General features: G+C 65.3%; 136 protein-coding genes, 2 tRNA genes and 2 pseudogenes (1 of these 140 running past the window's edge). 68 read left to right on the forward strand and 72 right to left on the reverse strand.

The genetic code is table 11. The annotated features are described in order from the left end of the window. Nucleotides 1–186: 186 nt before the first annotated feature. The 5 genes from J0I99_RS00380 to J0I99_RS00400 form a co-directional block, all read right to left on the reverse strand. Entirely contained in the window at nt 187–1,443 is a 1,257-nt protein-coding gene (locus J0I99_RS00380; RefSeq protein ID WP_291395107.1) for a L,D-transpeptidase family protein, read from the reverse strand. Nucleotides 1,444–1,660: 217 nt separating this feature from the next. Further along, nucleotides 1,661–3,268 (reverse strand): L,D-transpeptidase family protein, encoded by a 1,608-nt coding sequence (locus J0I99_RS00385; protein ID WP_291395109.1) that lies wholly within the window; start codon nt 3,266–3,268, stop codon nt 1,661–1,663. After that, complete coding sequence (locus tag J0I99_RS00390) at nt 3,268–5,223, reverse strand: peptidoglycan DD-metalloendopeptidase family protein (protein WP_291395111.1); 1,956 nt, start codon at nt 5,221–5,223, stop codon at nt 3,268–3,270. Before J0I99_RS00390 ends, J0I99_RS00385 begins: the two co-directional genes overlap by 1 nt. Nucleotides 5,224–5,341: 118 nt before the next feature. Beyond that, nucleotides 5,342–5,665 (reverse strand): hypothetical protein, encoded by a 324-nt coding sequence (locus tag J0I99_RS00395; protein ID WP_291395113.1) that lies wholly within the window; start codon nt 5,663–5,665, stop codon nt 5,342–5,344. 74 nt (nt 5,666–5,739) lie between these two features. Beyond that, nucleotides 5,740–6,507, reverse strand: a complete 768-nt coding sequence (locus tag J0I99_RS00400) for a murein L,D-transpeptidase family protein (protein WP_291395115.1) — start codon at nt 6,505–6,507, stop codon at nt 5,740–5,742. A gap of 173 nt (nt 6,508–6,680) precedes the next feature. Here J0I99_RS00400 and J0I99_RS00405 point away from each other — a divergent pair, with 173 nt between their 5' ends. The 5 genes from J0I99_RS00405 (at nt 6,681) to J0I99_RS00425 (ending at nt 10,930) form a co-directional block, all read left to right on the forward strand. Continuing rightward, on the forward strand, nt 6,681–6,986 hold the full coding sequence (locus tag J0I99_RS00405) for a hypothetical protein (protein WP_291395117.1): 306 nt from the start codon (nt 6,681–6,683) through the stop codon (nt 6,984–6,986). A gap of 122 nt (nt 6,987–7,108) precedes the next feature. Next, the gene (gene motA, locus J0I99_RS00410) at nt 7,109–7,966 is read left to right on the forward strand and encodes a flagellar motor stator protein MotA (RefSeq protein ID WP_291395119.1); all 858 of its coding nucleotides are present in this window, start codon (nt 7,109–7,111) and stop codon (nt 7,964–7,966) included. A gap of 111 nt (nt 7,967–8,077) precedes the next feature. Beyond that, the gene (locus J0I99_RS00415; protein ID WP_291395121.1) at nt 8,078–9,139 is read left to right on the forward strand and encodes a DMT family transporter; all 1,062 of its coding nucleotides are present in this window, start codon (nt 8,078–8,080) and stop codon (nt 9,137–9,139) included. Nucleotides 9,140–9,190: 51 nt separating this feature from the next. Continuing rightward, the gene (gene merA / locus J0I99_RS00420; protein ID WP_291395124.1) at nt 9,191–10,645 is read left to right on the forward strand and encodes a mercury(II) reductase; all 1,455 of its coding nucleotides are present in this window, start codon (nt 9,191–9,193) and stop codon (nt 10,643–10,645) included. Between the two features lie 129 nt (nt 10,646–10,774). Beyond that, complete coding sequence (locus J0I99_RS00425; protein WP_291395126.1) at nt 10,775–10,930, forward strand: MucR family transcriptional regulator; 156 nt, start codon at nt 10,775–10,777, stop codon at nt 10,928–10,930. Between the two features lie 155 nt (nt 10,931–11,085). Here J0I99_RS00425 and J0I99_RS00430 read toward each other — a convergent pair whose 3' ends face one another. The 43 genes from J0I99_RS00430 to J0I99_RS00640 all read right to left on the reverse strand — a co-directional run bounded on the left by J0I99_RS00430 (nt 11,086) and on the right by J0I99_RS00640 (nt 31,230). Continuing rightward, nucleotides 11,086–11,337 (reverse strand): hypothetical protein, encoded by a 252-nt coding sequence (locus J0I99_RS00430; protein ID WP_291393602.1) that lies wholly within the window; start codon nt 11,335–11,337, stop codon nt 11,086–11,088. Then, the gene (locus J0I99_RS00435; RefSeq protein WP_291393603.1) at nt 11,334–11,813 is read right to left on the reverse strand and encodes a hypothetical protein; all 480 of its coding nucleotides are present in this window, start codon (nt 11,811–11,813) and stop codon (nt 11,334–11,336) included. The genes J0I99_RS00430 and J0I99_RS00435 overlap by 4 nt, the downstream gene beginning before the upstream one ends. A gap of 9 nt (nt 11,814–11,822) precedes the next feature. After that, complete coding sequence (locus tag J0I99_RS00440) at nt 11,823–12,359, reverse strand: hypothetical protein (protein WP_291393604.1); 537 nt, start codon at nt 12,357–12,359, stop codon at nt 11,823–11,825. Nucleotides 12,360–12,500: 141 nt separating this feature from the next. Beyond that, a complete protein-coding gene (locus tag J0I99_RS00445) occupies nt 12,501–12,710 on the reverse strand; it encodes a hypothetical protein (RefSeq protein WP_291393606.1) in 210 nt (69 codons plus the stop codon). After that, a complete protein-coding gene (locus tag J0I99_RS00450; RefSeq protein ID WP_291393608.1) occupies nt 12,710–13,144 on the reverse strand; it encodes a hypothetical protein in 435 nt (144 codons plus the stop codon). The genes J0I99_RS00445 and J0I99_RS00450 overlap by 1 nt, the downstream gene beginning before the upstream one ends. Beyond that, nucleotides 13,141–13,356 carry a hypothetical protein gene (locus J0I99_RS00455; protein ID WP_291393610.1) on the reverse strand — a complete coding sequence of 72 codons (216 nt, stop codon included), beginning with the start codon at nt 13,354–13,356 and terminating at the stop codon, nt 13,141–13,143. The genes J0I99_RS00450 and J0I99_RS00455 overlap by 4 nt, the downstream gene beginning before the upstream one ends. 6 nt (nt 13,357–13,362) lie before the next feature. Beyond that, complete coding sequence (locus tag J0I99_RS00460; protein WP_291393611.1) at nt 13,363–14,115, reverse strand: hypothetical protein; 753 nt, start codon at nt 14,113–14,115, stop codon at nt 13,363–13,365. A 28-nt stretch (nt 14,116–14,143) separates the two neighbouring features. Beyond that, nucleotides 14,144–14,404, reverse strand: coding sequence for a hypothetical protein (locus J0I99_RS00465; protein ID WP_291393612.1), 261 nt, complete (start codon nt 14,402–14,404; stop codon nt 14,144–14,146). Continuing rightward, on the reverse strand, nt 14,404–14,940 hold the full coding sequence (locus tag J0I99_RS00470; protein ID WP_291393614.1) for a hypothetical protein: 537 nt from the start codon (nt 14,938–14,940) through the stop codon (nt 14,404–14,406). Before J0I99_RS00470 ends, J0I99_RS00465 begins: the two co-directional genes overlap by 1 nt. Then, complete coding sequence (locus tag J0I99_RS00475; RefSeq protein ID WP_291393615.1) at nt 14,930–15,325, reverse strand: hypothetical protein; 396 nt, start codon at nt 15,323–15,325, stop codon at nt 14,930–14,932. Before J0I99_RS00475 ends, J0I99_RS00470 begins: the two co-directional genes overlap by 11 nt. 3 nt (nt 15,326–15,328) lie before the next feature. Next, nucleotides 15,329–15,748, reverse strand: coding sequence for a hypothetical protein (locus J0I99_RS00480; RefSeq protein WP_291393616.1), 420 nt, complete (start codon nt 15,746–15,748; stop codon nt 15,329–15,331). 34 nt (nt 15,749–15,782) lie between these two features. Next, nucleotides 15,783–16,055 (reverse strand): hypothetical protein, encoded by a 273-nt coding sequence (locus J0I99_RS00485; RefSeq protein ID WP_291393618.1) that lies wholly within the window; start codon nt 16,053–16,055, stop codon nt 15,783–15,785. Further along, on the reverse strand, nt 16,055–16,327 hold the full coding sequence (locus J0I99_RS00490; RefSeq protein WP_291393619.1) for a hypothetical protein: 273 nt from the start codon (nt 16,325–16,327) through the stop codon (nt 16,055–16,057). Before J0I99_RS00490 ends, J0I99_RS00485 begins: the two co-directional genes overlap by 1 nt. Continuing rightward, nucleotides 16,324–16,605 carry a hypothetical protein gene (locus J0I99_RS00495; protein ID WP_291393620.1) on the reverse strand — a complete coding sequence of 94 codons (282 nt, stop codon included), beginning with the start codon at nt 16,603–16,605 and terminating at the stop codon, nt 16,324–16,326. The genes J0I99_RS00490 and J0I99_RS00495 overlap by 4 nt, the downstream gene beginning before the upstream one ends. After that, on the reverse strand, nt 16,605–16,835 hold the full coding sequence (locus J0I99_RS00500) for a hypothetical protein (protein ID WP_291393623.1): 231 nt from the start codon (nt 16,833–16,835) through the stop codon (nt 16,605–16,607). Before J0I99_RS00500 ends, J0I99_RS00495 begins: the two co-directional genes overlap by 1 nt. After that, nucleotides 16,832–18,367, reverse strand: coding sequence for a DUF4942 domain-containing protein (locus tag J0I99_RS00505; protein WP_291395128.1), 1,536 nt, complete (start codon nt 18,365–18,367; stop codon nt 16,832–16,834). Before J0I99_RS00505 ends, J0I99_RS00500 begins: the two co-directional genes overlap by 4 nt. 288 nt (nt 18,368–18,655) lie before the next feature. Continuing rightward, a complete protein-coding gene (locus J0I99_RS00510) occupies nt 18,656–19,033 on the reverse strand; it encodes a hypothetical protein (RefSeq protein ID WP_291393627.1) in 378 nt (125 codons plus the stop codon). After that, on the reverse strand, nt 19,030–19,458 hold the full coding sequence (locus J0I99_RS00515) for a hypothetical protein (protein WP_291393628.1): 429 nt from the start codon (nt 19,456–19,458) through the stop codon (nt 19,030–19,032). Before J0I99_RS00515 ends, J0I99_RS00510 begins: the two co-directional genes overlap by 4 nt. Further along, entirely contained in the window at nt 19,455–19,979 is a 525-nt protein-coding gene (locus tag J0I99_RS00520; RefSeq protein WP_291393630.1) for a hypothetical protein, read from the reverse strand. Before J0I99_RS00520 ends, J0I99_RS00515 begins: the two co-directional genes overlap by 4 nt. Before the next feature lie 42 nt (nt 19,980–20,021). Beyond that, the gene (locus J0I99_RS00525; RefSeq protein WP_291395130.1) at nt 20,022–20,609 is read right to left on the reverse strand and encodes a hypothetical protein; all 588 of its coding nucleotides are present in this window, start codon (nt 20,607–20,609) and stop codon (nt 20,022–20,024) included. Next, nucleotides 20,602–20,910: a hypothetical protein gene (locus tag J0I99_RS00530; RefSeq protein WP_291395132.1), complete on the reverse strand. Its 309-nt coding sequence runs from the start codon at nt 20,908–20,910 to the stop codon at nt 20,602–20,604. The genes J0I99_RS00525 and J0I99_RS00530 overlap by 8 nt, the downstream gene beginning before the upstream one ends. A 24-nt stretch (nt 20,911–20,934) precedes the next feature. Then, nucleotides 20,935–21,570, reverse strand: a complete 636-nt coding sequence (locus J0I99_RS00535; RefSeq protein ID WP_291395134.1) for a hypothetical protein — start codon at nt 21,568–21,570, stop codon at nt 20,935–20,937. Beyond that, nucleotides 21,567–21,779: a hypothetical protein gene (locus J0I99_RS00540; RefSeq protein ID WP_291395136.1), complete on the reverse strand. Its 213-nt coding sequence runs from the start codon at nt 21,777–21,779 to the stop codon at nt 21,567–21,569. Before J0I99_RS00540 ends, J0I99_RS00535 begins: the two co-directional genes overlap by 4 nt. Next, nucleotides 21,779–21,961: a hypothetical protein gene (locus J0I99_RS00545; protein ID WP_291395138.1), complete on the reverse strand. Its 183-nt coding sequence runs from the start codon at nt 21,959–21,961 to the stop codon at nt 21,779–21,781. The genes J0I99_RS00540 and J0I99_RS00545 overlap by 1 nt, the downstream gene beginning before the upstream one ends. Further along, nucleotides 21,961–22,353, reverse strand: coding sequence for a hypothetical protein (locus tag J0I99_RS00550; RefSeq protein WP_291395140.1), 393 nt, complete (start codon nt 22,351–22,353; stop codon nt 21,961–21,963). Before J0I99_RS00550 ends, J0I99_RS00545 begins: the two co-directional genes overlap by 1 nt. Nucleotides 22,354–22,370: 17 nt before the next feature. Continuing rightward, complete coding sequence (locus J0I99_RS00555) at nt 22,371–22,904, reverse strand: hypothetical protein (protein WP_291395142.1); 534 nt, start codon at nt 22,902–22,904, stop codon at nt 22,371–22,373. Continuing rightward, complete coding sequence (locus J0I99_RS00560; RefSeq protein ID WP_291395144.1) at nt 22,901–24,070, reverse strand: VWA-like domain-containing protein; 1,170 nt, start codon at nt 24,068–24,070, stop codon at nt 22,901–22,903. Before J0I99_RS00560 ends, J0I99_RS00555 begins: the two co-directional genes overlap by 4 nt. After that, nucleotides 24,070–25,062, reverse strand: coding sequence for a hypothetical protein (locus J0I99_RS00565; RefSeq protein ID WP_291395145.1), 993 nt, complete (start codon nt 25,060–25,062; stop codon nt 24,070–24,072). Before J0I99_RS00565 ends, J0I99_RS00560 begins: the two co-directional genes overlap by 1 nt. 18 nt (nt 25,063–25,080) lie before the next feature. Next, nucleotides 25,081–25,359 carry a hypothetical protein gene (locus J0I99_RS00570; protein ID WP_291395147.1) on the reverse strand — a complete coding sequence of 93 codons (279 nt, stop codon included), beginning with the start codon at nt 25,357–25,359 and terminating at the stop codon, nt 25,081–25,083. Then, nucleotides 25,359–25,580: a hypothetical protein gene (locus J0I99_RS00575; RefSeq protein WP_291395148.1), complete on the reverse strand. Its 222-nt coding sequence runs from the start codon at nt 25,578–25,580 to the stop codon at nt 25,359–25,361. The genes J0I99_RS00570 and J0I99_RS00575 overlap by 1 nt, the downstream gene beginning before the upstream one ends. Further along, nucleotides 25,577–26,482 (reverse strand): hypothetical protein, encoded by a 906-nt coding sequence (locus J0I99_RS00580; RefSeq protein WP_291395149.1) that lies wholly within the window; start codon nt 26,480–26,482, stop codon nt 25,577–25,579. The genes J0I99_RS00575 and J0I99_RS00580 overlap by 4 nt, the downstream gene beginning before the upstream one ends. Nucleotides 26,483–26,519: 37 nt before the next feature. Next, nucleotides 26,520–26,792, reverse strand: a complete 273-nt coding sequence (locus tag J0I99_RS00585) for a hypothetical protein (protein ID WP_291395150.1) — start codon at nt 26,790–26,792, stop codon at nt 26,520–26,522. 2 nt (nt 26,793–26,794) lie between these two features. Then, nucleotides 26,795–27,523 (reverse strand): hypothetical protein, encoded by a 729-nt coding sequence (locus J0I99_RS00590; protein WP_291395152.1) that lies wholly within the window; start codon nt 27,521–27,523, stop codon nt 26,795–26,797. 15 nt (nt 27,524–27,538) lie between these two features. Then, complete coding sequence (locus tag J0I99_RS00595) at nt 27,539–28,321, reverse strand: hypothetical protein (protein ID WP_291395154.1); 783 nt, start codon at nt 28,319–28,321, stop codon at nt 27,539–27,541. Further along, the gene (locus tag J0I99_RS00600; RefSeq protein ID WP_291395156.1) at nt 28,314–28,562 is read right to left on the reverse strand and encodes a hypothetical protein; all 249 of its coding nucleotides are present in this window, start codon (nt 28,560–28,562) and stop codon (nt 28,314–28,316) included. Before J0I99_RS00600 ends, J0I99_RS00595 begins: the two co-directional genes overlap by 8 nt. Nucleotides 28,563–28,647: 85 nt before the next feature. Then, the gene (locus J0I99_RS00605; protein WP_291395158.1) at nt 28,648–29,091 is read right to left on the reverse strand and encodes a hypothetical protein; all 444 of its coding nucleotides are present in this window, start codon (nt 29,089–29,091) and stop codon (nt 28,648–28,650) included. 1 nt (nt 29,092) lies between these two features. After that, complete coding sequence (locus J0I99_RS00610; RefSeq protein WP_291395160.1) at nt 29,093–29,326, reverse strand: hypothetical protein; 234 nt, start codon at nt 29,324–29,326, stop codon at nt 29,093–29,095. Beyond that, complete coding sequence (locus tag J0I99_RS00615) at nt 29,319–29,621, reverse strand: hypothetical protein (RefSeq protein WP_291395162.1); 303 nt, start codon at nt 29,619–29,621, stop codon at nt 29,319–29,321. The genes J0I99_RS00610 and J0I99_RS00615 overlap by 8 nt, the downstream gene beginning before the upstream one ends. Beyond that, a complete protein-coding gene (locus tag J0I99_RS00620) occupies nt 29,621–29,908 on the reverse strand; it encodes a hypothetical protein (protein WP_291395164.1) in 288 nt (95 codons plus the stop codon). The genes J0I99_RS00615 and J0I99_RS00620 overlap by 1 nt, the downstream gene beginning before the upstream one ends. Nucleotides 29,909–29,911: 3 nt before the next feature. After that, on the reverse strand, nt 29,912–30,079 hold the full coding sequence (locus J0I99_RS00625; protein WP_291395166.1) for a hypothetical protein: 168 nt from the start codon (nt 30,077–30,079) through the stop codon (nt 29,912–29,914). 89 nt (nt 30,080–30,168) lie between these two features. Continuing rightward, on the reverse strand, nt 30,169–30,399 hold the full coding sequence (locus J0I99_RS00630) for a hypothetical protein (protein WP_291395168.1): 231 nt from the start codon (nt 30,397–30,399) through the stop codon (nt 30,169–30,171). Next, nucleotides 30,399–30,548 carry a hypothetical protein gene (locus tag J0I99_RS00635; RefSeq protein ID WP_291395170.1) on the reverse strand — a complete coding sequence of 50 codons (150 nt, stop codon included), beginning with the start codon at nt 30,546–30,548 and terminating at the stop codon, nt 30,399–30,401. Before J0I99_RS00635 ends, J0I99_RS00630 begins: the two co-directional genes overlap by 1 nt. 130 nt (nt 30,549–30,678) lie before the next feature. Beyond that, a complete protein-coding gene (locus J0I99_RS00640) occupies nt 30,679–31,230 on the reverse strand; it encodes a hypothetical protein (protein WP_291395172.1) in 552 nt (183 codons plus the stop codon). A 1,297-nt stretch (nt 31,231–32,527) separates the two neighbouring features. Here J0I99_RS00640 and J0I99_RS00645 point away from each other — a divergent pair. The 31 genes and pseudogenes from J0I99_RS00645 to J0I99_RS00790 all read left to right on the forward strand — a co-directional run bounded on the left by J0I99_RS00645 (nt 32,528) and on the right by J0I99_RS00790 (nt 58,985). Beyond that, nucleotides 32,528–33,220, forward strand: coding sequence for a hypothetical protein (locus J0I99_RS00645; RefSeq protein WP_291395174.1), 693 nt, complete (start codon nt 32,528–32,530; stop codon nt 33,218–33,220). 75 nt (nt 33,221–33,295) lie between these two features. Further along, entirely contained in the window at nt 33,296–33,532 is a 237-nt protein-coding gene (locus tag J0I99_RS00650; protein WP_291395176.1) for a hypothetical protein, read from the forward strand. A gap of 67 nt (nt 33,533–33,599) precedes the next feature. After that, nucleotides 33,600–33,785, forward strand: coding sequence for a hypothetical protein (locus J0I99_RS00655; protein WP_291395178.1), 186 nt, complete (start codon nt 33,600–33,602; stop codon nt 33,783–33,785). Further along, nucleotides 33,767–33,922: a hypothetical protein gene (locus J0I99_RS00660; protein ID WP_291395180.1), complete on the forward strand. Its 156-nt coding sequence runs from the start codon at nt 33,767–33,769 to the stop codon at nt 33,920–33,922. Before J0I99_RS00655 ends, J0I99_RS00660 begins: the two co-directional genes overlap by 19 nt. Continuing rightward, on the forward strand, nt 33,919–34,131 hold the full coding sequence (locus J0I99_RS00665; protein ID WP_291395182.1) for a hypothetical protein: 213 nt from the start codon (nt 33,919–33,921) through the stop codon (nt 34,129–34,131). The genes J0I99_RS00660 and J0I99_RS00665 overlap by 4 nt, the downstream gene beginning before the upstream one ends. 5 nt (nt 34,132–34,136) lie before the next feature. Further along, complete coding sequence (locus J0I99_RS00670) at nt 34,137–34,682, forward strand: hypothetical protein (protein ID WP_291395184.1); 546 nt, start codon at nt 34,137–34,139, stop codon at nt 34,680–34,682. After that, a complete protein-coding gene (locus J0I99_RS00675; RefSeq protein ID WP_291395186.1) occupies nt 34,672–36,618 on the forward strand; it encodes a terminase gpA endonuclease subunit in 1,947 nt (648 codons plus the stop codon). Before J0I99_RS00670 ends, J0I99_RS00675 begins: the two co-directional genes overlap by 11 nt. After that, nucleotides 36,618–36,830, forward strand: a complete 213-nt coding sequence (locus tag J0I99_RS00680; RefSeq protein WP_291390724.1) for a hypothetical protein — start codon at nt 36,618–36,620, stop codon at nt 36,828–36,830. The genes J0I99_RS00675 and J0I99_RS00680 overlap by 1 nt, the downstream gene beginning before the upstream one ends. Next, complete coding sequence (locus J0I99_RS00685; protein WP_291390723.1) at nt 36,827–38,440, forward strand: phage portal protein; 1,614 nt, start codon at nt 36,827–36,829, stop codon at nt 38,438–38,440. The genes J0I99_RS00680 and J0I99_RS00685 overlap by 4 nt, the downstream gene beginning before the upstream one ends. Further along, nucleotides 38,437–40,488 (forward strand): prohead protease/major capsid protein fusion protein, encoded by a 2,052-nt coding sequence (locus J0I99_RS00690; protein WP_291390722.1) that lies wholly within the window; start codon nt 38,437–38,439, stop codon nt 40,486–40,488. Before J0I99_RS00685 ends, J0I99_RS00690 begins: the two co-directional genes overlap by 4 nt. 84 nt (nt 40,489–40,572) lie before the next feature. Then, the gene (locus tag J0I99_RS00695; RefSeq protein ID WP_291395188.1) at nt 40,573–40,917 is read left to right on the forward strand and encodes a DUF2190 family protein; all 345 of its coding nucleotides are present in this window, start codon (nt 40,573–40,575) and stop codon (nt 40,915–40,917) included. A gap of 57 nt (nt 40,918–40,974) precedes the next feature. Continuing rightward, nucleotides 40,975–41,421, forward strand: coding sequence for a hypothetical protein (locus J0I99_RS00700; protein WP_291390720.1), 447 nt, complete (start codon nt 40,975–40,977; stop codon nt 41,419–41,421). After that, nucleotides 41,418–42,176 (forward strand): hypothetical protein, encoded by a 759-nt coding sequence (locus tag J0I99_RS00705; protein ID WP_291390719.1) that lies wholly within the window; start codon nt 41,418–41,420, stop codon nt 42,174–42,176. The genes J0I99_RS00700 and J0I99_RS00705 overlap by 4 nt, the downstream gene beginning before the upstream one ends. 96 nt (nt 42,177–42,272) lie before the next feature. Next, nucleotides 42,273–42,806, forward strand: coding sequence for a phage baseplate assembly protein V (locus J0I99_RS00710; protein ID WP_291390718.1), 534 nt, complete (start codon nt 42,273–42,275; stop codon nt 42,804–42,806). Nucleotide 42,807: 1 nt separating this feature from the next. Continuing rightward, nucleotides 42,808–43,038 (forward strand): hypothetical protein, encoded by a 231-nt coding sequence (locus J0I99_RS00715; RefSeq protein ID WP_291390717.1) that lies wholly within the window; start codon nt 42,808–42,810, stop codon nt 43,036–43,038. Continuing rightward, nucleotides 43,035–43,439, forward strand: a complete 405-nt coding sequence (locus J0I99_RS00720; RefSeq protein WP_291390716.1) for a baseplate assembly protein W — start codon at nt 43,035–43,037, stop codon at nt 43,437–43,439. The genes J0I99_RS00715 and J0I99_RS00720 overlap by 4 nt, the downstream gene beginning before the upstream one ends. A 10-nt stretch (nt 43,440–43,449) precedes the next feature. Next, a complete protein-coding gene (locus tag J0I99_RS00725) occupies nt 43,450–44,313 on the forward strand; it encodes a baseplate J/gp47 family protein (RefSeq protein WP_291390715.1) in 864 nt (287 codons plus the stop codon). Beyond that, on the forward strand, nt 44,313–45,425 hold the full coding sequence (locus tag J0I99_RS00730; protein ID WP_291395190.1) for a phage tail protein: 1,113 nt from the start codon (nt 44,313–44,315) through the stop codon (nt 45,423–45,425). The genes J0I99_RS00725 and J0I99_RS00730 overlap by 1 nt, the downstream gene beginning before the upstream one ends. Next, nucleotides 45,425–48,613 (forward strand): DUF4815 domain-containing protein, encoded by a 3,189-nt coding sequence (locus tag J0I99_RS00735; protein WP_291390824.1) that lies wholly within the window; start codon nt 45,425–45,427, stop codon nt 48,611–48,613. The genes J0I99_RS00730 and J0I99_RS00735 overlap by 1 nt, the downstream gene beginning before the upstream one ends. Before the next feature lie 12 nt (nt 48,614–48,625). Further along, a complete protein-coding gene (locus tag J0I99_RS00740) occupies nt 48,626–49,921 on the forward strand; it encodes a hypothetical protein (RefSeq protein WP_291390822.1) in 1,296 nt (431 codons plus the stop codon). Beyond that, on the forward strand, nt 49,918–50,643 hold the full coding sequence (locus J0I99_RS00745; protein ID WP_291390820.1) for a hypothetical protein: 726 nt from the start codon (nt 49,918–49,920) through the stop codon (nt 50,641–50,643). Before J0I99_RS00740 ends, J0I99_RS00745 begins: the two co-directional genes overlap by 4 nt. After that, nucleotides 50,640–51,131 carry a hypothetical protein gene (locus J0I99_RS00750; RefSeq protein ID WP_291390819.1) on the forward strand — a complete coding sequence of 164 codons (492 nt, stop codon included), beginning with the start codon at nt 50,640–50,642 and terminating at the stop codon, nt 51,129–51,131. The genes J0I99_RS00745 and J0I99_RS00750 overlap by 4 nt, the downstream gene beginning before the upstream one ends. Beyond that, on the forward strand, nt 51,106–51,921 hold the full coding sequence (locus J0I99_RS00755; protein WP_291390818.1) for a hypothetical protein: 816 nt from the start codon (nt 51,106–51,108) through the stop codon (nt 51,919–51,921). Before J0I99_RS00750 ends, J0I99_RS00755 begins: the two co-directional genes overlap by 26 nt. An 11-nt stretch (nt 51,922–51,932) precedes the next feature. Beyond that, the gene (locus J0I99_RS00760; RefSeq protein WP_291390817.1) at nt 51,933–52,349 is read left to right on the forward strand and encodes a DUF1353 domain-containing protein; all 417 of its coding nucleotides are present in this window, start codon (nt 51,933–51,935) and stop codon (nt 52,347–52,349) included. Nucleotides 52,350–52,377: 28 nt separating this feature from the next. Continuing rightward, on the forward strand, nt 52,378–53,835 hold the full coding sequence (locus J0I99_RS00765; protein ID WP_291390816.1) for a phage tail sheath subtilisin-like domain-containing protein: 1,458 nt from the start codon (nt 52,378–52,380) through the stop codon (nt 53,833–53,835). A 24-nt stretch (nt 53,836–53,859) separates the two neighbouring features. Then, nucleotides 53,860–54,378 (forward strand): phage major tail tube protein, encoded by a 519-nt coding sequence (locus tag J0I99_RS00770; protein WP_291395192.1) that lies wholly within the window; start codon nt 53,860–53,862, stop codon nt 54,376–54,378. Continuing rightward, complete coding sequence (locus tag J0I99_RS00775) at nt 54,371–54,772, forward strand: phage tail assembly protein (protein WP_291395194.1); 402 nt, start codon at nt 54,371–54,373, stop codon at nt 54,770–54,772. The genes J0I99_RS00770 and J0I99_RS00775 overlap by 8 nt, the downstream gene beginning before the upstream one ends. Nucleotides 54,773–54,804: 32 nt before the next feature. After that, a pseudogene (locus tag J0I99_RS20270) lies at nt 54,805–54,891 on the forward strand (hypothetical protein); the annotation flags it as partial. Beyond that, nucleotides 54,872–57,559: a phage tail tape measure protein gene (locus J0I99_RS00780; protein ID WP_291390230.1), complete on the forward strand. Its 2,688-nt coding sequence runs from the start codon at nt 54,872–54,874 to the stop codon at nt 57,557–57,559. The pseudogene J0I99_RS20270 and the gene J0I99_RS00780, both read left to right, overlap by 20 nt. 11 nt (nt 57,560–57,570) lie before the next feature. Beyond that, nucleotides 57,571–57,990, forward strand: coding sequence for a phage tail protein (locus tag J0I99_RS00785; protein WP_291390231.1), 420 nt, complete (start codon nt 57,571–57,573; stop codon nt 57,988–57,990). Beyond that, complete coding sequence (locus J0I99_RS00790) at nt 57,990–58,985, forward strand: phage late control D family protein (protein WP_291390233.1); 996 nt, start codon at nt 57,990–57,992, stop codon at nt 58,983–58,985. Before J0I99_RS00785 ends, J0I99_RS00790 begins: the two co-directional genes overlap by 1 nt. On the opposite strand, the gene J0I99_RS00795 is transcribed toward J0I99_RS00790, so the two are convergent. Next, complete coding sequence (locus J0I99_RS00795; protein WP_291390234.1) at nt 58,982–59,161, reverse strand: hypothetical protein; 180 nt, start codon at nt 59,159–59,161, stop codon at nt 58,982–58,984. The genes J0I99_RS00790 and J0I99_RS00795 overlap by 4 nt on opposite strands. 46 nt (nt 59,162–59,207) lie before the next feature. Between J0I99_RS00795 and J0I99_RS00800 the strand changes: the two genes are divergently transcribed. The 11 genes and pseudogenes from J0I99_RS00800 to J0I99_RS00845 all read left to right on the forward strand — a co-directional run bounded on the left by J0I99_RS00800 (nt 59,208) and on the right by J0I99_RS00845 (nt 63,319). Then, complete coding sequence (locus J0I99_RS00800; protein ID WP_291390236.1) at nt 59,208–59,441, forward strand: tail protein X; 234 nt, start codon at nt 59,208–59,210, stop codon at nt 59,439–59,441. A gap of 18 nt (nt 59,442–59,459) precedes the next feature. After that, nucleotides 59,460–59,567, forward strand: a pseudogene (locus tag J0I99_RS20275) (MW1434 family type I TA system toxin); the annotation flags it as partial. Between the two features lie 127 nt (nt 59,568–59,694). After that, the gene (locus J0I99_RS20280; RefSeq protein ID WP_363278150.1) at nt 59,695–59,751 is read left to right on the forward strand and encodes an MW1434 family type I TA system toxin; all 57 of its coding nucleotides are present in this window, start codon (nt 59,695–59,697) and stop codon (nt 59,749–59,751) included. A gap of 68 nt (nt 59,752–59,819) precedes the next feature. After that, nucleotides 59,820–60,359 (forward strand): TIGR02594 family protein, encoded by a 540-nt coding sequence (locus J0I99_RS00810; protein ID WP_291395196.1) that lies wholly within the window; start codon nt 59,820–59,822, stop codon nt 60,357–60,359. A 1-nt stretch (nt 60,360) separates the two neighbouring features. Beyond that, nucleotides 60,361–60,882 (forward strand): hypothetical protein, encoded by a 522-nt coding sequence (locus J0I99_RS00815; RefSeq protein WP_291391081.1) that lies wholly within the window; start codon nt 60,361–60,363, stop codon nt 60,880–60,882. Beyond that, entirely contained in the window at nt 60,879–61,238 is a 360-nt protein-coding gene (locus J0I99_RS00820; RefSeq protein WP_291391080.1) for a hypothetical protein, read from the forward strand. The genes J0I99_RS00815 and J0I99_RS00820 overlap by 4 nt, the downstream gene beginning before the upstream one ends. After that, the gene (locus J0I99_RS00825) at nt 61,219–61,491 is read left to right on the forward strand and encodes a hypothetical protein (RefSeq protein WP_291391079.1); all 273 of its coding nucleotides are present in this window, start codon (nt 61,219–61,221) and stop codon (nt 61,489–61,491) included. The genes J0I99_RS00820 and J0I99_RS00825 overlap by 20 nt, the downstream gene beginning before the upstream one ends. A 43-nt stretch (nt 61,492–61,534) precedes the next feature. Continuing rightward, nucleotides 61,535–61,924: a hypothetical protein gene (locus tag J0I99_RS00830; RefSeq protein WP_291395198.1), complete on the forward strand. Its 390-nt coding sequence runs from the start codon at nt 61,535–61,537 to the stop codon at nt 61,922–61,924. Further along, nucleotides 61,902–62,333, forward strand: coding sequence for a septal ring lytic transglycosylase RlpA family protein (locus J0I99_RS00835; RefSeq protein ID WP_363278105.1), 432 nt, complete (start codon nt 61,902–61,904; stop codon nt 62,331–62,333). The genes J0I99_RS00830 and J0I99_RS00835 overlap by 23 nt, the downstream gene beginning before the upstream one ends. Nucleotides 62,334–62,547: 214 nt before the next feature. Further along, on the forward strand, nt 62,548–62,799 hold the full coding sequence (locus J0I99_RS00840; RefSeq protein WP_291389876.1) for a hypothetical protein: 252 nt from the start codon (nt 62,548–62,550) through the stop codon (nt 62,797–62,799). A 16-nt stretch (nt 62,800–62,815) separates the two neighbouring features. Then, a complete protein-coding gene (locus J0I99_RS00845; protein WP_291389875.1) occupies nt 62,816–63,319 on the forward strand; it encodes a hypothetical protein in 504 nt (167 codons plus the stop codon). Nucleotides 63,320–63,813: 494 nt separating this feature from the next. On the opposite strand, the gene J0I99_RS00850 is transcribed toward J0I99_RS00845, so the two are convergent. The 3 genes from J0I99_RS00850 to J0I99_RS00860 form a co-directional block, all read right to left on the reverse strand. After that, a complete protein-coding gene (locus tag J0I99_RS00850) occupies nt 63,814–65,139 on the reverse strand; it encodes a DUF6538 domain-containing protein (RefSeq protein WP_291395200.1) in 1,326 nt (441 codons plus the stop codon). 194 nt (nt 65,140–65,333) lie between these two features. Beyond that, nucleotides 65,334–65,408, reverse strand: a tRNA-Lys gene (locus tag J0I99_RS00855). A gap of 78 nt (nt 65,409–65,486) precedes the next feature. Then, entirely contained in the window at nt 65,487–66,281 is a 795-nt protein-coding gene (locus tag J0I99_RS00860) for a hypothetical protein (RefSeq protein ID WP_291395202.1), read from the reverse strand. A gap of 135 nt (nt 66,282–66,416) precedes the next feature. Here J0I99_RS00860 and glmU point away from each other — a divergent pair, with 135 nt between their 5' ends. From glmU to J0I99_RS00875, 3 genes are read left to right on the forward strand one after another with little or no spacing between them, the layout of a single operon-like run. Continuing rightward, nucleotides 66,417–67,772 carry a bifunctional UDP-N-acetylglucosamine diphosphorylase/glucosamine-1-phosphate N-acetyltransferase GlmU gene (glmU, locus tag J0I99_RS00865; RefSeq protein ID WP_291393563.1) on the forward strand — a complete coding sequence of 452 codons (1,356 nt, stop codon included), beginning with the start codon at nt 66,417–66,419 and terminating at the stop codon, nt 67,770–67,772. Between the two features lie 15 nt (nt 67,773–67,787). Beyond that, entirely contained in the window at nt 67,788–69,614 is a 1,827-nt protein-coding gene (glmS, locus tag J0I99_RS00870; RefSeq protein ID WP_291395204.1) for a glutamine--fructose-6-phosphate transaminase (isomerizing), read from the forward strand. Next, entirely contained in the window at nt 69,607–69,993 is a 387-nt protein-coding gene (locus J0I99_RS00875; RefSeq protein WP_291395206.1) for a DUF2237 domain-containing protein, read from the forward strand. The genes glmS and J0I99_RS00875 overlap by 8 nt, the downstream gene beginning before the upstream one ends. Here the strand turns inward: J0I99_RS00875 and J0I99_RS00880 are convergent, their stop codons facing one another. Next, nucleotides 69,994–70,410: a GNAT family acetyltransferase gene (locus tag J0I99_RS00880; RefSeq protein ID WP_291395208.1), complete on the reverse strand. Its 417-nt coding sequence runs from the start codon at nt 70,408–70,410 to the stop codon at nt 69,994–69,996. Nucleotides 70,411–70,416: 6 nt separating this feature from the next. Next, nucleotides 70,417–72,525: an ATP-dependent DNA helicase RecG gene (gene recG, locus J0I99_RS00885; RefSeq protein WP_291395210.1), complete on the reverse strand. Its 2,109-nt coding sequence runs from the start codon at nt 72,523–72,525 to the stop codon at nt 70,417–70,419. Between the two features lie 152 nt (nt 72,526–72,677). On the opposite strand from recG, the gene J0I99_RS00890 reads away from it, so the two are divergent. From J0I99_RS00890 to J0I99_RS00900, 3 genes are all read left to right on the forward strand, one after another. Then, complete coding sequence (locus tag J0I99_RS00890) at nt 72,678–72,923, forward strand: succinate dehydrogenase assembly factor 2 (protein WP_291395212.1); 246 nt, start codon at nt 72,678–72,680, stop codon at nt 72,921–72,923. Beyond that, the gene (mfd, locus tag J0I99_RS00895; RefSeq protein WP_291395214.1) at nt 72,920–76,420 is read left to right on the forward strand and encodes a transcription-repair coupling factor; all 3,501 of its coding nucleotides are present in this window, start codon (nt 72,920–72,922) and stop codon (nt 76,418–76,420) included. Before J0I99_RS00890 ends, mfd begins: the two co-directional genes overlap by 4 nt. Nucleotides 76,421–76,533: 113 nt before the next feature. Beyond that, nucleotides 76,534–77,235 (forward strand): invasion associated locus B family protein, encoded by a 702-nt coding sequence (locus J0I99_RS00900; protein WP_291395215.1) that lies wholly within the window; start codon nt 76,534–76,536, stop codon nt 77,233–77,235. Nucleotides 77,236–77,288: 53 nt separating this feature from the next. Here J0I99_RS00900 and J0I99_RS00905 read toward each other — a convergent pair whose 3' ends face one another. Genes J0I99_RS00905 through J0I99_RS00915 form a run of 3 tightly spaced genes read right to left on the reverse strand, consistent with a single transcriptional unit; the run spans nt 77,289 to nt 79,379 of the window. Continuing rightward, nucleotides 77,289–78,449 (reverse strand): FAD-dependent monooxygenase, encoded by a 1,161-nt coding sequence (locus J0I99_RS00905; RefSeq protein WP_291395216.1) that lies wholly within the window; start codon nt 78,447–78,449, stop codon nt 77,289–77,291. Continuing rightward, nucleotides 78,446–78,919 carry a DUF6691 family protein gene (locus tag J0I99_RS00910; RefSeq protein ID WP_291395217.1) on the reverse strand — a complete coding sequence of 158 codons (474 nt, stop codon included), beginning with the start codon at nt 78,917–78,919 and terminating at the stop codon, nt 78,446–78,448. The genes J0I99_RS00905 and J0I99_RS00910 overlap by 4 nt, the downstream gene beginning before the upstream one ends. A 1-nt stretch (nt 78,920) precedes the next feature. After that, nucleotides 78,921–79,379, reverse strand: a complete 459-nt coding sequence (locus tag J0I99_RS00915) for a YeeE/YedE family protein (protein ID WP_291395218.1) — start codon at nt 79,377–79,379, stop codon at nt 78,921–78,923. 192 nt (nt 79,380–79,571) lie between these two features. Between J0I99_RS00915 and J0I99_RS00920 the strand changes: the two genes are divergently transcribed. Both J0I99_RS00920 and J0I99_RS00925 read left to right on the forward strand, forming a co-directional pair. Further along, nucleotides 79,572–80,543 carry a quinone oxidoreductase gene (locus J0I99_RS00920; protein ID WP_291395220.1) on the forward strand — a complete coding sequence of 324 codons (972 nt, stop codon included), beginning with the start codon at nt 79,572–79,574 and terminating at the stop codon, nt 80,541–80,543. Nucleotides 80,544–80,572: 29 nt separating this feature from the next. Continuing rightward, nucleotides 80,573–80,662: transfer RNA gene (locus J0I99_RS00925), tRNA-Ser, on the forward strand. Nucleotides 80,663–80,915: 253 nt separating this feature from the next. On the opposite strand, the gene J0I99_RS00930 is transcribed toward J0I99_RS00925, so the two are convergent. Together J0I99_RS00930 and J0I99_RS00935 are read right to left on the reverse strand one after the other, a co-directional pair. Next, nucleotides 80,916–81,467, reverse strand: a complete 552-nt coding sequence (locus J0I99_RS00930; RefSeq protein WP_291395222.1) for a class I SAM-dependent methyltransferase — start codon at nt 81,465–81,467, stop codon at nt 80,916–80,918. Between the two features lie 150 nt (nt 81,468–81,617). After that, nucleotides 81,618–82,166 (reverse strand): dihydrofolate reductase, encoded by a 549-nt coding sequence (locus J0I99_RS00935; protein WP_291395224.1) that lies wholly within the window; start codon nt 82,164–82,166, stop codon nt 81,618–81,620. A gap of 61 nt (nt 82,167–82,227) precedes the next feature. On the opposite strand from J0I99_RS00935, the gene J0I99_RS00940 reads away from it, so the two are divergent. From J0I99_RS00940 to J0I99_RS00955, 4 genes are read left to right on the forward strand one after another with little or no spacing between them, the layout of a single operon-like run. Beyond that, nucleotides 82,228–82,881 (forward strand): carboxyltransferase domain-containing protein, encoded by a 654-nt coding sequence (locus J0I99_RS00940; RefSeq protein ID WP_291395226.1) that lies wholly within the window; start codon nt 82,228–82,230, stop codon nt 82,879–82,881. Next, nucleotides 82,881–83,774: a biotin-dependent carboxyltransferase family protein gene (locus tag J0I99_RS00945; RefSeq protein WP_291395228.1), complete on the forward strand. Its 894-nt coding sequence runs from the start codon at nt 82,881–82,883 to the stop codon at nt 83,772–83,774. The genes J0I99_RS00940 and J0I99_RS00945 overlap by 1 nt, the downstream gene beginning before the upstream one ends. Then, a complete protein-coding gene (locus J0I99_RS00950) occupies nt 83,771–84,514 on the forward strand; it encodes a LamB/YcsF family protein (protein WP_291395786.1) in 744 nt (247 codons plus the stop codon). The genes J0I99_RS00945 and J0I99_RS00950 overlap by 4 nt, the downstream gene beginning before the upstream one ends. 55 nt (nt 84,515–84,569) lie before the next feature. Then, nucleotides 84,570–85,472 (forward strand): bifunctional methylenetetrahydrofolate dehydrogenase/methenyltetrahydrofolate cyclohydrolase, encoded by a 903-nt coding sequence (locus J0I99_RS00955; protein ID WP_291395230.1) that lies wholly within the window; start codon nt 84,570–84,572, stop codon nt 85,470–85,472. On the opposite strand, the gene J0I99_RS00960 is transcribed toward J0I99_RS00955, so the two are convergent. After that, nucleotides 85,462–85,833: an MmcQ/YjbR family DNA-binding protein gene (locus tag J0I99_RS00960; RefSeq protein WP_291391105.1), complete on the reverse strand. Its 372-nt coding sequence runs from the start codon at nt 85,831–85,833 to the stop codon at nt 85,462–85,464. The genes J0I99_RS00955 and J0I99_RS00960 overlap by 11 nt on opposite strands. 120 nt (nt 85,834–85,953) lie before the next feature. Between J0I99_RS00960 and mgtE the strand changes: the two genes are divergently transcribed. The 5 genes from mgtE (at nt 85,954) to J0I99_RS00985 (ending at nt 90,227) form a co-directional block, all read left to right on the forward strand. Beyond that, nucleotides 85,954–87,369, forward strand: a complete 1,416-nt coding sequence (mgtE, locus tag J0I99_RS00965) for a magnesium transporter (RefSeq protein ID WP_291395232.1) — start codon at nt 85,954–85,956, stop codon at nt 87,367–87,369. Between the two features lie 357 nt (nt 87,370–87,726). Beyond that, the gene (locus tag J0I99_RS00970; RefSeq protein ID WP_291395234.1) at nt 87,727–88,404 is read left to right on the forward strand and encodes a glutathione S-transferase family protein; all 678 of its coding nucleotides are present in this window, start codon (nt 87,727–87,729) and stop codon (nt 88,402–88,404) included. Then, nucleotides 88,401–88,832, forward strand: coding sequence for a DUF1489 domain-containing protein (locus J0I99_RS00975; RefSeq protein ID WP_291395236.1), 432 nt, complete (start codon nt 88,401–88,403; stop codon nt 88,830–88,832). The genes J0I99_RS00970 and J0I99_RS00975 overlap by 4 nt, the downstream gene beginning before the upstream one ends. After that, nucleotides 88,832–89,179 (forward strand): DUF4180 domain-containing protein, encoded by a 348-nt coding sequence (locus J0I99_RS00980; RefSeq protein WP_291390622.1) that lies wholly within the window; start codon nt 88,832–88,834, stop codon nt 89,177–89,179. The genes J0I99_RS00975 and J0I99_RS00980 overlap by 1 nt, the downstream gene beginning before the upstream one ends. Nucleotides 89,180–89,324: 145 nt before the next feature. After that, complete coding sequence (locus J0I99_RS00985; protein WP_291390621.1) at nt 89,325–90,227, forward strand: division plane positioning ATPase MipZ; 903 nt, start codon at nt 89,325–89,327, stop codon at nt 90,225–90,227. 3 nt (nt 90,228–90,230) lie between these two features. Here the strand turns inward: J0I99_RS00985 and J0I99_RS00990 are convergent, their stop codons facing one another. Together J0I99_RS00990 and J0I99_RS00995 are read right to left on the reverse strand one after the other, a co-directional pair. Then, nucleotides 90,231–90,509 (reverse strand): hypothetical protein, encoded by a 279-nt coding sequence (locus J0I99_RS00990; RefSeq protein ID WP_291390619.1) that lies wholly within the window; start codon nt 90,507–90,509, stop codon nt 90,231–90,233. 59 nt (nt 90,510–90,568) lie between these two features. Continuing rightward, nucleotides 90,569–92,197, reverse strand: coding sequence for a serine hydrolase (locus tag J0I99_RS00995; protein WP_291395238.1), 1,629 nt, complete (start codon nt 92,195–92,197; stop codon nt 90,569–90,571). Nucleotides 92,198–92,560: 363 nt separating this feature from the next. Here J0I99_RS00995 and clpS point away from each other — a divergent pair, with 363 nt between their 5' ends. Together clpS and clpA are read left to right on the forward strand one after the other, a co-directional pair. Beyond that, a complete protein-coding gene (clpS, locus tag J0I99_RS01000) occupies nt 92,561–92,914 on the forward strand; it encodes an ATP-dependent Clp protease adapter ClpS (RefSeq protein WP_291390628.1) in 354 nt (117 codons plus the stop codon). Nucleotides 92,915–92,924: 10 nt separating this feature from the next. Then, complete coding sequence (gene clpA, locus J0I99_RS01005) at nt 92,925–95,303, forward strand: ATP-dependent Clp protease ATP-binding subunit ClpA (RefSeq protein ID WP_291390615.1); 2,379 nt, start codon at nt 92,925–92,927, stop codon at nt 95,301–95,303. Between the two features lie 60 nt (nt 95,304–95,363). Here the strand turns inward: clpA and J0I99_RS01010 are convergent, their stop codons facing one another. The 10 genes from J0I99_RS01010 to J0I99_RS01055 all read right to left on the reverse strand — a co-directional run bounded on the left by J0I99_RS01010 (nt 95,364) and on the right by J0I99_RS01055 (nt 104,119). Then, nucleotides 95,364–97,100 (reverse strand): SulP family inorganic anion transporter, encoded by a 1,737-nt coding sequence (locus J0I99_RS01010; RefSeq protein ID WP_291395240.1) that lies wholly within the window; start codon nt 97,098–97,100, stop codon nt 95,364–95,366. Between the two features lie 76 nt (nt 97,101–97,176). Then, on the reverse strand, nt 97,177–97,437 hold the full coding sequence (locus tag J0I99_RS01015; RefSeq protein ID WP_291395241.1) for a helix-turn-helix domain-containing protein: 261 nt from the start codon (nt 97,435–97,437) through the stop codon (nt 97,177–97,179). A 112-nt stretch (nt 97,438–97,549) separates the two neighbouring features. Continuing rightward, a complete protein-coding gene (locus J0I99_RS01020; RefSeq protein WP_291395242.1) occupies nt 97,550–98,185 on the reverse strand; it encodes a DUF1275 family protein in 636 nt (211 codons plus the stop codon). Further along, nucleotides 98,182–98,607, reverse strand: a complete 426-nt coding sequence (locus tag J0I99_RS01025) for an HIT family protein (RefSeq protein ID WP_291395244.1) — start codon at nt 98,605–98,607, stop codon at nt 98,182–98,184. Before J0I99_RS01025 ends, J0I99_RS01020 begins: the two co-directional genes overlap by 4 nt. Beyond that, complete coding sequence (locus J0I99_RS01030; RefSeq protein ID WP_291395246.1) at nt 98,604–99,932, reverse strand: glycosyltransferase; 1,329 nt, start codon at nt 99,930–99,932, stop codon at nt 98,604–98,606. Before J0I99_RS01030 ends, J0I99_RS01025 begins: the two co-directional genes overlap by 4 nt. A 136-nt stretch (nt 99,933–100,068) precedes the next feature. Further along, nucleotides 100,069–101,187: a GNAT family N-acetyltransferase gene (locus tag J0I99_RS01035; protein WP_291395788.1), complete on the reverse strand. Its 1,119-nt coding sequence runs from the start codon at nt 101,185–101,187 to the stop codon at nt 100,069–100,071. 40 nt (nt 101,188–101,227) lie between these two features. After that, the gene (locus J0I99_RS01040; protein WP_291395248.1) at nt 101,228–101,989 is read right to left on the reverse strand and encodes a glycerophosphodiester phosphodiesterase family protein; all 762 of its coding nucleotides are present in this window, start codon (nt 101,987–101,989) and stop codon (nt 101,228–101,230) included. Nucleotides 101,990–102,066: 77 nt separating this feature from the next. After that, nucleotides 102,067–102,531, reverse strand: coding sequence for a RidA family protein (locus tag J0I99_RS01045; protein ID WP_291395250.1), 465 nt, complete (start codon nt 102,529–102,531; stop codon nt 102,067–102,069). Further along, entirely contained in the window at nt 102,512–103,843 is a 1,332-nt protein-coding gene (locus tag J0I99_RS01050; protein ID WP_291395252.1) for a DNA polymerase IV, read from the reverse strand. Before J0I99_RS01050 ends, J0I99_RS01045 begins: the two co-directional genes overlap by 20 nt. Before the next feature lie 3 nt (nt 103,844–103,846). Then, complete coding sequence (locus J0I99_RS01055) at nt 103,847–104,119, reverse strand: DUF3572 family protein (protein WP_291394338.1); 273 nt, start codon at nt 104,117–104,119, stop codon at nt 103,847–103,849. Between the two features lie 104 nt (nt 104,120–104,223). On the opposite strand from J0I99_RS01055, the gene J0I99_RS01060 reads away from it, so the two are divergent. Continuing rightward, complete coding sequence (locus J0I99_RS01060) at nt 104,224–104,598, forward strand: response regulator (RefSeq protein WP_291395253.1); 375 nt, start codon at nt 104,224–104,226, stop codon at nt 104,596–104,598. A gap of 56 nt (nt 104,599–104,654) precedes the next feature. After that, nucleotides 104,655–105,959 carry the 5' portion of a PleD family two-component system response regulator gene (locus J0I99_RS01065; protein WP_291395255.1) on the forward strand. Its footprint extends 66 nt past the window's final position, so only the first 1,305 of its 1,371 coding nucleotides appear in the window; its start codon is at nt 104,655–104,657; its stop codon lies off the right edge, out of view.

Raw genomic sequence — 105,959 nt, forward strand, 5'->3', positions numbered from 1 at the left:
CCGCTTCAAGAACAGCTCCGCTCACGATCCCAAAACCACGAAGGAGAAAGCCAGAACCTTGACCATCAAACCCGACCCGAAACATACCTAGAGGCGGGTCACTTCTCGGTGGAAATCCCGGGTCAGTTCTCGGCGGAAATCAACACTCAGGTAGCCAACTTGCCCCGAGGCATGCCGCTGCCGAGCCTAGGCGAAGCTTACCAGCCCCTGCGCATCAAACCCGTAGACGTCGTCGCGGAAGCTGACGGTGCCCTGCCGGTTGGCCCAGGCTGTGATGTAGGTGGTATGAATGGGCACCTGCACCTTCAGAGCGATGTTGTCCTGGGTCCCGCTGGCGAATGCCGACTGAACCGCATTGAGGTCCCAGCCGCCATTGTCGCGAAGGAGCCAGCTGATGAGCGTCTCGACCTGTTCGACGCGAACACAACCTGAGGAATAGAACCGGGCGTTTTCGCTGAACAGCGACTGTTGCGGGGTATCGTGCAGGTAGACGTCGTACTTGTTGTAGAAGTCGATCTTGCAGCGGCCGAGCGAGTTTTCGGGGCCTGGGTCCTGGCGGAAGGTATATTGCACTGCCTCATCGGTGGACCAGTTGATATCGGCGGGCGCTCGTTCGTTACCTTTGCCGTCGAAAATGCGGATGCGGAACTTGGTGAGGTACTCCGGATCCTCGTTCATGTACCGGATCAGGTCCTTCTGGATGATGCTCTTGGGCACTGTCCAGTAGGGGTTGAACTTCACCTGATGGATTTTGGAGTTGAGGATAGGCGTGGCACGATCGACCTTTCCCACGACCGCTGTGTGGCGCTGCACCACCTGCGCACCTTCGACCGCCTCAATATTCGCCGCGGGTATGTTGACGGCGACGTAGCGGTCGGTGAGGGCCGAGGCCCAGTAGTCGACGCGCTGAGCATTCAGGCGAAGTTGACTGAGCCGATAATCGGCCGGGACGGAGAGTGCATAGAACGTCGCTTCGTCGACCTGGCCGTTGATGACCAGTCCGTGGCGCGCCTGGAACAAGCGCACAGCGGCATCGAGCTTCTCGTCAAACTCGTCGTCGACACGCTTCTCCAGCGGCATGTCGCCGTTGATCATCAGGCGGCGCTTCAGCAGCGCGGCAGCGCGGCGGGATTGACCGAGCTTCAGCCCGAAGGTTTCGCGCGTCGGCGCTTCCCAGCTGCCGTTGGCGGCGATGAACGCCTCGTAGTTCTGGATGGCGAGCTGCAGGTTGTACGAGGTGTCGTAGCTCAGGATCGGCTCGATCGTATCTACCAGGCTCTTTGCTGTCGCTGTGTTGCCGTCGGTGTCAACGCCCTTGGCACTGTCGTCACGCTTGAACAACTGGGCCTGCGCGGGAAATGGCAGGCAAAGCGATAGGGCGGTGGCACCACCGAGGAAGCGCCTGCGTGAGACCGCATGGGGGCGACTAGACTTCTGAACCATTCTGGATCGATCCTTTCGTGGCTGCTCAAACCTATTTGATTGGCCTCACGGGTTATGCCGCGACACCATCCACCTAGCAGTGAGGTGGCACGGTGTCGTTTAGAAGTATGAGCTTGGCGGGCTTGGGCACGGCTGCTGCTATGGCCGGTCTTTATGGCGTGGTCGTGCTGCTCCTCGCCAACCACATATGCTGATCGCAGCCGATCAAGGACGCACCTCATAGGCCACCTCCGTCTTTCAGTGCCGCTGCAATTCGGCTGTCGTGTCCATAGACGTCGGCGAAGGAGCGAAGACTGCCGTCTTCGTCAGCTCGCACCGTGAAATAGGTGAGGTATACCGGCACCTTCACCTCCATGTTGAACCACCGCTCACGGGAGCCAAACGACTCAACCAAGTCATCTCGCCCAAAACTTGGCTCGTTGGCGAGCAAGGCGTCGGCGAACTCGAACGGGTTCTCTACCCGCACACAGCCGTGACTGTAGGCCCGCACATCTCGTCCGAAGAGCGACTTCTCGGGCGTATCGTGCAGATAGACGTCGTGCTTGTTGGGAAAGAGAAATTTCACCTGTCCCAGCGCGTTCAGCGAGCCCGGTTTCTGGCGGACGCTGAAGGGAAAGGTGCCTGGCGCCACGCTCGACCAGTCAACCGACCATGGATCGATGACGCTGCCGGCGTTGAGCAACTCGAACTCGCGACGCGCCAGATAGCCTGGATGGCGTCGGACCTGCGGCCCAATCTCATTTCGGGCAATGGACACCGGTACATTCCAGTAAGGGTTCACCACCACATGGCGAATCTGGTCATAAAAAATCGGCGTTTGGTTGGCCGGTGTACCGATAACGACCCGGGTCTCGTGAACGATCTCGCCTTCGCGACGTATCCATAGGCGAAACTCCGGAATGTTCACTTCGACGCGGTAGTCGCCTCGTTGGCGTGGTAGCCAGCGCCACTTCTCGATATTGACCAGCAATTGCTCTCGCGTGATCTGCCCGCTTCGATTCAGCGCCTCCCGCGTGACCTCGCCGACGACGCCGTCGGCCACCAAACCCATGCGCGACTGGAATGCCTCGACCGCGCTTACGAGAGCATCATCGTAGATCGCGCCATCGGCTGCCCCAACCTCAGAGACGCCGAGGCGCTGGCGGATATGAGGCACCCGATCGTCGTTCGCGCCCGGCTTGATGCTGGGGCCGTCCTCTATTTCTGGGAACGCGTCGGTCTCGTCAAAATCGCGGAGAGCCAATAGCAACGCGCGAAACTCCGGATCGTCAGGCGCGAGGCCTGCAAGGAGCTTTGCCGGCTCATCGCTGGTAGCCAGTTGGTCCAGCAGTGCCGGAATGTCCGGTTTCAATCGAGCCATATCTAGGTTTGGCGAGATACTCCGCGGCTCTACACGCCCCCCATAATTCTCCATTCCAAACTGTAACGCGGCAGCTGTGGTGGCCAGCTCAGCCTTCGCGGCGTCCGCCAAGGTCGTCGGCGCTAGCGGCGTGAACGTGTAGGCACCGGCATCAAGACCCCAGTCGCCAGCATCACGGAACAGAGCGAACAATTCGCTGGTCCGGTCAACAAAGTTCCAACCGTCCCCTGCGGCGGACAGCCAAACTGGCTCAAATCCTCGGGCACCATAGAAATAGTAGAGGTCGAGTGCATTGACCGAACCTGCGTCGCGAGCGCTGCGGAGCTGGGCCTTCAACTCTCTGGCGATCTCGGTTTTTGCCGGCGCAATCACGATGCGTGGAGCAGCAGACGGTGCGTCCGCACTCTGGCCAAATGCGATGCCATTAAACAGAACAAGTAGGGAGAGCGTCAGGAGCAAACGCATCAGCTGTCGTCCCCCGGTGCGCGGTCCATCAGTGATCGAACCTGATCGGTCGCCTGCAGGAAAGGCTCCTGGTACTGCGCTGAAAGCTCCTTGTCGCGGGGCAGCTTAACGCTGAGCGGGTCGACCGTGCGGCCATTGATCCTGATCTCATAGTGAAGATGATTGCCCGTCGAGTTGCCGGTTGAGCCGACGTAGCCAATCAACTGTCCCTGCTTAACGCGCATACCGGGCTTCAAGCCCTCGGCGATGCGGCTCATGTGGGCGTAGCCAGTCTGATAGCCGTTTACGTGGTCCAACTCGACGTAGCGCCCGTAGCCAGAAACCCATTGCGCACGTCGCACGGTGCCGTCGCCGCTCGCATACACAGGGGTGCCTAGAGGCGCAGCCAGGTCCACCCCGCTGTGAAGTCGCCGGCTCTTGAAGATCGGATGGATGCGGTAGCCATAACGGCTCGCCAGACGACCGCCACCCTGCAGCGGGCGACGTGTGAGGAACCGCTTCCCAGTTTCGCCATCGGGACTATAGAAGTCGACCGTCCCATCAGGAGTGCGGAACCTGAAAAGCTCCCGCGTCGTCCCACCTGTCGTAAGCGCCGCGAACAGCAATTCGGCTTGTCCGGTTGGCGGCTTGGTGGTGAGAAGCTTGAGGCCATCGCCCGGCCGAACCTTCTGAGTCAGATCCAGCTCGTAGGCGAACATTGCCACGATCTGTGAGGTTGTCTGATCGTCGATGTCGTACTTGCGCGCTGTTTCCCAGATCGAGCGATAGAGGCTCGGGAGTGCGTTGACATCCACCGCTTCGATGTCTTCGTCGGGAAACTCAATGGCCCCAGGCTCAAGTCCGATGACGTAGCCGCCGCGATCTGTCATCGCGGCGGTCGCCGCGTGCTTGATTTCCTGGGTCTTGGGGTCGTGGACGTAGATGCTGAGGCGGTAGGGAATAGGTACCGCCGAGGTTCGTGACGGACCCATCAGAATACGAAGCTTGGCGCCGGCAGGAAGCGACAGCGACGGCAGGACGTTACGGAGGGTGGTCGCTACCGACTGGTAAGACTGCTCCGTAAACCCATTCTTGAGCAGGAGAGCCTGCAGCGCACCCTCCTGCGGGAGCGTGACAATTCGCTCGCTCCGACCGCCTCGCTCCCCTTCCGGCAGGGTCTTGCTCACTACCGTGACATTCTCGGCGATACCGAGGGTGCCCGCGGTCGTGGGCGCGTAAGCTAGCGCTACCTCCGGTGTAGTCGAAGCGGGGCTGCTAGCCGGCCCCTCTACAAACGAGTCCTGTAAAGCCAACTTGGCAAACTCTCCCGCCTGCCTGTCCGAGATGACAGCAACCGGCGCAGCGACCGGCAGCGGGCTTATTGCGATAACAACCTCGCCATCAACGTTGGCTGCATAAATTTCCGGCGTGGGCGCCTCCCCATCCTGCGGTGCGGCACTTGTCGCAATTGCCGATGGATCAAAGGCTGGAACGTCTGCGGTGAGCGGCGTTTCCGCAGTCGCCAGTGTGACATCTGCACGGGTGAATGCCTGGCTTCGTATCACCGTCCGGCCATCGACCATGGTCCGAATGGAGGCTTGCACGACCTCAAGGTCGGATCGCGTCTCGGTCCGAGGACGGATCCGATCGGTCTTGCCTGCATCGGCGAGCGCCGTGACGGACTCGGCGCGGCCAAAAGACAGCGCCTGCGATGCGGTGGAGAAGCTCTCCTTGCCGTCGAAGGCAACGTAGAGGGCAGCCCCCATCAGCATCACCGATGTTATGCCGGTCATGACGGTACCGGCGAGCCAGGCGATGCTTAGCTCGCGACCGCGCGGATGCTCTCCGTCCAAAGTTTGGAGCGAGAGTGGCGGCGCGTCCTCGTAGCCAACCTCATCGAGTCGTCGATGCCTGTTGGTGTGTAGACGGATCGAGCCGTGCCGCTGCCGGTCAGGCGACGTATCCCAATGTTTCATGCCTCATAGTCCGCTAGACGCCCGGATAGGGCGACAGGTCACCAGCCAACACGGGTGTGCGAAGCAAGCTCCACCACCGGTACGGCGCGGCGGAGCGATTCGCATCGCTCCCCGCGGACTAGCCGATCGGAGGCGTGAGAAGCGGCTTTGGGCGCGTTCCGGTGTGCAGAGTCGGACGGAACGGGCGGAGAAAAGCGGATGTTTCCTGCTGCTCGCCTGTTGCAGCAATCGTCAGGTGGTCAGACGATGCGTTGCAAGCCTGGCCACAAAGCCTGACCCGGTGCGAGCCGCAGTCCGAGCAGGGCAGTTCAGTTATCACATTGGCCGCGTGCACCGAGCCTTCGTCGACCACGACGACAGAATGCCCGGCGACGGCATAGCTGACCGAGGCCATGCACAGGGCCATCAGCAAACATGCAACAACGCGGAGCAGATGAGTCATCCGTCGAAAGTCTGCCAAGGCCGTACAAACCGCAAGCGCGGCACATCGTCTCTGGCTCAAAAGTTCGTCATAAATCAGGCCTGATCACCGCCCGGCGGGCATGCCGCAAGAGGGTCGTCTGGCACCCGCGACGGGTCAACGTTGAACGCGTACTTGCCGCCGCACACTTCGACATCCGGAGGCCGTCTTGTGCGAGCCAGCACGTCATAACCTTCTTTCAGGTTGCGCCAGAACTCTATGTTGGGGTCGTTCGCGAAGCGGGCAATGTTCTCGTCCGTCATACGGAACGGATATAGCTCGAGCTTGAAGTTAGGGTTCCCGCCCGCAAAACTTTCGCGCGCCAGGGCGTAAATCTCCTTCATCTGCTCATCGGTCATGGCATAGCAACCCACCGATTTGCAGGCGCCGTGGACCATCAGGTTCGTCCCTGTGCGGCCGTAGGCTCGATCGTACTTGTTGGGAAAGCCCGTGTTGAACGACAGGTAGTAGCCCGACTGGGGGTTCATCATCCCTGGCGTTACGTTGTAGAAGCCCTCAGGCGACTGGTAGTCGCCTTCCTTGATCTTCGGTCCAAGCGCTCCAGACCACTTGCAGATCGAGTAGGTCTTAAACAGGCGGTACTCGCCCGCCGTGTTCGGCTTCCAGACCTCCAGCTCAGAGCTTTCCTTGAAGATCCTGACCAGCATGGGTGAGGCAGCCGTAGCCCCGAGCGAGGCGAGCGCCTGCGTGGTCCGCGCCGACAATGGCTGTTTGTCCTTGGGAATTCCCAGCGAGGAACATCCCTGAAGGAGGAGTGCGGCGACAAGGAAGCAAACGAAGTGCAGGCGAAGGCTGAGTAACATCTGAGGTACACCATCCAAACCGCCAGGGTAGTCAGTGTCTGTTAACGACGTATTGGCGGTTCGCGCGCTGGTCGCGTTGGGTCGAGTTCGCCGCCGCCCTCGATCAAAACGCCTTGTTAACGCGAACTCACTATCTGTTAAGCATGTCGCCCCTCACCCGATATGTTGGTCAGATGCTGTTCGCGGTGCTCGCCGCGATCGGATTGCTGATGGGCAGCGCGGCGGCCGCTGCCCACGCGTCCGCTCCCGCCGAGGTCATGATCGTCGCTGATCTTCCTGCGCTCGACACACAGCAGGATCTCGGACCTGCTGCAGTTCATCATGCGCTCGATCACGCGCAAGCGGTGGGCTCATTCCCTGGCGCCATGCGACAGCTGCCGATCGCAATCGCGGCAACCTGGGAACGGCCCGAGACCGCTGCAACGGTCCCGAGCGCCGGCGGAAGGCAGGAACGCCCCCCGATGGCGGAGCGCGGCTGACGCTCGCATTTGCCCTCCGCAGGGCGATGTTCTCGACCTTCCTGACCTAGCCGGGTTTTCCACCTCTTCTCTAAGCGAGTTCCATTCGCTCGGTCGCTGTCGCAGCGACAGAAAGGCTCTACATGCGCCTCGTTCTTGGCGTCCTGATCATCCTCGCCTGTGTTTTCGGCGGCTATGTTGCAATGGGTGGCAAGCTGGACGTTCTCTTCCAACCCTTTGAAGCGGTCATTATCCTGGGCGCGGCAGCCGGCGCCTTTGTAATCGGAAACACCGGGCCGGTGCTGAAACGCGCGCTAACGGTCTTCGGCACCCTGTTCAAGGGACCGCGCTACAACAAGGCGGCCTATCTCGACCTGCTCGGTCTTCAGTACACGCTCTTTCGCCTGGTGCAGTCGAAGGGCGTTCTGGCTCTGGAAGAGCACGTTGAGAATCCGACGGCCTCGCCGATCTTCCAGGCCTTCCCCACATTCGCGAAGAACCATCACGCCGTCGAGTTCATGTGCGACTACCTCCGCATGATCACGCTCGGTACGCGCGTTCCTCATGAAATGGAGGCGCTGATGGATGAGGAGCTCGAAACTCATCACCAGGAGAACGAACGGCTTGTCAGCGCCATCCAATCGCTGGCCGACGGGACTCCGGCTCTCGGGATCGTGGCCGCCGTCCTCGGTGTGATCAAGACCATGGGATCAATCAGCGAGCCGCCAGAGGTGCTCGGCCATATGATCGGCGGCGCTCTGGTTGGCACGTTTCTCGGCGTATTTGTCGCATATGGCTTCTTCGGCCCAATGGCGCAGTCTCTTCGCAACATCTTCGAGGCGGAATCGAAGTACTTCCTGTCGATGAAGGTGGGGCTGCTCGCGCATATCTCAGGCTACGCCCCTCCTATCGCCATCGAGTTTGCCCGCAAGGCGCTCATGTCGGAGGTGCGGCCGAGCTTTGCTGAAGTGGACGCCGCGACAGCCAACTTAGCTGCCTAGATCGCAGCGCTTGCCCTGGGTTGATCGCATTTTACTTGCAGCAACCTTGCTTGAACGAAACCGACCAGCTCCGGCGCCACAGAGCAACGAGAACCGTGGTAGGCTCACCGAATGTCTCACCATCGCGCCCATCTGTGGCCAGGCGTCCCGCTGGCCCTCGGCTCCGCCGTACTGTTCGGTACCTCCGCACCGCTGACTAAGTGGCTGGTCGACTCCGTCGATCCGTGGCTCCTGGCAGGGTTGCTCTACCTGGGTGCAGGGGTTGGCCTCGCGTTCGTACACGCTGGGCGACGGTTGATCGGGCTCTCTGACTCGGAAGCGCCTTTGCGGGGTTCCGACTTACCGTGGCTCGCAGCGGTTGTCGTGTTGGGCGGGATGCTCGGGCCGCTTCTCCTGGTCCTGGGACTTTCCCAAACAACGGCGTCTTCGGGGTCGCTGCTGCTGAACCTCGAAGGTTTCGCAACGATGGCGATCGCATGGATCGTGTTTCGCGAGAACGTCGATCGTCGTCTGCTTGCCGGGGCTGGCGCTATCCTGGCTGGAGCTCTGGTGCTGTCGTGGTCGGGAGAGGGCGTACGGCTTGACTTTGGAAGCGTACTGATCGCGGCGGCCTGTCTCAGTTGGGGTATCGATAACAATCTTACGCGCAAGCTTGCTTCGGTCGATCCGGTGCAGATCGCAACGATCAAGGGCCTCGTTGCCGGCTCGACCAATCTGGTGTTGGCGTTGGCACTTGGTGCTGCCCCGCCCACACTTGGCCTTATTGCCGCCGGTGGGGTTGTTGGGTTCCTTGGCATCGGCGTCAGTCTGGTCATGTTCGTGCTCAGTCTGAGGCACTTGGGGGCCGCGCGCACCGGTGCGTACTTCTCGCTGGCACCGTTCATCGGCGCGGCGCTTGGGTTGCTCCTTTTTGGAGAACCGATGACCCCGCAGCTAATCGCTGCTGGGCTGTTGATGGCAATCGGGGTCTGGCTTCATCTCGCGGAACGTCATGAGCATCAGCACATCCACCAAGCGCTGGAACACGAGCACGCCCACGTTCACGATGAACATCACCAACACACTCACGGCGGCGATGTGACAGAACCGCATTCGCACTGGCACGCGCATGAGCCAATGCGGCACACCCACTCGCATTATCCCGACCTGCACCATCGGCATGGACACAGCTAATGGAGGGGAAGCGGGGCAGGGTAGGGTGACCGAGATCACAGGAGTCTTATGATGATCGACCCCTCCAGCGGACGCGATCACGCCGACCTGGTCATTCTAGGCTCAGGGTCCACTGCATTCGCTGCTGCACTGGCGGCACAGGAGCTGGGCAAGACCGCTTTGATGATCGAACAGCGAACGGTCGGAGGCACTTGCGTCAATCGCGGCTGCCTGCCGTCCAAGAACCTGATCGAAGCGGCAAAGCTGGTTTTCGACGCTCGCCACCCCCGCTACCAAGGCCTTTATCCGGAAGGCGCAGGCTTGAAGGTGAATTTCCGCGAGCTGATGGCCCAAAAGGACGAGCTCGTCCTCGACTACCGGGAGAAGAAATATGACAGCCTGCTTGGCGGGCAGTTTGCCGTTCGAGAGGGGAACGCGCGTTTCATTGACCCCAAGACAGTCGAGATCGACGGACAACCAGTAAGGGGCGAGAGGTTCCTCGTGGCGACGGGATCGCGACCGCATATTCCCGACATTGATGGGCTAGAGACGGTTCCCTACCTCACAAGCGATTTGTTGGCTCGGGATGAGGGCCAGGAACTCACCGACCTGCCTGCTTCGCTCCTCATTGTGGGCGGCGGTTACATCGCTCTCGAGCTCGGCCAGATGTTTGCCCGCTTCGGTACCGAGGTGACGCTCGTCGAGCGCAGCCGGCAGCTTCTCGCGCATGGTTACGAGCCTGAGCTCGGCCGCACCATGGGTCAGATCTTTGCTGAGGAGGGTATCGTCGTTCTCCCCAACGCAGCCGTCCAAAGGGTTCGAGCCGATGCCCAGGGCATCGCCGCCGAGGTCACGATCGGTAGTGGACGGCGCACACTCCACGCGGAACGCATCCTCGTGGCGACGGGCCGGCGCCCGAATACCGACGGGATCGGGCTGGAGGCAGCCGGGGTCGCCGTCAATGCCCGCAACGAGATCGCAGTCGACGCCGAACTGAGAACAAAGGTGCCGCACATCTTTGCGGCCGGCGACGTCATCGGCGGCGAGCAAAGCAGTCAGATGGCGACCCCGGTGGGTGCGCGGCAAGGTGGCATCGCCGCCCACAACGCACTCGCGGGCGGCCATCCGAGGTCCTTTGACGGACGGGTCATCCCGCGCGTGATCTTTACCGACCCGCCCGTGGCCGTCGTCGGCATGACCGAGACAGAAGCCGTTGCGGCAGGGCATCACTGCTGGTGCCGGCCGCTGCCCATGTCCGTGGTGCCGCGTGCCAACGCTATCCGCGATACACGTGGCATCATCAAGATGGTCGCCGATGCCGATACGAGCGAGGTGCTGGGCGTGGCAATGATTGGCGCCAACGCCTCCGAGGTCATCCATGAGGCGGCCATGGCCATGCGCTTCCGGGCTAAGCTTGCCGACTTTGTCGACCTGCTGCACGTCTATCCGACCATGGCGGAGGTTTTGAAGATCGCCGCCATCTCGCGGACCAAGGACCCCGCCAAACTCTCATGCTGCGCGGAGTAGGGGCCACGCAAACGCAAGACGTGGCGCTGGAATTGTACCAGGGCGTGCTTCCCCGACTGGTCAGGCGCCCGAAGTCCGGCGGCGCAACGTGCGCTCTCCGGTCGAGCAGTCGCGCGGGACCGAACGAAGTTGGGCTTACCGGCGGACTTTCCGATGGTGGCGCTGAACTATTCAAGGGCGCGATCCGAGCTTGCCAAGCAGACTGGCTGGGTCGGAAGCGTAGCCAAGCCACGCCGAAGAAGCGTCGCTGAGCGGGGCGCGCCGTTGAGGCGGTTGGAAGGCTGACTCGCTGGAGCGCTAACCAGATAAGATGGTCGATCAACTACGGCCGCATCAGATGCCGACCATATCTATGTAAGCCTGCATAAGTCGTCCTATGACAGGAAGGAGCACCGCTGTGTTGCATGGGGCCCGGACTCCCTACGGTTGGAGCCCGGAAATCAGGCTGCTTGTTTTGCGATCTCGATGATCCGCCTGGTCTTCACCAATTCAGCGTCCGTGTCTTCGGACCATGGCTGCAGGCCCGCCCGGAGCGCAGCCATAGCCAACAGTTCCGTCTTCGATAGGTCGTCCTTATCGATCATCCGGACCTTCACGGTGTTGTAGGACTTCACGCCGATGGCTTCGCCGGCAGCGGTGACCTGTTTGCCGTTGAAGCCCATGCGATCCATCCAGGCTTTGAACCTGCTCACTGGCGTGTCCTTTCGATAACAGAAGCGCCGGTGATGCTCTCGGCGCGGTCAACGTTCTCGGGCTCCTTGCAGAGCCCGACGATTACTCGGACCATGTGCGGGATGTCATAGGTGCCATCCAGCCAGGCCATGACGCGGTCGGTCTGGCAGATCCATCCTAGCTCGGTGGGAGTGAGGTCCGCTTCGTCGAGGGCGGCCGAGAGCTCGACCGCCGACATCTTCTGGACCTTCTCGAACCGCATCCGCAGCTGCAGCCGAGCATTCAGCACGGCTTCCTGGGCCTGGTACGCCGCAAGCAGGGCGGCGTCCTCAGTGGGGAAGACCTGGGGCCGGTTGTCGCCGCCCACCAGCTCAGGCACCAGGCCGGGCGCCGAGAACTGGGCGTGGAACCCGCGGCCGCTCTCGAGGGGCTTGGCTCTGACAAAGAACTTGCTGGACGGTTTCAATTTCTGCGGCTTTTTGAAGTGGAGGTTCACCTCATACACCTATTCTTGCGAGATTTCGATAGAGCCACGGTCGGCGAACCGGACCAGGGCGGGAAGCAGACGGCGGACCATGTCCTGGTTCAGGTGCGCTCTCTCCTCACCGGCGCCGATCCAGACCGCCGCATCGGTGGCGAGCGAGCTGTCCTGCAGGGATGCGGGCTTGTTATAGAGGTCGGGGAACTCGATGATCGCGAAGCCCCGCGAGGTGTGCATCACAGGGTACTCGAACGCGGCGCGCACCGCGGCTGTCTGCACCTCGGTGGGGACGCTGAGCTTGTTCGCGAGGTCGCGGCACTCGTCCACGGAGAGCATGCCGCGCTTGCCCTCGACGATCTTCCGCAGCACGCCCTCGACGGTGGTGCGACGGTTGAGGAACTCGCCCACCCAGGGGTGGGGGTCGGGCAGATCGAGTTCGTGCTCGTCCAGGTGGTAGCTGTCCATATAGCCCACCTCGTCGCTCAAGCAGCTCATTGCCTCCGTCCAGTCTTGGGGGAAGGACGCCTCGCCCTTCCACTGCTGCCAGTCGAGCTCGAGCATCGCGGTGATGGCGTCCTCCGCGTCTTTGGCGGTGGTGTAGGCGGTGGTGATGATGCCGTTGTCCGAGTTCTCGGTGACGGTTCAGACGGTGATCTTCATTGGGGTATCTCCAAGGTTCATAATTGAGGGGTAGGGGGTTGGTCAGTTCAGGCTCGCGAGGGCCTTGAGCATCCCTCGAGCAAACTTCCGGATCTCCTCCGGGTCGGCGAAGATGGTTGTTCCGCCGGTTGGGCCGGCCGTGGTGATGAAGAAGGTGCCATCCTCCTTGGCGCGGCACAGGGCCAGGTGGGTGTCATTGGTCCGCAGCGAGGTCATCACCTCGATCTCGACCTTGCTCTCGGTGTCGGCCATCACGCGCCCTCCACCGTGGCAACCAGGTTGGAAATCCACCGAAGGTCGCCGACCGTGAGCAGCAGGGGTGACGTGAGGTCGCCGGACGTGAGCACCACGGCCGCATCCTCGCGGCTGATGCGGGCCAACTCGACGTCGCCGTACTTGGCTGCCGCTTCCGCCTGCGTCTCGCGCAGGTACGCCACGGCCGAGCTGTCCATCCGGCGGATGATCTCGACGAGCGGGCGCGCCGCCTCGAGGAGTTCGGGTGCCGCGGCAATCAGAAGCGCGTTTGCCTTGGCTTGCTCGGCTGTGTCGCCGAAGACATGGGCTACGATCCGGCCGTCGTCGGAGCCAACGATCATGGCCTTCTGCCCATGAACGGGATGCGGGGTGACGATGACCGTTGAGGTGTTGAGCATGGCCGGTTTCCACGGCCGGGTAGTCGTCTTCATCGCTTGTTCTCCTCGTAATAGGTTTCGAGGGCCTGGCGGCCCTCGTCGGTGATTTGCAGGTGGGGTTGGGCGAGGTGGCCGCCCTCGAGCCAGCGGGCATAGCCCTTGGCGACGAGGGACTGAGCCGGGCGGTACTTCTTGCCACCCGGCTCCGGTCCCTTCTCCAGGACGACCAGGATCATGCGCTCGGCATCGGTGAGTTTGACCGCCATGCGGGCCTACTCCTGTCGCGCCGCCGCCGCGATGCGCGCCGCATGGGGTTCAGCGCTTTCGACATCGTCGCCGTAGATGCTGGTGAGGACATCCATCGCGGTACTCATCACCGCGCCGCTCCTGCGGATCAGCCCGTCGATGTCGGGGGGCGACCATCCGTCGGGCTTCAAGATCTTGCCGTCCTCGCGGCGGCGCACCTTGCCCGTTGTCGGGTCGACCTTTGCCATGTTGCTGCGCTGGATTAGGCGCCACGCTTGCGCCAGGGGCAGGCCGTAGACGATGGCGGCCTGCACTGCGACGTAGACCAGGTCGCCCAATCCATCGGTCGTCTCCACCGGGTCGCCGGCGTCGATCGCGTCAATCGTCTCCTGGTGCTCCTCGTTGATCAGCTTCTTGCGGAGGTCGGATGCCCCAGGGTCGATCAGGGGGATGCGCGAGTAGGGGGTGTCGGTCGCCTCGGTGAAGGCGAGCACGTCCTTAACCAGCAGCGCCATGCCGTTCGGGCCCTCGACGATGGCCTCGGCGTCATCTGCGATCGACATGTTCGCGCTCTCGGGGAACAGGCCGAACCCGTTCGGGCCATAGTCGAGCAGGATGGCGGTCCCGACCGAGGGCCGGGGTGTGCCGTTGAAGGCGACCATGTAGACATCGTCGTAGCGGCTGTCCGAGCTTCGCTTGGCGGTCCAGAGGGTGCGGTAGCTGGTGCCGCGGTCTTCGAGTTGGCGCAGCAGTTCTTGAATGCGGGGATTAGCCTGCATCGGTAGTCTCCAGATTATGTTGGGGTTTTCAGTTCGAGGGTTGGGCTGGTTCGATCCAGCTGCCCGCCCAGGTCGGGTCATTCTCGGGACGGTAGTCGTAGAGCTGAACCTGGTTGTCCCATTCATCCAGGTTCGGATTGTAGCGGCTGAGTTGGACCCAGACGCCGTCTCTGTCCCAGCCGGCTATGCGGCCGATGGCGCCCTTCGGGATCAGCCCGATCATCTGGTAGTTGATGTCGAAGTCCCGGAAGAAGCGCACCCACATGCCGATGGCAAAGGGGCGGGCCATCAGGAGAACAGGTCCCGTTGGTGGACCCACGGCGTGGCCTTGCCGATGGCGAGGGCTTCGCCGGCGATCAGCGCCTTGGCGGCCTCATAGTGCCGATCAGGGCACCATCTCCGGAACAAGATCTTGCTGTCCGACCACATGGTGAACAGGTGGAGCGGTTCCCACAGGGTGCCGTGCCTGCCCACCATGACCAGCCAGGCGATACCGTCGCCCTCCAGCATCAGGGCCGGCGCATTGCACCAGATCTTCCCCTTAACGGGCCAGAGCGGCGGGCGCTCGGCGATGGGCGTGATGCCGAAGAAGGCCTTGAAGGTTGACCAGGTCTTCTCGAGCGATGTGTTGCGCATCGTCGAGAACTCGTACTGGTATGTGCCGAGGCCCAGCAAGTTGAAGCCTAGGCCACCGGAGGTGGCGAGGCGGCCGAAGTCTCCGGCGGACGCCTCCTTGAACTGCTTTCCGGGGCCGGGGCCCCAGCGGCTGGCGAAGTTGACGCCTCCGGCCTTGGCCTGCTCGTAAGGGTAGAGGTCAGGCGGCATCCTTCTCCGCCCTCAGCTGCAGCAGCGCCTTTGCGAGGATGTCGATCGCTGCCGCGATCGGCACGGCGAGGCGGTCGCCGCGATCGCCGACGACAGCCCACGCGGCGTCGTCGAAGTGTCGCTGGACAATCTCGCGGATGCCATCATAGCTGGGCTTGAGGGGCTCGAGAGGGGTCGGGACGACCTCGCCCCTGTAGGCCGCGTCCTCGCCGATCCAGATGCCGGTGATCCGGGTGGGGCCGGAGCTCTCGACGTCCTCCTTCTGCTTGCTCCAGTCGTCGTCCGCCAGCGCCAGCTCGCAGGCAGCGGCCGCCGTGGCGGCCTCGTAGGTGACCTGCTTGTAGACGGGGAGGTCATAGGTGGTTTCAATCGTGAACTTCGGCATCGGTCAGGCGCCTTCCTCTTCAGCTGCGTTCATGGTGACGGCGATGCCCAAGAGGTCGTTGATTGCCTCGGGGGAGTTGCCGATGGACCGGGCGATGACGGTGCCCTTCCGGAGGGTGTCGATCACGACGTAGGTGTCGCCCTGGTCCCGCTGGTAGGGCACGACGGCGTAGCGCGGCTCCGGTTCCGGTTCGGGCAGGTTGGCGAGCGCGTCGTTCGGGTCGGTCGCGAAGAGCTCCTCCTGCACCTCGCAGGCGAACTCCCACGCTTTGTGACTGCGCGGGTCTTCCGAGTCGTAGAACTTGTGGTCGTCCGGCACCTCATAGCCGGTGCCGATGTAGCGGAGCGCAATGCGCGCCAGGTCATTGGTCTGCCCGACGATCTCTTCGTCGGATCGAGGGTGAGCGAGGGCAAGCGGCATCATGGCCGTGATCTCCAAGGTTGCAGAGTTGCAGGGGTTACTTGGCCGACGCCACGAGGCGGCGGTGGCGCTCCAGTGCCGCCATCATGGCGTGCAGGAGCTTCGTGGGCAGGATGACGCGCTTGCTGAAGGCGCCGGCAGGCGTTCGCCGGCGGTCAAATTTCACTGCCTGGTAGAGGAGTGTGCCGTGCCAGTGCAGCAGCTCCCATTGTCGGTCGAGGCTGTGCTGGTCCACGAAGATGTAGTGGGTGCAGCCCGTGTCCTCGTCGCGCCGGCTGTACCGGAAGGTCCGAGCCGAGACGGTGACCATCAGATTTCCAGTTGCCGGCTGGGCAGCGCGTGGAGCTTGATGGCGAGGTGGGCATTGCCGACCGCCTCGTTGTCACCGAACGCGTCGGTGAACAACCGGCGGGCCTCCTCGGGGCTGGAGAAGTAGCCGTACCACTCCTCGCGCGCCTCCCCGCCGACATCGACGTCGTAGATCACGACGTAGGTGGGGCGAAGGACATAGCGAAGGCGGAGATAGAGGATGTTGAGGCGGCGAGCGGCCGCCACGCGCAGCCGCGCGGCCAGGGTCTTCATGTCGGTGTCCTTGTGATCGTGATGGCGCCGTCGCGGATCGCGGCGGCTATGAGTGCGTCGGTGAGTTTCCGTGGCAGCCTGCCGCTGTAGTGCGACATGCCGGCCGGGACCTGTTCCCACCAATGGGTCCCCGTCCAAAGACCATCCCCCTTGCGGAGGGACAGGATCCAAGTGCGGGTGATCGCATTGGGCGATCGGTCTGTGAGGTGGATGCGGAGGAAGCCGATCTCGTCGGCCGTCCCGCAGGTGCGGAAGTGCCGGGCGGAGATGGTGACCATCACCCCGCCCGGATCACAGGGATGGCGCCGTCGCGCACGGCGGCGGCAATGGCGGCGAAAGTCTTGGGCCAAGCGCAGGGCTTCAACCCGAGCACCTTCACCAGCCGGTAGCCGTCGGGCGTGAAGTCGAGGTCGAAGCTCTCGGGCGGCGAGACTGCAAACCGTCGGAAGGTGAGGCGGATGCTGGGGGACATGTGACCGCCAACAACCTTGAAGTACGAGGCCTTCATGCCTTGGTCCGGAACGTCACGTAGAGGGTGTTGACGTTCGTTCCGACCTCGGAGAACGAGCCGGCCGGAAGGTCGACGAACTCGCCGCCGTGCGAGGCCACGAACTCACGGAAGGCGGTGGCCTTGCGCGTCTCGCGGAACTCGGTGCCGGCCGACATGATGGCGGTGAGGCGGCCGCCCGGCTTCAGGAATTTGACGGCGTGCATGACGTGGTCGATGTCGCGCTCGCGGTCGAAGGGCGGGTTCATCACGACCAGGTCGTAGGGACTGGTGCTTTCCGGGTTCAGCTGCAGGAAGTCCATGCAGAGCACACGGTTGTAGTGGCCCTCGGCCTCGAGCTCGGCGGCCAAGTGCGGCTGGATTTCCACACAGTCGACGAGGTTGTCGTACCGGTACTCACTGGCATAGCGCCCGGCCCTGGCGGGGACGGTGACGCACCGGCGGGCCAGGTTGCCGGTGCCGGCGCTGGGTTCGAGGATGCGCAGTCGGGGCTTGTCCTTCGGCTGGAACACGATGATGCCGTTGTTGAAGCTCCTCGAGCCCCGCCCGTCGAAGACGCGGTCGGCAGCATCGTCCGGGGTGGGGAAGAACCCGAAGTAGCGGGCCGGCAGATGCTTCACCTCGGCGAAGGGGTCGGCCTCGGTGGTGTTTCCGTCCCCGATCACCTCGCCATAGTAGTCGGCCAGGATCTTGTTGACCTTCTCGACCAGCTCCTTGTTGGTGAACCAGAGGTGGGCGTTGCCATTCTTGAAGATGCGGATCTTCATGAAGCGGCTCTCGATCTCGCTCTGCATCGGGCTCCAGTTCTTCGAGCGGTCGAGTTCGATGAGGTTCACGATCGTGCCGGTGGAGGGCAGGGGCTCGCCCTCCAGGACGTAGAAGACGCGCTCCACGTCGAGCAGCTCGTCGCGCTTCGATCCCCAGCTGAACCGCCCGTTGTCGGCATCGCACACCCGGTTGACGATCATGCGCGAGCCGACCTTGAAGCCGTCGTGAGAGCGGAAGCGGCGGTCGAGGTGGGAGAAGACGTTCGCCAGCCCGCGCCGGAAGATCATGTCGGCGTCGAGCATGAACTGCTGGATAGTGGCCTGTACGTTCTCGACGGTGATCTCGGGCAGGCCCTTTGCCGCTTCCTCATCGGTGATCAGCTGGCCGCGGCGATCGACGCGGTCGGGGACGTAGGCCATCTGGCTGCGGAGGGTCTTCTTGGCCTCAGCATCCATCAGGCGCTCGAGGTCGGTGCGCTCGATGATGTAGGCCCAGACGTTGATGTCCATCAGCTTGCGGGCGGTGCGCAGATACTCGTCGCGGTTGGGAAGCTTAATGGCTTCGTCGAAGCGCTTGATCTCCCCCTCGTGGCCGTAGTTGAAGCCGTTGATGCCAGGGGAAGCATTACCGGCCATCACCTTTGCGGCGGCGACGGCCTCCTCAGCGTCGAGGAGCCGGTCGTAGGCGATGGAGTAGAGGTCGAGGGCAGCATTACGGAAGCCGACGATCTGCTCGATCGTGGCGCGGGGCATAATCGCGTTCATGGGGTCTCTCTAGGTGTCAGAGGTGACGGGGAGGGCGCCGTCGCGGATGGCCGCGGCGACGAGGGCGAGGGCTACTTTGGTGGGTAGCTTGACCCTCCGGCCCCACATCCCCCGGCGTCGTCTCTGGACGAGGCCGATCAGGGGGCTGTGGGGGGGTGGGAGGGTGGAGGTAGTAGACGCGGCAGGTGATGGGCCACCACGACAGACGCCTCCGCAAGCGGATGACGTCCTGCAGCCAGCCCATCTCGCTGCCCACCACGCGGTAGTGGCGGGCGCTGATGGTTGCCATCAGGTGCCGGTGACTTTGCGGTATGCTGGCATTGCCAGGTCCGCGTACTTCTCGGTCCTCAGCACGGCGTAGGCGAACCGCTGGGCATGGTCGCCGGTGCAGAAGAACTGGCTTTCGTAGCTCTCGCCGTCCCAGGTGGTGACGCGGTCGATGCGGTCACCATCGATGATGGTGCCCCGTTTGCGGTGGGACACGATCCTTTCGTTGCCGACGAGCAGCTGGGCCTCCGCCCGGGTCATCGGCGCCCCGACGACATGCTTGGAGTAGGAGGAGACGCGGTCCTGCCGCTCCTTTTCCTCCTGCGTGTTCACGAAGTAGACCGTGGTCGTCCGCTTTCGGATCGCCTTCCCGCAGTAGCGGCAGTAGGGCTGCTTCATTTCACACCCCTCAGCACTGCCTCGCGGCCACGCCGGACGATGGCTTCGTCGGCCAGTCGCTCTTTGAGGTTGGAGGGCAGGAGGTATACGGCCGAGCTGTGAGGGTGCCATTGCACCTGGTTGACGAACCAGGGAACGAAGCTCCAGTCGTAGGGGACGAAGAGCTCGCGGTCCTCCTCGGGGATGTTGTCCCAGGCGGCGCAGGCGTGAGGGCCGAGGTCGATCGCAGCGTGCCGCATCTCGACCGTTCCGCGGTTCTCCCAGCAGTCCGCAAGCTCGGCGTGCTGCTCGTCCGTCATCGCAACGGAGAAGTCGGACCGGCCGTGATTGGTGTAGGCGGCGAGCATGTCCTCCCAGATGCAGAGGGAGGCCTCGACATGCAGGCGGAAGTAATCGGCGTCGTCGCGGGGCTTGTTGGGCGTCATGCTGCGACCCTCGCGCGTCCGATTTCGACGGCGAGGTGATCGCGGAGCTCGTCGCTAATGGACAGGGTCGGGAGGTCTTTGCCGGACGCTCGCTTCAGCTGCGCGACCTTGGCCTTGACGGCGACCTCAAGATCAGGCTCGTCGAGGAGCTTCTCGAGCTGCCACCCATCGACTGCGGCGTCCTCCTTGCCGAACTCGTCCTTGTCGCCCGGATACCAGCAGGCCTCCTCGGCATCCGAGTCGCCGGCGGCATCCGAGGTCCGTTCATAGGCGATGCCGTACTCCTGGCAGACGTCGGTCACCTCGGACAGGTTGCCGTAGTTGACTTGGTCGCACTCGAAGTAGGCCGACTCGCCCTTGACCAGGGAAGAGACGAACTCATGGCGCAGCGAGTCACGGCTCTCGCCGCCGCTGGCAGGTCGCAGGTACTTGTTCTCGAGGGCGTTGAGTAGATCATCGAACGCCTCGATCGCGGCGATGTGGCCGCAGATGGTGATGCTGGCGTGAACATAGTCACCCATTGGGGTGGTCTCCTTCTGTGCAAAATCGCGGGGTTGGCGGTCTCAGGGGTCGAGCAGGTTCAGCTCGTGGATGGCGATCGCCTTGATCGCCATCGGGTTGCCGCTGGTGGCGAGCTTTCGGACGTGGTCGACAGCGTCCTCGTCCGAGGTGAAGAGAGGTTCTCCATCACCATCGGGGTCGACGTCCGACATGTCGTCTACTCGGTTGATGACGAAGCCGCGGCCGGTATCGAAGAGGTCCCAACCGGCCTTGAGGGCGGCGTCGGACAGCTCGTAGGTCCAGTCGCCGAGGACGGCGGCCGTGCCCCGGACGATGGCGAGGCGCTGCCGTCGCAGGTACGTCCACGCGTCGAACGAGGTCTTGTGCAGTTGCGAAAGATCGGCATGGGCCTCGGGGAAGACCGACTGCCAGCAGCCCGGCTCGACCGACTCGACGTAGTAGCCGGCAGCGGCATACTCCTCCCGCATTTCGGTGAGGTCGAAGCGGTGCTTCTCGCCGTCCGCGTCGGTGACGTCGAACACATCGGCGGTCGTCCCCGGCTTGATCTGGTAGTAGCGGGCCTTGTGGGCGGCTTCCTCGAGGCTGTCGGCCTCGACGTCGATCTCCCAGGTGACGCGGTACTCAGTCATCCTCGCCCTCCTCGTCCTCCTCGATGCCGGCGTCGGCATCGGACACGTAAACCCAGGCCAGAACCCATGCGCCGCCGCTTGCGCTGACCGTCACCGGTGCATCCTCGTCGACATTCACCTCACCAAACGGGTCGTCGGCGGCATCGCGGTAGGCCTGCGCGTCCTCGGTTTCAGGTTTTGCGTCCGAGGTGAGTCGGTCGGCGAGGGTAATCGCCTTGGGGTCGGGGCCCTGGTCGGCGATGGCCGAGCGCAGGTGGTGCTGCACGAGCGACTGCTCGGCGTCAGAGAGTTTGAACCACATGGGGTAACCTCCTTTGGGGTGGCTTCAGGTCAGGCGCCCCCAGTGCTGGACCATTGCGCGGGCCAGCCCTGGGCGGGTGAGTGATCGGCGCGCTCCTCGTGAGGGGCTGCGCTGTTCGTTGTGCTGGCCGCTCTCCGTCTGGTTGGCGTAGCGGTCCTTGATGAGCGGGGCGGTGGGCGTGAGCTCGGGCAGGTTGTCGAGCCAGAGGCAGGTGTCCTTGCTGGCGTCGTCGCCGAACCAGTGCGGACTGACTTTCTGCGTCCACGGCCGGATGCGTGACCCGATCGCGCCGGGCGGGTTCTCGACGCAGCGCCGGCGGACAGGGAAGGCGAAGAGCTGGCGCACGAACTCGAGCGCCCGCTCGGTTTCCTCGGCGCGGCCGGGGATGGTCTTGTTCCAGTGGAGCCCGGCACGGGAGAGGAAGGTGCAGGGCGGGAAGGCGATGAGCATGTCCCAGGGCAGGTTGTGCCCGGGGACGCCTCGGGCCAGGACGTCGAGGACGTCGCCGACCAGGTGGAACTCCGGGTGCCGCTGCGCGGGGTAGATCCACCACTCTTGGCTGTCTGGCCCGAGGATGTCGCACGACCAGGCGTTGTGCCCGGCATCCCGGAAAGCATCCCTCACGCGGCCGCTGAGTTCGCAGCCGACGAGGATGTTCACCGGGCTTTCTCGGCCTCGGCTAGAGCGTCTTGCAGTTCGACCGTTGCGTCGTCATGCCAGTGCGGCGGCAGAGAGTGGGACATCTGACCAGCTGCCCGCACCACCTCGGCAAGGGCGTCGGCGAGGTCGGTCGTGATCTCGATGCGGTCACGTCCGCTGGCTCGCGCCTTGCCGGCCCAGGTGGATAGATCGTTGTGAAGGCTGCTCATTAGGTCTCCTGTGTGCCAGTGGTGGCGGGGTTGGTGCGCCGGCGCTCGCGGACGGCGTCGGCAGCGGCGAACACGGCGGGGCGGGGGTTGTAGCCCTTGCGGATGGCGGTCGCGACGTCGGCCACGAACTGCTCGGCCTCGAGCACGGCCTGCTCGATCTTGGCGATATACTCGGGGTCCATCAGCCATGCCCCTTGGTTACAGCGAAGGCGGAGCGAGAGCCGACGAAGCCGTCGACCGTCGCCTCCTTCTGGGGGCTGGCGTGGATGCGGAACCGCCGCATCTCGCCATCCTCGCCAGCCTTGCCGGTGACCTTGAGCGTCACGTTGGCGTAGCCGTCGGCGGCGACGTCGTCGTGAGCGCCGTATTCGACGGCGAACGCGCCGATGCCGTCCTGCAGGGCTCGGACGGTCCCCTCGATGCCGACCTCCTGCGAGAGCCAGTGCAGCATGTTGCAGAGCATGTCGCTGAAGCCGGTTTCCGGGCCGTCGGCCTCCGGGTGGAGGTCGAGGCCCTGCTCGTCGGCAAACCGGCGAACGAGATCGTCCACGGTCTGCCCGCGGTCGTAATTCATGGCGATGTCCTTGTGGGTTAGAGGAAGCGGCCGCCGTGCCAGTTCCCCACCATCCACGGGAGCTCTGGCACCTCGAGGAGGTGGAGCGGGATGATGCGGCGGAAGCTGTTCAGCGCAGAGAACCGCGAGCCCGGGAAAACCTGGCTGCGAAGCTGGAAGGAGAAGCGGACTTCGTCGAGCCCGCTCACGTTGAGCGCGTGGGTGTGGGGGACGAGGATGACGTCGCCCGAGAGTTCGGCGTTGCCGTTCCGATGTCGCCGTTGGAACAACGCCGTGGCCTTCCAGGACGCCTGCCCCTTGCCAACGGTCTCCTGAAAGACCTCGGTGATGGCGGGCTTCCAGCGATCGAAGCGGCCGGGCAGGTAGACCTTTCCGGAAGAGACCGTCGCGAGGTCGTAGATGGGCTGGCTGCTGATCTTCGAGGCCAGCACCGTCGTGCCCGGGAGTGAGCCGGACTGGAGGTCACGCGCCTGGCTCTTGAACCCATAGCCGATGCCGCCGAAGAACCGGTTGATCAGTTCCTCGGCGGCCAGTTTGGTGGGGTTGCTCATTCCGGGCTGATGTGGATCGGGTCGCCGAAGGGCACCTTCTCCGCCCAGTGCTCGAACTGCTGCTTGGTGCCCCACGTCGCCCAGATCACCGGGCAGTCGGGCTGCTCGCCATAATCTGCGACGACGAGGTCGGTGAGGTAGATCACGGCAGCGGCCTCGGGGTGCTTCTCCTTCACCCACTTGAAGGTGTCGGAGAAGGCGGTGCCGCCACCGCCCTGGGCGTGCATCTCGAACATGTCGCCGCGCTCGAACTCGTCGGCGTTGTGGACACAGGCGTCGGCGTAGACGACGACGAGCTTGTCGATGTGCCCCTCGTCGAGGATGCCGCCGACCTCGGCCGCGAAGGCTTCGAGGATCGATCCGCTGATCGAGCCCGACGTGTCGACTGCGACGACCACCGAGTCGACGGCGTCGGGGATCGAGCCCGGCAGGTAGAACCCGGCGTGCAGGTAGCGCCGGTTCGGCCGCGCCCACGTCTGCTCGGTGATCGACAGCGAACGGGAGACCAGCCGCCGGAGCTCATCGGCCCAGTTGACTTTGGGCTCCAAGATCTTGTCGACCAGTCGCTGCAGGTACTCGGGCAGCTTGCCGGCGCCGACGGCCTTGGCGTAGCTCATGGCCTGCCGGACCAGCACCTGCTGCTCGGCCCGCATCTCATTGATCGCGGCCTGGTCGTACTGCGGAGCGCCGTCGAGGACGCCACCGCATCCGCCCGGGTCCTTGCCGTTGCCCTTCCGGCCCTTGCCGCCGTCGTCTTCAGGCAGCTGGGCGTAGATCTCCTCCTCCGTCATCCCGTCGTAAGCCGGGTCGTAGAGCACCCACTCGGGGAGCTTCAGCCCGGCGGCGAAGACGTTGGCGTTGATCACGTAGTCGGCTGCGCGGTTCCACTTCTTCGGGTCGCGGTCGCGGCGGCGGAGGTGGTGCTCGAGGGCGTTGTGCAGCACCTCATGGACGAGGACGCCGGCGAGCTGCTCGTCGGGGAGCTCCTCGACGAAGGGCGGGTGGTAGTAGAGGTGGCGGCCGTCGGTCGCCATCGTGTCGACCAGGTTGGGGTCGTTGACCTCGACCAGCTTGAGGCGGCCGAGCAGCACGCCGAAGAACGGCTGCTCCCGAAGGATCAGCCGAAGCTTGGCGCGCTCGATCTTGGAGGCGATTGCGTCGTTCATCAGAGGGTCACGTCCTGGTTGTCACGGGCCCACTGCATGAAGGCCTGGGTGTGGGTGAGGCCAGCGTCGCGACGGCAGGCGTCGACGACCAGCATGGTGGCGAACGTGCGCGGCATCCGGTTGATGTAGCGCATGATGTTGCCGAAGTTGGTCATCTCGGCCCGGCGGGCGAGCGCCGAGGTGATGGCGTAGCGGGCGGCGATGTCGTCCTCGTTCGGCACCTTGGCCCCCTCCGGGTCCATGATGCAGTGGTCGATCGAGGGCAGGCTCTGGTAGGTCCGGATGAACCCCTCGAACTCACCGCCGGCGGCCTCGCCGACGATGCCCGACACGGCGTCGAGGCGGATGGTCCGCTCGGCGTTCACGTACTTGGCGGCCTGCTCCCAGGAACGGGGCGAGGGGAAGGCGCGCTGGTCGACCAGGTCCATGACGTGGATCAGGTTCGGGCGGAACCGGACGAAGGCGATCAGGATGGGGTCGATGTCGTTCTTGTTCGCCCACTTGGTGAAGGCCTCGACGTCGGCCTCAACGTCGATGTGGGCGAAGCGGTTGGCGAGGGCCGACGGCATCTTCTGCGCGGCGGCACGGTCGCTCTGACGGTTGCCGGCCGCCACGATGCGCCACTTCGGGGGCAGCGTGTAATTGCCCACCTTGCGGTCAAGGACGAGGCCGAAGCATGCCGCCTGCATCTGCGGCGGGGCGGCGTTGAGCTCGTCCATGAAGAAGATGCCTTCCTCGCCGTCGCGGTCCGCCTGCGGCAGGTCGTCGGGCGAGAGCCACTTGGCGGTATCGCCGCCCTGGATGGTGGGCAGGCCGCGAAGGTCGACGGGGTCACGCAAGACGGCGCGGAAGTCGACCAGGCCCCAGCCGCGGCTCTTGGCGATCTGCTTCACCACGGAGGATTTGCCGATGCCCGGCGCGCTCCACAGGAAGGCGGGGGTGTCGCCGTCGATATAGGTCTCGGCGAGCTGGGTGGCGCGTTCGATGTTCATGCTTGATCTCTTTCGGTGTCATGATTGACGGTGTGGAGTGATGAGGCCGTCGCGGATCGCGGCGGCCATGAGCGCGTTGGTGATGCCCCTCGGGGCGAGCACGTCTTTGGCAAAGGCGTCGGACGGGCTTCGTCGGACTAGTCGGGCCCATATCCTGCCGTCCTGACGGGTCAGGACCCAGAGGCGGTCGCCGCCTCGGCGAGCCGTGTCGTCGAGGCGCAGCGTCCAGAAGCGGCCGTCGAAGGACACCTCGAAGGTGCTCTCCGGTCGGAAGGTCCGGGCACTGATCGTGACCATCACTTGCCGGTGTTGTTGGCGAAGGACTTCACGATGACCTCGGTCTTCACCTCGAGGACGTAAGCAGTCTTCACGCTGAGGACGCGGCAGATGCCCATAAACTCAACCGCGGCGTCCTCGCGGGTGGTTGCCAGCAAGTCGCGCTCTTCGATCTTGCCGTCGGGCTGGCCCGTATACATGCGGTAGGCGGGCTCGGTGGTGGGCTGGGCCGTCTGGCTCATGCGATGAAGGCTCCGATCTGGTCGAGGATGTCCTGCGCCTGCTTCTTGGTCTCGTCACGGGCGCGGTCGCTGAAGCGCAGGGTGTCAGCGTCGAAGCGTCCGAGCTTCTCGAGCTCGCCGGCGAGGCGGTCGAGCTCCGGGTTGCCGGTGATGTTGAGCGCCGGCATGATGGCGCAGAGGTCGCGGACGTTCAGCACCAGCGAGTCGCGGAAGGTGCCTTCTGCCCGGTCGCCCTTGCCGGTTGAGGGTTTGTAGGCGGTGAGCCGCTCGACCATGCGGGAGGCCACTTCGTGGATGCGCTCGTAGATGTTGCGCACCGCGTTGTTCGCGGCCGTGGTGATGCTCGTCTCGATCTCGCTGCGGATGGCAGCGGCCTGGTGCTCGCTCATCTGCACGCGGAAGTCGTCGGCCGAGGGCGCCGGCATGATGGTCATCTTCATGTCGAAGCGCTGGCGGATTTCCATCGCGAGGGGGAAGTCGCCCTGGTCGAACATGTCGCCCATGCGACGCTGCGCGTCCGCCTTGTAGGCGGGGTACTTGGCGATGAACTCGTCGACGGCCTCGAAGAACTTCGCCTTCTGCTTCTGGAACCAGGCCGAGTGCGCCATGAAGGCGTCGGCCTTCATGATGCGGCTGCCGTCGTTGAGCCAGGGCAGGGTGCGCTCGAGGAACTCCCCACGGGTGGCGCTGACCACCTTGTTGATGCCCTCGAGGGCTTCCTTGGGCAGCAGGTGCTTGTTGAAGTTGCCGGCATCCTTGGCGGCGTTCTTCTGGGCGGTGACCTCCTCTGTCACGCGGCGGTCGAGGCGCTGAGCCGACCACTGCGAGATGGTGAGCGACACCACCATCGCGCGGCTGGATAGCGCGTTGGAGACGGACAGGTTCGGGGAAAGCGCGTTCATGCGTAGGATCTCCTTGGTTGCATGATTGCAGGGGTAGTCAGCGGTTCACGAGGCGAGCGGCCTGGAAGATGACGTCGACGTCTTCTTCCCGGTAATCCTCGATCGCGGCGTGAGGGGGCGTCAGCTCCACTGGATAGGTGAAACCGTTGTTCGTGGAGGACTTGCCGAGGGGGTCTGTGGTGTGGACCCAGTCGACGATCGCGTGGGCGTACATCAAGTTCTCGGTGAGGCAGGCCGACATGGTGTCCGCCGCGTCATCGGGGTTCTCGGCATCGACGATGACGTAGATGCGGGAGATGTAACGGGGCATCGTCACACCTCCCAGAAGCGGGCGACAGCCCAGGCGGCGATCATCTCCTGCAGCGCGGCATCTACGGCCGAGGGTAGGGCGGCCAGGCGGGCGATGGTCTCTTCGTCCCGGAGCTCGCTTGCCCGGAAAGTTGCGGCGATCTCGATCACCGGCTCGTCGAACCGGCTGGCCCGGTCGGTCGTCCGGAGGTAGCTGATCTCGAGGCCATAGAAATAGCTGCCGCGTAACCACTCCGTTTCGGTTTCGTGGAAGTCCTGCTTGAGCTCGTCGGGGAGGTTGAGCAGCCAATTCCAAGCGTCGGCCTCTATGTCGAGGTCGACCTGGTGCTTGTCCTTGCCGAGCTTGTCGGCGGCGTACTCGTAGAGCGACCGCAGGTTCGGCGGGTTCCTGATTGCCTCATAGTCCTCGGCCATGCCGGGGGGGAGCTCGGCGTTCTCCACCCAGTAGCCAAGGGCGCTCATCTGCTGCTCTTCGGCGTAGTCTCGGAAGCGTGTGGGCAGGTAGCCCATCGAGAACGAGTTCCAGATGTCGCACTCGAAGTCGACCTGCCAGCCGCCGGACGTGTCGCTGTAGAGGTGGGTCTCGATGCGCTCGGGCGTGTGGCAGGTGACGACCTCGTCGCAGTTGCTGAGCTCATCGTGTAGGCGGCTGACCAGCCGCCAGCAGGCGTCATCGATCTCCCGGAATGGCTCCGGGATCTCCACATCGTGGTGGGGCGCGCGCTCTTCCATTGGTCTCTCCAGATGTCATGCTTGACGGGGGATGGTGAGGGACAGCTCACGAGGCAGCGGGATGGTGGGCTTGTCCTTGAGCCATGCGTTGATCTGCCACCGGGCCGCGTGCTTGGCCTCGGGCAGGCAGTGGTCGTCGTAGTCGCCGACGAAGCCCCAGCAGGCGTCCAGCTCCTCGCCCTCCTCGATCTCGTCGCCCTCGTCGTCGAGGGTCGGCGGACCAAAGAGGCGGTAGCCGTAGACGTTGCCGGTAGCCCAGTCGGAGTATTCCTTGACCTCGCCCTGCAGGAGCTTGCGGGCGCGCTCGATGGTCTCGGGGGTGACCTTGCCGTACTCTTTGGCGATGTCGGCGTAGGTGGCATAGACGAAGCCGGTCTCGCTGCAGGTCGCGGCGTAGCTGGCGGCGCAGATGCTGAGGTCGCCGTTGTAGCCAAGGTTCAGGCCGAGGATCAGGCAGCGCTCTTCGATATTGGCGAGCAATCTACCGGGGGCATCTTCGATGCGGCCCTCGAGCTCCCAGTCGGAGAGGTTGGCAAGGTCGTCGGTGGTCTCGTGCGGCTCGCGGTAGAGCCACGCGATTGCCCATTCGGCGATGTCTAGTTCAGTGGCGAGCCCGTACAGCCAGAGCGCGGGACTGCGGCCGGGCTGCTCATCGCCCATCGTGCGGCTGGGAGACCAACCGACCATCGTGCCGAGGTTGTCCCACTCGCGCGGGTTGTTGCCCGAGTCGTCGTCGTGGACGATCTCGAGGCGGAACCCGTGGCCGAGCTCCTCTTCATGCGGGATGTAGTCAGCCATTGGAAGCACCCTCCGCCCGGGTGCTAATTCGTGGCGGGTCGACGTCATCCATGTCGTCGAGGACGATGATGCAGGCGACCGCGTCGTGGGTGCGGTTGCAGCGGTCCTCTATGGTGAGGCCGGCCTCGATGCGCTGCACACTCGCGCCGGCAGCGAATGAGGTGGCGATGACGACGGCAGCCGATGCGACGAGGGCAGCGCGACGGCGCACCAGCTGCCGCTGGGTTGGGTAATAGGTCATGCGGTCTCCTGAGTGCCATGATTGGCGGGGGTAGGACGTGAGCGTCCTGTGCGACGCGCCACAGCGGGCGCGTCAGGCGGGGTGCTCACATGGAGTAGATGCGGCCGTCGTCGCCGACGTAGAGGCTCACCTCGCCGAAGCCTTTGGCGATCTTAGTCAACATGTCGCCGAGGGGGCCGGCCCAGTCGCCATCCCAGAAGCCGGCGCCGTGCCCGTTCCGGGTGAGCCAGAAGTCGTGACCGGCCACCTCTTCCGGGCCGCTGCCGCTGCTGGGTTTGCGGACCAGCACGCCGTCGCAGAGGGCGGTGCCGCACTTGGCGAGGAAGGCTTGGCAGTCTGCGATGGCCTCCGCGATTACGTCGGGGTGGAGGTCGTCGAGCTCGTAGTTGTCGTCGAGCGGCACGCCGCCGCTCTCGTCCGACTCGTCGTTGGAGGACCAGAGGGCGGTCACGAGGTAGGACCGGGTGAAGTCGTCGAGCGAGGCGACCAGTTCGATGCTGCGGGGGTCAGGTTCGGGCTTGTCGACCATGTCAGTCGGCCTTGCAAACGAGGCCGTCGGACATGGCGCCGGCGACGAAGTCGTCGAGGTAGCGCGGCTCGATGCAGAGGCTGCCACCGTACCACATGCTCTCTTCGCTGACGTGATCGTCAATCCAGGTGCGCGCCACATCGGTGACGGGGGTGCAGAGGACGATGGAGCCCATGAAGGCAAAGTCGAGGTCGCGTGGTGGCGGGGCGATGTCGAGGTCGAGAGGGTTAGCCATGAACGGTCTCCGGGGTGCCATGAGTGGCGGGGGTGAGAAGGGCGCGCTGCTCGCAGGCGTAGGCCAGAGCGGCGCGCAGGATGTCGGCCTTGATGCGGCCGCTGGTCATCGGTCGGTTACCGGTCCGGCCGAACAGGTGCCATTTGCGGGTGCTGGGTTGGCGCTCCACGATGCAGAGGCAAACGCGGCGCTGGGAGCTCTCGTAGTAGGCGATCTCGACGAGGCCGGACTTGTAGCGCTCCTCGATAATGTGGACGCCGCGCTCGACGCGGCGCTCGCTGAAGGCAACTGGCATTAGTCCTCTCCGTAGGCGGACGGGATGGGCGCCTGGGTGTGGGCGCAGGTGAGGGAGGTGTCCTCCCAGTTGATCTCGAGCGCGACGGGGAGCCACGACTGGTCGGGGTGGTTGCCGTCGCGCTCGTCGCGCAGGGCCTCGAGGATGAGGCGGCGCTCATCCTTCGCGGCCTCGAAGCTGAGGGCCTCGCCATCAGCCATGACGAAGTAGCAGGGATACCCGCCGGGCCAGGCGAAAGGGCCGTGGTGGGCCGCGCGGCGGAAATCTCCGATAGAGGCGATCTTCATGGGTCACCCGCGGCGCAAGGTCAGGACGCGGTCGCCGCAGGCGAAGGTGACCACGCCCCCGGGTGGAAGGGCGCGGACTTCGCGCAGCCTCTCTGCGGCCAGGTCGCAGGCGGTGGCGAAGCTGTAGCCAGCGCCGCGCATGATCGCGACGAGGCGGTCGGTGATAGTCATGGATGGTCTCCGATGGGCCATAATTGGCGGGGTGGGCGGAAGCGCCCAGTGCAGCGCGCGGGTTCCAGGCGCGCGCTAGGCTGGGGGTTTCAGCGGGGATATTGGGCGTCGACCTCGCAGTCATCGTAGGTCGCGCCGTAGGGGAAGATGGCGAGGCAGAGGTCGCCGTTGGGCAGGCGCACCCACATGAAGGGGGAGCGCCCGTCCCTGACGTCGTCGGGGTCGGCCAGCAACAGGACGCGATCGACCGACTTCTGACTGGCGGGGTGGATGTAGACCGCGCGCTCGTCGTCCTCGAGCTCGGTGATGTGGGGTTGCATCAGGCAGCTAGAAGCCGGCGGTCCTTGAGCTTTGCTGCATCGGCAGCCTTGCGGGCGAGGAAGTCGCGGGCTTCGCGCGCCAACTTCGCGTAGGCAGCCTCGTGCTGCTCGTCCTTGCGGGTGCGGAAGTATGGGTGGCGTGGGATCATCTCAGGTCTCCGTTGGGTGCCATAATTGGCGGGGTTCGGCCGTGCAGCCGTCGAGGCGGACGCCTAGCGTCCGTCCGGATGGGTGCAGGAAGTTGCACCCCCTCGCGGGGAGGGGGTGCCTGGGGCGGGATTAGGCGGCGGCCTTCTCGGCGGCGGCCTTGGCCTTGTTCTTCGCGCGGCCTTCCTTGGAGGTGTTGACCTCGACCACGTTCTTGCCAGTCAGGACGCCTTCGGCCTCGACCAGCAACTGGTAGGCCTTGACGTGCTGGGTGTGCGCGCCGGCCTTCTCGGCGGCCTTGAGAAGGGCGGCCAGCTTCGCCGCGAGGTCGAACTCGTTCTTCGAGCCGGTCGCGTCCGGCTTGTAGTCGAGGACGGGGCAGGCCGCCGCGCTTTCGAGGTCGCCCTTGGCGGCCTTGTTGAAGGCAAAGGTCACCTTGCCGGTTTCTTCGTCGGTGTTGACCTTGACCTTGCCGAAGGCCTTCGCCCATGCGGCGATCGCGGCCTTCGTCACCTTGCCGCCGATAGCGTCATAGAGGCGCTGGAGGGGGCGGACGTCGCCGCTGGTTTCGACCAGCGCGAGGCAGGAATAGGCGACCGTGTGGAGCTGGCCGCCGAACTTGGCGCCTGCCTTCACAACCGAGTTGATCGCGACATTGAGCTTGTTGGAAGCGATAACCTGCATTTCGTATCTCCGAAGTTGCCATAATTGGCGGGGGTTCCGGGCACTTGCCCGGCGAAGCGCGCGGGGTGCGCGCTTGGCGGGGCAGTGTCAGAACCGCCGGGGATTGAACCCCCCGGCGGTCGGTTTCTCTTAGGTGCCATGTTTGGCGGGATTTCAAATTCACACTCTTGCGCAAGCCCGCGGCCTACCACCGCGTTCGGATTTTTGCGTTCAGCCGTTGTGCTGCTACCCGTCACCCCCTCTCACGGGGTGGCGGGTTCCAGTGCCAGAACCTGACCAGCCTAATCGGCAAAGGTCAGTTGCGCTTTTCCCATCGGCTTTGCCGCCTCAACTTGCCCGGTTTGCGTTGTCAGCGCTTGCCGTTCTAGTCCGCCTGTTAAGGTCTAGTGCCGCGTAACCCCCTCGGGTCTCCCCCTAGCCGTTCGGACTAGGACGCTTGCACTATTGAGCCTAGCCGTTCGGGCCGCCCAAGGTGCCGGATTGTGTAATCAGCGTTCCGTCTACGCCGCTTCCCTAAAGGTCGCCCTATTCACGATGTATAAAACACTCCCCTTTCGGCGAGTAGGCGGGGGTTAATCACTGGGTGGCGGCGTCTCCGTTTGCGTTTCGATGGGAGGGTTATAACCCGCAACTTTTGCGCGATGCAACCCCCTAAATCGCAGATTTTGCGTTTTGTGGTTCGGCCATATGGAAAGCGCTGCAAATCCAATGGCTTATGCATGGCGCATAAAATGCTTTGCAGGGGTTTACACGCACCGAATAGGCGAGTCACACAAGCGGCGAAGCGTGAAAAGCGAATCGCAAAACCAGCGATTCGCACCCCCGCAACCCCCTTCCGATCAATCCCCCGCCCGTTGGGGTGCGTTACCAGGTAAATACCCCCGGCGGGGTGCGCACCCTATCGCACCCTTGCCAGCGCACCCCCGCAACGCGCCCCGCGCCTATGGTGACGGGTTGCCAGTGTCTCGCCTGATGCATCGCCTAGCAGGGGGAAGGCAGGGGAAGGGGAAGGGAAGGCAGGGGGAGGGGGTGCCACCCCCGCAACGCGGGGGGAGGGTGCCACCCCGCGACCCTAAGCGGAAACCGCGCGCCTTGCGCCTTGCGCGCCTATAGCAAGCGCCATGCCAGTTAACATGTAACGCGACCGCCACCCCCGCGCGACCACCCCCGGCCTTGGGTCCTTCCTAGGGGGTGGGGCACCGCGGGCTGGGCGCAGCGCATTGAATGAGAGGTTTTCGACCTCAAAAATTGACGGTTCGCGTTCGTTTTTGGCGAGAAACACGCAAAGGAGCTCGAGATGCAGGTCGTTGTGACCAAAAAGCTCACGAACTTCGTGCGTTTCCAGGACATTCCGAGGCTCATTTCCCGCCCAAACTTCCGTTTGGAGCTGCATCGAGGGGTCATCGACGCGGGCCGGAAAACACGAACTCAGGTCCAGCGGGCCGTCGCCCAGCAGATGGCGGTCACCGCCGGCGGCTACCGGGGTTACGTGGTGCCCAATATGAGGGGCATCTCGAAGCCCTCGGACCTCAGTTTCACCATCCGCGGCACCGGTAAGGGCTCGCCGATCGAGACCTACAAGGGGCTCCGGGCTCTCTCCCCGAGGGGGAAGGTAGCCGCAGCCATGAACAAGGGCCGCTCCGGCGTCGACAAGGGCTTCGTCCGGTCGGGCGTCTGGAACAGCCCGCGCACCTTCAAGCGCTCCTTCGCCCAAGGCGGTGGGTTCTTCGCCCTCGTCCCCGCGAAGGGCGCGTCGGGGCGCCTGCCCAAGGCGTTCTGGACCTACGGCCACAAGCCGACCCAGCCGCGTGACGCTCAAGGCCGGTTCGGCGCCAGCGGGCACGCCGGGTTCAAGATCCGCAAGCTCTACGGTCCGGCGCTGGGCAAGGAACTCGACAAGGATCAGTCGCTCCAGACCTTCCTGACGTTCGGCCCGGCCGAGCTCGAGGTGCAGGTGACCAAGCGCATCGCGAAACTGATCCGTTACTGATCCCTGGCCGGTGAGCCGTCCAGGCGATGGCGGGCGCGCACCTCGCGCTCGTCGCCTCCAACCAAGGAACGTCCAATGAAGAAGCTGTTTGCCGCCCTCGTGGCGGTGGCGGCGCTGGCAGTCACGACCTTCGTGACCGGGCTGGTGACCGCCGAGGTCGCCGTCGCCGCTCCCCTCGTGTCCTGCTCGACCGCCCACCCCGTGAAGTGGGACCGCCCCGGCGGCTACTGCGAGCAAGTGCGCGATCTGAAGTCGATGGCGAGCCAGGTCGACAAACACAAGCACGATCCCAAGCCCGCGCTGCAAACCTAGCGACCGATCAGCAGCACCCCGGCAGGTCCGGGGTGTCACTGATCGGTTACGCGAGGAAGGAAACGCCATGCGCCCCGAACTGAACGACCCGCCGCCCTCGTGGCAGCAGCTGGTCATCACGATCGCGGTGGTCGTCGGCATCCTCGCCGGCGTCGCTGCGATCATCTCCAGCGTCGTGCTGTTGCAGCGCACATGCGCGGTCTACGACCTGACCGGCGAGGAGGCCCGATGCAAATGGAGCGGTCGCCTCTGAGCTTCGTGATCCGCTGGGGCGCCTGGCTCAGTGAGCCGCGCAACCTGCAGACGTACCTGATGCGGACGAGGGATCGCTACCCGAGCCTCCGGCCTGATGTCGGCGTCAGCCACCGCGGCAGGATGACCTTCCGATGATCTTCGGCCGCACCAGCGCAGAGCTGAAGGAATGGCGCCGGCGCTTCGCGCTGCTGCCGATCCTGTTGAACGACGGGCGCGTGCTGTGGCTCCAGCACTACCACGAGCGCTGGCGGCGGAACGCTGCCGGCTTCTCCTGGCTCGAGCAGAGTGTCGAGCCATATTCCGACCCCCCGGCGCCGACCACCCCGCCGCCGCTGATTAGGTAGACCGCATGGCAGCAGCACCAAAGACCACCAAGCCCCGGCCGCGCGAAACCAAGCAGGCGGAGCGGCTCTCGGAGTTCGTCAACCAGAAGGACTTAGCGAAGGCGCTCAGCCTCTCCGACCGCCGGGTGCAGATCCTGCTGAAGGAGGGCGTGCTCGTCGCCAGGAGCCGGTCAAGCTACCCGCTCGTGGAGAACTACGCCCGATATGTGGCCTTCAAGGAGAAGGCGGCGGCCGAGAAGGCAGCGCCGGCGGCGGCGGATGGGCTCCGCACCAAGCGCGAGGAGCAACTCGCGATCCGAATTGGCCGTGAAGACCGGCAGCTCATCACCCTCACCGAGGCGATGGAGTTCGTCGACAACATCTGCGGCCGCTTCCTGCAAACCATCTCCGGCCTGCCGGCGCGGCATACCCGCGACCTGGCCGAGCGGAAGCGTCTCGAGGCTACCTGCGACGATGTCCGACAAGAACTTTCCGATGATTTCGGCAAAGAGCAGCGAGCTCTCCGCACGGGTGTGCCGGTTGCTGAAGCCGCCGACGAGGATGACGCCTGACGAGTGGGGCGCCAAAAACCGCGTCTACCCGCCGACGTCCGGCATGCCCGGGCCGCGTAACCCGAAAGTTACGCCATACATCCTCGCTTTCGAGCGCGCCGTCGACGCCCGCACGCACAAGCGCGTGGTGCTGGTGATCTCGGCGCAGTCGGGGAAGTCGGAGGCGCTGCTCGACATCATCGGCCAGCGCATGGATACCTCGCCGATCCCGATGCTCTACCTCGGGCCGACGAAGCAGTTCATCACCGAGCAGTGGGAGCCCCGCATCATGGAGCTCCTCGACGGCGCCAAGGTGCTGTCGCGCAAGGTTACGCGCGGCCGCACGATGAAGAAGACGCTCAAGAAGATCGGCGGCGTGCCGCTGCGTCTCGCCCACGGCGGTTCGTCCTCTGCCCTGAAGTCCGACCCCTTCGGCCTCGCCCTCACGGACGAGGCGGACGAGCTCATGAGCAACGTCAAGGGCGCCGGTAACCCGATCGATCTCGTGGACATTCGCGGCGACACCTACGCCGACTTCGTCCACGCCATCGTGTCGACCCCAAGTGAGGGCCCGAACGAAGTGGAGCGTGACCCCGAGAGTGGCCTGGAGTTCTGGCAGAACGACCTGGCCGAGGACGTCAAGTCCACCATCTGGAAGCTCTGGCTGTCCGGCACCCAGTACCACTGGGCGTGGCCGTGCCCGCATTGCGAGGACTACTTCATCCCGCGCTTCAAGGATCTCCGCTGGAAGAAGCCGAAGAGCGACACGGGCAAGGAGATGGCCTCCGACCCGGTGATGGCGAAGCGAACAGCTCACCTGTCGTGCCCGTGCTGCGGCACGGACATCTACCAGGACGAGCTGATCGGCAACCAGAACACCAAGGAGTGGATGAACGAGCGCGGCGTCTTTGTCGCGCCGGGGCAGCACATCCTCCCTGACGGGACGGTGGTGGGCGACCCGCCCGAGCGGGAGACGATCTCGTTCTGGGTGTCTGGCCTGGCCTCGCCCTTCAAGTCGTGGGGCGATCGTGCCGAGCGGTACGTCACCGCCGTGTTGTCGAAAGACCCTGCCGCAATCCAGGCGGTGGTGAACGGCGGTTTCGGGGAGCTCTACAGCCCGACCGGCGGCGTGGTGCCTGACTGGTCCGAGGTCGCGAAGCTGCGCTCCAAGGAGTACGTCTCCGGCCAGGTGCCCGGGTCCGCCCGCATCCTGACCATGACGGTCGACGTGCAGAAAAACGGCATGTTCTACACCGTCCGAGGATGGGGCTCCCGCGGGCGCTCCTGGCTCGTGGAGGCGGGCTTCCTTCAGGGCGAGACGGCCGACGAGGCTGTCTGGGAGACGCTCGAGGGGATGATCTACGATACCTACGACGGTATCCCCCTGCGGCTCTGCCTCATCGACGCCGGCTTCCGCCCCGGCAAGAAGGACGAGGTTCCTCTGAACCGCGTCTACGAGTTCGCCCGCAAGCACAAGCGCATCGTCCGAGCGACGAAGGGCTCCTCGACCGCGATGGTTCGACCGATCGTCAGCTCGGCGATCGACGTGAACAAGAACGGCGAGGTCATCCCGAACGCCCTTGAGCTGTTCCGCCTCGACACCGACTACTTCAAGCGGTGGGTGCAGGAGCGGTTGCGCTGGGATCCCGAACAGCCCGGTGGATGGGCGCTGCCCGGCGACGTTAGCGATGACTACTGCCGGCAGATGGTCTCGGAAGCGAGGGTAAAGAACGCCTCGGGCAAGGCCGTCTGGATCCAGAAGTCGAAGGACAACCACTACTTCGACTGCGAGGCGATGCAGGCCGCCGCCGGCACCATGCTCAACGTCATCAAGCTCCGCGACGACGCTCCGCTCCCCGAACGAGGGGGCGCCGAGAAGCCGCGGCGCAACCCCGAAACCCAGCAGACCTCGACCGGCCGCTCCAGCGGTTGGCTCGACGGCGGGAGCATCTGGTAATGGACCTTGCAGAGATGCAGGAGATGCTGGCCGAGCTCCAAAGGGCTCGTTTCAGCGGCGCTCGGCGCGTCAAGTTCCGGGAACGGGACGTCGAATACAAGTCCGACGCCGAGATGGCGAAGGCGATCAGTGCCCTCAAGGCTGAGATCAACAAGCTCTCGCCGCCCCCCAGCTCCTCGCTGGCTGAGTTCGATGGAGGTTTCAACTCGTGAACTTCCTCGAAACTGCCATCTCGGCGGTGGCGCCCGGCTGGGCGCTCCGCCGCGAGGTGTCGCGTCAGCGCATGGAGATCCTGCAAGGTCTCCGCGCTTACGACGGTGCCGCGCAGGGCCGTCGCCTCAAGAACTGGAACGCCAGTGGCACCGACGGCGATGCGGAAATCTCGGCCAACGCCGACCGCCTCCGCAACCGTGCCCGCGACCTAGTCCGCAACAACCCGCACGCCGCCAAGGCGGTGACGATCCTGGCCGACAACCTGGTTGGCGAGGGCATCATCCCCCGCGCCAACACGGGCGACCCGGAGAAAGACAAGGAGATCAACGCCCTCTTCGACAACTGGTCGAAGAAGTGCGACCTGGCCGGCATGGCGACCTTCTACACGAAGCAGTACCAAGCTGTTCGCGGGATGGTCGAGGGCGGCGAGATGCTCGCCCGCAAGCAGGTCTACCGGCCGAAGATCGTCGACCCGGATAACCCGCTCGTCGGCCTGCAAATCCAGCTCCTCGAGCCGGACTTCCTCGACACGACGAAGACGTCGGCGAAGGGCAAGCAGAGCGTCGTCTCGGGCATCGTCTTCGATCAGAAGGGCGCTCGCCTGGGCTACTGGCTGCGCTCGAAGCACCCGGGATCGTCCAACACCCAGGGCGGTTCCACCGAGAGCACCCTGGTTAAGGCCGACGAGATCGCGCACCTCTACGAGGCGCAGCGTCCCACCATTCGCGGCGTCACCTGGCTGGCGCCGGGCATCGTCACGATGCGTGACGCCGACGAGTACGACCAGGCGGAGCTTGTCCGAAAGAAGATCGAGGCCTGCGTGGTCGCGATCGTCACCCCCGGCGAGGACGATCCCAACGACACCGGCATCACCTCGAAGGTGACCGATGCCAACGGCAACGTCCTCGAGCGCTTCGAGCCGGGCGTCATCGCCTACTCTCGTGGCGGCAAGCAGATCAACTTCAACAACCCTTCGGTGTCGGCCGGCTACGAGCCGTTCACCCGGACGATGTTGCGGAAGATCGCCGCCGCCCTGCGCATCCCCTACGAGTTCCTGACGGGCGACCTCTCGACGGTCAACTTCTCGTCGGCGCGCGTGGGGATCATCGAGTTCCGCCGCTTCGTGCGGGCCATCCAGCAGCACTTCATCATCCCGATGTTCTGTCAGCCCATTTGGGACTGGTTCATCGAGACGGCGCAGCTGCAGGGCCTGATCGAGGACGGCGTGACCATCCCCGTGAAGTGGGTGCCGCCGAAGTTCGAGTTCATCAACCCGATCGACGACGTCAAGGCCGACATCCTCGCCATCCGCGCAGGCCTGAAGTCGTGGCGGGACGTGGTCTCCTCGTATGGGTACGACCCCGACGAGGTGGCCTCGGAGATCCAAGCGATCAACCTGCTCCTCGACGAGTACGGCATCATCCTCGACAGCGACCCCCGCTACACCACGCAGCAGGGGCTCATGCAGCAGTTCGAGAAAGAACTCGACCAGGAGGGCGATGTCGTCGCTCCCGCGGACGAGGGAGCGGCCAAGAAGCCGGCCGCCAAGTCCTCCACCAAAGCTCCGGCTGCGAAGCCGGCAGCAAAGAAGAAGGCAACCGCAAAATGACTAAGCCGAAGAAGAGCACGCGCGTCGAGAACGGACGCCTTGCTCTCGAGGTCCGGTCCGACAGCGTCAACGTTGATGCCCGCACGGTGGAAGTGATCTTCGCCGCCGGCGCGGCCGTCAAGCGCTGGAGCTGGGACGAGGGCTTCTTCATGGAGGAGCTCTCGATGGACCGCGCCGCTGTCCGTCTCGAGCGCCTCAACGCCGGCGCAGCGTTCCTCGATACCCACGACAGCTGGTCGATGGGCTCCCGCCTCGGGGCGGTGGTGCCCGGCTCGGCCCGCATCGAGGGCGGCAAGGGCTACGCGACGGTGAAGTTCTCCCGCAGCGACGAAGCCGAACGGATCCTCCAGGACACCCGCGACGGCATCCCGCTGCTCATCAGCGTTGGCTACAAAACCCACCGCTACGAGAAGATCGAGGGCGACGGCGAGAAGCTGCCGATCCTCCGCGCGACGGACTGGGAACCCATGGAGCTCTCCGCGGTCCCCATCCCGGCCGATCCTGGCGCGCACGCTCGCTCCGAGCCCAAGGATGACGTCTACGACGTCGAAGTCGTCACCAGGGACGACACCACCGAGACCGCGGCTGCGGTCGAACCCAAGGAAGAGACTATGACCCCTGAAGAGATCGCGGCCGCCGAAGCGGCTCGCGTCGCCGCCGCTGCTGCCGCTGCCCCGGCGCCCGTCGTCGAGACCCGCGCTGCCCCCGTGGTTGTGCCGGCCCCGGTCGCGGCCCCGGCTCCGGTCGCGGCTCCCGCTGTCGATGTCGACGCCATCCGTGCTGCCGAGACCGCCCGCGTCTCGACCATCATGCAGCTGTCCGCCCGTCACGGTCTGACCGACGCCGTTCGCGACGCCGCCATCAACGGCAACACCGACGTGCAGTCGTTCCGCAATGCCATCCTCGACGGCATTGAGGCCCGCCAGTCCCGCCAGCCGACCGCTCCGATGGTTGACGCCACCGTGCGCGACTCGCAGCAGGACGAGGTCACCACCCGCCGCGATGCGATGACCAACGCGCTGCTGAACCGCTCGGCTCCGGGCCGCCACAAGCTGTCCGACGCCGGTCGCCAGTACCGCGGCCTGTCCCTGATCGAGATGGCCCGCGAGGCTCTCCGCGAGCAGGGCGAAAACACAAAAGGCATGACCTACGACGAGATCGCTCGTCGTTCCTTCATGTCGACCTCTGATTTCCCCATCATCCTTGAGAACGTCACCAATCGAACCCTCCTTACGGCCTATGAGACGTTCCCTCAGACTTTCAAACCGTTTTGCCGGCAGGGGAGCGCGCGCGATTTTAAGGAGATGAGCCGCGTTCGCCTGGGCGGGGCCGGGGAACTCCTCAAGGTCAACGAAAGTGGTGAGTTCAAGCGCACGAGCCTCAAGGAAGGTAAGGAAAAATATGCGATCGCCACCTATGGGCGCATAGTTTCCATCACCCGACAGGTTCTGATCAACGACGATCTTGGCGCCCTTACCGATCTGCCTAGCCAGTTCGGTCAGGCAGTATCAAATCTCGAGTCCGACACCGTTTGGGGTCTTATTGTCGGGAACGCTAAACTGTCTGACGGCAAGGGTGTGTTCCACGCAGATCACGGAAATTTGGCGGCAGGCGGCAATCCCTTCGGAGTTGACGGCATCGCTGCCACCCGCTTGCTGATGACCAAGCAGGTGGACATTGACGGAAAGACGCAGCTGAACTTGAGGCCCAGTTTCCTGCTGGCCCCGTCTGACCTTGAGCTGAAGGTTGAGCAGCTGTTGGGGTCCTTCCAACCTAACCAGCCGGGAAATGTCACCCCAGAGTCGATGCGCAAGCTCACTCCCATCATCGAGGGAAGGCTGTCCACCGCGAGCCCCAGTGCCTACTACCTCGTTGCTGACCCAGCACAAGTGCCCACCATTGAATACGCTTATCTGGAAGGCAACGAGGGGCCCTATACGGAAAGCCGCCTCGGCTTTGACGTGGACGGTCTTGAGGTAAAAGTCCGGCTCGATTTCGGTGCCGCGCCGCTGGACTTCCGCGGCTTCGTCAAGAACCCGGGCGCGTAAGGGTCTCTCCGGCCACCCACTGACAACAAAATGGGGCTCCTTCGGGAGCCCTTTCGTTTTCCAGCAACCTCACGAGAGGACAACATGAAAAACTTCATTCAGCCGGGGAACGTGCTCACCGTTACCGCCCCGGCAGGCGGGGTCGAGAGCGGCGCCGGCCTCCTGGTTGGCTCGCTCTTCGGAATTGCCAACGGCAACGCCGCCGAGGGCGAGGATGTCGAACTGTCGCTCACCGGCATCTACGAGCTCCCGAAGGTCTCGGCCCAGGCCTGGACCCAGGGCGCCAAGCTCTACTGGGACAACGCCACCAAGCTGGTGACCACCGCGGCCGCCGCTGGCGCCAATGCTCTGATCGGCGTCGCTGCCAAGGCAGCTGCGAACCCCTCCGCCACCGGCGAGGTCCGTCTGAGCGCCGGTTTCACGATCTAATCGGGCAGGGCAGGGTGGTTCGCCATCCTGCCCCGCTCGCATTTTCAGGAGGTGCCGATGTCAGCCTTCAAGCGCCTGGACAAGATGGTGTCGAACGCCGTCGACCGCGTGAACAAGGAGCGCTTCCGCTGGATCCCCATGCGCGACAGCGCCGACCCCAACGGCCGCCGGCGCGCTGACCTCGACCGGGCGATGCGCGACGATTTGTGGGGCATCTTCGACTACACCAGCGCCGAGTACGGCCTCGAACTCGGCGTCCGCAAAAGCTACCGCGAAGCCAACGACCTTCGCGCCGTGTCGGTCGGCCGCAAGCCGGTGATCTCGATCGACCGCAAGTATTTCCCCGACCCGCTCCTCGAGCCTCGCCAGGGCGACCTGATCGAGATGCTGAACGACGACGGGACGCCACAAGCCGACCTCCCGCAGTTCGAGGTCATGGACAACCAGCGCGATGGGCAGAGCCGCATGGAGCTCCGCCTCGTGCAGCGAGGGCAGCAGGCATGAGCCTCAATCGTCTCGTACTCCGGACGGCCGGCGTCACGGCGCTCAACAACTTCGGCGTTGGGCCGTTCCCGACCCTCGCCGGGCCGCACATCTACGACTCGAAGATCGAGCCGGTCGACAGTGTCGACAAGGACGTGGCCTACCCGATGTGCGTGATCTACACGGACTATGACCGGAACGCGGTGGCGCACCGGGAGCTTACCGAGCCCCGCTCGCTGACGATCACCTTCGAGCTGCTGATCGGCATCCTCTCGCGGGACGACCAGACGCCGAACTACACGCTGAACATGCCGGTGACGGACAGTGAGCTCGAGGCGTCGCTCGACATCTTCGAGTTCCAGATCTTCGAGGCGCTGCGCGCCGACAACGCGGCGGCGAACGTGTTCCGGACGATTTGCTACGGCCCGAAGCAGATCACCAGCCGTCGTGGCGCGACAACTGAGGGCGGCACCAAAATCGCCGCCCGGCAGGTTACATACGAGGCTGACTGCCTGCCTGAACCGTCGGCTCCCACGGTGCCGTCGTGGATGGCCCCGTTCCTCGACCAGCTCGAGGCCTCGGACGGTTTCGACGGCATCGGCGAGCAGCTGCAGGCACTCTACGCCGGCGGCGCAGCGGTAACCGAAATGGATCGGATCGCGCGCACCCTCGGGTGGTCGCGCGACACTTATGAACGGCTCGGCTACCCGCCGAAGCCGTTGGTGATGCTGGGCACTCCGGTGACCTGGCTCAACCAGCACGGCCAACCCCTATAGCGCGCGGTCCCCAAGCCCTGCGCGCTGTGCGCGGCGGCGATCTCGGCTCCCGTTTCCTGGCCTAGAGGTCGTCGCCGCAGCAATTTGGAGCCCGACATGGACATGTTCGGACGCCTCCTCGACCGCATCGCGTCGTTGGAGGCTGAGGTCGTTCGACTGCAGCGACGCGTAAACAACACGTTTCGCGAGGCTCGGGTCGAGGAGCTCTACCCCAGCGAGGGGTTGGCGAGGGTGAGCGCCCACGGCGCGAGCTCGAAGAAGGTGCCCTGGCTGCAGCGCGCCGGCGACATCCGCGACTGGGATCCTCCCACCGTGGGTGAGCGGGTGATGCTGATCTCCCCCACCGGCGAGCCCGGCAAGGGGCTGATCCTCCCCGGCGGCTACAGCAGCCAGTTCCAGCAGCCGCACGACAAGGGCGGCGAGGCGAAGCGAGTGGTCGGGGACACCTCCGACCTCTGGACCTCGGATACCCGGGTCATCGAGTCGCCGCGGATCATCCTCCGCGGCAAGGTCACAATCGAGGGGCCGTGCGTCACGCACAACGGCATCGACATCGGCAGCAGCCACCGACACCAGGACGTCATGCCTGGCCCGGCGCTCACCGGCCTCTCAATTCCGAAGGACTGCTGACATGCAGAAGATCAACTACCAGGTCATGACCGGCGACGCCGACGGCCTCAACTGGATCAACGACCAGCAGGTGCGGGTCGGCCAGACGGTGAAGCTGACCGTCGAGGAGGCCAAGTACCTCGAGATGACCGGCCAGGTCGAGAAGTCCCGCGATCTAGGCGCGCAGAAGGCCAAGGCCACCAAGGCTAAGGTCGCTGAGGCTGCGCCGCCGGCGGAGGTCGTGAAGGAGTGAGCTCCGTCGGGATCGACCGCAACACTGGCGCCGTCCTCGTCGGCTGGCCCCATGTGGCGCAGTCGATCGTGACGATCGTCACCACGGAACTCGGGGAGCGCGTCCAGCGCCGTGACTTCGGCTCCAACGTTCCCGGCCTGATCGACAGGCCGCAGAACGAGGAGACGCTCCTCGAGTTCTTTATCGCTATTGCCGAGGCCCTCGAGCCCCGGCAGGTGCGTAACTCGATCTACGGCGAGCCCCGCTTCCAGATCGAGCAGATCTTCGTCGACGTGGATACGCCCGGCGAGCTCATCGTCTCGATGACCGGGACGTACCTGCCGGACGGGCACACGGGAAAGGTGGCGGGAGCGTCCCGCCAGACCCTTCGCATCCCGATCGCGGCCGCCGACCTCAACTAAGGATCGAACAATGACCACGCTGCCCGAGGCGCTGGCCGGCTTGCCGCTGCCTGGCGTCATCCAAGAGATCGACTACGAGGCGCGGCTCGCGCTGTTCGTCGAGAAGCTGGTCGCCCTCTTCGCCGACGTAGGGATTACCTACGACGTCGGGGGCCTCGAGGCTGATCCCGCCAAGATCCTCCTCGAGGCCGCCACCTATGCTGACGTGTTGCTCCGGCAGCGCATCAACGAAGCCGTGCGCGCGAACCTTCTGGCGTTCGCCTACGGCTCCGACCTTGACCACCTGGCCGCCTTCTACGAGGTGGTTCGGCTCTTCCAGGAGAGCGACGAGCGCCTGCGCGAGCGGGTGATCCTCGCCATCCAGGGCCGGTCCACCGGAGGCACCGAACCTCGCTACAAGTATGTGGCGATGACCTCGGACGTGCGCGTTGCTGACGCGGCCGTCTACACGGTCGGCCGTGATCCGACCATCCAGGTCGCGATCTTCAGCACCGAACCGAATGGGGTTGCCAGCGCGGGCTTGCTTACCGCCGTGGATGCTGCCCTTCAGGATCCGGCGGTGCGGATGGTGAACGACCGCATCGTCGTCGCGGGCGCGGTGAAGCACGCCGTCAACGTCGTCGCGAATGTCTGGCTGCTGCCGAGCGCGGCCCCGTCGGTCGCCACCGGCCTCGAGGCCATCGTTCGCAGCGAATGGGACAAGGTCGACACCCTCGGGTTTGACCTCGCGCGGTCCTGGCTGACCGCCAAGCTGATGCAGCCCGGCGTGCAGCGCGTCGAGATCGTCGCGCCCGCGGCGGACATCTCGGTCCCGTTCAATGAGGCCGCCTCGCTCGGGACCGTCACGATCAACAACATGGGACGTGGGTTCTGATGCTCAAGCAGCTTCTTCCGACGAACGCGACCCAGTGGGAGGAGGCGTTCGCTGATGCCTTCGACACGGTCGCCGACGTGGAAGCGTCGATCAATGCGATCCGCGGAACGAAGCTCGTCTCGCCGCCCGCGTCCTTCCTGCCGTTCCTCGTCTATGAGTACGGCCTGGGCGAGCTCCGGCCGTATGTGCCGAACCTGTACGACCTGATCGACCAGGGCATTGACTGGCAGCGCATCCGAGGGACGCACGCCGCGGTCGCGATGGGGCTGGGCTTCATCAGCTACATCGCTGCGATCGAGGAGGCGCTGGCGCGCCGGCGGTTCTGGAACTCCTTCCAGCTCCGGTTCCCCACGCTGCCCGCGGCCGATGCCCCGGACCTCGACCGCATCGACGGCATCGCGACGCTGTCTGTGCCAAAGCGGTCCATCTTCCGCCGCGGCGTCCACTACTACGACGTGGGGCCGCTGGTCGCTGACGGCGGCACGAAGCTGGACGGCTCTCGCCTTGAGGCCGAGAGCGGCGTGCGACTGCGTGAGGGCGGCCCGCTGTGGTCGTTCGGCCGCCCCCAGGAGGCGTCGCATCAGCTTACCCAGGCCGAGGGCGAGAGCGTCGACAATTGGCTCGCGCCGGTCGGCGAGGATCTGACCTGGGTGGACCTGAGCTACCCGTGGACAGAGGCCACGTTCCCGTGGACCGCGAACGGCGTCGACGCGCGAGCCGCCAACCTGGCGGCGTGGTTCCTCAATCGAACCGGCTATGTCGTTCTCAAGGGGGCAGGCGGGGTGATCGGCTATCGCCGGCTCCGCTGCGCCCATCCGGTCGAGAACCACCTCGCCGGCATCTACACCGTCGGCGGCATCAAGTACTTGCCGACCCTCGCTGGCCGTCGCGTCTACCTCGCGGCCCTCACCGGGTTTGGTGATGGGACAGGGCAGGTCGCCACGTCCGTAGGCCTCGCCTTCAACGTCGAGCTCGCGGTCGGAGTGCCGGCCGGGCGCCTCTGGCTCGAGCCGGACGACGTCGTCGCAGCCGACGAGATCGCCACCACCATCGTCAACATCCCGCTGCGGCCAACCGTGCGGGAGGACATCAAGTTTCTTCTGAGGTTCTGATGGCTCACGAGCACGAAAGCGGCATCCCCGGCGCCTATGACCGGTCCGCCGGCAAGAACGAATGGCAGGGCGTCACCTTCGTCGGCGACCGCGACGTTCAGGCCGCCGAGCTGAACGAAGCGCAGACGATTGCCCGGCAGCGTCATAACCGCGTCGCCAGCCTCGTCGCCAAGGACGGCGACCGGATCGAGGGCGCGGCAGCAGTCGTCGACGTCGATGCGGGCTCTGTGCTGCTGACGCCCGGCAAGCTGTTCATCGGCGGCGACGTGCTGCCGGTTGCGCTCGCCACGCTCTATACCGTGCCGATGACCGGCCGCGTTGAGATCGGCGTGCGGGTCACCAAGGTCTGGATCGACCATGAGGATGACCCGTCTCTGCTTGGCATCGTTCCGGGCACCCTCAGCGAGGGTGAGCCCGGTGCCGCGCGTGAGAAGGTGACGATCGCGTGGGGGCTGAGCGGCGGAGCTAGCGAGCTGCCCTTCGTCCTCGTCTACACGCTCCTCGACGGCGTGATCGTCGACCAGACGCCTCCGCCCTCGCTGAGCGGCATCAACCAGGTGATCGCGCTCTACGATCGCGAGTCGCACGGCCACTACATCGTCGAAGGCTGCCGCGTCACTGCACTCGGCAAGTCCGGAGGCGACCAGGTGTTCTCTATCCAGGAGGGCATCGCCAACATCTTCGGCTACAAGCGCTCGCGCGCCGCGGCCTTGCGACACGAGGAGTTGGAGGAGTGGGACATCGGCGAGGTGGCGGCCGAGAGCCACACCTTCGTCGGGGCGACGCCCAACGTCTTCACCACTTCGCGCTTTCCGATCGCCGGCGTAGGCACGGTGCTGGTGACGAAGCGCAAGACGGTTTCGGTTACCCGCGGCATCACGGTCCACGGCGCCGACCTTCTCCCGGACAGCTCGATCGTGGAGATCGAGAGCGTCGTCCAGGGGGGCACCACGTTCGTCGAGACCACCTCGTGGATCAAGACCGGCGACCAGGTCGACTGGTCGCCAGCCGGCGCCGAGCCGGCCGTCTCGTCCCAGTATGACGTGACGTACCTGTATCGCGCCGTGGTTGTGCCCAGCAGCTTCGACGACTTCACCATCACGATCGCCGGCGGCGTCGATGGGACCGAAGTGCTCCTCGCCTACGACCACAAGCTGCCCCGCATCGACCGCCTGTGCCTCAACCAGCTCGGCGAGTCGGTGTACGTGAAGGGCGTCTCGGCGCAGGCCTTGGACAAGGCCCTGCCGCCGATCCCTCCCGGCGACCTGCTGCCGCTGGCCCAGATCAAGAACAGCTGGGTCGGCAAGCCGGAGGTGGAGAACGACGGCGTCTACCGCCGGACCTACGAGCAGATCGACCGCATGGCGCGTGTCCTGGAGAACCAGGTGCGCCTCGTGCAGCTCGAGCGCATCAAGTCCAGCATCGACGCCCGTGAGCCGACCGCCAAGAAGGGGACGTTCGTCGACCCCTTCTTGAACGACTTCTACCGCGACGCTGGCGAGGTCCAGACCGCAGCGGTGGCGGACGGCTTCATGGAGCTGGCGATCGTGCCGACCTTCTACCAAGCGGCCTTGTCGGCGCCGGTGATGCTCGACTGGGTCGAGGAGGTGATCATCACGCAGGAGCTCCACACCTTCTGCGAGAAGATCAACCCGTACCAGAACTTCAACCCGATGCCGGGCGCTCTGTCGATCGAGCCGGCCGCGGACTTCTGGACGATCCAGCAGACCGACTGGGCCTCGCCGGTGACGCAGGAGTTCAACCGGGGCCTGCGCCGGGACGGTCCGCTCACGGTCACCACCACCACCACGCAGGTGCTGGGCGAACGCGAGCAGCTGATCGAGTTCCTGCGCTCAATCCCGATCGACTTCACGATCAAGGGTTTCGGCCCCGGTGAGATCTTGCAGTCGCTCACCTTCGATGGCGTCGACGTGAAGCCCCCGGGCGTCATCACGGCCGACGGCAACGGGGAGATCACCGGCACCTTCGTCATCCCGTCGAACATCACCGCCGGCACCAAGGCGGTCGTGGCGACTGGGATGGCATCCGGTGAGGCGCGGACCTTCTTCGTCGGCCAGGGCACAATCGAGATCACGACCATGCGTCGCGTCACCACGATCGAGCGCTGGCGGCGGCCGCCCGAGGAGAGCAGCAGCAGCAGCGGAAGCAGCGACCCGCAGGCCCAGACCTTCACGGTAGTGGAGGCCCGCCAGCTGGTCGGCGTCGACGTCAAGCTCTGCGCGATCGGCGACCAGAACAACTCGTTGCTGATCCAGCAGGTGCTCGTCGAGAACGGCATCCCGACAGAGGACGTCATGGCAGAGGCCTTCGTGTCGATGCTTGGCGCCACCTCTGGCTGGAAGTCGGCCCGGTACAACTTCCCGGTGCTGACGCTCCCGGCGCCCGATGCCGCCATCGTGGTCAAAACCGACGATGCGAACCACTCGCTCGCGATGGCTCGCCTCGGCGACTTCGATGCGGTGAACCAGAAGTGGGTGGGTGCGCAGCCATACTCGGTTGGCGTCAACCTCTCGTCGGCGAACGCAAAGACCTGGACGCCTCACCAGGAGCGTGACCTCACGTTCCGGGTGGTCGCAGCCAAGTTCACCAACCCGGGCTTCACCAAGACGGTGCCGCTCGGGTCCTTCAACCTGGTGGATGCTAGCGACCTTCAGGTCCGCGCCGTCGTCGAGCTCCCCTCGGCGGCATGCTCTGTGGTGTTCGAGATCGTTCGGGCAAACGGTGAGATCTGGCGGGTTCTTCCCTTCCAGGTGCTCCAGCTGACCGAATACATCACCGAAACCGTGCAGCTGCGGGCGGTGCTCAAGGGCACCGAGAAGCTCTCGCCGGTCCTCTACGCGCCGGTGTGGTTCGTCGCCGGCAAGATCGCCGCGAGCGGCACCTATGTTTCCCGAGCCTTCAACCTGGGTTCGGTGGTGAAGCTCACGTCGTACATGAAGGCTTTCCTTCCCGCCGGCGCCACGCTGACGGCCCAGTACGACAAGGCGGACGACAACTGGCAGGCCCTGCCGACCGTCGCGACCGAAGTCCTCAGCTTCCCCGGATGGGTGGAGCGGAAGATGGAGGCGACGGGCATCAACGCAGTCCAGGGGCGCCTCAAGTTCACGATCACCGGCGGGCCAGCAGCCCGGCCGCTGTTCGGGGATCTGGGCGCTGCCGTCATGTAAGAGGGGTGGACCATGTCCAACACTGCGCACCGGAGCTATCCCAAGCCGGTGCCGACCAATAACGTCTCGGACGACGTCGCTCTGCTTCAGCAGGCGATGGACCTGGTCGACGGGGACATCAACCTGCTGTTTGCCGCGGTTGCCGGGCTCGCGCCTGTTGCGCACGAGCACGTCATCGCCAACATCCAGGGCCTCTCTGCGGCGCTGGATGGCAAGGCGGCGGTCGGGCACACCCACACCCTCGACGACCTCTCGGACGTCGCGGGGGCGGGTCTGGCGCCTGCGGGCTACCTGCTGGTCAAGCAGGTCGACGGAAGCTGGGGACCGGCATCGCCGGCCTCCATCGTCGGCGCCCACCAGCACGTCATCGACGACGTCCAGAACCTCCAGACGGCCCTGGACGGGTTGGCGAGTGCCGCACAGATCAACGCGGCTACCGAGGTGGCGTTCGACCCTGCCGACTATGTCGGTGGGCGGCGCTCGTCCGACGGCTCGTTTATCAAGTCGACCTGGTCGACGCTCCGTGCGGCGGTGGTCGTCGCTTTTGGCGCGAACCTCGCCAATCGCACGCCGAAGTCGACGCCGATCGACGCCGACCTGCTCGGCATCGCCGATAGCGCCGCGACGAACGCGACCAAGAAGGTCACGTTCCTCGAGGCGTGGACGAACTACTTCAAGGTCAAGGCCGACGCGCTCTACCAGGGTGTGAGCGCCAAGCTCTTGGCCTTCCACAACCTCGCCAACGCGGCGGGCTACCTCAAGAACGATGGCGCTGGCGGCTACTCGTGGGCCGTGCCCACCAGCATCGCGCACATCAAGGAAACATCCTTTGTAGCTAACGGCACCTTCACGCCCGACCCCGACGCTGTGGTTACCCAGATCGTCGCTGTCGGCTGGGGCGTGGGTGCAGCTACAGGCTCCGGTGGCAGCGGCGGCAAGGCGGGTACGGTTATCACGGTGTCGGGCTCCAAAGCGGAGATCGGCAACGCAGGTATCACCGTGAACATGGGCACGCAGTCGAACAGCAACAACGTGGATGGCACGTCCACTTCGTTTGGCAACATGGTGACCATCCAGTCGCTGCGCCGAGCTTCTGCCAGCTACCCTGCGGCCAATACTAACCTGCCTGACGCCACTGTCATTACGGGTGCCGCGAACGGTTCATTTCACGGCCACCCGTCCCTGAACACGGACCGGTTTGGCTTCGCGGGGCCCTCCGGCAACAACAGCAACGCCAACCAGTCGGGCAACTCCGGCGGTCCCGGCGGGCCTTCCGTGATCCTTGTGAGAGAGTACCTTTCGACATGACGACGCAACGCATCATCTTTGAGACCGGCGACAAGACGCTGGCCGAGCACTTCGCCGTGGTGCCCCTCAAGAAGGAGGTGCCGCCGTGGTACAAAGACTTGGACATGCACATCGGTCCCGGCGGCCTCAGTCTCGACGCGATGATCCGTGCCGGGACCTACAACGGCAACAAGACGATCAAGTATTGCGTCCCGGTGCTGGACTACCTGACCAGCGGCTACCTGATCAAAGCCGCGATGCACCTCAAGATCAAGAACGTGGGCGGCAAGGACGGCGTCGAGAGCGGGCTGCAATATGTCACGACCCATTCCGAGCGGGTCGAGCACCACTCGAACGCCCAGTGCCCGGTCCACATCGAGGGTCGACAGCACGTCTACGCCAAGCTCGATAACCCGTGGAAGATCATCACCCCCAAGGGCTACTCCTGCCTGTTCTACCAGCCGTTCTACGCCGACCTCAACGTGAAGTTCCGGCTGTTCCCGGCCATCGTGGACACCGACACCTATCCGGTATCGGTGAACTTCCCCGGCTTCGCGCTAGGTGACGACGAGGTGGAAATCCTCCCCGGCACCCCTCTGATGGTGGTGTTCCCCTTCAAGCGTGACGCGTGGAAGATGGAGCTTGTCGTCCGCGACAAGCCGGAGGCGGACAAAGGTCTGATGAACTACCTTCTCCACCGGGCCTACAAGACCTTCTTCCATCAGCCCAAGAGCTTCAAATGACCGAGCAGCGCTACGCCGTGCTGAACGGCAACACTGTGATCGACGCCGTGCTGTGGGACCCCGAGAGGTATCCGAACTATGCCTACCCTTGGGAGCATACCGCACTTGTGCCGCACGCCACGGCCATGCCCGGCTGGACCCGCAACGGCAACGTGTGGACCCCTCCGGCTCCCGAGGAGCCCGATCCGGGTCTCGAACCCAAGGTCAACGACATCTACCCGCCGCTGGAGAAGTGGCGCTTCTGGACGGTGGTCCGCTCGCCCGGCTCTATCGGTGAGGCCAACCTGCGTGGCGCTATCGAGGCGCACCCGGACGGCAACTTCAAGGCCCTCGCCCTGTCGATCCTCGACGATCCTCCGGGCGGGCTTTACATGCGCAGCAATCCGCTGTTCGCAGACGCCACCCTGCTAGGGACCCTCGGCCTCACCGAAGCCGCCGTAAACGCCATGTGGAACAGCGCTCATGCCCTCACGCTCCCCGGCTCCTGAGACGGTCAGCTTCGACGGGCGCAAGCTCGACGGCAAGAAGCTGATGCTTGCGGTGCCGATGTATGGCGGCGCCAGCAAGACCGAGTTCACGACTTCGATCATGCATCTGAACGCCGCCTGCGCGCAGCTATCCATCCCCGTGATATGGTGCCCGCTGCACGGCGAGAGCCTGATCCCTCGGGCCCGCAACGCTCTCGCCAACCACTTTCTCAAATCCGACTGCACGCATCTGCTGTTCATCGACGCTGACATCGACTTCGACCCGGTGGACGTGATCCGCATGGTTGTGGCCGACAAGGAGTTGATCGGCGGCCCCTACCCGGCGAAGAACATAGATTGGGACTTCATCCGCAGGCTGGTGCTCGCCCGACCCGACATCACGCCAGCTGAGCTCGCGCAGACATCGAGGCGCTACCACTTCAACTACCTGCCCGGCCAACCGCTGGGCTACGACCACTCCCAGCCGCTTCAGGTTCGGGACGTGTCCACGGGCATGATGCTCATTGCCCGGCCTGTGTTCGACGTGATCCGCGAGCGCTGGCCCGAGCAGTCCTACATGACCAACTCCAGCTTCGAGACTCCGGAGCGGGTCTACAACTACTTCGGCGTCGGGGTCGAAGACGACATCCTCCTGAGTGAGGACTACTACCTCTGCAAGCGCTGGAGGGAAACCGGCGGGGCCGTATGGCTCGCCCCGTGGATGAAGATGCGGCACATCGGGGAATACGCCTACGGCGGCGAGGGCCTCGAAGCCTCAGAGGCCGCATGGCTGACGGCCAGCGGCGCTTAGGAGCACCCAACATGTTCGCGAATGCCGAAGGGGGCGGTGGCCAGTTCACCGCCCCCTTGCTTTTGACCCCCGATCCGAAAGGGCGAGGTTACCGGACAAGCCGCTCGTTCTCATACGACATCGGCTTCAAGGGATCGCGTCTCACCATCACGGTGCCCGAGAGCTTCCCGACCGATCTCGCCACGGTGCCCCGCGCGCTGTGGTGGCTCTTCCCGCCGCATGACCCGCAGTACGCGGCTGCGGCGGTGCTCCACGACTACCTCTACTCGTGGCGCTCCCCCGATGGGGAAGCCTTCGACCGCGCGACGGCCGACGGCATCTTCCTCGAGGCCATGCTGATCCTGGGCGTCCCTCGCTGGAAGGCCTTGGTCATGTTCGCTGCGGTCCGCGTCTACAGCGAAACCACCCCAATCAAATCGCCCGGCTGACCGGGCAAAACCCCAAGGAGATCTGCAAATGGCAGACATCTACCTCCACGGTATTGAGACCGTTGAGAAGGATAGCGGTCCGCGCCCGGTCAACACGATCGACACTGGTGTGATCGGCCTCGTGGGCACCGCCCCCGACGCTGACGATACCCTGTGGCCGGTCGATACCCCGATCGCGATCCACGGCATCAACGACGTCCCGGAAGCGCTCGGCGCCACCGGCACCCTGCTCGACGCCATCAACGCCATCTTCGACCAGGCCACGCGCGTGTCCCAGACGATCGTGCTGGTGCGCGTCGAGGAAGGCGCCAACCTGGCGGCGACTGTCGGCAACATCATCGGCAGCCCGACCGCCCGCACTGGCCTTCACGCTCTCCGCAAGGCGAAGACCCTGCTGAACCTCGACCCGAAGCTGCTCATCGCTCCGGGCTTCACCGGGCATCGCCCCACGGACGGCGTCGCCTCGATCGCGGTGACCACCCAGGGCGACGGCTACGACGAGGCTCCGGTCGTCAGCTTCACCGGCGGCGGCGGCTTCGGCGCCGCGGCCCATGCGGTGATCGACGCAACCGGCAAGGTCACGTCCATCGTGGTCGATAACCCCGGTCAGGGCTACGCGATAGCCCCGACCGTGGTGCTGACCGGCGGCGGGTTCTCGACCCTCGCCGTCGCGACCGCGACCCTCGGCGCCGTGGCGAACCCCGTCGCCGTCGAGATGGTGATCCTGGCGAACATCCTGCGCGCCTGCGCTATCGTCGACGGCCCGAACTCCACGACGGCCGCCGCGGTGACCTACCGTCTGGACTTCAACAGCGACCGCCTGCTGATCGTCGATCCCTTCGTGAAGATCCAAAAGGGCGCCAGCATCGTCAGCGAGCCGGCCTCCGCCCGCATCGCCGGCCTGCAGGCCCAGATCGACTATGCCGAGGGCTTCTGGTTCTCGCCGTCGAACCACGTCATCCAGGGTATCGTCGGCGCTCACCGCGTCGTTGAGCACTCTCTCTCCGATCCGTCGGTCGAGAGCCAGTTCCTCAACAAGAACGCGGTGGCGACGATCGTGCGGTCGCCCTCGGGTGGCTTCAAGCTCTGGGGCTCGAGGGTTCCGTCCTCCGACTCGCTGAAGGTGTTCTGGTCGGTGCGCCGCGCGCACGACACGATCATCACCTCGATCGAGCTGGCGCACGAACCCTTCATCGACAAGCCGTTCAGCCTGCAGGTGCTGACCGACATCGCCGAGACGGTGAACCAGGCCCTCCGCAAGTGGAAGGCTATGGGCGCCACGCTCGGCGGTCGCGTCTGGCTCGATGCCGGCCTGAACACGAAGGAGTCGTGGGCGAGCGGCCACCTGTTCGTGTCTTACGACGCGGAAGGCCCGGCGCCGATCGAGCACATCACCTTCCAGTTCTCGCGGAACACGGGCTACTACGAGCAGCTCGGGCAGGACGCCATCCGCGAAATCGCCCGGCTCTCCGGTCGCGCGATCTAACCCCCAGTCCGCTAGGAGAAAGACATGCGCGACATTCTTCAGGGGTTCACCGTCTATATCGCGGGGGTGGACCACGGCATCGACTGCGAGGAGATCGGCCTGCCGACCCCGCAGGTCGTTCAGCAGGAGTACCGCGGTGGGGGCATGGACCTCGCCGTGAACCACGGCATGGCGGCGCTCGAGGCGCTCGAGGCGACCTTCAAGTTCGCCGGCCATTCCCGCAACATCCTGCAGCAGGTTGCCCGGGGCCCTGGCAAGTTCCTCACCGTGACCGCTCGCGGCGCGGTGATGAACACCCTCACCGGCGAGCACGACGCCCACGTCGTGGTGCTGCAGGGCCAGTTCAATGAGCACTCCCGGGACAGCTGGAAGCGCGGCGAAAAGGGCGGCCTCGAGGTCACCATGAGCGGCATCCTTGCCTACCGGTACGAGATCGCCGGCAACGTCGTCCACGAGATCCAGGCTTACCCGCCGCGTCGCGTGATCAACGGCGTCGACGAGCTCGCCTCCATCAACACCATCCTGGGCTACGCGAATGGATAAAGTCGTCAAAGCAACCCCGGGTCTCGAAGCAGGGGTGGCCTCGGCCGCCCCTGTTGCTTCTGGCCCGAACTATCTCAGCGACCGCCCGCGGTCCAGGACGTTCACCCTCGACGAGCCCTTCGAGCTCGGCGGCGTTACGTACACCGAGATCACCGCCCGCCGCCTCAGCGGCGCGGCCCTCCTGTCGCTCCAGAAGCAGCTCCAGCTGCCCGGGGCCGACCCCTCCGCCGTGATGTTCGGCGCCCTCTGCGGCGTCCCCCCGGCAGTCATCCTTGCCCTCGACGCTGTCGACTTCGCGAAGGTCAGCGTGGGCGCAAAGGATTTTATGCCCCAGTCGGTGCTCGCGGCGTCCGCGTCGACTGGAGACGATGGTCCGAATACGCCGCAGACGTAGCCCACGTCCTCCACTTCTCGCGTCAGGAGCTCTTCGAGATGGATCTCGAGGAGCTCGCGACGTGGCACGCGGAGGCCATGCGGGTAGTGAGGGAAATGAATGGCATCCGCGGCTCGTGAAGCTTCACTCATCCTCCGTCTCGTCGATCAGGTCACCGGTCCGGCCAAGGCCATCACCGGTGCCCTGACGAGCCTCAGCGGGACGATGGCCGGCATCCGCACCATGCGTGCGGTGTCGGACAGCGTCGCCGAGGCGGGCAGGAACATGCGCCGCGCGGCAACCGATGCCTCCGGCCTCTCCGTCCCGATGGTCATCATCGGCAAGGAGGCCGCCGAGGCGGTCTACAATTTCGAGAAGGCGGGCAACGCTGCCCAGGCTTACGGCGACATCACCGCCGCCCAGCGCGAAGAGCTGGAAAAGTACGCCTCGCTCCTCAATGAGGAGTCGCCCTTCACCCTCAACCAGATCATGGACGCTGCGAACGAGCTGTTCCGTGCCGGCTTGAGCTTCGAGCAGGCGATGGGCGCTCTCCGCGGCTCCCTGCAGCTCGGCACCGCCGGCGACCTCGATGTCGCCACCGCGACCGATCTGTCGACCAACATCCTGACCTCGATGCGTCTCCCGATGGAGACGGCCGAGCAGGTCCAGGAGTCGCTGAACAAGGTCAACGACGTTCTCGCCTATTCGGCGGCGAACTCTAACGCCGATGTGCTGCAGATGGCCGAGGCCTTCAAGTACGCCGGCGGTGTGGCTACGGCAGTCGGCATCCCGATGAACGAGCTCGCCACCATGTTCATGGTGATGGCGAAGAACGGCATCAAAGGCTCCGAGGCCGGCGTCGCTCTGCGCTCCGGCATCGTCCGTATGCTCCGCCCGACGCTGTTTGCGCAGCGGCAGCTCGATGCGCTCAACATCGAGATGGGCAACTTCGTTACCCTGGGCGAGAAGATCGACTTCTCGAACATCCAGGACGCGGTGTCGTCGCTCACCGGTAGCGACCTGGCGAACGTGCAGGGCCCGATCGAGGCGTTGCTCGAAAACGACATCCTGAAGCGCAGCCCGCAGAAGCTGGTTGCCAAGGTGATGGAGATCATCGCCCAGGAGGTCGGAGCGAGCGGCGCGGACATGGAGGTGGTCGGCGACGCCGTCACCCAGGCGATCATGACCGGCGCCGAGAAAGTCGACATAATCGGCTTCCTCAAGGAACTGAACGAGAAGGGCGCCAGCGCCGTCGACATGTCCTACATCTGGGACGTTCGACAGGGCTCGCGCCTGATGTCGCTCCTCTCCGAGGATCTCGACGAGCTGCTCGCCAACTTCGACAGCGAGGTGCAGGGGTCGGCCGCCCGCATGTCGGCAACCCGTCTCCTCGGCATCGTCGGCGTGGTCAACCAGTTCGATGCCGCCGTGAACGATCTCTACATGAGCATCGCCGACAGTGGCGTGCTCGAGAGCGTCACCCAGATGATCAAGGGCTTCACCGATTGGCTTGACCGCCTGGCGGAATTGAACCCCAAGATTTTGGAGTTCGGCACATACGGCCTCGCTCTACTCGCGGTCCTCGCGCCGCTCGGCCTGATCCTTTCGGGCCTGGCCGGCTCCATCGCCTTCATCACCAACCCGATCACGATCGTCGTGGCGGCGCTTGTTGCGCTGACCGCGGCGAACTGGCAAGGCGTGGTGATCTTCTGGCAGAGCCTCGAACGGTTCTTCACCCAGGGGCTCTCCCCAGAGGCTGTCGGCCTTCTGGGTCAGGTGGTGGGGTGGTTCCAGGCGCTGCCGCAAGCCTTCAGCGGCCAGTGGATCAACGCCGACCTTTCTACCTGGGGTCGGCAGGTCGGCGAGGGCCTAGCGGCCGCCGTCAACTCGGTGCCGAAGTTCGTCGAGTTCCTGGGGCAGCTCCGCGACCAGGCTCAGCCAGTGCTGGACATGATCACGCCGGTGCTATCGGCCTTCGCCAGCACCATCGGCAAAGTCGCCGACATGATCGGCCACCTGGTCGGTGCGTCGTGGGATGCAGCGGTCACCTTCCTCACCAATTTTACCTCGAGCATCTCGCCTGAGACGCTCGAGACGTGGGGCAGGTGGGGACAGGTGATCTCCACCGTCGCCACCGGCCTGTGGTCGTTCATCGGCGCTGTTGCTGACGTTATCCGGATCGACCCCGCCGCCTGGAACACCTTCTGGACGGTAATGGGGGAGGGGTTCGCCCTGGTCGCGGACCTCTGGACGGGCACTCTCGACGCGGTCTTCACGGCGATCGCGAATATATCGACCACGATCATCTCCGAGTTCCAGAAGATCAACCTCTGGGAGATGGGCGCGCAGATCATCCAGTCGCTGATCGACGGCCTTATGAGCAAGGCCGCCGAGCTGGGGCAGGCGATCGTCACTCTGGGCGGTCTGATCAACTTCGGGGGGTCCGGTGCTCCGGCCGGCGGGGGGGCCGGCAACGCGGTAATCAACGGCGTCGAGGACCCAGGTCTGCCGGCGGTGCCCGCCCGCGCTTCTGGCGGTCCGCTCTGGGATGGCTGGTTCCTTGCCGGCGAGAAGGGCCCGGAGCTCGGCTACGCGTCGGGCAAGGGGCACATGTTCAACGCCTCAGAGACCAAACGGATGCTCGAGAGTGGCGGCCCGGGCGGTGGGGGTAGTGGGATGGCGCAGACCAACCACTTCCATTTCCACGGCACCCCACAAGAGAACGCGCGGGAAGTCTCGAAGGTGCTCGATCGCCAGCTGCAGCGTTCCCGCGGCCTGTCGATGGAGGACCGCCTCACCTACGGTTGATGGAGTAGCAGATGCCGCTGATGCGACTGGGCGCCTTTGTGTTCTCGGTGCCCACATATTCGTTCGAGAGCCTGCAGCGGTCGGTATCGAGCCGCGCCGAAAGCCAGATGGTGATCGGCGCGGCTCCACCTATCCACCTCCTCGGCCCGGGCGAAGAGACCATCGGCTTCACCAGCACATTCTACCCGTTCCACCTGAACGGGGGAGGGCTGGCGCAGCTGGAGGGCGTCAGGCAGGCGTGCCAGGCGCAGACCCCCATGATGCTGGTGTCGATCGGCGGCGTCGTCTTCGGGCGATGGGTGATCCGCAACGTCGGTGACGACCAGTCCTTCTTCCACCCTGCCGGCGCACCTCAGCGAGTCGAGGTGGACATGCAGCTAGTGAAATACACCGCCGGGGGCACCGGCCGGTCCAGCTTCAGGTTCTTTTGATGGCGCGTCCCTTCTTCCGGGTGACGGCCGGGGGAGCGGACATCACGTCCAAGCTCGTCGGCCGAGGCATCTCCCTCACCATCACGGACGGCGTCGGCCGCGAGTCAGACACGATCCAGCTCGAAATCGACGACGTGAACGGCGAGGTCGCTGCGCCCCGCACGGGCGTGATCCTCAACGTCGTCGGCGGCTACGAGGACGGCCCGCAGCGGGACTTCGGCGACTATAAGGTCGACCAGGTTCAATACGCGGGCTGGCCGCAGAAAATCTCGATCAGCGCCCAGGCCGTGGACGCCAAGAGCGAGCAGAAGCAGAAGCGGGTGACCGACTACCAGGTCGACGACTTCCCAACCTACGGCGACATCTTCTCCGCTGCCGCCGGCCGCATGGGGCTCGAGCTCTCGATCTCTGCCGAGATCAAGTCGAAGGCCAACCCCTACGAGATGCAGTCGGAGGAGAACGACCTGGCGTTCAGCACTCGCCTGGGCGACAAGCTCGACGCGTCAGTATCGGTGAAGTCTGGGCGCCTGGTCGTCGTCAAGCGCGGCAAGGGCACCACGGTGAGCGGGCAGCCGCTGCCGACTATTCTGGTCGAGTACGGCCGGAACGTCGTCAGTTACAACGTCACGCGCAAGGACAAGCCTAAGCACAGCACGGTGACCGCCACCTGGTTCGACCGCGACAAGGTCGAACGAAAGGAGGCGACGGTCTCGGCTAGCAGCGAGGGGCCGGACTTCCTGATGCGCGACCCCTATGCCACCGAAGACGAGGCAAACGAGGCCGCCGGCGCGAAGGCCAAGGAGCTGCAGCGCGGCGAGGCCTCTGCGTCTTTCGAGATCGACGGTGACCCGATGGCTAGAGCCGAGGCGCACGTCGAGGCCATCGGCCTCCGCGACCAGGTGGACGGGCTCTGGCGAGCGACCACCGTGACCCACAACTTCTCGTCGACGTCGCCCTACACGACCTCGATCGAGTGTGAGTTGCCCGACCGCTAGCCGCTGCCTTCCGGCTTGGCATCCTCAAGCCAGACTTCCTCGCGGATGCCGACGAGGTCGCGAAGGGTCTGGATGTCGATGGCCGCTTGCCGCAGCGGGATCTGAAGGTCGGACCGCGCCACCTCGTCGACCTGATCAGCAGCCTCAAGCAAGCGCTCGATGATGTCCTTGGGCATGGGTTGTCCCTCCCGCGGCGAGCCTACCACAACAAGGGTGCCTCCGATGCGCTTCACGTACCTGCCTTCGGGTGGGGCGAGCTACGTCACCTCGCAGGGGGACGTGCTCGATCTCATCGCCTTCAACTTCTACGGCGACCACCCCGGGAACACGGAGCGGCTCTACGCCGCCAACCGTGATCTGGCGCTGGTGCCGCAGCCCTATGCGGCAGGCATAACGATCCTGCTGCCGCCTCCGGCGCCCAGGAAGCCGGCCGCGCAAATCCAGCTCTGGGACTAAGGAAACCTCATGACTGACATGGACTTCGGCGGCGCCATTAAGGCGCTGAAGGAGGGCAAGAAGGTCGCCCGTGCTTCGTGGTCGGGCGACCAGATCTCGTTCCTCTACCTCGTGCAAGGCAGCACCTTCACGGTGAACCGCGCACCCCTCGCGCCGCTCTTCGGCGGGAAGGTCGTCAACTACCAAGGCCACATTGACGCTTTCTGGAACGCTCCGGCCTACGCCAGCGGCGGCAGCCGGCTCCACGCCTGGGGTGTGGCAGCCCACCCAGGAAGACATGCTCGCCCACGACTGGCACGTCCGCGACTAGCTCAACCCATACTGACCACCCGATGACCCGCCCCTCCAGGCGGGTTTTTCATTTCAAGGAGAACCTCAATGAGCACCATCGAGGCGACGCCCATCTGGCTGCGCAACTTCGAGAAGTTCAACGGTGTGAAGGAGATCAAGGGCAAAATCCACGCCAAGGAGATCCTGGAACTGCTCGACTGGGCTGACGGCAATCACCAGGACAGCAAGACGCTCCAGGGCATCCGCGACGACGAGACGGCCTATTGCTCGTCTGCCCTCTGCGGCAACTTCGAGATGCTTGGCATCCAGTCGACCCGCAACGCGATGGCACGCAGCTGGCAGAACTGGGGCGACATGCTCGGCGGTCCGGCGGTTGGCGCGATCGTCGTGTTCTGGCGCGGCGACCGCAACGGCACCCAGGGCCACGTCGGCATTGTTGTCGGCCGCAACAGCGCCGGCCAGCTGATCGTCTTCGGCGCCAACCAGGACGACCAGTTCAAGTATTCGGCCTTCGGCGTCGACCGCGTCCTCGGCTACCGCTGGCCGGCAGGCCAGCCGAAGCCCACCAAGGTCGGTTTCCCAAAGCTGCCGATCACCAGCGCGTCGCCGTCGCGCTCGGAGGCGTAACATGGAGGCCGCCGAACACCGGTGCCCGCGCCGCGCCGAGAACCCGATGGCCGATCGCACCTTCAAGGGGCCGGACCGCTGGGATGAGCGGGACGGCGTTCGGCGCTGCTCCTACTGCGGCTCGATGCACCCTGAAGACCTGTTCCTGGCAATTGCCGATCGGGTGGAGCTCGGGCCGACGGACAAGAACTACAAGGTCTATGTCCACCTGCCGAACCCCAAGGCCGGCCAGATCGTCCAGATCGGGTCGGAAAGCGGCCCCGCCTACAACGTCGTGACGGGCGAGCCCAACAAGCCCGACCTGTCGCTGTGGGAGCGGTTCCGCGGTCGCTACGACCGCAAGATCATGGGCAAGGCCTCGGCCACGCTGCACGCGAAGTTCTACTTCCAGCACTTCGACGACGATCAGCAGATGAGGTTCATCAACCTCCTCAACGTCAAGGCAGTGAACATCGGCTTCCCGGGGCACTTCTACCGGCTGCCGTTCTTCATCCAGGCCAGCAAGGCGGAGAGGTCGGAATGATCGACCTCAAGCTCCTGGGCGTCGCCGGCGCGGTCATCGTCGGCATGCTCGCCTACAACCACTGGGTGGAGAACCCGGGCATCGCCAAGCTCGCGAAAGAGCAAGAGGCGCATGCCTGCACCATCCGGGTCACGGATGCTGCCAACCGGGCACGCCAGGCGGCCGAGGCGCACTACCAGGCGGTCGGCGAGGCTGCGCTCGAGGAGTTTCGCAAGACCTCCGAGGCGCGCGACAGCCTGCACCGCCAGGTCCAGAACCAACTCGAAGAGGACATCGCGAACTATGAGCAAACGCTCGAGGCTGCTGGTCGCAGCTGCAAGCTCGATCGCTCTGACTTTGAGTGGTTGCGCAAATAGCCCGATCGCCTTCCAGGTCGATCGGGCATCCGCCAAGGCCGTCGCCGAAGCTCCGGTTCGGACGGAGCGTCAGCCCGACATCTGCAATGAGGGGTTCGAGAAGCTCCCCGAGTCGCAGATCGTCGGCGTCGAGGCCCGTACCGTGATCAAGCGGTACGAGAAGCTGATCGAGGGGCCGGTCAACGACCGGATCCACGGCTGCTACGCCTTCAATGAGACCCTCCTCAAGGGCCTCACTTCCCCCAAACCCTAACGCCACAGCGTCGCCCTCCCTCAGAACGGACAGGAGCTCCGTGATGAAATTCGACTTCACCTGGCTCCCCGACGGGGCCGGGCAGCTTCTCATTGCCGGTGTGGCAGGCGGTATCGTCCGCTGGGCCACCCTGCGAGAGAAGTGGCCCGACGGGCTGATAAGCATCCTCGTGGGCGCGCTCTGCGCCGTGTTCGTGGGGCCCGCGGCCTTCCCCCTCATGGGGCCGATGATCGACTTCAGCGGCATCGACCCCAACTCAGCCAAGTCCCTCGCCGGTTTCATGATCGGCGCGGGCGGCATCCTCATGGCCGGCTTCCTCATCGACCTGTGGCGCGAACGCCGCCGGCAGCTGAAGGCCGCACCCCCTGAGAACTTCGTCGTGATCACTCAGGCCAAGGAGGGCGATGCAGATGCGTCAGGCAACGCCGGTTAAGTACGCGGCCAAGCGCAGCTGGGTGGCGGGGAGGGCGCTCCTCGTCACCGTGCTTGCGCTTGTGGCCCTGATGGTCGTGTTCGGCCGCTGCCAAGCCTCAGCCGCAGAGTGCGGTCTGGCGTCCTGGTACGGGCCAGGCTTCCACGGCAAACGGACCGCATCGGGGGAGCGGTTCGACGAGAATGCGATGACGGCAGCCCACAAGACGCTCCCCCACGGTACGATCGTGGAGGTCACCGACCAGCGGACGGGCAAGAGCATCAAGGTGACCATCAACGACCGAGGCCCCTTCAAGCGGGGTCGCATCATAGATCTGTCGAAGGCGGCGGGAGCTGCGTTCGGCCTTCCAACTGCTCGTGGCGTGACCAAGGTCTGCATCAAGATCTTGAAGCCGCCCGATCGCGCGTAGCCCCTGCGACCTCCAAAAGCTGCAGGCAACTAGACCCCCGGGCCTTCGGGCCCGGGGGTCTTTTCGCGTTTCTGGCCCGTGTTGACATTTTGGCGGTCGCGGGGCCCAGTGGGGCGCGTCCGCCCAAGCCCCCAAACCTAGGCGGACGGCGGGCGAGACCAAGGCGCTCCACACAGCCATTGTCTCGCCTGCCCACCGCTTCAGGGAGTTGCGAATGTCTATCCCCTTCGGGACAGTGGCGCCTGGCGGCAAGCACGACTGGCGCAGGGACTTTATCGACTGGAACAAGAAGCAGATCGAGGAGCTCCGGCGGGCCGTAGAGCTGATGGAGGCGGGTGTTCTGACCCTACGGCACCAGGAGCTGGGCAAGGCTCCCGTCGATATGACCGCTTCCGAAATCGAGCGCGACAAGCGGACGATCGCCGAACTTGAGGCGCTGATCAAGCGGGCTGAGGCAGAGGCCTAGTCCGAGGGGCAGCGGCGTGGAGCAGGTCTGGGCCATCGTCCAAGGCGTCGGCGCCATCGTTGGGCTCCTGACCGGCCTGTTTGTTCTGGGCGAGCAGTTCACTCGGAACCGGCCCACGACCGCGTTTTCTGTCAGCAGGTACATGGGCACCGGCCACCCGACGGTGCACTGGACGATTGAAAACCGCAGTGACCGACCACTATTGGTTGAAATCACCGACGACAGCCGGTCCGGCTACTTCTCCCTGGCGACTGGGTCGAGCTCCGAGGAGATCTTTGAGTACATAGACCCAGGCGTCACAACGGTCACGGTCGATGCCCGCCAGAAGCTCGCTCTCATCGTGCTCGAACCTCCTCGCTTCGACGACATGGACGACCACGCGGTGATCTACGCCGAGGTGAGGTGGCGTTTCGTTCCGCCGGTCCTATACCGGGGCTCGTTCCGCCTTCGACAGGTCCTTGAGAAGCGTGACTATCTGGCGATTGTTGCCGGCAAGTCGAAGGCGAGGAAGCTGGCGTGACGCAGCTTCTCCTGGTCGCCCACTGAGGTGCTTGACCATGCCACGTAGACCGCGCGGCAGGAACACTGGCTCTCCGCCCGCTATAGGCCTCCCTCCCTGCTCATCGACCAGCCGCCAGAATGCCTCGCGCTCGAGCTTGCTCAGCGCCAGTACAGCTGAGCCTCGGCTGCGGCCGCCCTCCGCCATGAGCACCATCGGAACGCCTCGCTTGTCGATGTGGACCCCGACCAGGTCGAATACCCCGGTCACGAACGTCTTGCACTTCACCCAGTCGGTCGTATCCCCGCCCTTGTAGCGACTGCCGAGGCGCTTCGGATGCGGCCTGCTTGTATAGGAGTAGTTGGTCGTGCTGGTGCCGCCGGCAGTCGTCACCCACTTCCACCGCGGCGCCTCCGCCGGCGAGTGCTCGAGGCGCTCGCGCTGGATCGTGGCCTAGTGGGTTTCGGACGGGCCTTCGGGGTAGGCGATCAGGCGATCGCCATCCCGCCGCCACGTCAGGCGGGATCGGGGACTGTCCATACGAACTTGATCCCGTCAAGCACCTCGAGCTTCGCCTCCAGCGTCGCGCCGGAGCCGTACTTCTCACGCTCGAAGGCGTGCCCCATCAGGTCAGCCTGCACGCGGTCGAGCGCCTTGGCCTCGAGAATGCGGTCCTGAAAGCTGTGCCGCAGCGAGTAGACGGTGTGTCGCGGGGTCGGGCGCAGCCCGTTGTCGTCAAGGAACTTGTTCGCCGCGGCCGAGAACGAGTCGGCGTTGTCGAAGTAGCGGGGAAAGCCGTCGGGGCGCTGCTTGGCCGCCCAGAGGGCGCAGCCGACCAACGGGATAGTCCGCACCGAGTTCTCGGTCTTGATCAGCCGGTCCTCGCGCTCCTCGATCGCGATGTGCGGGATCTTGTGGTCGAGGACGATGTACTGCCGGCGCAGGTTCACGATCTCGCTGGGCCGCAGCCCCGTCTCGATCATGATGTAGAGGATCATCCTGGCCTCGATGTTCATGCCATCGAGCGCCCCGGGCTTCAAAAGGCTGTTCTGGATGAAGTCGTTCGGGTAGGGCGGACGCTCCTTCGCCTTCGTCTTTGCGGTTCCCTCGATCTGCAACTTGCCCCAGACCGTGCCGAAGTCGGTCTGCAGTGCGCCGTCGATCACCGTCAACATGCCCTTGATGTTCGAGAACGACTTGTTCGGAGCCTCGACGGTCAGCTGCTCGGAGGAGATCTTTTTCACCCACCACGCCTTGAAGGCGAGAGTGTCTTTGCGCGTGACCTGCCCGAGCTCCTTGTCCGTGATTACCCCGATCGCATACTCGACTGCCCGCTTCCGCTGCCCTTCGTGGTGGCGCCGTTGCTTAGGGGACATCGCTGCCAGATGCAGAGCGTTGTGTTTGGCGTACTCGCCGTAGAGTTCGCTCAGCTTCAAGGAGGGCTCGCGCACTCCGCCGAGCAGTGCATCGACAGCGGGCGAGGAAACGTCCATCACCGTCCTAGCGGCGAGGATGCGCTCCCCCAGCTCTGGCGTGAGCCCTTCGAGCACTAGCTCGGGGCCGTGGCGATAGGTGAACCCGAAGGAGCGAGCCATCGCCACGGCCGCGGAGTATCGCTCCATGCTCGACTGAGCATCCTCGCCCCGCGCCAGAGCGCCCCAGTAGGCTTCGAGCTTGTCGTTGATGTCCCGCGCCTTCAGCGATGCGATTGCGCGATCTTTGGTCTTCAGGCTGGTGCGGATCAGCTTTCGCCTATCGAGGTGCTCGACCTCGCGCGGCACCCGTCGCTGGAACATCAGATTGCCATCGGGACGAGCGCAGATGTAGTCCTTGTCGGCCACCGGTTTCCCGCCTCTGGATCACGAAAAGTGCCCGGTTTGTATCACGGTTTTTCGGGCGATCTCAATACGTGGTGTATATGCGTGAGCAGGGTGAAAGGCAAGAACCGCGGCGAAAGTGCCGTTTTCCCGGGCGTCTCTGTGTATTGGTGAGGGTTGATCTGGTGGGAAAACTGGCACGCCCGCCGCGTACAAAGTGGTACGCCCGGATGGATTCGAACCATCGACCATCCGATTAAAAGTCGGATGCTCTACCACTGAGCTACGGGCGCGCAGCCGCTTGGCGGATGGGCGCGGAACATAGGCATTCGGCCCGGCCTGTCAACGACAAAGGGGGCGGGTTGCGGCGCTCAGTTGAGGAGCGGCAGCGGCTGGCCGGCATAGGCTGTCGGCTCGCAGGGGACGCCGAGCTTGTCCATGCGGGCGCAGAGCTCGATCGCCGACGCCGTGTCGAGCAGCGGCCCGGCAATCAGTACCTTGCCGTCCGATCCCTGCTTGTCGGCAAGCACAGGGACGAGGCCGACCAGCATGCTTCCGGCCTGCGCCAGCATCTCCTGCCACTGGGCCTCGGCCGCCTCGGGCGTCATCGGAAAGCCCAGGGCGATGCCGGGCGCGGCGCCGGCTGCGGCGAGCCGCTGCGGCATCGTCTCGTTGAGCGGAACGACGTTGAGCCTGATCTCGTCGCTGCCCGGCACGAGCGGGCGCTGCTGCACGGCAACGGTGCCTCCGTCGGCCTCGAAGGTAAGCGTCCTGCCCGGCCCGATCGAGCCGGTCGACATGGGGTCGATCGCCGTCGACGCTGCCCTGGTGCGGGTTTCCTCGACCAGCCTCGGCACGCTCACTTCCAGGGCGCCGACCCGCCTGGTGACCGCTCCAGCCGCCTCCTCGCCCATGGTCAGGCGCTGCAGCAGCTGACTGCCGTCGCGCTGCAGCCGCAGGGTATCCTCCTCGAGGCCGGCAACCTGGGAGCGCAGCTGGTTGAGCGTCGAACCGTCGAGGCGCGAGGCGTGCAGCGCCCCATAGACACTGGGCGGGATCACGCCAGAGAGGTTGGCGCCCAGAATCGCGACGACCCAGGTGGCAAGGGCGACGATGCCCCACGTCGTGACATCGCTCGCCCGGAACTGATCCGCTGCCTTGGCCAAAGGTGACGTCCCCCAAAAGGCCTATCGAATCAGGCCGATGCCGCAGTTTACCACTCCGTAACCGCGTTATCGGTTTCCCAACAACTTGCTGCCACACTAGATGGGGAAACCAAGACCCCCACCAGAGGGCATTCCATGACTGAACTGCTGTCGATCATCCTGGCCGCGGGCGAAGGCACCCGCATGCGCTCGGCCCGCCCCAAGGTGCTGCACGAAGTCGGCGGGCTGGCCATGGTCGGGCACGTCGTCCGGGCGGCGCAGATGGCGGGGGCATCGCGGATCTCGGTGGTCATCGGCCCCGACCACGATGCGGTGCAGTCCGAAGTCGTTCGGCACGCCCCCGGCGCGGTGTTTGCGAGCCAGCTGGAGCGTCGCGGGACCGGACACGCCGTTCGCGTGGCGCGCTCGGCGTTCGAGGCGGCGACCGGCAATGTCGTCGTGCTCTATGCCGACAATCCGCTGGTGACGGCAGGCACGATCGCCACCATCACGGCCAAGCTCGACGCCGGCGCGGACATCGTCGTGGTCGGCTACACGCCGGACGATCCGACCAACCTCGGACGGCTGCTGACCAGCGATGGCAAGCTCCTCGCCATTCGCGAGCATCGCGACGCCACCGACGAAGAGCGCAGGATCGCGCTGTGCAATTCGGGCATCATCGGCTTCCGCGCCGACACGCTGCGCGCCGTGATCGACCGCATCGACAACAAGAACGCCAAGGGCGAGTTCTACCTGACCGATGCAGTGGAGCTGGCCAATGCCGATGGCCGGAATGTCGAGTATATCGAGGCCGACAAGAACGAAGTGATCGGGGTCGACGACCGTTCGCGGCTCGCCAGGGCCGAGGCCCAGTTCCAGGAATTGCGGCGCGAGGATTTCATGAGGGCGGGGGTGACGCTGAAGGATCCGGGTTCGGTCCACTTCAGCTGGGACACCGAGATCGGCCGCGACGTGACCATCTTCCCCAATGTGGTGTTCGGGCCGGGGGTGAAGATTGCCGACGGCGTGGAGATCCGCGCCTTCTGCGATATCGAGGATGTCAGGATCGGCGAGGGCGCCACGATCGGGCCCTTCGCGCGTATCCGCGGCGGCGCCGAGCTGGGCAAGGACGTGCACCTGGGCAATTTCGTCGAGGTCAAGAAGTCCGTGCTCCACGATGGTGTCAAGGCCGGCCACCTGAGCTATCTCGGCGATGCGGAGATCGGCGCCAGGACGAACATCGGGGCAGGGACGATTACCTGCAACTACGACGGCGTGAACAAGTCCAAGACGACCGTCGGGGAGAACGCCTTCATCGGCTCGAACTCGTCGCTGGTCGCGCCAGTGACGATCGGCGATGGCGCCTATGTCGGCTCGGGCAGCGTCATCACCAGGGACGTGGAGCCGGGTGCGCTGGCCCTTGGCCGGGCGCGGCAGGAGAACAAGCCGGGTTACGCGCCGAAGCTCAAGGCGCGCGCGGAAGCGATCAAGCGGGCAAAGTCGGGCAAGTAGGCGGAGGAGCCACGAATGTGCGGCATCGTCGGGATCATCGGAGTTGAACCGGTTGCACCGCGGCTGGTGGACGCGCTGAAGCGGCTCGAGTATCGCGGCTACGACAGCGCCGGCGTGGCGACGCTGGAAGGCGGCCAGATCAACCGGCGCAGGGCCGAGGGCAAGCTCGGCAACCTGGCGCAGAAGCTGAGCTTCGAACCGCTGAGCGGCAATATCGGCATCGGCCATACCCGCTGGGCGACGCATGGCGCGCCGACCGAGGGCAATGCCCATCCGCACGCGACCGAGAAGGTCGCCGTGGTCCACAACGGCATCATCGAGAACTTCCGCGAACTGCTCGCCGACCTCGCCAAGGACGGCTACCTGCCCAAGACGCAGACCGACACGGAGTCGGTGGCGCTCTGGGTCACCCGCGAACTCGATCGCGGCCTCGACCCGGAGATGGCCGTAGCCCGCACGCTGAAATCGCTGCGCGGCGCATTTGCGCTGGCCTTCATGTTCAAGGGCGAGGACGCGCTGCTGATCGCTGCGCGCTCGGGCGCGCCCCTCGCCATCGGCTACGGTGCGACGGAGATGTATCTCGGCTCGGACGCGATGGCGCTGGCCCCGTTCACCTCGCGGCTGAGCTATCTGCTCGACGGCGACTGGGCCGTGCTGACCAAGAACGGCGTGACCATCCGTGACGGCTCCGATGCCATCGTGCAGCGCGAGATGCTGGTCTCCAACGCTTCGGCGCTGCTGGTCGACAAGGGCAACCACCGCCACTTCATGGCCAAGGAGATCTACGAGCAGCCCGAGACCATCTCGCATACGCTCAGCCACTATGTGGACATGGGCACCGAGAAAGTGGCGCTGCGCGAGAGGTTGCCGTTCGACTTTGCCCAGCTGTCGCGACTGACCATATCGGCGTGCGGCACGGCCTCGTTCGCCGGCATCGTCGCCAAATATTGGTTCGAGCGCTACGCCCGTCTGCCGGTCGATGTCGACGTGGCCTCGGAGTTCCGCTACCGCGAGCCCCCGCTCGAGCGGGGCGGCCTCAGCCTCTTCATCTCGCAGTCCGGCGAGACCGCCGACACGCTGGCGGCGCTGCGCTACTGCGCCAGGGAAGGCCAGCACGTCGCGTCGCTGTTGAACTCACCTGAGAGCACCATGGCCCGCGAAAGCCAGGTGGTGTTCCCGACCCTGTGTGGGCCGGAGATCGGTGTCGCCTCGACCAAGGCCTTCACCGCGCAGCTGACCGCGCTCGCCAGCCTTGCCATCGCAGCGGGCGTGGCGCGCGGCAAGATTGCGCCGGCAGTCGAGGCGGAACTCGTGCGCAGCCTCACGGCGCTGCCGTCGGCGGTGTCGGCCGCGCTCGCCCTGGAAGGACAGATCGAGGAGATCGCCAAGCGGCTGTCGAAGGCCAAGGACGTGCTCTATCTCGGTCGCGGCCAGATGTTCCCCATCGCCATGGAAGGCGCGCTGAAGCTGAAGGAAATCAGCTACATCCACGCCGAAGCCTATGCGGCGGGTGAACTGAAGCACGGTCCGATCGCGCTGGTCGACGAACTGATGCCGGTGATCGTCGTCGCGCCGTCGGACGAGCTGATGGAAAAGACCCTCTCCAACATGCAGGAGGTTGCGGCGCGCGGCGGCAGGATCATCCTCATAACCGATGAGGAGGGCGCGCGGATCGCCGGTCATGGCGTCGGCGACATCCTCGTGCTGCCGAAGGTGTCGAACTTCGTCGCCCCGATCCTCGCCACCATCCCGGTGCAGCTGCTCGCCTATCACACCGCCACCTTCATGGGCACGGACGTCGACCAGCCGCGCAACCTGGCCAAGAGCGTGACGGTTGAATAAGCCGTTCTTCGAGCACGAGCCGGAGCTGAACGTCTTCGGCGAACCGCTGCAGCTCTGTTCGGTGAACCCGCTGACCGGGTTCTTCCGCAACGGCAACTGCATCACCGGGCCGCTCGACGAAGGGCGGCACACTGTCTGTGCGGTGATGAGCGACGCCTTCCTCGCCTTCTCGAAGTCGCGCGGCAACGACCTCACGACGCCGATGCCCGAGTACGCGTTTCCCGGCCTCAGGGCCGGCGACCGCTGGTGCCTCGTCGTGCTCCGCTGGGTCGAGGCGCTGGAAGCCGGGATGGCGCCGCAGGTGGTTCTGGGCGCCACGCACCAGTCGGTACTGAAATACGTCGAGATCGACGTGCTCAGGAAGTATGCGGTGGACTGACTAGTCAGCGATCAGCCGGCGACCGAGGCTCAGGGAATCGTGCCGTTCGTAGCCCAGGCGGTCGTAGAACTTCAGCACGCCCTCGTTCTCGCCGCGCACCAGCAGGTTGATTTTCGGGCAGCCCATCAGGGTTAGGCGGCGCTCCAGTTCGGCGAGGATCGCGGCGCCAAATCCACTGCCGGCGTATGCCTCCGCGGCGGCGAGGTAGTAGACCGAGCCGCGATGGCCATCGTAGCCCCCCATCGCCGTGGCGACGATCGTGCCATCGAGTTCGCCGACGAGGAACAGTTCAGGCTGGACCGCAAGCTTGCGCTCGATGTCCTTGAGTGGATCGTTCCAGGGACGCGCGAGACCGCGGGCTTGCCAAAGGCCGATGACCGGGTCCGTGTCGCGGCGTTCGAAGGGGCGGATGTGCATTGGAGGTCAGCCGGCTCGGAGGAGTGGAATCGCAAGGTCCTTGCGGAACAGGTAAAGCAGGATACGGAGCGCCTCGCCATCGGGTCCGGTGAGGCCCGGGTTAAGCGTCAGGGCGCTCCTGGCGTCCTCGTGCGCCCACTCGAGCAGGTGGCGGTGCACGTCGGGCACGGCGAGGTGGTAGCCGGGCATGCCCGACTGGCGCGTGCCGAGTACGTCGCCCTGGCCGCGCAGCTCGAGGTCCTTCTCGGCGATCTCGAAACCGTCCTCGGTGCGCTTGATGGTGTCGAGGCGCGCCTGGGCAGTTTCGCTCAGCGGCTCCTTGTAGAGCAGGAGACAGGCCGAGCGCTGGCTGCCCCGGCCGACACGACCGCGCAACTGGTGGAGCTGGGCGAGGCCGAAGCGCTCGGCATGCTCGATGATCATGATGGTGGCGTTGGGCACGTCCACGCCCACTTCGATTACCGTGGTCGCGACGAGGATCTTGGCCTCGTTGCGCTGGAAGAGGTCCATGGCGTCCTGCTTGGCGGCGGCGCTCATCCGCCCGTGGATCAGCACCACCTGGTCCCCAAAGACCTTCTTCAGCTCGGCGAACCGGTCCTCGGCCGCGACGACCTCCAGGGTCTCGCTCTCCTCGACGAGCGGACACACCCAGAAGGCCTGCGCGCCCTCGTCGATGCGCGCCTTGAGGCGCTGCACCACGCGGGCATACTCGGAAATGGAGGTCACTGCCGTGTCGATCGGCTGTCGTCCACGCGGCTTCTCGCGCAGGATGCTGACCGCCATGTCGCCGAAATGGGTGAGGACCAGCGTGCGCGGGATCGGCGTCGCCGTCATCACCAGCAGGTCGGCATGCGAGCCTTTCTCGCTGAGGGCAAGGCGCTGGTGGACGCCGAAGCGGTGCTGCTCGTCGACCACGGTCAGGCCCAGATTGTGGAACTCGACGCCGGACTGAAACAGCGCATGGGTGCCGACGGCGACATGGCTCTCGCCGGTGCGCAGACGTTCGAGCGCGGCGCGGCGATCGCCGGCAGGCATCTTGCCGGTCAGCAGTTCGATGCCAAGGCCGGCCTTGACGCAGATCGGTGCGAGGGAACGGTAGTGCTGCGCGGCCAGCAGCTCGGTCGGCGCCATCATGGCGGATTGCGCACCGCTTTCGGCTACAGCCGCCATCGCCATGAGCGCGACCACGGTCTTGCCGGCGCCGACGTCGCCCTGGACCAGGCGAGACATGCGTTCGGGTGCGGCGAGATCGTGTAGGATGTCACCAACCGCGAGGCGCTGGCCCTTGGTCAGCGTGTAGGGGAGGGCGGCGGTCACCGCGGCGGTGATGTCGCCGGTGAATGTGCGGGCGATGCCCCGGGGGGCGACGAGCTGCGAGCGCACGATCAGCAGGGCCAGCTGACCGGCAAGGTACTCGTCATAGGCGAGCCGCATCCGGTTCTTCGACCACAGCTGCGCATCGTCCGGCGTGTCGGGGACGTGCGAGCCGAACATGGCATCGTGGAAGGTCGGCCAGCCGAATTCCGCAACGCGCTCGGCGGGCATCCACTCCGGCAGTTGCGGCAGGGTATCGAGCACCTGGCGCGTCAGCTTGATCAGGGCGCGCGAGCTCAGGCCATGGGTGAGCGGATAGACCGGCTCGACCAGCGGCATGTCCTCGAACTTGTCGGCCTCGACAACATAGTCCGGATGAGTGATCTGCTTCTCGCCGTTGAAGAAGCCGATCGTGCCGGAGACATAGCGGGTCTCGCCAACGGGCAGGAGCTTCTCCACCCAGCCGCCTTGGGCGCGGAAGTAGACCAGCTGGATTTCGCCGGTCTCGTCATGCGCGAACACCCGGTGCGGCACGTTCGGACGGCCGCGCGGCGGCGGCTGGTGGCGGTCGATGTGGAGCTTCAGCGTGGCGATGTTGTTGTGAACGGCGCCCGCGATGCCCTCCATGCGACGCCGGTCGACCACGCCCGTGGGCATGTGCATCAAGAGGTCGAGCGCAATCGCTTCCTGCCCTTCGGGAGCACCGAAGAAGCGCGTCAGCAGCGCACTGAGTTGCGGGCCCACGCCCTTGATGGAGTGGAGCGACCGGAACAGGGGATCGAGGATGGACGGTCGAGACACGAGTCGGGCTAGCCTCCTGCGTGGGACCCTAGCGGAGAGTAGGATGCCGTGCCACGTGACACGCGGGACCCAAGCGCGTAAACAGCCTGTCGAAAATTCCCCGAGACCACCCGATCATGGCCCTTCAAAAAGACGCCGGTGAAGACTTGTCTATGCGGCTGCGCCGGCTGCGCTATCGCGCGTGGCATCGCGGCACCAAGGAAATGGACCTGCTGCTCGGTCCATACGCGGATGCGCGGCTCGAGGGCATGAGCGGCGATGAACTCGATCGCTTCGAGGGGCTTCTCGAAGAGGCCGATACGGACCTGCTCAAGTGGCTGATGGGCCAGGAGCCGAGCCCGGCCGGGGCGGATCGTGAGCTGCTCGCCGAACTCCTGAGGTTCCGGACCGCCAAATGACCACCGATCGCGCCGACCGCACCATTTCCAACGTTCCCGACGGGATGCAGCCGGTCGTCCTGGCGCGCCTCGTCGAGGAGCGGCTGAAGACACGCCCGGATGCGGCGGTGAGCGCCGTATTCGTCGCCCGCGATGGACGCCGCCTGCAACGCATGGCCGAGATCCTCGCCCAGCTGATGCCGGGGCACCAGATCCTGACGCTGCCGGCCTGGGACTGCCTGCCCTATGATCGCGTTTCGCCGAACGGGGTGACCATCGCGGCGCGCATGACGACCCTGTCGACCATCGCCAGCGGCGCGGGCAAGGGTGCGATCGTGCTTACCACGGTCAACGCGCTGGTCCAGAAGCTGCCGCCGCGCGACGTGGTGGCCTCGATGAGCTTTGCCGCGGCGGCGGGGCAGGTGGTCGACAGCGAGAAGCTGATCGCCTGGGCCGCCGGCAACGGCTACCTGCGTGTGCCCACGGTGCGCGAGGCGGGCGAGTTCGCCGTGCGCGGCGGGCTCGTCGATCTCTATCCGGCGGGCGCGGAGACGCCGCTGCGCTTCGACTTCTTCGGCCGCCAGCTCGAGACCATCCGCACCTTCGATCCGGACAGCCAGCGCACGACCGGCAACGTGAAGCGCATCGCGCTGGCGCCGATGAGCGAAGTGCTACTGAGCGAGGAGGCGATCCGTCGCTTCCGTGCCCGCTACACCACCATGTTCGGCGGCAACACCGTCGACGACCCGCTCTACGCCGCGGTCAGCGCCGGGCAGCGCTACCCGGGCATCGAGCACTGGCTCGCGTTCTTCTTCGAGGAACTCGACCACCTGGCCGCCTACACCGACGAGGCGCCGTTCGTCTTCGACGACCAGGCCAGGGAGGCTTTCGCCGACCGGCAGGCCCAGATCGCCGACTACTACCAGGCCCGCGAGGATGCGCGGCACGAGAAGCAGTCGGGGCAGGGGGCCGCTCCGTACAAGCCGGTGCCGCCTGACCAGCTCTACGAAATGGAGCGGCCGATCTACAGCCTCGCGCCCGACAAGGGCGTGGTGCAGCTGTCTCCGTTCGTCGCGCCGGATGCGAAGAAGGCGGACGATGCCGGCGGGCGCATCGCGCCGAGCTTTGCCGCCGAACGGCAGGCGCAGGACGTCAACCTGTTCGAGGCGGTGGTGAAGCTGTTGCGCAGCGAGCGCAAGGCAGCGCGCAGGACCATCATCGCCTGCTGGTCGGAGGGCTCGCGCGACCGAATGGCGCAGGTGCTGGCCGACCACGGCCTCGCCCATCCGCGCATGGCCGAGAACTGGCGCGACGCCGAGACCACTTCGCCGGAGACCACGGCGCTGGTGGTGCTGGGCCTCGAGACCGGCTTCCAGACCGCCGACATGCTGGTGCTTTCCGAGCAGGACATCCTTGGCGAGCGCCTGCTGCGCCCGCAGAAGCGCAAGCGCGCCTCGGATGCGTTGACCGAGGCGGCCGGACTTGCCGCCGGCGACCTGGTCGTGCACGTCGACCACGGCATCGGACGCTTCCTGGGGCTCAAGACCATCGAGGTACAGGGCGCGCCGCACGACTGCGTCGAGATCGAATACGCCCAGAACACCAAGCTCTACCTGCCGGTCGAGAACATCGAACTGTTGTCGCGCTACGGCTCGGACTCGATCACCGAGCTCGACAAGCTCGGCGGCGTCGCCTGGCAGGCCAAGAAGAGCCGGCTCAAGAAGCGCATCCGCGAGATGGCGGATCAGCTCATCAAGATCGCCGCGCAGCGCCAGTTGCTCACCGTGCCGCCGATGGACGTGCAGCCGGGCCTCTACGAGGAGTTCGCGGCGCGCTTCCCCTACGACGAGACCGAGGACCAACTGGCCGCGATCGCCGCGGTGTTCGAGGACCTGTCCTCGGGCAAGGTCATGGATCGGTTGGTCTGCGGCGACGTCGGCTTCGGCAAGACCGAGGTGGCGCTGCGCGCCGCCTTCGCCGTGGCCATGTCCGGCCGGCAGGTCGCGGTGGTGGTGCCGACGACCCTGCTGTCGCGCCAGCACTTCCGCACCTTCACCGAGCGCTTCTCCGGGCTGCCCCTGCGCATTCGGCAGGCCTCGCGCCTCGTGTCGGCGAGCGAGCTCAAGTCCACCAAGGAAGAGCTTGATCGCGGCACCGTGGACATCGTCGTGGGCACGCACGCGCTGCTGTCGAAGTCGATCCGCTTCAAGGACCTGGGACTGCTCATCATCGACGAGGAGCAGCACTTCGGCGTCGGGCACAAGGAGCGGCTGAAGGAGCTGAAGGGCAACGTCCACGTACTGACGCTGACCGCGACGCCGATCCCGCGCACGCTGCAGCTGGCGCTGACCGGCGTTCGCGACCTGTCGCTGCTGGCGACGCCGCCGGTCGACCGGCTGGCCGTCCGCACGTTCGTGTCGCCGTTCGACCCGCTCTCGATCCGCGAAGCGCTGCTGCGCGAAAAGTATCGCGGCGGGCAGGCCTTCTATGTGGTGCCCAAGATCAAGGACCAGCCGGACATCGCCGAGTTCCTGCGCCAGCACGTGCCCGAGGTCAGCTACGTCGTCGCCAACGGCCAGATGCCGCCCGGCGAGCTCGACGACATCATGAACAATTTCTACGACGGCAAGTTCGACGTGCTGGTCTCGACCACGATCGTCGAATCCGGCCTCGACATCCCCAATGCCAATACGCTGGTGGTGCACCGGGCCGACAATTTCGGCCTCGCGCAGCTCTACCAGATCCGTGGACGCATCGGCAGGGCCAAGCAGCGGGCCTATGCGCTGTTCACCATCCCCGCCGACCGCAAGCTGAACGATACGGCCGAGCGGCGTCTCACCGTGCTGCAGTCGCTGGAGACGCTCGGCGCCAGCTTCCAGCTCGCCAGCCACGACCTCGACATCCGCGGCGCCGGCAACCTGCTCGGCGAGGAGCAGTCGGGTCATATCCGAGAGGTCGGCTTCGAGCTCTACCAGGCGATGCTCGAGGAGGCGGTGGCAGCGCTGCGCGACGGCGATGCGGACTACGAGGATCGCAATGAGTGGAGCCCGGCGATCTCGCTCGGCATGCCGGTGATGATCCCGGAGCACTACGTGCCCGACCTGACCCTGCGCATGCAGCTCTACCGGCGGCTCGGGGACCTCAGCGATGCGCGCGAGATCGATGCCGCGGGTGCCGAACTCATCGACCGCTTCGGACCGCTGCCGGAGGAGGTGGAAGCGCTGCTCAAGGTGATCCTCGTCAAGGCGCTGTGCCGCACCGCCAATGTGGAAAAGGTTGATGCCGGTCCGAAGGGCGCCGTGATCACCCTGCGGCACAGCGAGTTCCCCAATCCGGCGGGGCTGGTGCGCATGGTTTCGGACCCGGCGATGATGGTCCGCATCAAGCCTGATCAGAAACTCGTGTTCAGCCGCGATTGGCCGACTGCTGACGCACGGTTGAAAGGAACGGCGGCAATACTCGCGAAGATGGCCCGTCTGGCGACGGAATCGGGTGCTGCCGCAACACTCGCAGGTTAAAGCTTCCGGAAGTCGACTTAGCCATGCTATTGCCCGATTTCGTGCATTGAAGAGCGCACGAAACAGGGTGGCCGGGAGAGTCACCGATGGGTAGGACACCACAAGGAAATTCAATGACCCTCAAGAAGCTCGTCGTTGCCGGTTTCGCGGTCGCCGCGCTGATGATGCCCGCCTTCGGGGCTCTCGCGCAGGACGCGGCCCCCGCTGCTCCCGCCAACGGTGCGGCAGCGCCCGCTGCGGCGGCTCCGGCGGCCGCAACGCCGGCAGACCCGTCCAAGAACTGGCTCAAGGTCTGCGACCCGATCGCCGACGGCAAGAAGGCCTGCATCATGCGCCAGGTCGTTGTCGCCAACGGCCAGTTCCTTGGCTCGTTCCTGCTGCGCGACGACCCCGGCCAGGAAAGCCGGCTGCTCGCCGTTGCCGCCGTGCCGCTCGGGGTGCTGCTGCCGTTCGGCCTCACCTGGCAGATCGACGGCGGCAAGCCGATCCGCGTGCCGTTCATGCTCTGCGACCCGCAGAGCTGCGCGACCCAGCTGGTGATCAACGAAGCCTATGTGAACAGCCTCAAGAAGGGCGGCGTGCTCAAGCTCACCGCCAAGAACCGCCAGAACAAGGATCTGGTGATCGACATCAGCCTCGCCGGCTTTACCTCGGTCTATGATGGCGAGGCGGCCATGACCTTCGACGAGTTCAACAAGCAGGCGACAACGTCGACGGCGCTCGAGAAGCAGCTGCAGGATCGCGCCGAGCAGCTCCGCCAGCAGATGGGCACGGACGGCGCGACGCCGGCTCCGGCTCCGGCCGCGCCGCAATAAGCGGATCACATCGACACAAGCGGAAAGGGCGCCCTCGTGGCGCCCTTTGCATTTCAGGCGCGGCCCATGCCCAGGGCGAACGCGCGCTTCCGGAACGAGGGCAGGGACCGTAGCGCCCACAGACCGCCGGCTCGAAGCGCCTGGGCCGGGAGGAAGTCGCTGAGCAAAGAGCGGAACAGCGTGTCGACCAGGCTACCGGTCCGGTCGAGGTCATGCGCCCGGCGACGCGCGTAGTCCTCGCTGACCGCCACGGCCCAGCCGGGCTGGCTCCGATCGACGCCGCGCAACGCCGCAGCCAGGTCGGCCACGTCGCGCAGCCCGAGGTTCAGGCCCTGCGCCCCGATCGGCGGGAACGCATGCGCCGCCTCGCCTGCCAGCACGACGCCATCCAGGCCAGCGCGCGCTACGGTCAGCGTCGAGAGTAGGAACATGTGGGCGGGCGTCGACAGCGTGATGTCGCCGAACAGGCGCTGGGACTTGTCGATGAGCGTCTGCCGCAGAGCATCCGGGCCGGAGGCCTGTGCTGCCTTCAGCACGTCCCGATCGTCAATCCACACCAGATTGGCGCGCGATCCACCTGCTGGAACCAGTGTGAACGGCCCGTGCTCATAGTGGAATTCGACCGACGTGCCGCCGATGGGGCGGCCCAATTCCAGGTCGCAGACAAGTGCTGCCTCGGTAAATCCGTGCTCGCGGGCGCGGAAGTCCGCGGCAACCCGCACGAGTGACTTCTTGCCATCGGAACCGACCACCAGCGGTGCCACCACCACCGAGCCGTCGACCAGAGTGAGCTGCCATCCATCGGATGTCCGCTCGATCGCCGACAGGGCAAGCTCGCGCGTGTCGAGATTTGTGAGGCGTGAGCGCGCGGCCTCGAAGGCCTCGAGCAGGCCGATATTGGCAAAGTTCCAGCCGAAGGCCTGCAGCCCTGCCTCGCGGCTGTCGAACAGGGTCTCGGGGGCCCGGACCAGCCGGCTGGTCGCATCGATGATCCGGATCTGCGTCAGCGGATGCCCAAGTGCGGCCGGGTCCGAGATGAGCCCCGCCTCGAGCAGGAAGTCGACGCTCGGGCCCATCAGAGCGGAAGTGCGGCGATCGGGCGGCCCCTTGGGCGCCAGATGGAGGGTCCGGAGTCCGGCGCGTGCGACGGTTACCGCCGCCGCGACCCCGGCCAGGCCGCCACCGACTACAACTGCTTCGGGACCTTCACTCATCGCGCCAGCGCCAGCCTCCTGTCGTGCCCGCTCGGAATGACCAGGGCTCCTGCATAGGAGCCGATGAACATGGCGACAAGGAAAACCAGCAGATCGGGCGGCCAGAAGGCAATCAGCGCGATCGCCGGGCCCGGGCAGATGCCCGACATGCCCCAGCCGATACCGAACAGCGCCGCGCCCAGCACGAGCGGCGCATCGATGTGGTGGAACTCCGGCTCATTGAACTCGCTGGCGAACACCGGCGCGTTGCGGCGGCGGCCGATCCGCACCGCAACGAACATGACGGCGATCGCCGGGACGATGACGAAGGCGAGGCTCGGGTCCCATCCGCCGCTCGGGATGGCGGTGAAATCGAGGAACCGCAGCACCTTCAGCGGATCGACCATCTGGGACACGTACAGGCCGGCGCCGAAGAGGAGGCCGCTCAGCGCGGCCGTGGCGAGATAGGGCAGGCGTGTGGACGCGGTCATGTCAGACGATCCCGGTCAGCGTGACGGTGACAATGGCGACGGCGAAGAACACGCCCACGGCCACGAACGAGCGCTTCGACAGTCGCGCGAGGCCGCAAACGCCGTGCCCGGACGTGCAGCCATTGCCGATCTTGGTGCCGAAGCCGATGAGCAGCCCGGAGACAGCGATCCAGAGCGGGGCGGGAACGGACCACCCGGCTGGCGGCGCGGCAAGCCGGGCCGGCTGCCCACCGGGGCCGCCGACGCCGAGCCCCGGCAGCAGGTAGGACGCAGCGAGCGCCCCGAGCACCAGGGCCACGAGGAAGACGAGGCGCCAGATCACGGTCCGGGCGGGCGGGAGCAACTGGCCGAACAGTCCCGAGATGCCGGCGATGCGGCCGTTGCCCAGCCACAGCAGCGCCGAGGCAAGGCCGATGAGCACGCCACCGGCAAGGGCGGGAATGGGGGAGAACGAGTCCATGGGGAATTCCTGAGGAAGTACTGAGCGTTATTTTAGCAGCCGCCGCTGCCCCACAACAGGCGTCGGAGCGGGGCAACATACCCTTGCGCGATGCTGCGATGAAAAACCGCACTCATTTGGGATGCCGTCACGCACTCTTCCAACCTGGAGCATCCCTCCCTAGTCTACGCCGCAAAAGCGAAGGAGAGCCGCATGACCAAGGCATTTGTCGTCCGCGAGTACGGTGGCCCGGAGCAGCTCAGGCTGGAGGACGTCGATGTCGGCGCTCCGGGCCAGGGGCAACTCAAGATCCGCAACCGAGCGATCGGGCTCAACTTCGTCGACGTCTACCAGCGAACCGGGCTCTACAAGACGCCGCTGCCATTCACGGCCGGCAACGAGGGGGCGGGGGACGTGGTGGCAGTCGGCCCCGGCGTCACCGATTTCGCCGTGGGCGACCGAATCGCCTATCAGGGACCGATCGGAGCCTATGCCGAGGAGCGCATCCTGCCGGCCGACAAGGCCGTTCGCCTGCCGCCGGCGATCAGCTACGAGGTGGCCGCGGCGTCGCTCCTGAAGGGCGCGACGGCGTTCTACCTGCTGCACTGGACCCATACCCTGAAGGCAGACGAGACCATCCTCGTCCACGCCGCCGCAGGGGGCACCGGGCAAATCCTCACCCAATGGGCCAAGGCCATCGGGGCCCGGGTGATCGGTACCGCCGGCTCGGACGAGAAGTGCAACATTGTACGCGGCAACGGCGCCGATCTGGCCATCAACTACAAGAGCGATGACTTCGTCGCCCGCGTGAAGGAGTTCACCGGCGGCCGGGGGGTGGACGTGGTCTATGACGGGGTCGGTGCCGTCACGTTCGAGCCGTCGCTCGACTGCCTCAAGGTGCGCGGCCTGATGGTGAGCTTCGGCAACGCATCAGGGCCGGTGTCGATTCCCCGCCTGGGCATTCTGGCCGACAAGGGCTCGCTCTATGTGACCCGCCCCACGGGAGCCGGATACTTCCGGACCGCGAACGACCTGCGCGTGGCGGCCGACGCCCTGTTCAACCTGATCGAACTGGGGCGCATCAAGGTGGCGATCGACCAGACCTGGCCGCTGGCACAGGCGGTCGAGGCACATCGTGCGCTCGAGGCGCGCCAGACGACGGGGTCGACGCTGCTCTTGCCCTGATCGGGAGGGACGGCTAAACGGCTGGCGTCGGGCAGGTGGCAGAGCGGTTGATTGCTCCGGTCTTGAAAACCGGCGAACGTGCAAGCGTTCCGGGGGTTCGAATCCCTCCCTGCCCGCCACCTTCTCAAATCGCCGTCGATTTCATTTGGCTTTTTCGCTCCATTCCCGCATCAGGTTCCGAGGTGCGGGGAGAACGTTGTTCGCGATTAGTTCACCACAAGCGACCCCAAGTAGAGATGCCGCCGCATTCCCCAGCCGCTCGCGGTCGACCGACCTGGTGTAGAGCTCAGCATGCTCGAGAGTGACCCATCCCCACATCGCCATCAGCTCATGCGTCGAAGAGCGGCACCATCGCTGAGTGCGCTTACCCGATCAGTAGTTGGCGATGACGCAAATGGTCCCCTTTTTCCTGCCCCGCACCTCCGATCGCACCAGCCGGTAGTCAGCAGAGAGCGATCGGAACTTGGCCAGCCAGACCTCCGGCGGAAAGATCGACAGGTGACTGTGCCCGTCATCGTAGCAGGCGATGACGTGGAAGTTGTGCTGGGCGGCAATATGGATGCTGGCCAAGACACCATCCACGGCATCGGGGGCAAAATGCTCGAGCACATCGGCCGAGCAGATCAGATCGACCGATGGGAGTGGATGCCGGGTGACGTCGGCGATGATCAGTTCGACGTTCGCAGGCATGCCCTTGGCGACGGGCGATGCGGCCCAGTCGACGCCGATTACCCGGTCAACTCGCTTCGCTGCCTCAGTCAGGAAGCGGCCATTGCCAAATCCGATCTCGAGCAGGGATTTCGGTTGGCAGGACAGTACGTTGTCCACTTCCGGCATAAGCCAGTTGTTTTCTTTATAGCCGGAAGATTCGGAGTGCAGTTTGCCGTAGTACTCCGCCGTCATGTGCTCGCGTCGTTTAGCCATTGGGTGCTTTACACGCGATTTGTTCAGACCGAGCCAAGAAAACATCAAAAGCATACCCTTGAAAAACGAAGCCCTGCTTGACGCGGGCGACGGACCTTAGCGTGACTTGGCCTCACGGTCCACACACCTATGCTGCGGCTCGCCTGCGGGTCAGGGGCGAATCCAATTCGTCTGGACGACGCCGATCTCGATTACGTCCATATCTCGCGCCTCAAGGCCTGCGCCGGGCAGGACAAACCGTGGATGGCCCTTGCTGAAGCAGGCGACGCCGCCGGGCAGCATGAGGTGCCGCACCTCGGACAGCACGAACCGATCGTAGTGCGGCAGGAAAAGATCGAAGGTGGCCGTTCCGCCGGTGATCGCGATCGTCCCGTCGTCGATGCCGACGCGATCCAGAACGGCCTCGATTGGCAGCCCGGCGGGATTCCAGAAGGTGGCGCGGGGATCGGCCGGGTCGGCGGCAAAGTCGGCAACCGAGCGCGTGAGCACGAGCCGGCGACGGCCTGGGTTGGGGTGGCGGCTGTGTCCGAGACGGCCGAGAACAACAAGGGCGGCGCGGTCGAGCGCGGCCTGGAACAACCGCCAGTCGGCGTCGCTGCGAAGGGCATCCGGCATGCTGCCGTCAGCGGCGGCGATCATGCCGTCTTCGGACACGATGGCGTGGCCCTCGACGACGACTGTGGTTCCGGGGATCGGCATGGATCGGCTGTAGCGAGTGTCGCGACAGGCCGCAAGTCTCGTGCTAGGTCAGCGCCATGACGTGCTCGAGCCCGAACAATTGACGCCGCTCATCCTGCCGCTGGGGGATCAGGCGATGTTGATCCGGTTCGGGGACCGGCTGACGGACGAGGCGAATCTCGCGGCGATCGACTTCTCGCGCCGGGCCGACGCCGCGGCACTGCAAGGCGTGGTCGAGGTCGTTCCCAATCTGGTCTCGGTGCTGCTGCGCTACGAGCCTGCGACGATCTCGTTCGAGCGGCTGGCGGGCGAGGTTCGACTGCTGGTTTCTGGTGAGCCGACAGGGCAACAGCGCGGCCGAGAGGCCGTCGTGAGGGTTGAGTTCGACGGCGAAGACCTCCATGAGGTCGTCGGGCTGCTGCACCTGTCGGTCGACGCCTTTATCTCCGCGCACAATGGCCTGCCGTTGAGGGTTCTGGCGACGGGCTTTGCGCCGGGATTTGTCTATTGCGGCATGCATCAGGACTCCCTGGTCGTGCCGCGGCGACGGTCGGTGCGTCGCCGGGTTTCGGCCGGCACCGTCCTGTTCGCCGCCGGGCAGACGGCCATAACGTCGACGGCCATCCCCACGGGCTGGCATGTGATCGGGCGCACCGGGTTCCGGAATTTCGATCCATCGCGGCTGCCGCCCTCCGATCTCGTCGCCGGCGACGTCGTCCGGTTCGAGGCGACGTGATGGTTACGATTCGTGTACTTCGCGCCGGACCGCTGGCGACCCTGCAGGATGCCGGGCGGCCCGGCGTGCTTCACTATGGCCTCAGCGCCTCGGGGCCGATGGATCGTGGCGCGTTCCACCGCGCCGGCGTCTGGCTTGGCGGCGCTGGCAGTACGGGTATCGAGTTCACCTCAGCGGGGATCAGCTTTGCGGTCGAGGACGGCTCGCTGAGCGCCGCATTCGACGGCGGGGCGTTCAGCCTCAACATTGACGGTGTGGCGAAATACTGGCCAACCCGGGCGGTGCTGAAGCCCGGCAGCAAGGTAGACATCACCCCCGGCGCGGACGGCAACTACGGCTACGTGCGCTTTGATCGCGAGATCGAGGTGACGGAGGTGCTGGGCAGTCGCGCGACAAGCTCCATCGCCGGACTGGGCGGCTGGGAGGGCAGGGCGCTTCGGACGGGCGACGCGATCCCGTTCGGCGCCGCAATAGCGCGCCGGCCGTCGCAGCACCCTCGCCCGACTGAGGTGACAGCGGGGCCGATCCGGGTGATCTGGGGACTCCATGCGGACCGGTTCGATGCCGACACGCGACAGGCCTTCATCTCGCGCTCCTTCCGCGTCTCGCCGCAACTCGACCGGATGGGCGTGCGGCTGGGCGACGAAGCGGGCGTGTTCGCCCACACCAGGGTGCTGTCGCTCGTTTCCGATGCCGTGGTCCCGGGCGACATCCAGATTCTGGGCGACGGAACACCTATCGTGCTCATGCGCGACCATCAGCCAACGGGCGGCTATCCGCGTATTGCGACGGTGATCAGCGCCGACCTCGATCGCTTCGCACAACTGCGCCCGGGCACCGAGGTGCACTTCGAACCCCTGACATTGGCGCATGCGCAGGAGGCCAGGCCCTGACGAAGCTCGATCTCAACGCCGATCTCGGCGAAGGCATGCCCGGAGACGAGGACCTGCTCGGCATCGTCTCCTCGGCCTCGATCGCCTGTGGCGGCCATGCCGGCGACGACGAGACCATGCGTCGTACCGTGCGGGCGGCGCGCGACCGGGGCGTCGCCATCGGAGCGCATCCGGGCTTTGCCGATCGCGAGAATTTCGGCCGCCGCCGGCTCGTGCTGCCGCCGGACGAACTGGATGCGCAACTCCGCGGACAGGTCCGGAGCCTGGTGGAGATCGCCGAAGCGGAGGGGGCGACCGTGCGCTATCTCAAGCTTCATGGCGCGCTGGCCAACATGGCGGCCGAGGAGCCGGCCGTGGCGGCGCTGTGTTTCGCTTCGGTCACCGGCCTAGTGCCCGATCTCGCCATCCTCGCAATCGACAACAGTGCCCAGGTCGAGGTCGCGGAGACCATGGGGTATGCCGTGGTGCGCGAGGCCTATGCCGATCGCGCGTACCTGCCGAACGGCTTGCTGGTGCCGCGTTCGGCGCCAGGGGCGGTGCTGCACGATCCGGCGGACATTGCCGGGCGGGCAGTGCGCCTTGCGCGTGCGGGCGAGCTCCTCGCCATCGACGGTAGCGTGATCCGCACCGCGTCGAGGTCGCTGTGCATCCATGGTGACACCGCCGAGGCCGTGGCCATTGCCCGAGCGGTGCGGCAAGCGCTGGAGGATGCGGGGATCGGCATCGCCTCGCCCTACTGAGGTTGCGCAGTCGGTCGAGTTGCGCCATATCCGCAGCGCCACACGGAGGGCTGCCATGACCGCAAGGATCATCGACGGAAAGACCTATGCCGAGGGCCTCAGGGCTCGGATTGCCGGTCACGTCGACCGACTGAAGCGCGAGCACGGGATTACGCCGGGCCTCGCCGTGGTCATCGTCGGTCACGACCCGGGCAGCGAGATCTACGTCAGCCAGAAGGCCAAGCAGACCGTCGAGGTCGGCATGCATTCGGAAAAGTACGAGCTGCCCGAGGACGCCTCCGAGGCGGAAGTGCTGGCGCTGGTCGAAAAGCTGAACGCCGACCCTGCCATCCACGGCATCCTGGTGCAGTTGCCGCTGCCGAAACAGATCGACCCGAACAAGGTCATCGCCACCATCTCGCCCGACAAGGACGTCGACTGCTTCACCCCGGCCAGTGTCGGCAAGATGCAGATCGGCCTGCCTGGACCTGTGTCCTGTACGCCGCTCGGCTGCCTGATGCTGCTACGGGATACCCTGGGCTCCCTCGAGGGGCTGAACGCCGTGACCGTGGGGCGGTCGAACCTGGTCGGCAAGCCGATGGCGCAATTGCTGCTGCGCGAAAACTGCACCGTGACGATCGCGCACTCCAAGACCAGGGACCTCGCGTCGGTGGTGCGCGGCGCGGACATCGTCGTGGCTGCGGTTGGCCGCCCGCAGATGATCAAGGGCGACTGGATCAAGCCGGGGGCCACGGTCATCGACGTGGGCATCAATCGCATCCCGGCGCCGGAACGCGGAGAGGGCAAGACCCGGCTTCTCGGCGACGTCGACTATGCTGCTGCGTCGGCGGTGGCGGGCGCCATTACGCCCGTTCCCGGTGGTGTGGGGCCGATGACCATCGTGTGCCTGCTCGCCAACACCGTGACGACGGCCTCCCTGATCAACGGCATCGAGCCGCCCAGGGATCTCACTCCTTAGGGGCTTCGACCCGCGCGGCCGCGAACGCCTCGGCAAGCTTCCTGGGCGCGCGGAACCGCCAAGCGTCCTCGAGCCGCAGCGACAATTCCTCGTCGCTGATGGCCTCCATGCGCACGATGATGCCGGGCCAACCCTGGAAGTGATCGGTTTGCCAGTAGATCTCGGGGGCCATCTGCATGAGCAGTTCCTTGTGCTCGAGCGGGCAGTGCAGCACCATCTCCTGCGGGCCGCGCACCGAGGCGAAGTTCCTGGCCTTCACCTTGATCGACGGGGCGCCGTAGCTCGTCGATTGTCGGACCTCGGGCAGCCCCCGCTCCTGGCAGAGCCGCAGCATCCGTTCGATCTCGGATTCTCGGGCCATCGCCATCTCCTTCGCATTCAAGCAAAAAACGGCTGCCGTCCGACACCCTGAGTCTGGCGCATATCGAAGCGATTGGCTACACCAGCCTTGAACCCGAAGCGCCAGCCTCCCGGGGTCTCCATGACCAACGAACCCAGCACCGCCGAACTCGGGGAGACCCGGCCGGATCCGAACGCGTTTCGCGATGCGGAAGACCACCTCAATCCAGAGTGGCTGGCGCGGCTGCGCGCGCACCTCGTGGCGGGCGAGGTCGATGACATCGCCGAGATGATGGAGCCGCTGCATGCGGCCGACGCCGGCGACGTGATCGAGGCGCTGGAGGCGGACGAGCGCGTGGCGCTGGTCCAGATGCTCGGTGACAAGTTCGACTTCCTGGCTCTCACCGAGGTGGACGAGTCGGTCCGTTCGGACCTGATCGACGAACTGCCGACCGAGGAAGTGGCGCGCGGCGTCGCCAGCCTCGACAATGACGACGCCGTCTACATCCTCGAAGACATGGATGCCGGGGACCGCGAGGAAGTCCTCGCGCAGTTGCCGGCATTCGAGCGCCTCAGCCTGAAGCGCAGCCTCGACTTCCCCGAGGACTCCGCCGGTCGGCGCATGCAGACCGACTTCATCGCCATTCCGCCGTTCTGGACGGTGGGACAGACCATCGACTACCTGCGCGCAGAAAAGGACCTGCCGGACGAGTTCTTCCAACTCTATGTCGTCGATCCGAGCTATCGGGTCCTCGGCACGATCCCGCTCGACAAGTTCCTGCGCGCCAGGCGCAACGTGCAGATCGAAAAGCTGATGAACGGGGAGGTCCTGACGGTCGATGCGACCGAGGACCAGGAGGAAGCGGCGCGTGACTTCGAGCGCTACGACCTCGTCGAGGTCGGCGTCGTCGACGAGAACAAGCGGCTCGTCGGCGTCCTCACGGTCGACGACATCGTCGACGTGATCCACGAGGAAGCCACCGAGGATATCAAGCTGCTCGGCGGTGTCGGCGACGAAGAGGTGTCGGACAATGTCATCTCGACCGTGCGCAGCCGGGCTCCATGGCTGGTCGTCAACCTGCTTACCGCCATGCTGGCCTCGTTCATCATCAGCCTGTTCAATGCCACCATCGAGCAGATGGTGGCCCTGGCGGCGCTCATGCCCATCGTCGCCTCAATGGGTGGAAACGCGGGCACGCAGACCATGACGGTAACGGTGCGCGCCCTGGCGACGCGCGACCTCGACGGGGTGCGCGTCCGCCGCCTGATCGTCCGCGAGGTCTCCGGCGGGTTTCTCAACGGCTGCATCTTCGCCACACTGCTGGGCGTCATCACCGCGTTGCGGTACCTGAGCCCGAGTCTCGGCGTCGTCATCGGACTTGCCATGATCGTCAACATGATCGCGGCCGGTTCCGCCGGTATCCTCATCCCACTGGCACTGGACAGGATGAAGGTCGATCCGGCCATCGCTTCCTCCGTGTTCGTGACCACGGTGACGGACGTCGTCGGTTTCTTCGCCTTCCTCGGCCTTGCCGGACTCTGGTTCGGCCTGTTCTGACCGGCGTGTCCGCGTAATACACGACCTATCCACTGTGGCATTCGCGCCACTTCCCAAGCCCCCCTCCGCCGGGTTAACGAATCATTACTGTCGCAATTCCGTCACCTTGGTGGTTGCGGCAGCCTAAGAACGGCAGAAGGAGCTTTGATGCGCAGCCATTCAAAGACCGAATGGTGGCGTTCCGCACTACCGACCGTGTCCTGGACACTGGTCTGTTTGCTGGCAATGTCGCTCGTGTTCACTATCGTTGCCGGCGCCTAGGACGGGGCGCAACTAGACCCGGAGGGTCTTCGATAGTAGAGAGTTTGAGAAGGGCGCCGGGCCACTCGGCGCCCTTCCGCATTCCGAGGCCACGCCATGAAGCTCATCTTCGCAAACCGCAACTATTCGAGTTGGTCGCTGCGGCCGTGGCTCGTGCTCAGGCATTTCGGCATCCCGTTCGACGAGGAACTGGTGCTGCTCAACGGCGAGGGCTGGCAGGAGAACATCCGCAGGAAGTCGCCGAGCGGGAGAGTCCCGGTGCTCGTCGACGGCGACGTGGTCGTTCCGGAGACGATCGCCATCATCGAGTACCTGAACGACAAGTACCCGGCCAAGGGGATCTGGCCGTCCAACCGCGTCGAGCGCGCCTACGCGCGTGCCGCAGCGGCCGAGATGCATGGCGGGTTCATGGCCCTGCGCGACAACGCGCCGATGAACCTGCGCGCGTCGCACCCCGGAAAGGTCGATTTCGACCTGGTGGCCGACGACCTCAAGCGTGTCGAACGAATCTGGGGCGACCTGTTGAGCCGGTCGGGGGGGCCGTATCTGTTCGGCAGCTTCAATGCCGCCGACGCCATGTTTGCGCCGGTGGCCAGCCGCATACGCACCTACGAGCTGCCGGTCAGCGACGTGGCGCAGGAGTATGTGGAGGCGATCTACGCGCTGCCGGCGTTCCAGGAATGGCTGGCCGAGGCGGTCAAGGAGCCGTGGGTGGTCGAGCAGGACGAAATCGACATTCTCCTCGCCAAGCGGGACGCGGCCGGCCACGCATGATGCACATCATCAAGCTCTGCGTGGGCGTTGCCACGCTGGAGGAGCTGGAAAGCTACCGGGAGGAGCGCGCCCATTGGTGGGGCGCCGACTACGGCGAGAACGTGCACGTGCACCGCACGCGCACGATGCCGAAGCGGCGGGCCGAGATCGAGGGCCAGGGCTCGATCTACTGGGTCATCTCGGGCGTGATCCGCTGCCGGCAGCCGATCCTCAGGCTGGCCGAGGCGGTCGACGAACAGGGCCTGGGCTGCTGTGACATCATCATGGCCCCCGACATGGTGCGCACGATCCCGCGACCCAAGTCACCGTTCCAGGGGTGGCGCTACCTCGATCCCAAGGACGCGCCGGCCGACCTCGAGCATGGTGGCTTTGCCGATGGAGGATCCGCCGAACTCGCCGAGGAACTGGCCAAGCTGGGATTGATCTGATGCGGCTCGAGGCGATCGGGAACACAAAGGCGGCCTGGTACGATGGCCCGCGACTCGCGAGCGAGGGTCATGCCGTCGACGTGATCGGCGACACCTACGGGCAGCAGATCGATATCGTGCTGTTTCCGGTGGAGCTGCTTGCCGACGACTTCTTCTGGCTCAGCACCGGCCTGGCCGGCGCGGTGCTGCAGAAGTTCCAGAACTATGGCCTGCGGGTAGGGTTGGTGGGCGACATCTCCCGGTTCACGACGGAGAGCCCGTCCTTGCGTGACTTCGTCAACGAGAGCAACCGTCGCGGCCAGGTCCTGTTCGTGCCGGACCGGGCGGAGCTGGAAGCGCGGCTTTGACGACACGTCCAGCCCCCAACGATGCCGGGGCACGCACAAACACCCCTTGCAAGCGCGGAAATCATCCGCCCATTGTTCCAAGCGCAGGTGACAAGCGTCGAATCCGGAGTGGGCGTCGTATCCGGGGGCGACGGAGGATCAGGTAATGGCCAGGACGGGGACGCACGTCATTGTCGTGGGCAACGAGAAGGGTGGCTCGGGCAAGTCGACCACTGCCTTCCACCTTGCCGTTTTCCTGATGTACCAAGGGTTTCGCGTCGCCTCGATCGACGTCGACAGCCGGCAGCAGACGCTGACGCAGTATGTGCGCAACCGGCGCAACTGGGCCCAGGCACACGACCTGAAGGTCCCCCATGCCAGCCATTTCCACCTGCCGCTGTCGAAGTCGGATTCGGTCAAGGAAAACCAGCGGGTCGAGTTCGACCTGTTCCGCCAGGCCATCATCGAGGTTGAAGGCGACGCCGATTTCCTGATCGTCGACACGCCCGGCTTCGATACTCACCTGACCCGGTTGGCCCATTCGCTGGCCGATACGCTGGTCACCCCGCTCAACGACTCGATCATCGACCTGGACGTGATGGCGCATGTCGATCCGGTGACGGGGGATCCGCGCGAGATGAGCCACTATGCGCGTCTCGTGCAGCGGGCGAGGACCGAGCGCCTGTCGATCGACGGGCGGACGATCGACTGGGTGATCGTGCGCAACCGAATCTCCATGCTGCCGTCGCGCAGCACCAAGGTGGTCCAGGCGGCGATCGAGAAGATTGCCATTCGGCTTGGTTGCCGCGTCGCGGACGGCATTGCGGAGCGGGTGATCTTCCGTTCGCTGTTTCCGACCGGGATGACGGTATTCGATCCGCTCGACGAGGAGATGCTCGGCGGCCTGCCGTCGATGTCGCATCTCAGCGCTCGCCAGGAGTACCGCGCGCTGGTGGAGGCCCTTCGGCTGCCGGTCAGCGAACGGGCCAGGGCCCGGATCGAGGGCGAGAAGGCGCTCTCGGCCAGCGCCGGTGAACCGGCCAGGTTCGAACACATGGCCGGAGAATAGGCTCTATGGCCGGTGGGGCAGGGTCACGTGCACCGCGCGTGAGCCGTCGGGGCCGAACACGTCGAGTTCGATCCCGACCTGCGGCATCAGCATGCGACGGGTGCGGGCACTGAGCGCCATGACGACGCCGAGAAGGTCCCCGACACCGCGGCGCTTCAGCCCCGGGTTGAACCGCGTCACCATCGCATTGACCGCCTGCCTGCGGACAACGACGTCTTCGGACGCGAGAGCCGACTGCCCTACAAACCGGGCGAGTTCGGTTAGGCTAGACGTTTCGCTCATTTGGGCTACTCCAAACACAGGCCACAAATTCGCTTCCCTGGGCGGCCGCCCGGGCGTGCTTACGACTGCATCGCCAGGCAGCTCATCTTTGCTTTCTTCATCTCGTTGCACACACCGGTCGCGTCCTCGCGACCACCGAAGCCGCTGAAGCGGGCGCGGAAGAACACCTGACCGTTCTTCTCGAAGCGCTCCACATACGAGCGGAAACTACCGAGGGCGCCGACCCTGGAAGACGCGTCGCTGATCAGCGAGTTCGCGCCGTTTTCCGTCGGCGAGGCGCCGATCTGGACGACCCAGCCGCTCGCCTTGGCCGGTACCTCCTGCGCAGAGGCCTCGGCGACGGCGATGGGGGCCGGGACAGGCTGGTTCTCGACCGGCGCTGCCGCGGTAGCCGTGCTGCCCGACGTCATCAGGTCGATGGGCTGACCCTCATCGCCAATGCCGACTGGCGGGAGCAGGGGCGCCGAGGGGGCGGTCTGGCCAAGAGGAGCGGGAGCCGCGCCCAGCGAGAACGTGTCGCTGAGCCAGGCGCCGATCACGTCGAGCGGACGGTCCGGCTGCTGGGCCGCAACGGCGGTCGGCCTGGCGAGGGACTGGGCGGCCTGCACGGCTTCGTCGAAGCCGAGGTCGCCCGGGCGCGTGCTGGGCATCGGTGCCGTCGCACCGATGGATGCCACGGTGATGTCGTCCGGCTGCTGCGTGGCCTCGGCCGGCTGCAGCTGCGCGGTGACACTGACAGTGGTCGCCGCGGTGCGGAAGGTGGGGTAGGGCAGCGGCACGACGGGGGTCGGATCAGCCGAGGCGACCATGACGGTCGCGCCCTTGCGGCCCGGCTGCGGGATGACGGCCACATCGAGATAGCCACCACTGCGGCTCTTGGGCAGGTAGGTCTTGACCAGCTCGCGCACCTTGGCATCGCGCGCGCCGCTGGAGTCGAAGCCAAAGCCGGCGACCACGATGTGGTGGCCATCGGCGCGGGCTGCCGTCAGCAGGTTGAACCCCGAGGCGTTGGTGTAGCCGGTCTTGATGCCGTCGACGCCGTTGGAGCCGAGCAGGCGGTTGTGGTTGCCGTAGGTGCGCTTGCCGTACGAGAACGCCTTGGTCTGGAAGTACTCGTAGTAGTCCGGGAAGTGCTGGTAGACGGCGACGCCGAGCAGTGCCTGGTCGCGAACGGTCGTCACCTGGCCCGGGTTGGGCAGGCCGGATGCGTTCTTGTAGGTCGTGTGCGCCATGCCGAGCGCGCGGGCCGTGGTGGTCATCCGCTGCGCGAAGGCGCTCTCGGAGCCGGAAATGTTCTCCGCGATCACGCGGGCGATATCGTTGGCCGATATGGTGACGATCGCCTTGATGGCGTTCTCGACGCTGATGGTGGACCCGGCCTTGAGGCCGAGTTTCGTCGGGACCGCCGAGGCGGCGTACTTGGAGACCGTGAACTGGGTCTTCAGAGTGATGTTACCGGCCGCCAGCTCCTGGAACAGGATGTAGAGCGTCATCACCTTGGTGACGGAGGCGGGATAACGCGCGGCGTCGGCCGAGCTCTCGTACAGCACCTTGCCGGACTTGGCGTCCACTACGATGCCGGCGAACTTGCGCGGAACGGAAGCCGCCGAGGCCTCGGAGACGATCGGAACAAGTAGCGAGACCGCGACCAGGAAGGCCGCGAGAATACGCGCAATATGGTCGCGCAAAAGGGGGAAATGCTTCGGCGAAAGCACCCTGTACTCCAACTACACTCGGGCGTGAACTCGCCCGTACTCACACGCTTGGAGAAGCTGCGCGGATCGTCCCCAAACCGGACCCGACACGCTCCCTGTCATCAGCCAGATTAGGGCGGTCGCCTTACCATTTCGCTAAAATGCAATTGATTGCGGGCACTTGGTTAAGAAGGGCGCTGCGGGGCCACCTGCTCCAAAGTTTAGGTACACGGCCACTTAACAAGCGAAGCGGTTAGCCTACATAATGGCGACACCATGCTGCTTCGAACCGATCTCTCCCTGACCCGAGCCATGCGTGCCGCCATCGCCGTGGAGACCGCACCGACAGGTGCAGCCATGCCGCTTCGTGGTGCCGGAGACGAAGGCGAGGGTCGCCGCGGGAATGGTGCGGGCAAGCAAGATACAGCGACCATCACGAAGCCGAAGACTCGCAGCAAGCGGCCCAGCCTGTATCGGGTGTTGCTGCTGAACGACGACTACACTCCGATGGAGTTCGTCGTCCTGGTCTTGCAGGACGTGTTCAACAAGACCCGCGAGGACGCCATGCGGATCATGCTCCACGTGCACAACCACGGCGTGGGCGAGTGTGGCATCTATCCGTTCGAAGTGGCCGAGACCAAGGTCACCCGGGTCATGGACGCGGCGCGCAAGAACCAGCACCCACTGCAGTGCGTGATGGAAAAGCAATAGGAACCGACATATGCCCTCTTTCTCCCGCGGACTTGAGAAGGCCCTCCATCAGGCGATGAACCTGGCCCGCGAACGGGCCCACGAGTTCGCGACCCTCGAGCACCTGTTGCTGGCGCTGACCGACGATCGCGACACGATCGCCGTGCTGACCGGCTGCGATGTCGATATCGAGGCGCTGAAGTCGGACCTCGAGGATTTCATCAACGAGGAACTCGACAGCCTCGTCGTGCCCAACGGGCAGGACGCGCGGCCGACAGCTGCCTTCCAGCGCGTCATCCAGCGCGCCGTGATCCATGTCCAGTCCTCCGGCAAGGAGGAAGTTACCGGCGCCAACGTGCTCGTTGCGATCTTCGCCGAGCGCGAGAGCCATGCTGCCTACTTCCTCGAGCAGCAGGACATGACCCGGCTGGACGCGGTCAATTTCATCTCGCACGGCATTACCAAGTCCGGACCGAGCGAGGACCGCAGGGTACGGGGCGCCGAGAGCCCGTCCGGCGCCAGCCAGGGCGAGGACGGCGAGCGTCCGGGCAATGGCCAGAGCTCGGCGCTGGCCGATTTCTGCGTGAACCTCAACGACAAGGCGCGGGCCGGAAAGATCGACCCACTCATCGGCCGTGACAGCGAACTGCGCAGGACGATCCAGATCCTCTGCCGCCGTTCAAAGAACAACCCGCTCTATGTGGGCGACGCCGGCGTCGGCAAGACCGCCATCGCCGAGGGGCTCGCCCGCAAGATCGTGGAAGGCGACGTTCCCGAAGTGCTCCGGGAGTCGGTGATCTACGCGCTCGACATGGGCTCGCTACTTGCCGGCACGCGCTATCGCGGCGATTTCGAGGAGCGGCTCAAGGCCGTGATGAAGGAGCTCGAGAAGCATCCCGACGCCATCCTGTTCATCGACGAGATCCACACCGTGATCGGCGCCGGCGCCACGTCGGGCGGCGCGCTCGATGCGTCGAACCTGCTGAAGCCGGCCCTGGCTTCGGGCAATATCCGCTGCATCGGCTCGACCACCTACAAGGAATACCGGCAGTTCTTCGAGAAGGACCGCGCGCTGGTCCGCCGCTTCCAGAAGATCGACGTCGCCGAGCCCACCATCCCGGACGCGATCGAGATCGTGAAGGGCCTGCGCCCGTACTTCGAGGACTACCACAAGCTCAAGTACACCGACGACGCCCTGAAGGCTGCTGTCGAGCTGAGCGCGCGCTACATCAACGATCGCAAGCTCCCCGACAAGGCGATCGACGTGATCGACGAGACGGGCGCCAGCCAGATGCTGCTCACGCCTGAGAACCGCAAGACGATCATCGACGTGCCCGATATCGAGCAGACCATCGCGACGATGGCGCGCATCCCGCCCAAGTCGGTGTCGAAGTCGGACGCCGAGCTGCTCTCGAACCTCGAGAGCAACCTCAAGACGGTGGTGTTTGGCCAGGATGCGGCGATCACGGCGCTGTCGTCGGCGATCAAGCTTGCGCGTGCCGGCCTGCGCGAACCGGAAAAGCCTATCGGCTCGTACCTGTTCACCGGCCCGACTGGCGTCGGCAAGACCGAGGTGGCCAAGCAGCTGGCGGATACGCTGGGTGTCGAGCTGCTGCGCTTCGACATGTCGGAGTACATGGAGCGGCATACCGTGTCGCGGCTGATCGGTGCTCCTCCGGGCTATGTCGGCTTCGACCAGGGCGGCCTGCTCACCGATGGCGTGGACCAGCATCCGCACTGCGTGGTGCTGCTCGACGAGATCGAGAAGGCGCATCCGGACCTGTTCAACATCCTGTTGCAGGTGATGGACCACGGCAAGCTGACGGACCACAACGGCAAGTCGGTCGACTTCCGCAACGTGATCCTGATCATGACGTCCAACGTCGGCGCCATGGAACTGCAGAAGTCGCCGATCGGCTTCGGGCGCAAGCGCGAGCAGGGTGATGACGAGGAAGCGGTCAACCGGATGTTCACGCCGGAGTTCCGCAACCGCCTCGACGCCATCATCTCGTTCAGCCCTCTGCCGCCGCAGGTGGTGCGTCGCGTCGTCGAGAAGTTCGTGCTGCAGCTCGAAGGCCAGCTGGCCGAGCGTGGCGTGACCATCGAGCTGACGCCGGAAGCCGCCGAGTGGCTGGCCGTTCGCGGCTATGACGAGAAGATGGGTGCGCGTCCGCTGGGCCGCGTGATCCAGGAGCACGTCAAGAAGCCGCTGGCCGACCAGGTGCTGTTCGGCGAGTTGCAGAATGGCGGCTCGGTCACCGTTGCCGTGGTCGGTGTCGGCCCCGATGCCAAGCTCGAGCTGATCGCGGTGCCGCCGCGTCCGGCACGGCCCAAGGCCATCGCCGGTCCCAAGGCCAAGAAGGCCAAGGCCGAGAAGGCCGCGGACAAGCCGGCCGAGGAAAAGAACTGAGTTCCCATGCAGGGAAGTTAGGCAGGGGCCGGGAGCAATCCCGGCCCCTTGCTTTCGCGCTCAGGCTGGAACGGGGGGATTGCGCCTGGCCAGTTCCCGGTGGGCGGTCGCTATGGCCTCCTCGACATTGCGCTCGAACAGCACCTTGGGCGCAGCCACGCCATGTGAGGTCAGGGCCTTCCGGACCGCGGGCGTGGTCCCGGACACCAGAAGCAGCACGCCGTGGCGTCCGGCCGTTCGCGCCACCCCCTCGATGGTATTGGCGGCTGTCGAGTCGATGAACGGTACGGCCGAGAAATCGATGACGAAGGCGCGATGCTGGTCTGCGATGCGATCGAGGATGCTGCCGACGGTGGCAGCGGCGCCGAAGAAGAAGGCGCCGGTGATGCGATAGACGGCGACGTCCGGATCGGTCGCTATCGCCGGATCGTAGGCGCGCCGGGCGGCCCCCGCATCGTCTGCCCGGTCCTCCGGAACGGGTGGTACGTGCGCCTCGACATTGGCCGATTGGGCCATGCGATGGATGAACAACAGTGCGCCCAGCGCAAAGCCGACGACGATGCCCTCGGTGAGGCCGCGGAAGATCGTCAGCCCGAAAGTCGCGAGCAGGACGATGGCGTCGCCGATCGAGGTGCGGACCAGGATCGCGAAGGCCTGGCGTTCGGCCATGTTCCAGGCAACGACGACCAGGACGCCGGCGAGCGCCGCCAGCGGGATGTAGCTGGCAAGCGGCGCCGCCACGAGCATGAACAGCACGATGAAGACCGAGTGGAACATGCCGGCGAGGGGGCTGCGCGCCCCGGAGCGCACGTTCGTGGCCGTGCGGGCCACGGTGCCCGTCGCGCAGATGCCCCCGAACAGGGCCGAGCCGATATTGGCGATGCCTTGCGCGACGAGCTCCATGTTCGAGCGGTGGCGGCGGCCGGTCATGCCGTCGGCGACCATGGCGGAGAGGAGGGACTCGATCGCGCCAAGCAGGGCGAACGAGACGGCATCCGGCAGGACGGCCTGGATCTTTTCGATCGAGATGGGCGGCAGCGTCGGCACCGGCAGGGTGCTGGGGATGCCGCCGAAGCGCGTGCCGATCGTCTCCACCGGCAGGTTCAGCAATGCGGCGGCCAGCGAAGCGACCACCACGGCAATGAGGATGCCGGGCCAATGCGGCCGCCAGTAGCGGAGGCCAAGGATCACGCCGATGCTGAGTGCAGCGATCGCCATGGCCGCGGGGTTCGCCGTGCCGATGGCGCCGGCCAGCACCGCGAGCTTGGGCAGGATGTCGGGGGGCTCGCCGCCGGCCGTCGTCAGTCCCAGCAGGTCGTGGATCTGGCCGACGAAGAGAATGATGGCGATGCCGGAGATGAACCCGACCGTCACGGGGTAGGGGATGAACTTGATGTAGCTGCCGAGCCGAAGCGCGCCCATGAGAAGCAGGATCAGGCCGGCCATGATGGTGGCCAGCATCAACCCGTCGAGGCCGTGTCGCGCGATGGTACCGGCGACGATGACGGTGAACGCCGCCGCCGGACCGCCGATCTGGAAGCGGCTGCCGCCGAGGGCGGAGATCAGGAAGCCGCCGATGGCGGCGGTGAAAAGGCCGCGCTCCGGTGCCGCACCAGAGGCGATGGCGATGGCCATGGAAAGCGGCAGGGCGACGATCGCCACTGTCAGTCCGGCAAGGACGTCGGCCCGCAGGTCGCGCAAGTGATAGCCCTCGCGCAGCACCGTGATCAGTTTGGGCGTGAACAAATCGGTCAACGCGGGCTGGCTGGTGCGGGAGCTCGAGGCGGTGTTGGCCATTGGGGCGGGGCCCTTTCGCGAACGATGCAGCGATACTTCGATGGCGGGTCCGGGAACGCCCCGCAGTCGTCACTGGTCAGTCCCTTGGCATCGGTCGTCGGAGGCGCACGCCGCGACCGCCGGACTCGCTTCGGCCATTATCGCCGATGAGCTCGACGCCGGCCTCGTTCAGCGCCTCGATCACCCTGGTCAGGGTCTCGACCACGCCGCGGACGGTGCCGTGGCTGGCTTCCATGCGCTGGATGGTGGGAAGGGATACGTGCGCCATCTCGGCCAGTGTCTTCTGGTCGATACCAAGCAGGGCGCGGGCGGCCCGCAATTGGGCAGCGGTCATCATCGGTGTTAACGCCTGGACGTGGAAGTCTAGCGCATGAAGTCGACGAACTGATGCCTTGCGCATCAGGTGCTGCAAGTCCTAGCAGATTTGTCGGGCGGCGAGAAGCGGACCGTTAGCGGGGCGCGCGCACGACGTAGCCGACAAAGAAGAGCAGGTAGATTGCGCCGGGCACGATCAGGGCGCCCACCTGCCACTGCTTGTAGGCGAGGGCGCCGACGGCGGCGCCAAGCAGCAGCGCCAGCCAGACCAAGAGGTGCTGGATCCAGCGCCAGGGCGGTGCCTCACGCCGGACGGCGCGCGCCAGGTCCTGCCCGGCGGCGAACAGGGTACCGGTGACGAACGTAGCGCCGAGCCGGGCAGCGCCGGTTTGCGGAAGGACCGCGTTCTGCGCACCGGCGGCGGCCGCCAGGGCAAGCATCGCCTGCGCCGCCGAGAAGCCGTTTGCGTGCAGCGTGAGCGTTACCAGCAGGCCGGCAATGACGACGGACAGCACCCCGATCCGACCACGGCGATTGCCAAGCGACGAGGCAAGGCTGCCCACGAAGCTGCCGATCACGAACATGACCACGAGGCTCGCGGGGAGCAGCAGCGCCGGGCCCATATGCGCGAGGCCGGCGCCGAGCTGGGTGGTGTTGCCGCTCATGAACGACGTGTAGAAGCCGCCAAGCTCAATGAAGCCGACGACGTCGATCATGCCGGCCGCCGCAGTCAGGACGAGGCCGAGGGAAAGATGGGATGCGGGGGTCACGTCAGGTGAGCGGCGATTGCCTTGGCCTGTGCGGCAAGTTCGGTGTCATCGGCCTTGCCACTCTCGCCGTGGCGGCCGATCGGGACGCCTTCGTAGACGGGGATCACGTGGAAATGCAGGTGGAACACGGATTGGCCGGCAGGCGCCTCGTTGAACTGCACGATGCGAATGCCATCGGGACCCAGCGCTTGCTGGGCAGCCCGGGCCACTCGCTGAACCTGCAGCACCGCGCGGGCCAGGACGCCCGGATCGGCATCGAGAAGGTTGCGGGATTCGGCCTTGGGGATGACGAGGACATGGCCACTGGACTGCGGGAAGATGTCCATCATCACGAAGACGTCGGCATCCTCGTACACCTTGTGCGAGGGAATCTCGCCCCGGATGATCTTGCCAAAGATATTGTTGCGGTCGTAGGCGGTCACGAAGCGGCTCCCATCGCCTTGTCCTGCGAATAGTGATTGCCCGGGTAGCTCTCGATCGTCTCCTCGACGATGTCGGCCGCCAGCCCGGTTCCGTCCTCAAGCACCAGGCGTTCGCTGAGTTCCCGCGCCGCGGTCTCGAATGACGGGTCGGTCGACAACTCGTCGAGAGCCGAGGCAAGGATGCTGGGAGTGAGCTTCCTCAGCTTCACCGGCGCGGGACCGCAGCCCAGCTCATAGACGCGCCGGCCCCAGTAGGGCTGGTCGAAGAAGTGCGGCACCACGAATGTGGGTTTGCCCGCGTAGAGGCCGGCATAGGTCGTGCCAGCTCCGCCGTGGTGGACCACGGCCTTCATAAGCGGGAATAGCTTGGTGTGCGGTGCCTTGTCGATCGTATAGACGGTGTCGGGCAGGTCTTCGGCCCGGATCCCGCCCCAGCCCTTGCCGACCACGGCACGGCCGCCCCATTCCCGCAGCGCCCGGGTGACGATCTCGGTGTTGCGCTGGGCGCCCCAGGGCATGGAGCCAAAGCCGAGATAGATCGGCGCTTCGCCGGCATCGAGGAACTTGCGGAACGAGGCATCCGGCTGCCAGCCGGTGATGTCGTCAAGCCGCCAGAAGCCGGTCACGACGGTCGTCTCGGGCCAATCGCCGGGCGGCGGGGAGATGACGCGCGAATAGGCATGCAGCGCCGGGATCGGTTCGCCCCGAGCGTTCTTGGCAAAGCCGGAGCGCTTGCGGCTGCGCAACCCGAGCAGCCTGGCGCGCATGCGATCACGCGGGAAATCGTAGTAGCTCTGGTGCGCTGCCTGGACGACGTAGCTCAGGCGGTTGAACAGCGGGTCGAGGCTGATGCGGTTGAACAGCGGTTCGGGCGCCGGGCCGTCATAGCCGAAATAGGGGAACTCGCCGGTCGGATTGATCGGCTGGAAGGCTGTCATGATCGCCGGGATATCGAGCGCCTCGGCGACGTCGACGGCGAAATTGGTAGTCTGGTGGAAGATGATGCAGTCGACATCCTGCGCAATGGCCCACAGGTGCCGACAGGCCTCCTTCATGATCTTCTGCCCGTCGCGCAACAGCTTGGGGGCATAGAGGAGCGAGTTCTTCGACATGACGAGGTCGAACTGGCTCTGCCGCATGAACGCCTGGATATCGCTGCCCAGCGTTGCGAACTCGACGCCATAGCTCCGGACGAAGCCCTCGAAGTCGCTGGTGGCGCACAGGACGACGGAGTGGCCGCGCTTCATGAGCGCGAGGGCAAGCGCGACGAAGGGCTGGACGTCACCCATCGTTCCGATCGCGGCGATTGCGATGCGCTTGCTCATTCAGTCCCCGTGGTCTTGGCGCGGCACTCCATCGACCGGGAGTGTGGCCCCGCTGAGGCGGAAAATACTGCGATGGACGGCGTCTCGTCCAGACAATGGACTTGGAACCACAGCCAAAGCGGGCTTGCAACAGATGTTACGGCCGCTCCCCATGTCTGAAGGGGGTATAGCGATCGAGTTGTTCCTGTTCACGGGCGACCGACGCGCGTTCCTGGGCGACGAACCGGGCCACCGCGTCGCGCAGGCCGGGATGGCCAATCCAATGGACGGAGCGGGTCGTGGCCGGGGCATAGCCGCGCGCCAGCTTGTGCTCGCCCTGCGCGCCGGCTTCGACCACCGCCAGCTTGCGGGCAATCGCGTAGTCGATGGCCTGGTAGTAGCAGAGCTCGAAGTGGAGGAACGGCACGTTGCGGGTCGCGCCCCAGTAGCGGCCATAGAGGCGGTCGTGGCCGACAAGGCTCATGGTGCCGGCAATCGGCTCGCTGCCGTCGTAGGCGAACATAAGCAGCACCCGGTCGGCCATGGCCTCCGAGAGCAGGGAGAAGAAGCGACGGTTGAGGTAGGGTCGGCCCCACTTGCGGTTGCCCGTGTCCTGGTAGAACTCGAAGAAATGGTCCCAGGCGTCCTCGGTCAGGTCGGATCCCGTCAGCCACCTCACCGTGAGCCCATCGGCGCCGAGAGCATCGCGTCGCTCGCGGCGGGTAACCTTGCGGTGACGGGACGACAGCGTCTCGAGGAAGTCGTCGAAGCTCGAGAAGCCCTCGTTGTGCCAGTGGTACTGCGTGTCGTGGCGAAGCAGCCAGCCGGACGCGCGGGCCAGCTCCGCTTCTTCCTCGCTGACGAAGGTCGCGTGGATCGAGGAGATGTTGTTGCGGGTCGCCAGAGTCTCGGCCGTGCGGATCAGCGTGGCCCGATGTGCATCGTCGCGAGCGAGGAAGCGCGGCCCGGTGACCGGAGTGAACGGCACCGAGCATTGCAGCTTTGGGTAATAATCCCCGCCGGCGCGCTGGAAGGCATCGGCCCAGCCGTGGTCGAAGACATACTCGCCCTGCGAATGCGACTTGAGGTAGAGCGGCATTGCGCCGACGGGCTCTCCCGCGGACCCGCTGAGCAGCAGGTGCTGCGGCTGCCAGCCGGTGCGATGGCTGGCCGAACCGGATTGCTCGAGGGCCAGGAAGAAGGCGTGGTCGAGGAAGGGGTTGTCGACCACCCCGTCATGGTTCGGCGCCAGCCCGTTCCACACTGCCGCGGGAATCTCCGCGATCGAGCTGACGACGCTGGCGCTGAGCGGGGTGTCAGGCACTTGGTGGTTCGAACCCTTCGAACACGATCTGGTCGGCCTTGCCGATGACCGCCATGGCGGCAGCCGGCGTCTTGATCGTCCAGGTCGTCACCGGCACACCCAGGGCCCGAAACAGCCGGACGGCGGGGAGGCCCAAGGACTTGTCCCTGCACGAGATGAAGTCGAAGCGCGTGATCGGGTAGTGCAGGAGGTGGCGCAGCACGACCCTTTGGAAGCCCGACAGGTTCTGGTCCCATTCCGGCTCGTCGTAGGCGTAGGTGACGATGCCGAGCGGCATGGTTGCACCTCGCTTGCGCACCTCGACAAGCAGGTTCGGATCGAAGGACTCGATCGTCACGGGCCCGCGATAGCCCTTGAGGGCGTCCATCACGGTCTGCGCCAGCACCTCGGTAGCGGCCCGGTTGGGCTGCTGCTTGAGTTCGATCTGGAGCAGGGTGCGCCCGGCCACCTGGGCGAGGAACTCGGTGAAACGCTGCGGCGTATCACCCGCTGCGCTGCCGAGCAGCGTGAAGCTTGCCAACTCCGCCATCGTTCGCGCGCCGACCGGGCCCGCGACGCCCGTGAGACGGTCGAGATCGTCGTCGTGGAAGATCATCGGGATGCCGTCGCGGCTAAGCTGGACATCGCACTCGATGGCATAGCCCTTCTCGATCGCCGCGGCGAAGGCACTGGCTGTGTTCTCGATGATCCCGCGCCCGCTATCATGCAGGCCGCGGTGGGCAATCGGGCGATCGAAATTAGGTTTGGCGCACATTGGTCAAGCCGTCATATGGGGTTGCGAGCGGGCGGCCGCTAGCACCCCCGCATGACAGTTTCGCGTCTCTGCCCGTCTCAGTCCTCGACTTCGACGATGCCTTCGACCTCGACGGCAGCGCCGAGGGGCAGAGCGGCCATGCCGATGGCGGAACGAGAGTGCTTGCCCTTCTCGCCAAGGACGCCGACGATGAGGTTGGACGCGCCGTTGGCAACGAGGTGGTGCTCGGCGAAGTCAGGAGTGGAATTCACGAACACGGTGAGCTTGAGCACGCGCTTGACCTTGGCGAGGTCGATCCCGGCGCTGTGCACGACCTGGCTGAGGAAGTTCACCGCTGCGAGTTCGGCGGCGTTGCCGCCCTGCACGACATTCATCGTGTCGCCCAGCTTGCCCTCGGCCACGCCGTTGGCGTCCGAGGAGATCTGGCCCGACACGTAGATGATGTTACCGGTCCGCGTCACGGGGATATAGGTCGCAACCGGCGCCTTCGGCATTGGCAGCTCGTAGCCGTACTCGCGGAGCTTATCGAGGGGGCTGGTCATCTTGATTCTCTTCCGTCTTCTCGTCCTTGTTGCGGGCGGCGCGTGCCTTGACCCGATCGTAGAGCTTGCCGCGGATCACCGCGTCGCGGCCGAACCGGTCGCGAACCCGGTCGATGGCCCGTTCGGCCACCGCGCGCCGCGCGATGGCGGGCTCGACGAGATCCACCGGATCAACGCCGTCCGCCGCCGAAATGCCGCTAACCCCGATACCGATCAGGCGGAACGCCGTTCCGTCCAGCTCGCGGGCCAGCAACTGCAAACCGGTCTCATAGAGCACGTTGGCAAGCTGTGTGGGGATCATCAAGGCCCGGGCGCGGGTGCGCAAGCGAAATCCGGCTGACTTGAGCTTGAGCGTGACCGTGTCGCCGGCGATTCCCTTGGACTTGAGCCGCTCCGAAAGCCGCTCGCACAGGGCGAGGAGCTCGGTCGAGAGTTCGTCGAAGCCCTTGAGGTCGGCGTTGAACGTGGTCTCGGCCGACACCGTCTTCATCTGGTCGTCGGGTGAGACGGAGCGCGAATCGTCGCCGCGCGCGAGCCGCGCCAACCGGTTGCCCGCGCCGCCATAGCGGCGCATCAGCTCGATCGGGTCGGCCTGCTGCAGTTGGCCGATGGTGTCGAACCCGTCCCTGTGCAGCGTGTCGGCGAAGACCTTGCCGACGCCAAAGATGAGGCTGACCGGCTGGCGGGCGAGGAACTCGATCGTCTCGGCCTTGCCGATGACGGCAAAGCCGCGCGGCTTGTCGAGGTCGGACGCGGTCTTGGCGAGGAACTTGTTGTGGCTGAGCCCGACCGAGATGGTGACTCCGACCTCCGCTTCGACGCGCCTGGCGAATCTTGCCAGGACAACGGCCGGACCGGCGCGATGCAGCTTCTCGGTGCCGGTGAGATCGAGGAAGGCTTCGTCGATGGAAAGCGGCTCGACCAGTGGGGTCAACTCATCCATCAGAGCGCGGATCTGGCGGCTGGCGGCCACGTATTTCTGCATGTCCGGCGGGATGACCACCGCGTGGGGGCACAGTTCGCGGGCCTTGAACATCGGCATGGCCGAGCGCACGCCGTATTGCCGGGCGATGTAGCAGCAGGTGGAGACGACGCCACGGACCCCGCCGCCGATGATCAGCGGCTTGTCGATGAGGCTCGGATCGTCCCGCTTCTCGATCGATGCATAGAAGGCGTCGCAGTCGACATGGGCAATCGACAGCGCCCCCAGTTCGTCATGTGCGACGGTGCGCGGCGAGCCGCACGACCGGCACCGAGCCAGCGGCTCGACCGCTTCTATCATCGCCGAACAATCGCGGCACAGCGACAGCATGGCTCATCCCGAAGGGTTCAGCCGGGCCCAGACCCGCATGAAGTCATCCGGCTTGAGCCCGGCGTTTGCTGCAAGCGCGAGGAGCAAGGCCTCGTTGGTGGCGAAATAGTCGATCAGCCCATGGTCGAGGCCGGGTGTCCCTGCAGCATTGCGCAAGGCCGTGGGCGAATAGCCGGTGACCGCCATGAATTCCGCGAGCTGCGCGGGATTCTCGGCCAGGTGATGGAGGCAAAGCTCGCCCAGCAGGCTGGGCGTGAGTTCACGGGAATTGGCCAAGGGCAGGGCGCCTGGGTAGAGCATTGGTTGCCGATTGATGTTACCCTGAACTTGAGGCAGAAAACGAGGCCTGCCGGCGCGCTTGCGGCCAGATTTGAGTCGATATGCCCAAGACTGTGATGATCGTTGAAGACAATGAGCTGAACATGAAGCTCTTCAACGATCTGCTTGAATCGCGTGGATATTCGATCATCCAGACCCGCAACGGCCTGGAGGCGATGGACCTTGCCCGCGCGCACAGGCCCGACCTGATCCTCATGGATATCCAGTTGCCGGAGGTTTCCGGCCTGGTCGTCACCAAGTGGCTCAAGGAAGATGACGAGCTGATGACGATTCCCGTGATCGCCGTCACCGCCTTCGCCATGAAGGGCGACGAGGAGCGGATCCTGCAGGGCGGCTGCGAGGGATACATCTCCAAACCCATCTCCGTGCCTCACTTTTTGGAAACGATTGCCCGCTACATTGGACCCGCCAACTAGGCTACGCGCCCGGTTGGCGCTGAGCGGTTCTCCTCAAATCGCGGGGGTTGAGGTCTTTGACGGCGCGGGTGCTGATCGTCGACGATATTCCAACGAACGTACGCCTGCTCGAGGCGCGGCTGTCGGCTGAGTATTTTGATGTCGTGACCGCCGCCAGCGGAAAGGAGGCACTCGCCATCTGCGCCGCGGGCGCGGTGGATATTGTCCTGCTCGACGTGATGATGCCCGAAATGGATGGCTTCGAGGCCTGCGCAAGGCTGAAGGCCGACCCGCGCACCAGCCATATCCCGGTGTTGATGGTCACGGCCCTCGACCAGCCCTCCGATCGGGTGCGGGGCCTGGAGTCCGGGGCTGACGACTTCATCACCAAGCCGATCGACGACGTGCAGCTGATGGCGCGGGTGAGGAGCCTCGTGCGCCTCAAGGCCCTCACCGATGAGCTGAGGGCCCGAGCCCGAACCGGGCAGGAAATCGCCGTCGAGGAGGCCATGCGCGCCATGGATTCCATCGATGACGACAACGGACGAATCCTGCTCATCGACACCGACCCGCGTCACGCCGAACGGCTGAAGGGCTATCTCGCGGCCACGAACCGGGTCGACGTCCTCACCCATCCGGCCGAGGCGGCGCTGGTCGTGAGCGACGGGACCTATGAACTGGCCCTGGTGTCGATGGCGCTGGGCGACTTCGATCCGTTGCGCGTCTGCTCGCAGATGCGGACGGCCGAGTTGTCCCGGACGCTGCCGATCATCCTGATCGCCGAGGAGGATGACAAGCCGCGCGTTGTCCGCGGGTTGGACCTGGGCGTGAATGACTTCATCATGCGCCCGGTCGAGCGCAACGAACTGCTGGCGAGGGTTCGCACCCAGATCCGGCGACAGCGCTATGCCATGGAATTGCGGCGCAGCGTCAACAACACGCTCGTCCTCGCCGTTACCGATGAACTGACCGGCCTCTACAACCGCCGCTATTTCGAACGCCACCTGTCGATGATGCTGGCAAAGGCCCAGGAGCAGCATCGTGACATGGCGATGATGTTGATCGACATGGACTACTTCAAGTCGGTCAACGACATGCACGGACACGACACCGGCGACGCCGTTCTTCGCGAATTTGCCGATCGCCTGCGCCGTAACATTCGCGGCGTTGACCTCGCGTGCCGTTTCGGCGGCGAGGAGTTCGTCATCCTCATGCCAGACACGGACCTGCACCAGGCGCAGGGCGTGGCCGAGAGGGTGCGCAACGCGGTCGCAGAGAAGGGGTTCGATGCCGGTAGCGGGCGTCCGCTCAACGTGACCGTGTCAGTCGGTCTCGCGCTCAACGACCAGCACGCCGACACGCCGGAATCCCTGCTGAAGCGC

The sequence above is a fragment of the Devosia sp. genome (genome assembly GCF_017307495.1).
In the GTDB taxonomy this organism is placed as follows: Bacteria; Pseudomonadota; Alphaproteobacteria; order Rhizobiales; family Devosiaceae; genus Devosia_A.

Bases quoted from the DNA above. Each gene is read 5' to 3' on its own strand.
- J0I99_RS00495 (WP_291393620.1), bottom strand. From the start codon at position 16,605: ATGGTCACCATCTCCGCCCGGCACTTCCGCACCTGCGGGACGGCCGAC.
- J0I99_RS00770 (WP_291395192.1), top strand. From the start codon at position 53,860: ATGCGCGACATTCTTCAGGGGTTCACCGTCTATATCGCGGGGGTGGAC.
- J0I99_RS00490 (WP_291393619.1), bottom strand. From the start codon at position 16,327: ATGAAGACCCTGGCCGCGCGGCTGCGCGTGGCGGCCGCTCGCCGCCTC.
- J0I99_RS01015 (WP_291395241.1), bottom strand. From the start codon at position 97,437: ATGATGACCGCTGCCCAATTGCGGGCCGCCCGCGCCCTGCTTGGTATC.
- J0I99_RS00630 (WP_291395168.1), bottom strand. From the start codon at position 30,399: ATGCAACCCCACATCACCGAGCTCGAGGACGACGAGCGCGCGGTCTAC.
- J0I99_RS00900 (WP_291395215.1), top strand. From the start codon at position 76,534: ATGACCCTCAAGAAGCTCGTCGTTGCCGGTTTCGCGGTCGCCGCGCTG.
- glmS (WP_291395204.1), top strand. From the start codon at position 67,788: ATGTGCGGCATCGTCGGGATCATCGGAGTTGAACCGGTTGCACCGCGG.
- J0I99_RS00815 (WP_291391081.1), top strand. From the start codon at position 60,361: ATGGAGGCCGCCGAACACCGGTGCCCGCGCCGCGCCGAGAACCCGATG.
- J0I99_RS00530 (WP_291395132.1), bottom strand. From the start codon at position 20,910: ATGTGGTTCAAACTCTCTGACGCCGAGCAGTCGCTCGTGCAGCACCAC.
- J0I99_RS00780 (WP_291390230.1), top strand. From the start codon at position 54,872: ATGGCATCCGCGGCTCGTGAAGCTTCACTCATCCTCCGTCTCGTCGAT.
- J0I99_RS00700 (WP_291390720.1), top strand. From the start codon at position 40,975: ATGTCAGCCTTCAAGCGCCTGGACAAGATGGTGTCGAACGCCGTCGAC.
- J0I99_RS00440 (WP_291393604.1), bottom strand. From the start codon at position 12,359: ATGCTCGAGCTCGACTGGCAGCAGTGGAAGGGCGAGGCGTCCTTCCCC.
- J0I99_RS00525 (WP_291395130.1), bottom strand. From the start codon at position 20,609: ATGACTGAGTACCGCGTCACCTGGGAGATCGACGTCGAGGCCGACAGC.
- J0I99_RS00800 (WP_291390236.1), top strand. From the start codon at position 59,208: ATGCGCTTCACGTACCTGCCTTCGGGTGGGGCGAGCTACGTCACCTCG.
- J0I99_RS00400 (WP_291395115.1), bottom strand. From the start codon at position 6,507: ATGTTACTCAGCCTTCGCCTGCACTTCGTTTGCTTCCTTGTCGCCGCA.
- J0I99_RS00975 (WP_291395236.1), top strand. From the start codon at position 88,401: ATGATGCACATCATCAAGCTCTGCGTGGGCGTTGCCACGCTGGAGGAG.
- J0I99_RS00905 (WP_291395216.1), bottom strand. From the start codon at position 78,449: ATGAGTGAAGGTCCCGAAGCAGTTGTAGTCGGTGGCGGCCTGGCCGGG.
- J0I99_RS00570 (WP_291395147.1), bottom strand. From the start codon at position 25,359: ATGGTCACGATCAGTGCCCGGACCTTCCGACCGGAGAGCACCTTCGAG.
- J0I99_RS00765 (WP_291390816.1), top strand. From the start codon at position 52,378: ATGGCAGACATCTACCTCCACGGTATTGAGACCGTTGAGAAGGATAGC.
- J0I99_RS00500 (WP_291393623.1), bottom strand. From the start codon at position 16,835: ATGAAGGCCTCGTACTTCAAGGTTGTTGGCGGTCACATGTCCCCCAGC.
- J0I99_RS00480 (WP_291393616.1), bottom strand. From the start codon at position 15,748: ATGATGCCGCTTGCCCTCGCTCACCCTCGATCCGACGAAGAGATCGTC.
- J0I99_RS00445 (WP_291393606.1), bottom strand. From the start codon at position 12,710: ATGGCCGACACCGAGAGCAAGGTCGAGATCGAGGTGATGACCTCGCTG.
- J0I99_RS00810 (WP_291395196.1), top strand. From the start codon at position 59,820: ATGAGCACCATCGAGGCGACGCCCATCTGGCTGCGCAACTTCGAGAAG.
- J0I99_RS00670 (WP_291395184.1), top strand. From the start codon at position 34,137: ATGGCAGCAGCACCAAAGACCACCAAGCCCCGGCCGCGCGAAACCAAG.
- J0I99_RS00730 (WP_291395190.1), top strand. From the start codon at position 44,313: ATGCTCAAGCAGCTTCTTCCGACGAACGCGACCCAGTGGGAGGAGGCG.
- J0I99_RS00970 (WP_291395234.1), top strand. From the start codon at position 87,727: ATGAAGCTCATCTTCGCAAACCGCAACTATTCGAGTTGGTCGCTGCGG.
- J0I99_RS00605 (WP_291395158.1), bottom strand. From the start codon at position 29,091: ATGGTCGACAAGCCCGAACCTGACCCCCGCAGCATCGAACTGGTCGCC.
- J0I99_RS00945 (WP_291395228.1), top strand. From the start codon at position 82,881: ATGGTTACGATTCGTGTACTTCGCGCCGGACCGCTGGCGACCCTGCAG.
- J0I99_RS00395 (WP_291395113.1), bottom strand. From the start codon at position 5,665: ATGACTCATCTGCTCCGCGTTGTTGCATGTTTGCTGATGGCCCTGTGC.
- J0I99_RS00610 (WP_291395160.1), bottom strand. From the start codon at position 29,326: ATGGCTAACCCTCTCGACCTCGACATCGCCCCGCCACCACGCGACCTC.
- motA (WP_291395119.1), top strand. From the start codon at position 7,109: ATGCGCCTCGTTCTTGGCGTCCTGATCATCCTCGCCTGTGTTTTCGGC.
- J0I99_RS00990 (WP_291390619.1), bottom strand. From the start codon at position 90,509: ATGAGCGAAACGTCTAGCCTAACCGAACTCGCCCGGTTTGTAGGGCAG.
- J0I99_RS00920 (WP_291395220.1), top strand. From the start codon at position 79,572: ATGACCAAGGCATTTGTCGTCCGCGAGTACGGTGGCCCGGAGCAGCTC.
- J0I99_RS00955 (WP_291395230.1), top strand. From the start codon at position 84,570: ATGACCGCAAGGATCATCGACGGAAAGACCTATGCCGAGGGCCTCAGG.
- J0I99_RS00520 (WP_291393630.1), bottom strand. From the start codon at position 19,979: ATGGGTGACTATGTTCACGCCAGCATCACCATCTGCGGCCACATCGCC.
- J0I99_RS00745 (WP_291390820.1), top strand. From the start codon at position 49,918: ATGACGACGCAACGCATCATCTTTGAGACCGGCGACAAGACGCTGGCC.
- J0I99_RS00680 (WP_291390724.1), top strand. From the start codon at position 36,618: ATGGACCTTGCAGAGATGCAGGAGATGCTGGCCGAGCTCCAAAGGGCT.
- J0I99_RS00585 (WP_291395150.1), bottom strand. From the start codon at position 26,792: ATGCCCCGTTACATCTCCCGCATCTACGTCATCGTCGATGCCGAGAAC.
- J0I99_RS00625 (WP_291395166.1), bottom strand. From the start codon at position 30,079: ATGACTATCACCGACCGCCTCGTCGCGATCATGCGCGGCGCTGGCTAC.
- J0I99_RS00695 (WP_291395188.1), top strand. From the start codon at position 40,573: ATGAAAAACTTCATTCAGCCGGGGAACGTGCTCACCGTTACCGCCCCG.
- J0I99_RS00540 (WP_291395136.1), bottom strand. From the start codon at position 21,779: ATGAGCAGCCTTCACAACGATCTATCCACCTGGGCCGGCAAGGCGCGA.
- J0I99_RS00750 (WP_291390819.1), top strand. From the start codon at position 50,640: ATGACCGAGCAGCGCTACGCCGTGCTGAACGGCAACACTGTGATCGAC.
- J0I99_RS00760 (WP_291390817.1), top strand. From the start codon at position 51,933: ATGTTCGCGAATGCCGAAGGGGGCGGTGGCCAGTTCACCGCCCCCTTG.
- J0I99_RS01030 (WP_291395246.1), bottom strand. From the start codon at position 99,932: ATGAGCAAGCGCATCGCAATCGCCGCGATCGGAACGATGGGTGACGTC.
- J0I99_RS00890 (WP_291395212.1), top strand. From the start codon at position 72,678: ATGCGGCTGCGCCGGCTGCGCTATCGCGCGTGGCATCGCGGCACCAAG.
- J0I99_RS00515 (WP_291393628.1), bottom strand. From the start codon at position 19,458: ATGACGCCCAACAAGCCCCGCGACGACGCCGATTACTTCCGCCTGCAT.
- J0I99_RS00595 (WP_291395154.1), bottom strand. From the start codon at position 28,321: ATGGCTGACTACATCCCGCATGAAGAGGAGCTCGGCCACGGGTTCCGC.
- J0I99_RS00665 (WP_291395182.1), top strand. From the start codon at position 33,919: ATGATCTTCGGCCGCACCAGCGCAGAGCTGAAGGAATGGCGCCGGCGC.
- J0I99_RS00985 (WP_291390621.1), top strand. From the start codon at position 89,325: ATGGCCAGGACGGGGACGCACGTCATTGTCGTGGGCAACGAGAAGGGT.
- J0I99_RS00450 (WP_291393608.1), bottom strand. From the start codon at position 13,144: ATGAAGACGACTACCCGGCCGTGGAAACCGGCCATGCTCAACACCTCA.
- J0I99_RS00675 (WP_291395186.1), top strand. From the start codon at position 34,672: ATGACGCCTGACGAGTGGGGCGCCAAAAACCGCGTCTACCCGCCGACG.
- J0I99_RS00930 (WP_291395222.1), bottom strand. From the start codon at position 81,467: ATGGCTAAACGACGCGAGCACATGACGGCGGAGTACTACGGCAAACTG.
- J0I99_RS00380 (WP_291395107.1), bottom strand. From the start codon at position 1,443: ATGGTTCAGAAGTCTAGTCGCCCCCATGCGGTCTCACGCAGGCGCTTC.
- J0I99_RS00580 (WP_291395149.1), bottom strand. From the start codon at position 26,482: ATGAACGCGCTTTCCCCGAACCTGTCCGTCTCCAACGCGCTATCCAGC.
- J0I99_RS00550 (WP_291395140.1), bottom strand. From the start codon at position 22,353: ATGAATTACGACCGCGGGCAGACCGTGGACGATCTCGTTCGCCGGTTT.
- J0I99_RS00560 (WP_291395144.1), bottom strand. From the start codon at position 24,070: ATGAACGACGCAATCGCCTCCAAGATCGAGCGCGCCAAGCTTCGGCTG.
- J0I99_RS00835 (WP_363278105.1), top strand. From the start codon at position 61,902: ATGCGTCAGGCAACGCCGGTTAAGTACGCGGCCAAGCGCAGCTGGGTG.
- J0I99_RS00725 (WP_291390715.1), top strand. From the start codon at position 43,450: ATGACCACGCTGCCCGAGGCGCTGGCCGGCTTGCCGCTGCCTGGCGTC.
- J0I99_RS00755 (WP_291390818.1), top strand. From the start codon at position 51,106: ATGCCCTCACGCTCCCCGGCTCCTGAGACGGTCAGCTTCGACGGGCGC.
- J0I99_RS00795 (WP_291390234.1), bottom strand. From the start codon at position 59,161: ATGCCCAAGGACATCATCGAGCGCTTGCTTGAGGCTGCTGATCAGGTC.
- J0I99_RS00645 (WP_291395174.1), top strand. From the start codon at position 32,528: ATGCAGGTCGTTGTGACCAAAAAGCTCACGAACTTCGTGCGTTTCCAG.
- J0I99_RS00915 (WP_291395218.1), bottom strand. From the start codon at position 79,379: ATGGACTCGTTCTCCCCCATTCCCGCCCTTGCCGGTGGCGTGCTCATC.
- J0I99_RS00705 (WP_291390719.1), top strand. From the start codon at position 41,418: ATGAGCCTCAATCGTCTCGTACTCCGGACGGCCGGCGTCACGGCGCTC.
- J0I99_RS00935 (WP_291395224.1), bottom strand. From the start codon at position 82,166: ATGCCGATCCCCGGAACCACAGTCGTCGTCGAGGGCCACGCCATCGTG.
- J0I99_RS00710 (WP_291390718.1), top strand. From the start codon at position 42,273: ATGGACATGTTCGGACGCCTCCTCGACCGCATCGCGTCGTTGGAGGCT.
- J0I99_RS00455 (WP_291393610.1), bottom strand. From the start codon at position 13,356: ATGGCGGTCAAACTCACCGATGCCGAGCGCATGATCCTGGTCGTCCTG.
- J0I99_RS00475 (WP_291393615.1), bottom strand. From the start codon at position 15,325: ATGCCGAAGTTCACGATTGAAACCACCTATGACCTCCCCGTCTACAAG.
- J0I99_RS00775 (WP_291395194.1), top strand. From the start codon at position 54,371: ATGGATAAAGTCGTCAAAGCAACCCCGGGTCTCGAAGCAGGGGTGGCC.
- J0I99_RS00510 (WP_291393627.1), bottom strand. From the start codon at position 19,033: ATGAAGCAGCCCTACTGCCGCTACTGCGGGAAGGCGATCCGAAAGCGG.
- J0I99_RS00785 (WP_291390231.1), top strand. From the start codon at position 57,571: ATGCCGCTGATGCGACTGGGCGCCTTTGTGTTCTCGGTGCCCACATAT.
- J0I99_RS00910 (WP_291395217.1), bottom strand. From the start codon at position 78,919: ATGACCGCGTCCACACGCCTGCCCTATCTCGCCACGGCCGCGCTGAGC.
- glmU (WP_291393563.1), top strand. From the start codon at position 66,417: ATGACTGAACTGCTGTCGATCATCCTGGCCGCGGGCGAAGGCACCCGC.
- J0I99_RS00545 (WP_291395138.1), bottom strand. From the start codon at position 21,961: ATGGACCCCGAGTATATCGCCAAGATCGAGCAGGCCGTGCTCGAGGCC.
- J0I99_RS00635 (WP_291395170.1), bottom strand. From the start codon at position 30,548: ATGATCCCACGCCACCCATACTTCCGCACCCGCAAGGACGAGCAGCAC.
- J0I99_RS00575 (WP_291395148.1), bottom strand. From the start codon at position 25,580: ATGAGCCAGACGGCCCAGCCCACCACCGAGCCCGCCTACCGCATGTAT.
- mfd (WP_291395214.1), top strand. From the start codon at position 72,920: ATGACCACCGATCGCGCCGACCGCACCATTTCCAACGTTCCCGACGGG.
- J0I99_RS00620 (WP_291395164.1), bottom strand. From the start codon at position 29,908: ATGAAGATCGCCTCTATCGGAGATTTCCGCCGCGCGGCCCACCACGGC.
- J0I99_RS00465 (WP_291393612.1), bottom strand. From the start codon at position 14,404: ATGGCCCGCCCCTTTGCCATCGGCATGTGGGTGCGCTTCTTCCGGGAC.
- J0I99_RS01050 (WP_291395252.1), bottom strand. From the start codon at position 103,843: ATGCTGTCGCTGTGCCGCGATTGTTCGGCGATGATAGAAGCGGTCGAG.
- J0I99_RS00405 (WP_291395117.1), top strand. From the start codon at position 6,681: ATGCTGTTCGCGGTGCTCGCCGCGATCGGATTGCTGATGGGCAGCGCG.
- J0I99_RS00415 (WP_291395121.1), top strand. From the start codon at position 8,078: ATGTCTCACCATCGCGCCCATCTGTGGCCAGGCGTCCCGCTGGCCCTC.
- J0I99_RS00830 (WP_291395198.1), top strand. From the start codon at position 61,535: ATGAAATTCGACTTCACCTGGCTCCCCGACGGGGCCGGGCAGCTTCTC.
- J0I99_RS00390 (WP_291395111.1), bottom strand. From the start codon at position 5,223: ATGAAACATTGGGATACGTCGCCTGACCGGCAGCGGCACGGCTCGATC.
- J0I99_RS01010 (WP_291395240.1), bottom strand. From the start codon at position 97,100: ATGGCCAACACCGCCTCGAGCTCCCGCACCAGCCAGCCCGCGTTGACC.
- J0I99_RS00615 (WP_291395162.1), bottom strand. From the start codon at position 29,621: ATGCCAGTTGCCTTCAGCGAGCGCCGCGTCGAGCGCGGCGTCCACATT.
- J0I99_RS00690 (WP_291390722.1), top strand. From the start codon at position 38,437: ATGACTAAGCCGAAGAAGAGCACGCGCGTCGAGAACGGACGCCTTGCT.
- J0I99_RS01045 (WP_291395250.1), bottom strand. From the start codon at position 102,531: ATGACCAGCCCCCTCGATAAGCTCCGCGAGTACGGCTACGAGCTGCCA.
- J0I99_RS00960 (WP_291391105.1), bottom strand. From the start codon at position 85,833: ATGGCCCGAGAATCCGAGATCGAACGGATGCTGCGGCTCTGCCAGGAG.
- J0I99_RS00740 (WP_291390822.1), top strand. From the start codon at position 48,626: ATGTCCAACACTGCGCACCGGAGCTATCCCAAGCCGGTGCCGACCAAT.
- J0I99_RS01040 (WP_291395248.1), bottom strand. From the start codon at position 101,989: ATGTGCGCCAAACCTAATTTCGATCGCCCGATTGCCCACCGCGGCCTG.
- J0I99_RS00385 (WP_291395109.1), bottom strand. From the start codon at position 3,268: ATGCGTTTGCTCCTGACGCTCTCCCTACTTGTTCTGTTTAATGGCATC.
- J0I99_RS00655 (WP_291395178.1), top strand. From the start codon at position 33,600: ATGCGCCCCGAACTGAACGACCCGCCGCCCTCGTGGCAGCAGCTGGTC.
- J0I99_RS00590 (WP_291395152.1), bottom strand. From the start codon at position 27,523: ATGGAAGAGCGCGCGCCCCACCACGATGTGGAGATCCCGGAGCCATTC.
- J0I99_RS00840 (WP_291389876.1), top strand. From the start codon at position 62,548: ATGTCTATCCCCTTCGGGACAGTGGCGCCTGGCGGCAAGCACGACTGG.
- J0I99_RS00555 (WP_291395142.1), bottom strand. From the start codon at position 22,904: ATGAGCAACCCCACCAAACTGGCCGCCGAGGAACTGATCAACCGGTTC.
- J0I99_RS00460 (WP_291393611.1), bottom strand. From the start codon at position 14,115: ATGCAGGCTAATCCCCGCATTCAAGAACTGCTGCGCCAACTCGAAGAC.
- merA (WP_291395124.1), top strand. From the start codon at position 9,191: ATGATCGACCCCTCCAGCGGACGCGATCACGCCGACCTGGTCATTCTA.
- mgtE (WP_291395232.1), top strand. From the start codon at position 85,954: ATGACCAACGAACCCAGCACCGCCGAACTCGGGGAGACCCGGCCGGAT.
- J0I99_RS00565 (WP_291395145.1), bottom strand. From the start codon at position 25,062: ATGAACATCGAACGCGCCACCCAGCTCGCCGAGACCTATATCGACGGC.
- clpS (WP_291390628.1), top strand. From the start codon at position 92,561: ATGCCGCTTCGTGGTGCCGGAGACGAAGGCGAGGGTCGCCGCGGGAAT.
- J0I99_RS00640 (WP_291395172.1), bottom strand. From the start codon at position 31,230: ATGCAGGTTATCGCTTCCAACAAGCTCAATGTCGCGATCAACTCGGTT.
- clpA (WP_291390615.1), top strand. From the start codon at position 92,925: ATGCCCTCTTTCTCCCGCGGACTTGAGAAGGCCCTCCATCAGGCGATG.
- J0I99_RS00715 (WP_291390717.1), top strand. From the start codon at position 42,808: ATGCAGAAGATCAACTACCAGGTCATGACCGGCGACGCCGACGGCCTC.
- J0I99_RS00650 (WP_291395176.1), top strand. From the start codon at position 33,296: ATGAAGAAGCTGTTTGCCGCCCTCGTGGCGGTGGCGGCGCTGGCAGTC.
- J0I99_RS01060 (WP_291395253.1), top strand. From the start codon at position 104,224: ATGCCCAAGACTGTGATGATCGTTGAAGACAATGAGCTGAACATGAAG.
- J0I99_RS00660 (WP_291395180.1), top strand. From the start codon at position 33,767: ATGGAGCGGTCGCCTCTGAGCTTCGTGATCCGCTGGGGCGCCTGGCTC.
- J0I99_RS00790 (WP_291390233.1), top strand. From the start codon at position 57,990: ATGGCGCGTCCCTTCTTCCGGGTGACGGCCGGGGGAGCGGACATCACG.
- J0I99_RS00600 (WP_291395156.1), bottom strand. From the start codon at position 28,562: ATGACCTATTACCCAACCCAGCGGCAGCTGGTGCGCCGTCGCGCTGCC.
- J0I99_RS00505 (WP_291395128.1), bottom strand. From the start codon at position 18,367: ATGAACGCGATTATGCCCCGCGCCACGATCGAGCAGATCGTCGGCTTC.
- J0I99_RS00980 (WP_291390622.1), top strand. From the start codon at position 88,832: ATGCGGCTCGAGGCGATCGGGAACACAAAGGCGGCCTGGTACGATGGC.
- J0I99_RS00485 (WP_291393618.1), bottom strand. From the start codon at position 16,055: ATGGTCACCGTCTCGGCTCGGACCTTCCGGTACAGCCGGCGCGACGAG.
- J0I99_RS00735 (WP_291390824.1), top strand. From the start codon at position 45,425: ATGGCTCACGAGCACGAAAGCGGCATCCCCGGCGCCTATGACCGGTCC.
- J0I99_RS00470 (WP_291393614.1), bottom strand. From the start codon at position 14,940: ATGCCGCCTGACCTCTACCCTTACGAGCAGGCCAAGGCCGGAGGCGTC.
- J0I99_RS00880 (WP_291395208.1), bottom strand. From the start codon at position 70,410: ATGCACATCCGCCCCTTCGAACGCCGCGACACGGACCCGGTCATCGGC.
- J0I99_RS00820 (WP_291391080.1), top strand. From the start codon at position 60,879: ATGATCGACCTCAAGCTCCTGGGCGTCGCCGGCGCGGTCATCGTCGGC.